The 110380-nt window shown below is 72.0% G+C and carries 115 protein-coding genes and 1 pseudogene (2 of these 116 only partly in view); 62 read left to right on the plus strand and 54 right to left on the minus strand.

Annotation, left to right across the window (positions count from 1 at the left end; all coding sequences use genetic code 11):
- Window positions 1-94 carry the 5' portion of a hypothetical protein gene (locus BLA60_RS01120; protein ID WP_084734517.1) on the minus strand. The gene continues 1196 nt to the left of window position 1, outside the view, so the window shows 94 of its 1290 coding nt (coding positions 1-94); it begins with the start codon at window positions 92-94; its stop codon lies beyond the left edge, outside the window.
- Window positions 95-262: 168 nt separating this feature from the next.
- Here BLA60_RS01120 and BLA60_RS01125 point away from each other — a divergent pair, with 168 nt between their 5' ends.
- From BLA60_RS01125 to BLA60_RS01135, 3 genes are read left to right on the plus strand one after another with little or no spacing between them, the layout of a single operon-like run.
- Window positions 263-655: a GntR family transcriptional regulator gene (locus BLA60_RS01125; RefSeq protein ID WP_075130774.1), complete on the plus strand. Its 393-nt coding sequence runs from the start codon at window positions 263-265 to the stop codon at window positions 653-655.
- Window positions 652-1569 carry an ABC transporter ATP-binding protein gene (locus BLA60_RS01130; protein ID WP_075130775.1) on the plus strand — a complete coding sequence of 306 codons (918 nt, stop codon included), beginning with the start codon at window positions 652-654 and terminating at the stop codon, window positions 1567-1569. The genes BLA60_RS01125 and BLA60_RS01130 overlap by 4 nt, the downstream gene beginning before the upstream one ends.
- A gap of 21 nt (window positions 1570-1590) precedes the next feature.
- Window positions 1591-2544 (plus strand): ABC transporter permease subunit, encoded by a 954-nt coding sequence (locus tag BLA60_RS01135; RefSeq protein ID WP_075130776.1) that lies wholly within the window; start codon window positions 1591-1593, stop codon window positions 2542-2544.
- Here the strand turns inward: BLA60_RS01135 and BLA60_RS01140 are convergent.
- Together BLA60_RS01140 and BLA60_RS46090 are read right to left on the minus strand one after the other, a co-directional pair.
- Window positions 2525-3184: a response regulator gene (locus BLA60_RS01140; RefSeq protein ID WP_075130777.1), complete on the minus strand. Its 660-nt coding sequence runs from the start codon at window positions 3182-3184 to the stop codon at window positions 2525-2527. The genes BLA60_RS01135 and BLA60_RS01140 overlap by 20 nt on opposite strands.
- Entirely contained in the window at window positions 3181-4308 is a 1128-nt protein-coding gene (locus tag BLA60_RS46090) for a sensor histidine kinase (RefSeq protein ID WP_075130778.1), read from the minus strand. Before BLA60_RS46090 ends, BLA60_RS01140 begins: the two co-directional genes overlap by 4 nt.
- Window positions 4309-4420: 112 nt before the next feature.
- On the opposite strand from BLA60_RS46090, the gene BLA60_RS01150 reads away from it, so the two are divergent.
- From BLA60_RS01150 to BLA60_RS01160, 3 genes are read left to right on the plus strand one after another with little or no spacing between them, the layout of a single operon-like run.
- The gene (locus BLA60_RS01150) at window positions 4421-5158 is read left to right on the plus strand and encodes an ABC transporter ATP-binding protein (protein WP_084734518.1); all 738 of its coding nucleotides are present in this window, start codon (window positions 4421-4423) and stop codon (window positions 5156-5158) included.
- The gene (locus BLA60_RS01155) at window positions 5158-7560 is read left to right on the plus strand and encodes an ABC transporter permease (protein WP_075130780.1); all 2403 of its coding nucleotides are present in this window, start codon (window positions 5158-5160) and stop codon (window positions 7558-7560) included. The genes BLA60_RS01150 and BLA60_RS01155 overlap by 1 nt, the downstream gene beginning before the upstream one ends.
- A 25-nt stretch (window positions 7561-7585) precedes the next feature.
- Window positions 7586-8785 (plus strand): acetyl-CoA C-acetyltransferase, encoded by a 1200-nt coding sequence (locus tag BLA60_RS01160; protein ID WP_075130781.1) that lies wholly within the window; start codon window positions 7586-7588, stop codon window positions 8783-8785.
- Here BLA60_RS01160 and BLA60_RS01165 read toward each other — a convergent pair.
- On the minus strand, window positions 8774-9616 hold the full coding sequence (locus BLA60_RS01165; RefSeq protein ID WP_075130782.1) for a metallophosphoesterase family protein: 843 nt from the start codon (window positions 9614-9616) through the stop codon (window positions 8774-8776). The genes BLA60_RS01160 and BLA60_RS01165 overlap by 12 nt on opposite strands.
- Before the next feature lie 189 nt (window positions 9617-9805).
- On the opposite strand from BLA60_RS01165, the gene BLA60_RS01170 reads away from it, so the two are divergent.
- Window positions 9806-10789: a C40 family peptidase gene (locus BLA60_RS01170; protein WP_075130783.1), complete on the plus strand. Its 984-nt coding sequence runs from the start codon at window positions 9806-9808 to the stop codon at window positions 10787-10789.
- Here the strand turns inward: BLA60_RS01170 and BLA60_RS01175 are convergent.
- A complete protein-coding gene (locus tag BLA60_RS01175) occupies window positions 10786-12543 on the minus strand; it encodes a BCCT family transporter (RefSeq protein WP_075130784.1) in 1758 nt (585 codons plus the stop codon). The two genes, BLA60_RS01170 and BLA60_RS01175, sit on opposite strands and share 4 nt — an antisense overlap.
- A gap of 1281 nt (window positions 12544-13824) precedes the next feature.
- Here BLA60_RS01175 and BLA60_RS01180 point away from each other — a divergent pair.
- Window positions 13825-14106 (plus strand): metal-sensitive transcriptional regulator, encoded by a 282-nt coding sequence (locus BLA60_RS01180; RefSeq protein WP_075130785.1) that lies wholly within the window; start codon window positions 13825-13827, stop codon window positions 14104-14106.
- A gap of 95 nt (window positions 14107-14201) precedes the next feature.
- On the opposite strand, the gene BLA60_RS01185 is transcribed toward BLA60_RS01180, so the two are convergent.
- Together BLA60_RS01185 and BLA60_RS01190 are read right to left on the minus strand one after the other, a co-directional pair.
- On the minus strand, window positions 14202-14828 hold the full coding sequence (locus tag BLA60_RS01185) for an alpha-ketoglutarate-dependent dioxygenase AlkB (protein ID WP_075131427.1): 627 nt from the start codon (window positions 14826-14828) through the stop codon (window positions 14202-14204).
- 17 nt (window positions 14829-14845) lie between these two features.
- Window positions 14846-15460: a 3-keto-disaccharide hydrolase gene (locus BLA60_RS01190; RefSeq protein WP_075131428.1), complete on the minus strand. Its 615-nt coding sequence runs from the start codon at window positions 15458-15460 to the stop codon at window positions 14846-14848.
- Window positions 15461-15548: 88 nt separating this feature from the next.
- Here BLA60_RS01190 and BLA60_RS01195 point away from each other — a divergent pair, with 88 nt between their 5' ends.
- Both BLA60_RS01195 and BLA60_RS01200 read left to right on the plus strand, forming a co-directional pair.
- Entirely contained in the window at window positions 15549-16889 is a 1341-nt protein-coding gene (locus tag BLA60_RS01195) for an NAD(P)/FAD-dependent oxidoreductase (RefSeq protein ID WP_075131429.1), read from the plus strand.
- A 39-nt stretch (window positions 16890-16928) separates the two neighbouring features.
- Window positions 16929-17468, plus strand: coding sequence for a type 1 glutamine amidotransferase domain-containing protein (locus tag BLA60_RS01200; protein WP_075130786.1), 540 nt, complete (start codon window positions 16929-16931; stop codon window positions 17466-17468).
- 24 nt (window positions 17469-17492) lie between these two features.
- Here the strand turns inward: BLA60_RS01200 and BLA60_RS01205 are convergent, their stop codons facing one another.
- Window positions 17493-17948, minus strand: coding sequence for an SgcJ/EcaC family oxidoreductase (locus tag BLA60_RS01205; protein WP_075130787.1), 456 nt, complete (start codon window positions 17946-17948; stop codon window positions 17493-17495).
- A gap of 102 nt (window positions 17949-18050) precedes the next feature.
- Between BLA60_RS01205 and BLA60_RS01210 the strand changes: the two genes are divergently transcribed.
- From BLA60_RS01210 to BLA60_RS01220, 3 genes are read left to right on the plus strand one after another with little or no spacing between them, the layout of a single operon-like run.
- The gene (locus BLA60_RS01210; RefSeq protein WP_075130788.1) at window positions 18051-18641 is read left to right on the plus strand and encodes a PadR family transcriptional regulator; all 591 of its coding nucleotides are present in this window, start codon (window positions 18051-18053) and stop codon (window positions 18639-18641) included.
- Window positions 18642-18695: 54 nt separating this feature from the next.
- Window positions 18696-19019: a DMT family transporter gene (locus tag BLA60_RS01215; protein WP_075131430.1), complete on the plus strand. Its 324-nt coding sequence runs from the start codon at window positions 18696-18698 to the stop codon at window positions 19017-19019.
- Window positions 19016-19576 (plus strand): TetR/AcrR family transcriptional regulator, encoded by a 561-nt coding sequence (locus tag BLA60_RS01220; protein ID WP_075130789.1) that lies wholly within the window; start codon window positions 19016-19018, stop codon window positions 19574-19576. The genes BLA60_RS01215 and BLA60_RS01220 overlap by 4 nt, the downstream gene beginning before the upstream one ends.
- On the opposite strand, the gene BLA60_RS42885 is transcribed toward BLA60_RS01220, so the two are convergent.
- The 7 genes from BLA60_RS42885 to BLA60_RS46095 form a co-directional block, all read right to left on the minus strand.
- A complete protein-coding gene (locus tag BLA60_RS42885; RefSeq protein WP_154814042.1) occupies window positions 19545-19682 on the minus strand; it encodes an MFS transporter small subunit in 138 nt (45 codons plus the stop codon). The genes BLA60_RS01220 and BLA60_RS42885 overlap by 32 nt on opposite strands.
- A 2-nt stretch (window positions 19683-19684) precedes the next feature.
- The gene (locus BLA60_RS01225; RefSeq protein WP_075130790.1) at window positions 19685-21088 is read right to left on the minus strand and encodes an OFA family MFS transporter; all 1404 of its coding nucleotides are present in this window, start codon (window positions 21086-21088) and stop codon (window positions 19685-19687) included.
- Between the two features lie 103 nt (window positions 21089-21191).
- Window positions 21192-22115, minus strand: coding sequence for a LysR family transcriptional regulator (locus BLA60_RS01230; protein ID WP_075130791.1), 924 nt, complete (start codon window positions 22113-22115; stop codon window positions 21192-21194).
- A gap of 150 nt (window positions 22116-22265) precedes the next feature.
- The gene (locus BLA60_RS01235) at window positions 22266-23465 is read right to left on the minus strand and encodes a M50 family metallopeptidase (RefSeq protein WP_075130792.1); all 1200 of its coding nucleotides are present in this window, start codon (window positions 23463-23465) and stop codon (window positions 22266-22268) included.
- Window positions 23466-23567: 102 nt separating this feature from the next.
- The gene (gene recQ, locus BLA60_RS01240; RefSeq protein WP_075130793.1) at window positions 23568-25391 is read right to left on the minus strand and encodes a DNA helicase RecQ; all 1824 of its coding nucleotides are present in this window, start codon (window positions 25389-25391) and stop codon (window positions 23568-23570) included.
- A 51-nt stretch (window positions 25392-25442) separates the two neighbouring features.
- The gene (locus tag BLA60_RS01245; protein WP_075130794.1) at window positions 25443-26564 is read right to left on the minus strand and encodes a winged helix DNA-binding domain-containing protein; all 1122 of its coding nucleotides are present in this window, start codon (window positions 26562-26564) and stop codon (window positions 25443-25445) included.
- Window positions 26561-26686: a hypothetical protein gene (locus tag BLA60_RS46095; protein ID WP_281257404.1), complete on the minus strand. Its 126-nt coding sequence runs from the start codon at window positions 26684-26686 to the stop codon at window positions 26561-26563. The genes BLA60_RS01245 and BLA60_RS46095 overlap by 4 nt, the downstream gene beginning before the upstream one ends.
- A gap of 63 nt (window positions 26687-26749) precedes the next feature.
- On the opposite strand from BLA60_RS46095, the gene BLA60_RS01250 reads away from it, so the two are divergent.
- The 4 genes from BLA60_RS01250 to BLA60_RS01265 all read left to right on the plus strand — a co-directional run bounded on the left by BLA60_RS01250 (window position 26750) and on the right by BLA60_RS01265 (window position 29981).
- A complete protein-coding gene (locus BLA60_RS01250; RefSeq protein ID WP_075130795.1) occupies window positions 26750-27700 on the plus strand; it encodes a helix-turn-helix transcriptional regulator in 951 nt (316 codons plus the stop codon).
- A gap of 87 nt (window positions 27701-27787) precedes the next feature.
- Window positions 27788-28210: a YciI family protein gene (locus BLA60_RS01255; protein ID WP_342744692.1), complete on the plus strand. Its 423-nt coding sequence runs from the start codon at window positions 27788-27790 to the stop codon at window positions 28208-28210.
- Window positions 28211-28215: 5 nt separating this feature from the next.
- Window positions 28216-28632, plus strand: coding sequence for a YciI family protein (locus BLA60_RS01260; protein WP_075131431.1), 417 nt, complete (start codon window positions 28216-28218; stop codon window positions 28630-28632).
- A 68-nt stretch (window positions 28633-28700) separates the two neighbouring features.
- Window positions 28701-29981, plus strand: a complete 1281-nt coding sequence (locus tag BLA60_RS01265; protein WP_154814043.1) for an RNA polymerase sigma factor — start codon at window positions 28701-28703, stop codon at window positions 29979-29981.
- On the opposite strand, the gene BLA60_RS01270 is transcribed toward BLA60_RS01265, so the two are convergent.
- Complete coding sequence (locus tag BLA60_RS01270; RefSeq protein WP_075131433.1) at window positions 29978-30835, minus strand: aldo/keto reductase; 858 nt, start codon at window positions 30833-30835, stop codon at window positions 29978-29980. The genes BLA60_RS01265 and BLA60_RS01270 overlap by 4 nt on opposite strands.
- A gap of 63 nt (window positions 30836-30898) precedes the next feature.
- Window positions 30899-31771, minus strand: coding sequence for a 2-hydroxy-3-oxopropionate reductase (locus BLA60_RS01275; RefSeq protein ID WP_075130797.1), 873 nt, complete (start codon window positions 31769-31771; stop codon window positions 30899-30901).
- 248 nt (window positions 31772-32019) lie between these two features.
- Between BLA60_RS01275 and BLA60_RS01280 the strand changes: the two genes are divergently transcribed.
- Entirely contained in the window at window positions 32020-32655 is a 636-nt protein-coding gene (locus BLA60_RS01280) for a GntR family transcriptional regulator (RefSeq protein WP_075130798.1), read from the plus strand.
- Window positions 32656-32668: 13 nt separating this feature from the next.
- On the opposite strand, the gene BLA60_RS01285 is transcribed toward BLA60_RS01280, so the two are convergent.
- On the minus strand, window positions 32669-32971 hold the full coding sequence (locus tag BLA60_RS01285; protein ID WP_075130799.1) for a putative quinol monooxygenase: 303 nt from the start codon (window positions 32969-32971) through the stop codon (window positions 32669-32671).
- A 185-nt stretch (window positions 32972-33156) separates the two neighbouring features.
- Between BLA60_RS01285 and BLA60_RS01290 the strand changes: the two genes are divergently transcribed.
- The gene (locus BLA60_RS01290) at window positions 33157-34230 is read left to right on the plus strand and encodes an alcohol dehydrogenase catalytic domain-containing protein (protein ID WP_075130800.1); all 1074 of its coding nucleotides are present in this window, start codon (window positions 33157-33159) and stop codon (window positions 34228-34230) included.
- A gap of 16 nt (window positions 34231-34246) precedes the next feature.
- Here the strand turns inward: BLA60_RS01290 and BLA60_RS01295 are convergent, their stop codons facing one another.
- A complete protein-coding gene (locus BLA60_RS01295) occupies window positions 34247-34444 on the minus strand; it encodes a ferredoxin (protein ID WP_075131434.1) in 198 nt (65 codons plus the stop codon).
- A 116-nt stretch (window positions 34445-34560) separates the two neighbouring features.
- On the opposite strand from BLA60_RS01295, the gene BLA60_RS01300 reads away from it, so the two are divergent.
- Both BLA60_RS01300 and BLA60_RS01305 read left to right on the plus strand, forming a co-directional pair.
- The gene (locus BLA60_RS01300) at window positions 34561-35667 is read left to right on the plus strand and encodes an NAD(P)/FAD-dependent oxidoreductase (protein WP_154814044.1); all 1107 of its coding nucleotides are present in this window, start codon (window positions 34561-34563) and stop codon (window positions 35665-35667) included.
- Window positions 35668-35728: 61 nt separating this feature from the next.
- Window positions 35729-36673 (plus strand): ribose-phosphate diphosphokinase, encoded by a 945-nt coding sequence (locus BLA60_RS01305; RefSeq protein ID WP_075130801.1) that lies wholly within the window; start codon window positions 35729-35731, stop codon window positions 36671-36673.
- 64 nt (window positions 36674-36737) lie between these two features.
- Here the strand turns inward: BLA60_RS01305 and BLA60_RS01310 are convergent, their stop codons facing one another.
- The gene (locus BLA60_RS01310) at window positions 36738-37211 is read right to left on the minus strand and encodes a hypothetical protein (RefSeq protein ID WP_075130802.1); all 474 of its coding nucleotides are present in this window, start codon (window positions 37209-37211) and stop codon (window positions 36738-36740) included.
- Window positions 37212-37368: 157 nt separating this feature from the next.
- On the opposite strand from BLA60_RS01310, the gene BLA60_RS01315 reads away from it, so the two are divergent.
- The 4 genes from BLA60_RS01315 (at window position 37369) to BLA60_RS01325 (ending at window position 38964) form a co-directional block, all read left to right on the plus strand.
- Window positions 37369-37821, plus strand: a complete 453-nt coding sequence (locus BLA60_RS01315) for a hypothetical protein (RefSeq protein WP_075130803.1) — start codon at window positions 37369-37371, stop codon at window positions 37819-37821.
- Window positions 37818-37991 (plus strand): hypothetical protein, encoded by a 174-nt coding sequence (locus tag BLA60_RS42890; protein WP_154814045.1) that lies wholly within the window; start codon window positions 37818-37820, stop codon window positions 37989-37991. Before BLA60_RS01315 ends, BLA60_RS42890 begins: the two co-directional genes overlap by 4 nt.
- Window positions 37984-38232 carry a hypothetical protein gene (locus tag BLA60_RS01320; protein WP_075130804.1) on the plus strand — a complete coding sequence of 83 codons (249 nt, stop codon included), beginning with the start codon at window positions 37984-37986 and terminating at the stop codon, window positions 38230-38232. Before BLA60_RS42890 ends, BLA60_RS01320 begins: the two co-directional genes overlap by 8 nt.
- 63 nt (window positions 38233-38295) lie before the next feature.
- Window positions 38296-38964 carry a lysophospholipid acyltransferase family protein gene (locus BLA60_RS01325; protein WP_075130805.1) on the plus strand — a complete coding sequence of 223 codons (669 nt, stop codon included), beginning with the start codon at window positions 38296-38298 and terminating at the stop codon, window positions 38962-38964.
- A 44-nt stretch (window positions 38965-39008) separates the two neighbouring features.
- On the opposite strand, the gene BLA60_RS01330 is transcribed toward BLA60_RS01325, so the two are convergent.
- Window positions 39009-39587: a TetR/AcrR family transcriptional regulator gene (locus tag BLA60_RS01330; RefSeq protein WP_075130806.1), complete on the minus strand. Its 579-nt coding sequence runs from the start codon at window positions 39585-39587 to the stop codon at window positions 39009-39011.
- Window positions 39588-39747: 160 nt separating this feature from the next.
- Between BLA60_RS01330 and BLA60_RS01335 the strand changes: the two genes are divergently transcribed.
- Genes BLA60_RS01335 through BLA60_RS01345 form a run of 3 tightly spaced genes read left to right on the plus strand, consistent with a single transcriptional unit; the run spans window position 39748 to window position 42928 of the window.
- Window positions 39748-41286, plus strand: a complete 1539-nt coding sequence (locus BLA60_RS01335) for an MDR family MFS transporter (RefSeq protein ID WP_154814118.1) — start codon at window positions 39748-39750, stop codon at window positions 41284-41286.
- A gap of 15 nt (window positions 41287-41301) precedes the next feature.
- Entirely contained in the window at window positions 41302-41778 is a 477-nt protein-coding gene (locus BLA60_RS01340; RefSeq protein ID WP_075130808.1) for a universal stress protein, read from the plus strand.
- 46 nt (window positions 41779-41824) lie between these two features.
- Entirely contained in the window at window positions 41825-42928 is a 1104-nt protein-coding gene (locus BLA60_RS01345) for a glycoside hydrolase family 3 N-terminal domain-containing protein (RefSeq protein WP_075130809.1), read from the plus strand.
- A gap of 75 nt (window positions 42929-43003) precedes the next feature.
- On the opposite strand, the gene BLA60_RS01350 is transcribed toward BLA60_RS01345, so the two are convergent.
- Both BLA60_RS01350 and BLA60_RS01355 read right to left on the minus strand, forming a co-directional pair.
- Entirely contained in the window at window positions 43004-43297 is a 294-nt protein-coding gene (locus tag BLA60_RS01350; RefSeq protein WP_075130810.1) for a hypothetical protein, read from the minus strand.
- A 127-nt stretch (window positions 43298-43424) separates the two neighbouring features.
- Entirely contained in the window at window positions 43425-45614 is a 2190-nt protein-coding gene (locus BLA60_RS01355) for an MMPL family transporter (protein WP_075131436.1), read from the minus strand.
- A 162-nt stretch (window positions 45615-45776) separates the two neighbouring features.
- Between BLA60_RS01355 and BLA60_RS01360 the strand changes: the two genes are divergently transcribed.
- Complete coding sequence (locus BLA60_RS01360; RefSeq protein ID WP_075130811.1) at window positions 45777-46361, plus strand: TetR/AcrR family transcriptional regulator; 585 nt, start codon at window positions 45777-45779, stop codon at window positions 46359-46361.
- Here BLA60_RS01360 and BLA60_RS01365 read toward each other — a convergent pair.
- Window positions 46332-47186, minus strand: a complete 855-nt coding sequence (locus BLA60_RS01365; protein ID WP_075130812.1) for an AraC family transcriptional regulator — start codon at window positions 47184-47186, stop codon at window positions 46332-46334. The genes BLA60_RS01360 and BLA60_RS01365 overlap by 30 nt on opposite strands.
- A gap of 62 nt (window positions 47187-47248) precedes the next feature.
- Here BLA60_RS01365 and BLA60_RS01370 point away from each other — a divergent pair, with 62 nt between their 5' ends.
- Complete coding sequence (locus BLA60_RS01370) at window positions 47249-48067, plus strand: alpha/beta fold hydrolase (RefSeq protein WP_075130813.1); 819 nt, start codon at window positions 47249-47251, stop codon at window positions 48065-48067.
- A 177-nt stretch (window positions 48068-48244) separates the two neighbouring features.
- Here BLA60_RS01370 and BLA60_RS46490 read toward each other — a convergent pair whose 3' ends face one another.
- Window positions 48245-50593 (minus strand): CDP-alcohol phosphatidyltransferase family protein, encoded by a 2349-nt coding sequence (locus tag BLA60_RS46490; protein ID WP_075130814.1) that lies wholly within the window; start codon window positions 50591-50593, stop codon window positions 48245-48247.
- 101 nt (window positions 50594-50694) lie between these two features.
- Between BLA60_RS46490 and BLA60_RS01380 the strand changes: the two genes are divergently transcribed.
- Window positions 50695-51513 (plus strand): class I SAM-dependent methyltransferase, encoded by an 819-nt coding sequence (locus BLA60_RS01380; RefSeq protein WP_075130815.1) that lies wholly within the window; start codon window positions 50695-50697, stop codon window positions 51511-51513.
- On the opposite strand, the gene BLA60_RS01385 is transcribed toward BLA60_RS01380, so the two are convergent.
- The gene (locus BLA60_RS01385; RefSeq protein ID WP_075130816.1) at window positions 51497-51868 is read right to left on the minus strand and encodes a DUF427 domain-containing protein; all 372 of its coding nucleotides are present in this window, start codon (window positions 51866-51868) and stop codon (window positions 51497-51499) included. The two genes, BLA60_RS01380 and BLA60_RS01385, sit on opposite strands and share 17 nt — an antisense overlap.
- Before the next feature lie 113 nt (window positions 51869-51981).
- Here BLA60_RS01385 and BLA60_RS01390 point away from each other — a divergent pair, with 113 nt between their 5' ends.
- On the plus strand, window positions 51982-52902 hold the full coding sequence (locus tag BLA60_RS01390; protein ID WP_075131437.1) for an endonuclease/exonuclease/phosphatase family protein: 921 nt from the start codon (window positions 51982-51984) through the stop codon (window positions 52900-52902).
- Here BLA60_RS01390 and BLA60_RS01395 read toward each other — a convergent pair.
- Window positions 52866-54005, minus strand: a complete 1140-nt coding sequence (locus tag BLA60_RS01395; protein ID WP_075130817.1) for a hypothetical protein — start codon at window positions 54003-54005, stop codon at window positions 52866-52868. The two genes, BLA60_RS01390 and BLA60_RS01395, sit on opposite strands and share 37 nt — an antisense overlap.
- A gap of 99 nt (window positions 54006-54104) precedes the next feature.
- On the opposite strand from BLA60_RS01395, the gene BLA60_RS01400 reads away from it, so the two are divergent.
- Window positions 54105-55142 carry a DUF2330 domain-containing protein gene (locus BLA60_RS01400; RefSeq protein WP_162292881.1) on the plus strand — a complete coding sequence of 346 codons (1038 nt, stop codon included), beginning with the start codon at window positions 54105-54107 and terminating at the stop codon, window positions 55140-55142.
- On the opposite strand, the gene BLA60_RS01405 is transcribed toward BLA60_RS01400, so the two are convergent.
- Genes BLA60_RS01405 through BLA60_RS01430 form a run of 6 tightly spaced genes read right to left on the minus strand, consistent with a single transcriptional unit; the run spans window position 55139 to window position 61177 of the window.
- Entirely contained in the window at window positions 55139-55888 is a 750-nt protein-coding gene (locus BLA60_RS01405; RefSeq protein ID WP_211288555.1) for a sugar isomerase domain-containing protein, read from the minus strand. The two genes, BLA60_RS01400 and BLA60_RS01405, sit on opposite strands and share 4 nt — an antisense overlap.
- The gene (locus BLA60_RS01410) at window positions 55885-57132 is read right to left on the minus strand and encodes a hypothetical protein (RefSeq protein WP_154814046.1); all 1248 of its coding nucleotides are present in this window, start codon (window positions 57130-57132) and stop codon (window positions 55885-55887) included. Before BLA60_RS01410 ends, BLA60_RS01405 begins: the two co-directional genes overlap by 4 nt.
- Window positions 57129-58049, minus strand: a complete 921-nt coding sequence (locus BLA60_RS01415; protein WP_075130821.1) for an N-acetylglucosamine kinase — start codon at window positions 58047-58049, stop codon at window positions 57129-57131. Before BLA60_RS01415 ends, BLA60_RS01410 begins: the two co-directional genes overlap by 4 nt.
- Window positions 58046-58945, minus strand: a complete 900-nt coding sequence (locus BLA60_RS01420; RefSeq protein ID WP_084734524.1) for a carbohydrate ABC transporter permease — start codon at window positions 58943-58945, stop codon at window positions 58046-58048. The genes BLA60_RS01415 and BLA60_RS01420 overlap by 4 nt, the downstream gene beginning before the upstream one ends.
- A gap of 1 nt (window position 58946) precedes the next feature.
- Window positions 58947-59861 carry a carbohydrate ABC transporter permease gene (locus tag BLA60_RS01425; RefSeq protein WP_075130822.1) on the minus strand — a complete coding sequence of 305 codons (915 nt, stop codon included), beginning with the start codon at window positions 59859-59861 and terminating at the stop codon, window positions 58947-58949.
- A gap of 20 nt (window positions 59862-59881) precedes the next feature.
- Complete coding sequence (locus BLA60_RS01430) at window positions 59882-61177, minus strand: ABC transporter substrate-binding protein (protein WP_075130823.1); 1296 nt, start codon at window positions 61175-61177, stop codon at window positions 59882-59884.
- A gap of 143 nt (window positions 61178-61320) precedes the next feature.
- Here BLA60_RS01430 and BLA60_RS01435 point away from each other — a divergent pair, with 143 nt between their 5' ends.
- The 4 genes from BLA60_RS01435 to BLA60_RS01450 all read left to right on the plus strand — a co-directional run bounded on the left by BLA60_RS01435 (window position 61321) and on the right by BLA60_RS01450 (window position 66134).
- Window positions 61321-62088: a GntR family transcriptional regulator gene (locus tag BLA60_RS01435; RefSeq protein ID WP_075130824.1), complete on the plus strand. Its 768-nt coding sequence runs from the start codon at window positions 61321-61323 to the stop codon at window positions 62086-62088.
- A 143-nt stretch (window positions 62089-62231) separates the two neighbouring features.
- Window positions 62232-63287 carry an endonuclease/exonuclease/phosphatase family protein gene (locus BLA60_RS01440; RefSeq protein WP_075130825.1) on the plus strand — a complete coding sequence of 352 codons (1056 nt, stop codon included), beginning with the start codon at window positions 62232-62234 and terminating at the stop codon, window positions 63285-63287.
- 11 nt (window positions 63288-63298) lie between these two features.
- Window positions 63299-65104, plus strand: coding sequence for a metallophosphoesterase family protein (locus tag BLA60_RS01445; protein ID WP_075130826.1), 1806 nt, complete (start codon window positions 63299-63301; stop codon window positions 65102-65104).
- A gap of 70 nt (window positions 65105-65174) precedes the next feature.
- Entirely contained in the window at window positions 65175-66134 is a 960-nt protein-coding gene (locus tag BLA60_RS01450) for an endonuclease/exonuclease/phosphatase family protein (RefSeq protein ID WP_162292882.1), read from the plus strand.
- Between the two features lie 74 nt (window positions 66135-66208).
- On the opposite strand, the gene sbnB is transcribed toward BLA60_RS01450, so the two are convergent.
- Complete coding sequence (gene sbnB, locus BLA60_RS01455; RefSeq protein ID WP_075130827.1) at window positions 66209-67204, minus strand: 2,3-diaminopropionate biosynthesis protein SbnB; 996 nt, start codon at window positions 67202-67204, stop codon at window positions 66209-66211.
- Between the two features lie 172 nt (window positions 67205-67376).
- Between sbnB and BLA60_RS01460 the strand changes: the two genes are divergently transcribed.
- Both BLA60_RS01460 and BLA60_RS01465 read left to right on the plus strand, forming a co-directional pair.
- On the plus strand, window positions 67377-67904 hold the full coding sequence (locus BLA60_RS01460) for a YbaB/EbfC family nucleoid-associated protein (protein ID WP_075130828.1): 528 nt from the start codon (window positions 67377-67379) through the stop codon (window positions 67902-67904).
- Between the two features lie 16 nt (window positions 67905-67920).
- A complete protein-coding gene (locus BLA60_RS01465; protein ID WP_075130829.1) occupies window positions 67921-68232 on the plus strand; it encodes a type VII secretion target in 312 nt (103 codons plus the stop codon).
- Window positions 68233-68246: 14 nt separating this feature from the next.
- Here the strand turns inward: BLA60_RS01465 and BLA60_RS01470 are convergent, their stop codons facing one another.
- Together BLA60_RS01470 and BLA60_RS01475 are read right to left on the minus strand one after the other, a co-directional pair.
- Window positions 68247-68786 carry an RNA 2'-phosphotransferase gene (locus tag BLA60_RS01470; protein WP_075130830.1) on the minus strand — a complete coding sequence of 180 codons (540 nt, stop codon included), beginning with the start codon at window positions 68784-68786 and terminating at the stop codon, window positions 68247-68249.
- A 7-nt stretch (window positions 68787-68793) separates the two neighbouring features.
- Window positions 68794-69099 (minus strand): antibiotic biosynthesis monooxygenase family protein, encoded by a 306-nt coding sequence (locus BLA60_RS01475; protein WP_075130831.1) that lies wholly within the window; start codon window positions 69097-69099, stop codon window positions 68794-68796.
- 55 nt (window positions 69100-69154) lie between these two features.
- On the opposite strand from BLA60_RS01475, the gene BLA60_RS01480 reads away from it, so the two are divergent.
- On the plus strand, window positions 69155-69718 hold the full coding sequence (locus BLA60_RS01480) for a hypothetical protein (protein ID WP_154814047.1): 564 nt from the start codon (window positions 69155-69157) through the stop codon (window positions 69716-69718).
- 6 nt (window positions 69719-69724) lie between these two features.
- Here BLA60_RS01480 and BLA60_RS01485 read toward each other — a convergent pair whose 3' ends face one another.
- The 4 genes from BLA60_RS01485 to BLA60_RS01500 all read right to left on the minus strand — a co-directional run bounded on the left by BLA60_RS01485 (window position 69725) and on the right by BLA60_RS01500 (window position 73159).
- Window positions 69725-70360, minus strand: a complete 636-nt coding sequence (locus BLA60_RS01485; protein WP_075130833.1) for a DUF1345 domain-containing protein — start codon at window positions 70358-70360, stop codon at window positions 69725-69727.
- A 41-nt stretch (window positions 70361-70401) separates the two neighbouring features.
- A complete protein-coding gene (locus tag BLA60_RS01490) occupies window positions 70402-71985 on the minus strand; it encodes a pentapeptide repeat-containing protein (protein ID WP_084734525.1) in 1584 nt (527 codons plus the stop codon).
- On the minus strand, window positions 71982-72506 hold the full coding sequence (locus tag BLA60_RS01495) for a hypothetical protein (protein WP_075130835.1): 525 nt from the start codon (window positions 72504-72506) through the stop codon (window positions 71982-71984). The genes BLA60_RS01490 and BLA60_RS01495 overlap by 4 nt, the downstream gene beginning before the upstream one ends.
- A gap of 131 nt (window positions 72507-72637) precedes the next feature.
- Window positions 72638-73159: a VOC family protein gene (locus BLA60_RS01500; RefSeq protein ID WP_075130836.1), complete on the minus strand. Its 522-nt coding sequence runs from the start codon at window positions 73157-73159 to the stop codon at window positions 72638-72640.
- Window positions 73160-73187: 28 nt separating this feature from the next.
- On the opposite strand from BLA60_RS01500, the gene BLA60_RS01505 reads away from it, so the two are divergent.
- Both BLA60_RS01505 and BLA60_RS01510 read left to right on the plus strand, forming a co-directional pair.
- Window positions 73188-73946, plus strand: a complete 759-nt coding sequence (locus BLA60_RS01505; protein WP_075130837.1) for a FadR/GntR family transcriptional regulator — start codon at window positions 73188-73190, stop codon at window positions 73944-73946.
- A 49-nt stretch (window positions 73947-73995) separates the two neighbouring features.
- Window positions 73996-74823, plus strand: coding sequence for an SDR family NAD(P)-dependent oxidoreductase (locus BLA60_RS01510; RefSeq protein ID WP_075130838.1), 828 nt, complete (start codon window positions 73996-73998; stop codon window positions 74821-74823).
- A 17-nt stretch (window positions 74824-74840) separates the two neighbouring features.
- Here the strand turns inward: BLA60_RS01510 and BLA60_RS01515 are convergent, their stop codons facing one another.
- Both BLA60_RS01515 and BLA60_RS01520 read right to left on the minus strand, forming a co-directional pair.
- Window positions 74841-76952 (minus strand): acetate--CoA ligase family protein, encoded by a 2112-nt coding sequence (locus BLA60_RS01515; RefSeq protein ID WP_075130839.1) that lies wholly within the window; start codon window positions 76950-76952, stop codon window positions 74841-74843.
- Window positions 76953-76971: 19 nt separating this feature from the next.
- Window positions 76972-78192 (minus strand): CaiB/BaiF CoA transferase family protein, encoded by a 1221-nt coding sequence (locus BLA60_RS01520; protein ID WP_084734527.1) that lies wholly within the window; start codon window positions 78190-78192, stop codon window positions 76972-76974.
- Between the two features lie 42 nt (window positions 78193-78234).
- Here BLA60_RS01520 and BLA60_RS46495 point away from each other — a divergent pair.
- From BLA60_RS46495 to BLA60_RS01570, 10 genes and pseudogenes are all read left to right on the plus strand, one after another.
- Window positions 78235-78489 (plus strand): annotated as a pseudogene (locus BLA60_RS46495) (hydantoinase/oxoprolinase N-terminal domain-containing protein); the annotation flags it as partial.
- Window positions 78490-78575: 86 nt separating this feature from the next.
- Entirely contained in the window at window positions 78576-80279 is a 1704-nt protein-coding gene (locus BLA60_RS46105; protein WP_084734528.1) for a hydantoinase/oxoprolinase family protein, read from the plus strand.
- Entirely contained in the window at window positions 80269-82425 is a 2157-nt protein-coding gene (locus BLA60_RS01535; RefSeq protein WP_075130842.1) for a hydantoinase B/oxoprolinase family protein, read from the plus strand. Before BLA60_RS46105 ends, BLA60_RS01535 begins: the two co-directional genes overlap by 11 nt.
- 59 nt (window positions 82426-82484) lie before the next feature.
- On the plus strand, window positions 82485-82730 hold the full coding sequence (locus BLA60_RS01540) for a hypothetical protein (RefSeq protein ID WP_075130843.1): 246 nt from the start codon (window positions 82485-82487) through the stop codon (window positions 82728-82730).
- The gene (locus BLA60_RS01545) at window positions 82727-84448 is read left to right on the plus strand and encodes a UGSC family (seleno)protein (protein WP_075130844.1); all 1722 of its coding nucleotides are present in this window, start codon (window positions 82727-82729) and stop codon (window positions 84446-84448) included. Before BLA60_RS01540 ends, BLA60_RS01545 begins: the two co-directional genes overlap by 4 nt.
- A complete protein-coding gene (locus BLA60_RS01550) occupies window positions 84445-85203 on the plus strand; it encodes an acyl-CoA thioesterase (protein WP_075130845.1) in 759 nt (252 codons plus the stop codon). Before BLA60_RS01545 ends, BLA60_RS01550 begins: the two co-directional genes overlap by 4 nt.
- Before the next feature lie 105 nt (window positions 85204-85308).
- Window positions 85309-86523 (plus strand): ABC transporter substrate-binding protein, encoded by a 1215-nt coding sequence (locus BLA60_RS01555; RefSeq protein WP_075130846.1) that lies wholly within the window; start codon window positions 85309-85311, stop codon window positions 86521-86523.
- Window positions 86523-87380, plus strand: a complete 858-nt coding sequence (locus BLA60_RS01560) for a branched-chain amino acid ABC transporter permease (protein WP_075130847.1) — start codon at window positions 86523-86525, stop codon at window positions 87378-87380. The genes BLA60_RS01555 and BLA60_RS01560 overlap by 1 nt, the downstream gene beginning before the upstream one ends.
- 3 nt (window positions 87381-87383) lie before the next feature.
- A complete protein-coding gene (locus tag BLA60_RS01565; RefSeq protein WP_075130848.1) occupies window positions 87384-89192 on the plus strand; it encodes a branched-chain amino acid ABC transporter ATP-binding protein/permease in 1809 nt (602 codons plus the stop codon).
- Window positions 89189-89920, plus strand: a complete 732-nt coding sequence (locus tag BLA60_RS01570; RefSeq protein WP_075130849.1) for an ABC transporter ATP-binding protein — start codon at window positions 89189-89191, stop codon at window positions 89918-89920. The genes BLA60_RS01565 and BLA60_RS01570 overlap by 4 nt, the downstream gene beginning before the upstream one ends.
- 3 nt (window positions 89921-89923) lie before the next feature.
- On the opposite strand, the gene BLA60_RS01575 is transcribed toward BLA60_RS01570, so the two are convergent.
- The 4 genes from BLA60_RS01575 to BLA60_RS01590 are packed head-to-tail and all read right to left on the minus strand — an operon-like array spanning window position 89924 to window position 94339.
- Window positions 89924-90715 (minus strand): enoyl-CoA hydratase/isomerase family protein, encoded by a 792-nt coding sequence (locus BLA60_RS01575; protein WP_075130850.1) that lies wholly within the window; start codon window positions 90713-90715, stop codon window positions 89924-89926.
- Window positions 90716-90726: 11 nt separating this feature from the next.
- Window positions 90727-91845 carry an acyl-CoA dehydrogenase family protein gene (locus tag BLA60_RS01580; RefSeq protein WP_211288556.1) on the minus strand — a complete coding sequence of 373 codons (1119 nt, stop codon included), beginning with the start codon at window positions 91843-91845 and terminating at the stop codon, window positions 90727-90729.
- Between the two features lie 25 nt (window positions 91846-91870).
- Window positions 91871-93061, minus strand: a complete 1191-nt coding sequence (locus BLA60_RS01585) for a CaiB/BaiF CoA transferase family protein (RefSeq protein WP_084734530.1) — start codon at window positions 93059-93061, stop codon at window positions 91871-91873.
- A 3-nt stretch (window positions 93062-93064) separates the two neighbouring features.
- Window positions 93065-94339 carry a hotdog family protein gene (locus BLA60_RS01590; protein WP_075130851.1) on the minus strand — a complete coding sequence of 425 codons (1275 nt, stop codon included), beginning with the start codon at window positions 94337-94339 and terminating at the stop codon, window positions 93065-93067.
- Between the two features lie 66 nt (window positions 94340-94405).
- Here BLA60_RS01590 and BLA60_RS01595 point away from each other — a divergent pair, with 66 nt between their 5' ends.
- The gene (locus BLA60_RS01595) at window positions 94406-95092 is read left to right on the plus strand and encodes an enoyl-CoA hydratase/isomerase family protein (protein ID WP_075130852.1); all 687 of its coding nucleotides are present in this window, start codon (window positions 94406-94408) and stop codon (window positions 95090-95092) included.
- On the plus strand, window positions 95089-96372 hold the full coding sequence (locus tag BLA60_RS01600) for an acyl-CoA dehydrogenase family protein (RefSeq protein WP_075130853.1): 1284 nt from the start codon (window positions 95089-95091) through the stop codon (window positions 96370-96372). The genes BLA60_RS01595 and BLA60_RS01600 overlap by 4 nt, the downstream gene beginning before the upstream one ends.
- Here BLA60_RS01600 and BLA60_RS46110 read toward each other — a convergent pair whose 3' ends face one another.
- From BLA60_RS46110 to BLA60_RS01615, 4 genes are all read right to left on the minus strand, one after another.
- A complete protein-coding gene (locus BLA60_RS46110; protein WP_281257406.1) occupies window positions 96373-96495 on the minus strand; it encodes a hypothetical protein in 123 nt (40 codons plus the stop codon).
- A 39-nt stretch (window positions 96496-96534) separates the two neighbouring features.
- Window positions 96535-97593, minus strand: coding sequence for a magnesium/cobalt transporter CorA (gene corA / locus BLA60_RS01605; RefSeq protein WP_075130854.1), 1059 nt, complete (start codon window positions 97591-97593; stop codon window positions 96535-96537).
- Window positions 97594-97684: 91 nt separating this feature from the next.
- Window positions 97685-98800: an acyl-CoA dehydrogenase family protein gene (locus BLA60_RS01610; RefSeq protein ID WP_075130855.1), complete on the minus strand. Its 1116-nt coding sequence runs from the start codon at window positions 98798-98800 to the stop codon at window positions 97685-97687.
- A 70-nt stretch (window positions 98801-98870) separates the two neighbouring features.
- Complete coding sequence (locus BLA60_RS01615) at window positions 98871-99878, minus strand: acyl-CoA dehydrogenase family protein (RefSeq protein ID WP_075130856.1); 1008 nt, start codon at window positions 99876-99878, stop codon at window positions 98871-98873.
- Between the two features lie 70 nt (window positions 99879-99948).
- Here BLA60_RS01615 and BLA60_RS01620 point away from each other — a divergent pair, with 70 nt between their 5' ends.
- Entirely contained in the window at window positions 99949-100704 is a 756-nt protein-coding gene (locus BLA60_RS01620) for an enoyl-CoA hydratase-related protein (RefSeq protein WP_075130857.1), read from the plus strand.
- A gap of 37 nt (window positions 100705-100741) precedes the next feature.
- Here BLA60_RS01620 and BLA60_RS01625 read toward each other — a convergent pair whose 3' ends face one another.
- Both BLA60_RS01625 and BLA60_RS01630 read right to left on the minus strand, forming a co-directional pair.
- On the minus strand, window positions 100742-102256 hold the full coding sequence (locus BLA60_RS01625; RefSeq protein ID WP_075130858.1) for an AMP-binding protein: 1515 nt from the start codon (window positions 102254-102256) through the stop codon (window positions 100742-100744).
- A complete protein-coding gene (locus BLA60_RS01630) occupies window positions 102253-102660 on the minus strand; it encodes a nuclear transport factor 2 family protein (protein ID WP_075130859.1) in 408 nt (135 codons plus the stop codon). The genes BLA60_RS01625 and BLA60_RS01630 overlap by 4 nt, the downstream gene beginning before the upstream one ends.
- A gap of 34 nt (window positions 102661-102694) precedes the next feature.
- Between BLA60_RS01630 and BLA60_RS01635 the strand changes: the two genes are divergently transcribed.
- The 7 genes from BLA60_RS01635 to BLA60_RS01665 all read left to right on the plus strand — a co-directional run bounded on the left by BLA60_RS01635 (window position 102695) and on the right by BLA60_RS01665 (window position 109157).
- Window positions 102695-103546 (plus strand): SMP-30/gluconolactonase/LRE family protein, encoded by an 852-nt coding sequence (locus tag BLA60_RS01635; protein ID WP_075130860.1) that lies wholly within the window; start codon window positions 102695-102697, stop codon window positions 103544-103546.
- A gap of 28 nt (window positions 103547-103574) precedes the next feature.
- Window positions 103575-104579: an LLM class flavin-dependent oxidoreductase gene (locus tag BLA60_RS01640; protein WP_075130861.1), complete on the plus strand. Its 1005-nt coding sequence runs from the start codon at window positions 103575-103577 to the stop codon at window positions 104577-104579.
- A 15-nt stretch (window positions 104580-104594) separates the two neighbouring features.
- On the plus strand, window positions 104595-105287 hold the full coding sequence (locus tag BLA60_RS01645; protein WP_162292883.1) for an enoyl-CoA hydratase/isomerase family protein: 693 nt from the start codon (window positions 104595-104597) through the stop codon (window positions 105285-105287).
- A 170-nt stretch (window positions 105288-105457) separates the two neighbouring features.
- Window positions 105458-106402: a D-2-hydroxyacid dehydrogenase gene (locus BLA60_RS01650; protein ID WP_075130863.1), complete on the plus strand. Its 945-nt coding sequence runs from the start codon at window positions 105458-105460 to the stop codon at window positions 106400-106402.
- Window positions 106403-106480: 78 nt separating this feature from the next.
- Complete coding sequence (locus tag BLA60_RS01655) at window positions 106481-107260, plus strand: ABC transporter ATP-binding protein (protein WP_245811783.1); 780 nt, start codon at window positions 106481-106483, stop codon at window positions 107258-107260.
- Window positions 107257-108111: an ABC transporter permease gene (locus tag BLA60_RS01660; RefSeq protein WP_075130865.1), complete on the plus strand. Its 855-nt coding sequence runs from the start codon at window positions 107257-107259 to the stop codon at window positions 108109-108111. The genes BLA60_RS01655 and BLA60_RS01660 overlap by 4 nt, the downstream gene beginning before the upstream one ends.
- 20 nt (window positions 108112-108131) lie before the next feature.
- Window positions 108132-109157 carry an ABC transporter substrate-binding protein gene (locus BLA60_RS01665; RefSeq protein ID WP_084734534.1) on the plus strand — a complete coding sequence of 342 codons (1026 nt, stop codon included), beginning with the start codon at window positions 108132-108134 and terminating at the stop codon, window positions 109155-109157.
- A 42-nt stretch (window positions 109158-109199) separates the two neighbouring features.
- On the opposite strand, the gene BLA60_RS01670 is transcribed toward BLA60_RS01665, so the two are convergent.
- Together BLA60_RS01670 and BLA60_RS01675 are read right to left on the minus strand one after the other, a co-directional pair.
- Window positions 109200-110000: a FadR/GntR family transcriptional regulator gene (locus BLA60_RS01670; protein WP_075130867.1), complete on the minus strand. Its 801-nt coding sequence runs from the start codon at window positions 109998-110000 to the stop codon at window positions 109200-109202.
- Window positions 110001-110105: 105 nt separating this feature from the next.
- Window positions 110106-110380: the final stretch of a class I adenylate-forming enzyme family protein gene (locus BLA60_RS01675; protein WP_075130868.1), read on the minus strand. Its footprint extends 1279 nt past the window's final position; the window shows 275 of its 1554 coding nt (coding positions 1280-1554); its start codon lies off the right edge, out of view; its stop codon occupies window positions 110106-110108.

A 110380-nucleotide genomic window follows, 5' to 3' on the forward strand; every position in this document is an offset into this window, starting at 1 on the left:
CCCCTGGCGTGGTCCTGGCGAGGCTGTTCAGTTCGGCGACGCGCTCGGCCCGCGTCGGCCGTGCTGGCCGGTCCGTCTCGACGATCGCGGTCACGGCAGTGCAACCCCCCTTTCGAGCTTCTCAACCCCAGATCTGACCGCAGCGTAGTCGGCGCCGACCACGCGCAGTTGCGGAACTCTCCGGTTCGCTCCGCCTCGGCTTGACAGCGACCCCGACCACCCTCCACCATTCCACTACTTCATTAGTGAAAGGGTTGTTTGGGTGATCGACTTCAGACTCGACAAGGGCTCGGGTGTCGCTACCTACCTGCAGCTGGTCCACCAAGTGAAACAGGCACTGCGCCTGGGGGTACTGCACGCCGGCGACCGATTGCCAACCGCGAAGGATGTGGTCGCCAAGCTGGCGATCAATCCCAACACCGTGCTGAAGGCCTACCGCGAACTGGAACGTGAGGGTCTGGTCACCGCGCGTCCCGGGCTGGGCACCTTCGTCGAACGCTCACTGGGCACCGCGTCGCTGGTCGACCACGCCCGGCTGCGCCGGGAACTGGGCCGGGTGGTGCGCGAGGGCCGCGCCGCCGGCCTCGACGACGAGGACCTGCGGGCGCTGTTCACCTCGGTACTGACCGACTCGTTCCGGGAGGAAACGGCATGACCGAAACGGTCCTCGAGGCCACCGGCCTCGGCAAGCGCTACCGCCGCCGGTGGGCACTGCGCGACTGCTCACTGGCGGTGCCGGCCGGGCGGGTGGTCGCCCTGGTCGGTCCGAACGGCGCCGGCAAGACCACGCTGCTGCACCTGGCCGCCGGTCTGCTCGCACCGACCGCCGGCACCGTGCGGGTGCTCGGCTCCCCGGCCGGCCACGAACGCGGCCGGGTCGCGTTCCTCGCCCAGGACAAACCCCTCTACGAGACCTTCACCGTCGCCGACATGCTCCGCTTCGGCCGGCGGATGAACCCCGTCTGGGACGACGGGTTCGCCCGGGCACGACTGGCCGGGCTCGACATCCCGCTCGACCACCGCACCGGCCGGCTCTCCGGCGGGCAGCAGGCCCAGGTCGCGCTGACCGTCGCCCTGGCCAAACGACCCGACCTGCTCCTGCTCGACGAACCGATGGCCAACCTCGACCCGCTGGCCCGCCACGAGGTCATGCGCGACCTGATGGCCGTCGTCGCCGACACCGGGCTGACCGTGCTGCTGTCCTCACACGTGGTCTCCGACCTGGAGAACACCTGCGACTGGCTGGTCGTGGTCAACCGGGGCCGCGTCCAGGTCAGCGGCGACATCGAGGACCTGCTCGGCGCCCACCACCTGCTGTCCGGGCCGGCCGAACTGGCCGGGGCGGTGGCCTCCCGGCTGGCGGTGGTCGAGGACGACCGCACCGACCGCCAGGCCACCCTGCTGGTCCGCGCCACCGACGGCCTGCCGGCCCTGGACCCGCGCTGGCACGTCCGCCCGGTCGCCCTGGAGGAACTGGTCCTGTCCTACCTGCGCCAACCGGAGTCGGCGGCGCTGCCCCGGCTGGTCATGGCCGGGGCAGCCCCGACCGATCCCGTTCCGTTCCCCTGACCTACCCAAGGAGTTCCTGTCGTGTTGTGGCTCGTCTGGCGCCAGCACCGGTTACCGGTACTGGTCACGTCGGTCCTGTTGCTCGCCTTCGGCACGGTGTTGCTCGTGCACGGCCTGCGCACCGTCGACCTCACCGCCGGCCTCGCGGCCGGCAGCGAGGAACTCGACGCGCTGCTGGACCGGCGCTTCCACGACCTGTACCTGTTCTTCAACTGGCTGCCGCTGGTCCCGGCGCTGGCCGGCCTGTTCCTCGGCGCGCCCGTGCTGGCCAGGGAACACGAGACCGGCACCGCCGCCCTCGCCTGGACCCAGTCGGTCTCACCGCGCCGGTGGGTCGTGACCAAGCTGCTCGTGCTCGGCACGGTGGTCACCCTCTGCGGACTCGCGCTGGGCGCCATGCTCAACGCCTGGCTGGGCACCCTCGACGAACTGGGCCAGGGCAACCGGTTCGCGCTGGTACCGCTGTTCGGCGGTTCCGGGGTGGTCTCCGGGGCGTGGTGGCTGTTCTCGTTCGTCATGGGCGTCGCGGCCGGCACCGTGCTGCGCCGCACGGTCCCGGCCATGGCCGTGGCCCTCGCCGCCTACGTGGTGGCGTTCGTGGTGATCGTCTCGCCGATCGTCGACTTCCGGGACATGTACGCCGAACCGACACGTGTCGTCCAGGACAGCCCCGCCGACGCCCGGCCCGCCGGATCCGTGTCGGCCGGGTCCGACTGGCTGGACCCCGACGGCCGCACGGTCGACTCGGACATGTACCCGGTCGCCAGCGCCGCCGGCTGCCCCGACGAGGGCCCGCAGTTCGACTACAGCCCCTGCCTGTTCACCAAGGGCTACCGGATGGCCGTCGAGTTCTACCCGCCGACCATGTACTGGCGGTTCCAGTGGACCGAGACGGCGATCCTGACCGGCGTCGCGCTCGCGGTCGGCGGCCTGGTGGTCTGGTCGGCGCGCCGCCCTACCGGGGGCCGGCGCTGACCAGCCCGGTGCGGAACGCGATGATCACCAGCTGGGCGCGGTCACGGGCGTGCAGCTTGCTCAGCAGCCGGCCGATGTGCGTCTTGACCGTCGCCAGACCCAGGTGCAGCTGCTCGGCGATCTCGGTGTTGGACAGCCCCGTGGCGATCAACGTCAACACCTCCCGCTCCCGGTCGGTGACCCCGCCAAGGCCACTGGCCGGCACCAGCGGCTCCTGCAGGCTGAACTCGGCGATCAGCCGGCGGGTGACGCTCGGGGCCAGCAGGGCGTCCCCCCGCGCCACGACCGCGATCGCCGCCAGCAGCTCGGCCGGCGGGGTGTCCTTGAGCAGGAACCCGCTGGCCCCGGCCCGCAGCGCCGCGTAGACGTAGGTGTCCAGGTCGAACGTGGTGAGGATGAGCACCTTCGTCGCGGCGGTGTCCGGCGAGGAACAGATCCGGCGGGTCGCCTCGATGCCGTCCATCTCCGGCATCCGCACATCCATCAGCACCACGTCGGCCCGGGTCAGGGCGGCCAGCTCCACCGCCTCGACACCGGTCGCCGCCTCGCCGACGGCCACCAGACCGGGCGCGGTCTCCACCAGCAGCCGGAAGCTGCCGCGCACCAGCGCCTGGTCGTCGGCCACCAGTACCCGGGTCATGCCACGCCGTGGGGGATCGTCGCGGCCACCCGAAAACCGCCCTCGGGTCGCGGGCCGGCCTCGAACGTGCCGCCGTACACGGCGACCCGCTCGCGCATGCCGATCAGACCGTGGCCGGTGTGCTGGCGCGGGCGCACGACCGGGCCGTCGTTGGTGATCTCCACCCGGACATCCTCACCCGTCGGCTCGACCCGCACCCGGCAGCGGGCCGGCGCGGCGTGTCTGACCACATTGGTCACCGACTCCTGCACGATCCGGTACACCGACAGGCCGACCGCCTCCGGCACCTCGCCGTCGCCGACCTCGACACTGACCGTGACCCCGGCGTCGGCCGCCCTGGCCGCGAGACCGGGCAGGGCGGCGATCCCGGGCGCCGGCGCCAGCACCGGCCCGTCCACCTCGGACCGCAGCACGCCCAGCAGATGGCGCATCTCGGCCAACGACCCCCGGCTGGTCGACTCGATCACCGCCAGCGCCTCGCGCGCCTGCTCGGGATGCGAGGTCGCCACATGGTTGCCGATGCCGGCCTTGACCGCGATCAGGCTCATGCTGTGCGCGACGATGTCGTGCAGCTCCCGCGCGATCCGCAGCCGCTCCTCGGCCACCGCTTGCCGCGCGGCCTGCGCGCTCGCCCGGTCGGCAAAGGCCTGCCGGACCCGGGCGGTCAGGCCCAGCGTCCACCCGGCGGCCAGCAGCACCACCCCGAACCCGATGCCGTAGACGGTGTCGGGCCAGCTCTCGGCCGAGGGCTCCACCAGCCGCCGCACCACCACCGCCCCGGCGATCACCCCCGCCGAGACGGCCAGCGCGACCGCCGACCGGCGGCGCGGCAGCACCCGGCCGACCTGGTAAAGGGGCACCGCGACCGCCGCGAGCGGGGCGCCGATCGCCACCGGCGGCATCACCCCGGCCAGCAAGCTCACCGCCGTCGCGCCGACCGCCACCCCGAGCGCCGGCAGCGGCCAGCGTCTCCCGGCGGCCACCGGCCCGGCGATCGCCACGGCCACCAACAAGGACAGCCACACCGGTTCACCGGCGGCGTCCGGCTGGCCGGCGTCCAGCACGGCGAAGCCGACCACCCCGGTCAGCACCAGCGCGAGCGCCGCGTCGAACAACCTGAGCACGGACTCGACGGTAACCGGCGCGGCGCGCCGGCGGGTCCACCCACGGGTGGACCGCCACGACCCGACCCCGGTCCGATGTGCCGACCGCGCCCGAGGGCCACCGTTGTGCCCCGTGACCACAACGACAGCGGCCGGCGCGGACGGCCTGACCAAGGTGTACGGCGAGGGCGAGGCCCGTGTCGTCGCGCTCGACGACGTGACCGTGGACTTCCACAGTGGACAGTTCACGGCGATCATGGGCCCGTCCGGCTCCGGCAAGTCGACGCTCATGCACTGCGTCGCCGGGCTCGACACCCCCAGCTCCGGGCGGGTCCGCCTGGGCGAGGTCGACCTGTCCGGCCTGTCCGACGACCAGCTGACAGCGGTCCGGCGCGACCGGGTCGGGTTCGTCTTCCAGGCGTTCAACCTGCTGCCGACGCTCACCGCGCTGGAGAACATCACCCTCCCGCTCGACCTCGCCGGCCGGCGGCCCGACCCGGCGCTGGTCGACGCGATCGTCGCCGCCGTCGGCCTCGGCGACCGGCTCGGCCACCGCCCGGCCCAGCTCTCCGGCGGCCAGCAGCAGCGCGTGGCGTGCGCCCGCGCACTGGTGACCTCGCCGGACGTGGTGTTCGCCGACGAACCGACCGGCGCCCTGGACTCGCGGTCCTCCGCAGCGCTGCTGGCGCTGCTGCGCCGGGGAGTCGACGAGTTCGGCCGGACCGTGGTGCTGGTGACCCACGACCCGGCCGCCGCCGCGTACGCCGACCGCGTGCTGTTCCTCGCCGACGGCCGCCTCGCCGGCGAGCTGACCGAACCGACCGCCAACCGGGTGCTGGACCGGATGAAGACCCTTGAGCGGGTCGCCTGATGTGGCGCGCGATGGTGCGGGACCTGCGTGCCCACCGCGGCCGGCTGGCGATGACCCTGGCCTCGATCGTGCTCGGCGTGGCGTTCGTGGTGTCCAGCTGGGTGCTGGCCGACTCCACCGCCGCCAGCGTCCGGGCCACCGACCTGAGATCCGACGTGGACGTCGTGGTCAGCGGCCACGACCTCACCGACGCCGACCTGGCCGACCTGGCCGCGTTGCCCGGGGTGAGCGCCGCGCGGGGGGTGCTCGCCGGCCGCGCGGCGCTCGTCGGCGCCGACGGCAAACTCGTCGCCGGCCCGCACGACACCGCCGGCACCGGCTGGGACCGCACCGACCGCTTCGTGCTCACCGCCGGCCGCGAGCCGCGCGGGCCGGGCGAGGTCGCCGCCGCCGACGGCACCGAACTGTCCACAGGGGACACCGCGCGGGTGTTCCTGGCCGACGGCCGGCAGGTGCGGGCCACCGTCGTCGGCACCTTCGGCTACCGGACCGTCGGGTCCGAACCGGCGCCCCGGCTGGCCTACGACCAGGACAGCGCGCGGTCGATGTTCGGTTCCTACCACTGGATCGAGCTGACCGGCGAGCACATCGCCGTGCCCCCGGCGCCCGGCCGGCAGGTCGACACCGCGCGGGCACTGGGCGAGCAAGCCACCGCCGACGCCGAGGCCGCCGCCGGGTCGACCAGGGAAACGCTGCTGGCCTTCGCCGCGGTCGCCCTGCTGGTCGGCGGGTTCGTCATCGCCAACACCTTCGCCATGCTGGTCACCCAGCGGGTGCGCCAGTACGCGCTGCTGCGCGCGGTCGGCGCCACCCGCCGGCAGGTCCGCCGCGCGGTCCTCGGCGAGGCGGCGGCCCTCGGCGCGGCCGGCGCGACCGGCGGCGTCCTGCTCGGCCTCGCGCTCGCGTTCACCGCCCTCGTCCTCGCCCAGGACGACACGGAGTTCGTCGTGTCCCCGCTGGGGATCCTCGTCGGCTACGCGGTCGGCGTCGGCGTGACCGTCGTCGCCGCGCACGCCTGCGCCCGGCGCGCCGCCACCGTCGCCCCGGTCGCCGCGCTGCGCACCGACGCCCTCACCCCGCCCCACCGCACCCGCCGGGTCCGGGTCGCCGCCGGCCTGCTGCTGGTGGCGGCCGGCGTCGCGACCGTCGCGGCCACCTCGGGCGTCGACGACCTGGGCACCACCGAGCGGATCGTCGGCCTCGTCGGCGGGATCGTCGCCTGGCTGGGCGTGCTGGTGCTCGCGCCGGAACTGTCCGCGGCACTGCGGCCGGTGGCCGCGCTGCTCACCCGCCTCGGCGGGCCGGCCACCCGCCTCGGCGCCCGCAACGCGCTGCGCGACCCGCGCCGCACCGCCGCCACGTCCTCGGCACTGCTGGTCGGTCTCGCACTGGTCTGCGCGTTCGCCACCCTCGGGGAGACCATGGTGTCGATGTTCGGCGACACGGTCCGCGCCACCGTCCCCGCCACGACCACCGTCCTGCGCCCGGCGGCCGGCGACGAACCACTGGGCACCGACGTCCTGGACCGCGTCCGCGACACCCCGGGCGTCACCGGAGCCGCGGCGCAACGGTACGGCTCCGCCACCGTCGCGACCGGCGGCCGGACCACCGTGTCGGCCATCGAACCGGACGCGTTCGGCACGCTGCTGACACCGCCGCTCGTCGCCGGCACCGCCGACCTGCGCACCGGGTTCGTCGTCGGCACCAACGAGGCCGCGATGCTCGGCGTCGGCCTCGGCGACCAGGTCACCCTCGACTTCGACGGCGAACGCGTCACCCGCCCGGTCGTCGGCCTGCACACCACGACCGAGGCACAACCGCTGTTCTACCTCGACGTCGCCGCCGCACCGGCCTGGTTGCGCGACCGCACCACCACCGTCTACGCCACCGGCACCGACCCGGCCGCCGTGCGCACCGCCCTGGACCGGGCCTTCGCCGGCCGACCGGACGTGCGGGTCACCGACCGCGAAGGCGTGATCGACGAGGACATGGGCGAGTTCGCGGCCGTGCTCGCGGTGATGTACGCGATGTTCGGCGCGGCCGTCGTGATCGCGATCTTCGGCGTGGTCAACACGCTGGCGCTGTCGGTGCTCGAACGCCGCCGCGAGATCGGTGTGCTGCGCGCCGTCGGGGCCCGCCGCCGGCTCGTGCGCCGCGCGGTCCGCGTCGAGAGCCTGGTGATCTGCGGCTACGGCGGGATCACCGGGATCGTGGTCGGCGTCGGGTTCGGCGCGGTCATGCAGCACGTGATGCTCGGCCGCGAGCTGTTCGCGATCTCCGTGCCGTACCTGGTGATCGGCGTGTCGCTGGCCGGCATGGTCGCCGTCGGCGTGCTCGCCGCGCTGTGGCCGGCGCGGCGCGCGGCCCGCACCGACGTGCTCGTCGCCATAGCGACCCGGTAGCCCTCCCCGGGTGAGAATGCGGGACATGAGACGAGCCGCCATCGTGACCCCGCTGCGTACCCCCGTCGGCGCGTTCGGCGCGACCCTGCGACCGGTACCCGTCGAGGACCTCGCCGCCACCGTGGTGAAGGCCGTCGTCGCACGCTCCGGCGTCGACCCGGCCCAGGTCGACGACGTGGTGTTCGCCCAGTCCTACGCCAACGCCGAGACCCCGTGCGTTGGCCGGTGGGCCGCGCTGCACGCCGGCCTGCCGGTCGAGGTGCCCGGCATGCAACTCGACCGGCGCTGCGCCGGCGGCCTCCAGGCCGTGGCGACCGCGGCGATGATGGTGCAGACCGGCGTCGCCGACGTGGTGCTCGCCGGCGGCGTGGAGAGCATGAGCAACGCCGAGCACTACACCACCGGTGTGCGGTGGGGGAGCAGGTCCGGCGGCGTGCAGCTGTGGGACCGGCTCGACCGCGGCCGCGAACGCTCCCAGCCGGAATGGCGGTTCGGCAAGATCTCCGGGATGGTCGAGACCGCCGAGAACGTCGCCCGGCGCCACGGGATCACCCGCGAACAGGCCGACGCCTACGCCGCCCGCAGCCACCAGCGCGCCGCCGCCGCGTGGGACGCTGGCCGGTTCTCCGCCGAGGTCGTGCCGGTCGAGGTGCCCCAGCGGCGCGGCGACCCGGTGGTGTTCGACCGGGACGAGGGAGTGCGGCCGGACTCCACCCCCGAGGCACTGGCCCGGCTGCGCACGATCTTCCCCGACGGCACCGTCACCGCCGGCAACGCCAGCCAGCAGAACGACGCCGCCGCCGCGTGCCTGGTCGTCGCCGAGGACCGGCTCGACGCCCTCGGGCTCACCCCGCTCGGGTTCCTCGTCGGCTGGGCCGCCGCCGGCTGCGACCCAGCCGAGATGGGCATCGGCCCGGTACCCGCCGTGGCGAAGCTGTTCGCCCGCACCGGGTTGTCCTTCGACGACCTCGGCCTCGTCGAGCTGAACGAGGCGTTCGCCGCCCAGGTGCTCGGCGTGCTCCAGGGCTGGGGCTGGGACGACCCCGACCGGCTCAACGTCAACGGCGGCGGCGTGTCGCTCGGGCACCCGATCGCCGCCACCGGCGTGCGGATCCTGACCTCGCTGCTGCACGAGATGGACCGCCGGGGTGTGCGCTACGGCCTGGAGACCATGTGCGTGGGCGGCGGCCAGGGGATGGCGGCGGTGTTCGAGTCAGCCCGCTGACCGGCCGGGCAGGATCTGGCGGGGGAGGCCGTGCGGCCGGTTGCGCGGCTTCCACTCCCTCGGATAGCCCAGCGAGACCTCCTCGAAGCGGACGCCGTCGTAGTGCGTGGTGCGCGGGATGTGCAGGTGCCCGTAGACCATGACCTGCGCGCGGTAGCGGGTGTGCCAGTCGGCGGTCGCCTCGGTGCCGCACCACTGGGCGAACTCCGGGAAGCGCAGCACGTCGGTCGGGGTGCGGACCAGCGGGTAGTGGCCGACCAGGACCGTGGGCAGGGCCGGGTCCAGCGCGTCGAGGCGGCCGGCGGTCAGCTCGATCCGCGCGCGGCACCAGTCGTCGCGGGTCGGGTAGGGGTCCGGGTGGAGCAGGTACTCGTCGGTGCACACCACACCGGTCTGGTGCGCGTAGGCCAGGCCCTCCTCCTTGGTCGCGCAGCCCGGCGGGCGGAAGGTGTAGTCGTAGAGGGTCATCAGCGGTGCGATGACCACCGGGCCGTCGGGGCCCTCCCAGGTCGGGTAGGGGTCCTCGGGGGTCAGCACGTCCAGCCGACGGCACAGCTCCACCAGCGCCTCGTACCGGTCGACGCCGCGCAGTTGCACCGGGTCGTCCGGCGGGGTCCACAGCTCGTGGTTGCCCGGCGCCCAGATGACCTTCGCCCATCGCTCCCGCAGCACCCCCAGCGCCCACTCGATGCTGGAGAACCGCTCGGCGACGTCCCCGGCGACCAGCAGCCAGTCGGCGTCCGAGGACGGTCTGAGGTCGTTGACGACGTCGCGGTTCTCGGTGTAGGAGACATGCAGGTCACTGACCGCGGAGAGAATGCCGGTGCTCACCCGGCTGACCCTAACGGTCCTGTTATCCCTCCTCGCCTACCGTCCGTTGGTGCAGACGTGTGCGTCCGGTGGGGAGGTATCCGCTCCGGGGCGCGGGTCGGTGTCGCAGAATGAGCGCAGAACGAGCGTGGATCAATGCTCACGAGGGGGACAGCGGTGCGCGGAGTTCGGGTCTCGTTGGGTGGTGCCGTGTTACTGGCGGCGACCACCCTGGTCGCGCCGGCCCCTGCCGCCGGCCAGCCGACCACGGTCGCCGGACTGCTCGCGCACTACTACGACCTGAGCAAGGAAGCCGAGCGGGTCAACGAGGAACTGTTGATCTTCCAGGAGACGCTGGCCGGCCAACAGCGCACGTCGGAGGCGGCGAAGGTGGCCGCCGACGAGGCCAAGGAGACCGCCGGCCGGGCCCGCCGCCGGGCTGCCACCGTGCCGAACCTGGACCGGATGGCCGAGGTGCTGGCCCGGCGCCGGGGCATGGACGCGCTGTCGGCGTTCGCCGCCAGCGAGAGCCCGGGCGACCTGCTGGCCCGCCTCGAGGGCGCCGCGCTGGCCACCCAGCTGACCGGCTCCGGCGGCGAGGACGACGTGGCGCTGGCCGAGGCGGAGCAGGCGGCGCGGGCGGCCGAGACCGCCGAGCGGGCGGCCGAGCAGGCCGAGAAGAAGGTCGCGAAGGGTGCCGAGGAGGTGCGCCGTCGTCAGGGCGACCTCGACCGGCAGATCAGCGAGGTTCGAGGCGCGCTGGACAACCTGACCCCCGAGCAGCGTTCGCTGCTGGCCACCATGGACGACTTCGGCGGCGAGGTCGTCATCCCCGGTGGCGGGGTCGGGGGGATGCTGGAGTTCGCGGTGGCGCAGATGGGCAAGCCGTACCTGTGGGGTGCGGTCGGCCCGGACTCCTACGACTGCTCGGGTCTGGTGCAGACGGCGTTCGCGTCGGCCGGGGTCCGGATGCCGAGGGTCTCGCGCCAGCAGGCCCAGGTCGGACAGCGGGTCGCCCGCGCGAATGTCCGCGCGGGCGACCTGATCTTCTACTACGAGCCCGTTCACCACGTGGCGATCGCGGTCGACGGTCAGCGGGCCGTGCACGCCCCCAGCTTCGGGGAGTCGGTGAAGCTGTCCGGCATCGACGCCATCGGCCCGATCACCGTGATCCGTCGGGTGATCGCCTCCTAGTTGGTTGGATCGTCGGTTCGCTGGTCCTTCCTGCGGCGGCCGAGGCGGCGGGCGCCGGCCCGGGCGGCGGACTCCTTGCGGAGGCTGGCGATCATCTCGTCCTCCTGCAGCACCAGCGGGTCCTTGCGCAGGTCGCGCCACAGCGACCAGCACAACCCGATCATCACCACGGCGAACGGTGCCGCCACGATGATCGTCAGGTTCTGTAGACCTGTCAGTGCGTTGGTTCCGCCTTCGCCGGCGAGCAGCATCACGATGGCGACGCCACCCATGAGCATGCCCCAGAAGATCACCACATTGCGTTTCGGATGGACCGATCCGCCCTGCGACAACGTACCCATGACGACCGACGCGGCGTCCGCACCGGAGACGAAGAAGATCGACACCAGGATGATCACCAGGATCGCGGCCAGGGTCGCGAGCGGTAGGTGTTCGAGGAACGAGAACGTCATCGCCTGGGACGTGCCGTCGGGGTTGTAGACCCAGGTGTTCGGGTCGTAGACCTCCGACATCGTGCCGTTGGCGTTGTGCTCGGCCAGTTGCCCCGGGGTGAGGTGTTGGGCCTCGACCGCGTCGCGTTGCTGCTGGATCGCCGCACCGCCGAAGATGGCGAACCAGAACAGGCTCACGACGCTGGGCACGAGGATCACGCCGGCGATGAACTGGCGGATCGAGCGCCCCCGGCTGATCCGGGCGATGAACATGCCGACGAACGGCGTCCAGGAGATCCACCAGGCCCAGTAGAAGATCGTCCAGCCGCCGAGCCAGCTCTGCATGGCCTCGCCGCCGGTGGCGCCGGTGCGCCCGGACAGTTCGGCGAACTCGCGGACGTAGTCGCCGATCGCGCCGGGGACCAGGTTGAGGATCAGCACGGTCGGGCCGACCACGAACACGAACGCCGCCAGGATGAAGGCCAGCACCATGTTGATGTTCGACAGCCACTGGATGCCCTTGGCCACGCCGGAGACCGCCGAGGCGACGAACGCGATGGTCAGCACCGCGATGATGGCGACCATCAGCGCGGTGCCCGGCTCGCCGACCCAGCCGACGAACGCCATGCCCTCGCCGACCTGCAGCGCGCCGAGCCCGAGCGAGGCGGCCGACCCGAACAGCGTGGCGAAGATGGCCATCACGTTGATGGCCTTGCCGATCGGTCCTTCCGCGCGCCGCTCACCGAGCAGCGGGGCGAACACCGAGCTGAACAGCTGGCGCCGCCCACGGCGGAAGGTGCTGTAGGCGATGGCGAGCCCGACCACGGCGTAGATCGCCCACGGGTGGACGGTCCAGTGGAACAGGGTGGTGGCCATGGCGGTGTGCACGGCCGCGTCGGAGGCAGGCAGATCGGTGCCCGGCGCCGGTCCCATGAGGTGCTGGACCGGCTCGGCGACACCGAAGAACATCAGTCCGATGCCCATGCCGGCGCTGAACATCATCGCGATCCAGGAGACCGTGCGGAACTCCGGCTTTTCTTCGTCGGTGCCGAGTGGGATTCGTCCGTACCGGCTGATCGAGAGTCCGATCGCGAACAGAACGAAGCCACTGGCGACAAGGACGAAAGCCCAGCCGCCGTAGGGGATGATGCCCTCGTTGAGAATGGTGTTGGCCACGCTGACCATCGAGTCGGTGCCAAAGACACCCCACGCGAGGAATACCACGGTCAACGCGGCGGCGACGCCGAAAACGACCTTGTCAGTGACCGGAGGCCGCTCGGCGGCCAGCTCCGGGGTGTCGGAGCTGGCATCGGTACTCGGCATTCCCGGTCCGGTGGCTTCGGGTGCCTTCGTCAGTTCATCGTCCATACTGGTGAGTCCGCGCCGAACCCAACCGGCGCGATGCCTCCCTTCCGATTGGTTCGGCTGTATACGACTCGCGGCAGCCTAGACCGTACGGCAACGGTGGGAGGCCGGCCTGTTGCGCAATGTGCACCAAGGCGCGCCGGGACGATAATTCGTTACGCAAAAGAGTTCTCCATGATCCGTTCGCGCGCCGGGGCGATCGCCGGTACGGTGACCAGCCCAGGAGGGCGATCGGCACCCGCTCCCGCCGCCATCAGAGGACCGTCGACAGTCCATCCGGGAGTGTCGATCCACACTCCACAGTGGAATGAACAGGAGATCGATCGCGGCGGTGCCGGCGGCGTCCTACCCAATCGAACAAATGCGACAAATCAGACATTTCTCCAACAGTCTCATGGTGGCCTCCGTCGCGTGGCCGATCCCGGTGGAACGTCTGTCCACAATGGCCATTCGGTCCACCAGGTCGACGGTCTTCGGATGTTGTTGCCAGAGCGGACTTTCAGGCGTTCATGGTGAACGAAAGTCTTTGCCTGTCGGGAATGTGGCAGTGAGGGCAACGCGGCACGTGGTCGGTTCGAGAGGTGACGTTCTCGCATGGGTCGACTCCTTGAGGTGTCAGGTGCGGCAGAAAGGTGTCGGTCCGGAATGTGATGGGCATGGGTATTGGCGTGCCGTGCTCGCGGCGGTGCCGAGTAGTGCGTGATTCGACCGGCGGGTCCGTCGTGATCGGGCCGACGTCCCCGCCGCGACATCGTGCCCGCGTTCGTCGCTGACGAGGAAACAACGGCGAACGAGGAGCCCGCGGCCGCGTTGCGACGCCTGGTGAACCAACTCGTTCCTCGCTCGGAGGGAGCTCGCCGCGACATCGACCTGGTTGTGACCGCACGCGCCGAGGTCTTCCCGGCGGTCGCGCGAGCCTCGGGGGCTGATGCGGCGCCGTCGGCCGCTCGCGCCTCTGGTGTGCGCCGGTCTTGCCGGCAATGCCGAGGCAACGTCGTCTCGCTCATTACGGAGGCGAGCGCGGAGACAGGCCCCGCCGGTGCCGTGCTGTGGTGTCGCCGGTGGGCGTGCCGGGCCTCGCCGGTGCCGTGCTGTGAAGGTTCGGGCGGATTCGGTGACCGGTCGTCCGCCGGGTGTTCGTGGGACCGGTATCGTGCTGTTTCGGCCTGGTGCGCCTATTACCCCCCTCGGGTATGCTGGGTTGGTGGGATTGTTCGATTCGGCGGAAAGGGACCCGGGATGCGGGGCTACACGAGCGACAAGGACGGCTTTCTGAAGCGTCTGCGCCGCGTCGAGGGACAGGTCCGCGGACTGCAGCGGATGGTGGAGAACGACGAGTACTGCATCGACGTGCTGACGCAGATCTCGGCGGCGACCAAGGCGCTGCAGGCGGTGTCACTCGGCCTCATGGACGAGCACCTTCGCCACTGCGTGGCCCAGGCCCTCGTCGACGGCGGCAAGGACGCCGACGAGAAGGTCCGCGAGGCCAGCGAGGCCATCGCCCGCCTGGTTCGTTCCTGACCCTGGCCCGGCAACCCTCGCGGAGTCACCGGCACGCCGACTCGCCAGTGGGGCCATCACCCAGGTCGCCTCGGTGGCCGGTCGTGGGTGTGGGGTCAGCGGACGTTGCGGGGGCGGAACTGGATGCTGATCCTCGGGCCCACCGGTCGTGCCGTCTTGGGGACGGCGTGCTCCCAGGTGCGCTGGCACGACCCACCCATCACGATGAGGTCGCCCAGGCCCTGGGCGTAGCGGAGGGTTTCACCGCCTCCGCGCGGCCGGAGTAACAGGTCCCTCGGCGCACCCACCGACAGGATCGCGACCATGGTGTCCTCGGTGTCGCCCCGGCCGATCCGGTCACCGTGCCAGGCGACGCTGTCGCGGCCGGTGCGGTAGTAGCAGAGGCCGGCGGTGCGGAACGGTTCGCCGAGTTCCGGGGCGTAGTGCTCGGTCAGCGCCTCGCGGGCGGCGGTCAGGACCTCGTGGGGGAGTGGGTCGGCCTCGTCGTAGAAACACAGCAGCCGGGGCACGTCGACCACGCGGTCGTACATCCGGCGGCGTTCTGCCTGCCACGGCACCTCGCGGGAGAGGCGGTCGAACAGTGTGCCGGCGCCCTTGAGCCAGCCGGGTCTGGTGTCGATCCACGCGCCCGCGCCCAGCTCCGTCCGTTGGACGGGAGCCAGCGAGCGCAGGCCGATGTCGTCGAGGTCGTCGAGCAGGGAGCCCTGCAGTCCGTGGTTCATGGCGGTCACGCTACACGTCAATTCGAACACGTGAGCGAGATTGTTCGGAACTCCACGACACTGTCGGGGTCATGGTTCTGTAACCCGATGTAACCATCGGTGGCGCTGCGTTGAGGGTCGGAGCTGGTCAGATCGTTGACCAGGGTGTCGTTCAGCCAGACCTGAAATCGCTGGTCGGTGACGGTGATGCGGTAGGTGTTCCACTCGCCGGGCGGCCTGGACGCGGACTCGGTGGGGGGTTGGACGTTGTAGATCGCGCCCGTCTTCTGGGGGTCGCCCTGGGGGTTGTCGTTGATCTGGATTTCGTAGCCGTTCGTGACGGCGACCCCGGGGTCGTCACCTGGATCGGGGAATCTCAGAAAGATTCCGGAGTTGTCGGTCTCCCGCGTGACCCGCCAGTCGAGCCGCAGGTCGAGGTCGCCGAACGACCGGGCCGAGTACCACAGCAGACCCATCCCGCCCCGGGTGCGGAGCACGCCGTCCTCGGCGTCGACACCGCCGGGACCGGCGTGGGACCAACCTGACAGCGAGTCACCGTCGAACAGCTCGATCGGGTCGTCGTCACATGCCGGGGTGGTTGTTGGTGAGGAGCAGGCGGCAAGCAGCAGGAGCAGGGGAAGCCAGCGTCGCACCCACACAGTGTGACACCGGGAGCCCCGACGGTTGGCCCGCCGACGGCCCGGGTACGCCGACGCCCACGTGCCGACGAAGGGTGACACCATGACCAGCCAGCTCGCGCGGCGCCCCAGGATCGTCGTGATCGGTACGGGGTTCGCCGGATTCCACTGCCTGCGCACGCTGGAACGCCGGCTGACCCCGGGCGCGGCCGAACTGCTCGCGGTGAACCCGACCGACTACATGCTCTACGTCCCGCTGCTGCCGGAGGTCGCCGGCGGCGCGCTCGACCCCCGGCAGGTCGCCGTGCCGCTGCGGACCAAGCTCCGGCGCACCAGGGCGGTCCTCGGTCACGTCACCGGGATCGACCTGGCGGCACGAACCGTGACGGTCACCAACGTCGAGGGCGAGACCACCGAGCTGGCCTGGGACCGCCTGGTCATCGCCTCCGGCAGCGTGACCCGGCTGCTCTCGATCCCCGGCGTCGCCCGGTACGCCAAGGGGTTCAAGTCGGTGGCCGAGAGCGTCTACCTGCGCGACCACGTGCTGCGCCAGCTGGAACTCGCCGAGCAGAGCGACGACCCGGTCGAGCGCCGGGAGCGCGCCACGTTCGTGGTGGTCGGCGCCGGCTACACCGGCACCGAACTGGTCGCGCAGGGCCAGGAGCTGGCGCACCAGTCGCTGCGCCGCTACCGGGGCCTGCACGAGGAGGACGTCCGGTGGATCCTGGTCGACATGGCCGACCGGGTGCTGCCCAACCTGGCCGAACGGCTCTCCGGCCCGGCCCGCGAGGTGCTCGAACGGCGCGGTGTGGAGGTCCGGCTGCGGACCAGTGTCAGCGAGGTCACCGAGAACCGCGTCCGGCTGACCGACGGCACCGAGATCCCGACCCGCACGGTCGCCTGGTGCGTCGGCGTGCGGCCGGACCCGTTGGTCGAGCCGCTGAACCTGTCCACCACGAAGGGTCGGCTGGACGTGGACACCCACCTCCGGGTGCCGGGTCACCCGAACGTGTTCGCCGCCGGTGACGTCGCCGCGGTGCCCGACCTGGTGCGGCCGGGGGAGATCACGCCGATGACCGCCCAGCACGCGCAGCGGCAGGGCCGGATCGCCGCGATCAACGTCGCGGCTTCGCTCGGGTTCGGCCAGGAACGCGAGTACCGCCACCGGGACCTGGGTTTCGTCGTCGACCTCGCCGGCACCCAGGCGGTGGCCGACCCGCTGCACATCCCGTTGCGGGGACTCGCCGCCAAGATCGTGACCCGCGGGTACCACCTGATGGCGTTGCCGTCGAACCGGCTGCGGGTGGCCTTCGACTGGGCCGCCGACCTGGTGACCCGCCGCCAGATCGTCCACTTCGGAATGGTGCCGGAGGAGGGCGTCAGCCTCGCCGACAGTGACGACGCGCCGCGGCCGGAGGAGTTTGCCACCGACCGGTCCGGGTAGTACGGCAGAACAGGCCAACCCACAGAGGAGTGAACGTCAATGCCCACGATCGAGGGAAAGCGAGTGGCCTTCATCGCGACGGACGGTGTCGAGCAGGTGGAGCTCGACCGGCCCTGGCAAGCGGTGGCCGACGCCGGTGGACGTCCCGAGCTGATCTCCCTCCAGGCCGGGGAGATCCAGGGGTTCAACCACCTCGACAAGGGTGACCGGCGGCCTGTCGACCGGGTGATCGACGATGCCCGACCGGAGGACTACGACGCGCTGGTCCTGCCGGGCGGAGTGGCCAACGGGGACTTCGTGCGGGCCGACGACCGGGCCGTGCGGTTCGTCAGGGACTTCGTGCTCGCCGACAAGCCCGTCGCGGTCATCTGCCACGGCGGCTGGGTGCTCGCCGAGGCCGACGTGGTGCGCGGTCGCACGATGACGTCCTGGCCGAGCCTGCGCACCGACCTGCGCAACGCCGGCGCGACCTGGGTCGATCAGGAGGTCGTCGTCGACGACGACCTGGTCTCCAGTCGCCGCCCGGACGACCTGGACGCCTTCTGCGCCCGCACGGTCGAAGCGATCGCACCGGCCTGATCGCTGGCCTGATCGCTGGCCTGATCACCGTCCGTCGGCGGCGCGCTGTCGGCGGCGGGTGTCCCAGGTGTTGACGGCGATCATCATCCGGTTCTTCTTCGTGTTCTGGAACGCGGCGCAGCGCCAGACGTCGCCCTCGCGGACGAGGGTGAAGGTCTGGACCTTGGTGAGCCGCGCTGGCCCGCGCCTGCTCAGGCCGCCCTCGGTCAGGACGACGACCACGTCGTCGGACAGCGCGGTCGTGGACAGCACCTTCATGGTCATCCTGCTGCCGCGCTGGTAGGTCTCGAAGACGGTGACGTGGGAGCGTTCGATCTCCTCGCGGCCCTGGTAGGCGATGCCGGCGTAGATCACGTACGACGCGTCCTCGGTGAACTCGGCGGCGTAGGCGTGCGCGTCGCCGGCGTCCCAGGCCGCGACCATGCGGTCGAGAACGGCGGTGATCGCCTGGGCGGTGTCGTCGGTGAGCTGAGTGGTCATGTCGATCTCCCTAGTGCAAAGCGCTTTAGTGCGATGTGCACTAATCTAGGTCACGGATCGAGTTAGTGCAAGGTGCATTAGCGTTGGCCGGGAGGAGGCGTGATGACACTGAGGCGTGAGGACCGGGATCTCGTCGGGTTGACTGTGCTCGCGATGTTGACGCTGGGGCCGCGGCACACCTACGAGATGCAGCGGTTCGTGGTCAAGACGCGCAAGGACTACCTGACCGGGCTACCTCGGTCGATGTACCACTCGGTCGATCGGCTGGAGCGGGACGGGCTGATCGCGGTCGACCACGTCGACCGGGCGGAGGGTCGGCCGGAACGCACCCTGTACCGGCTCACCGAGGCCGGGCGGGACGCGCTCGGCGACCGGCTTTCCCGGCTGCTGGCCACCCCGGACCGGGACGCGACGCTGTTCGTCGCCGCGTTGTCGCTGGCGGCGGCGCTGCCTCAGGCTCGCGTGGAGACCGCGCTGCGTGAGCGGGTCGCCGCTCTGGCGGGGGAGCGGGAGGCGCTCTTGGGTGACCTGCGCTCGGCCGTGGGGGTGGAGCGGATCCTGTTGGTGGAGGCCGAGTTCGAGGCGGCCCGGCTGGGTGGCGAGCATGACTGGGTGACCGGGTTCCTGGTCGAGTTGGGGGACGGGCGGTTGCGGTGGCCGAGTGCGGCCGTCGCCACGACCTTCCCGGTCTAGAACTTGTACAGATGTACATGTACAGATGTACATGTACTGATGTACAGTTTCGTCATGCCTTACCTCTTCCTGGCGTGCGCGATCCTGTTCGAGGTCGTGGCGACCAGCCTGCTGAAGACGACCGACGGGTTCTCCCGGCTGTGGCCCACCGTGCTGGTCCTCGCCCTCTACGCCGGCTCGTTCGCCTGGCTCTCGCTGGCCGTGCGCCAGGTCCCGGTCGGCGTGGCCTACGCGATGTGGGCCGGCCTCGGCACCGCGCTGATCGTCGCGATCGGGGTCGTGTTCCTTGGCGAGTCGATCGACCTGGCCAAGGTGCTCGGCGTCCTGCTCATCATCGGCGGCGTGGTGACCCTCAACCTCGGAGGTGCGGCACAGTGACCAGGCGCGATCCGCAGGGCCGGCGGCGGGCCATCGTCCACGCCGCGATCGGGGTGATCGCCGAGGTGGGGATCGCCAGGGCCACCCACCGCCTGATCGCCGAGCGGGCCGGCGTGCCGTTGGGGTCGACGACCTACTACTACCCGACACTGGACGACCTGGTCGCCGAGGCGCTGCGCGAGGTCACCGAGGCCGCGCGCGCCGGGCTGGAGCAGTGGGCCGACCAGCTGACCGGCGGCGACGACCAGGTCGGCACGCTGATCGCCCTGGTCCGCGACTGCCTCGACGACCGCGAGGTGACCCTGGTCTGCTACGAACTGACCCTCGCCGCGGCCCGGGTGCCGGAACTGCGGCCGGCGGCGGTGCTGTGGATCGACGGTCTGCGCGGGATCTGCGCGCGGATCGCCGGCGGGCCGGAGCGGGGGTTCGCACTGGCCGCACTGATCGACGGCACGGTGCTGCGGTCGCTGGCCAGCGGGCAGCCACCGGACGAGGAGGGGCTGCGGGCCGGTCTGGACGCCCTGGTCAACCCCCGAACAACGGCAGGATCGACTTGATCGTCTGGTACAGGGCGTAGACCAGCGGGATGCCGACGATCAGCCACGAGACCACCAGACGCACGGACTGGTTCGGCCGGCCGGCGGGTGCGGACGGTTCGGTCACGGCTACTTCCTCCCTGCCTCGGCGAACGCGTCGGTGGTGTCGGCCGACTCGTGGAACCGGGTGGCGACCGGGCGGACCAGCAGGTTCGCCACGAAACCGACGGCGAGCACCCCGATCATGGTGAACAGTGCCGGCCGGTAGTCGGCCGCGACGAGCTCGCCCGGTTCGCCCCGGGCGTCCAGGAAACCGTTGATGATCAGCGGTCCGGCGATGCCGGCCGCCGACCAGGCCGTCAGCAGGCGGCCGTGGATCGCGCCGACCTGGTAGGTGCCGAACAGGTCGCGCAGGTAGGCGGGAACGGTGGCGAAACCGCCGCCGTAGAAGGAGATGATCACGGCGGCGAGCAGGACGAAGACGGCGGTCGAGGTGTGTCCGGCGACCGCCAGCAGGAAGTAGAGCACCATCCCGACGCCCAGGTACATGACGTAGGTCGGCTTGCGGCCGAGGAAGTCCGAGGTGGACGACCAGGCGAACCTGCCGGCCATGTTGAAGATCGAGAGCAGACCGACGAACGCGGTGGCGGCCGTGGTCGCGACGCTGGACGTGCCGCCCTCGCGGAAGAAGTCCTGGATCATCGGGCTGGCCTGTTCCAGGATGCCGATGCCGGCAGTCACGTTGCAGAACAACGCCGTCCACAGCAACCAGAACTGCGGGGTCCTGATGGCATTGGCCGCCGACACGTTCGCCGTGGTGACCAGCGGTTTCGCCTTCAGTTTGGTCGGGTCGAAGCCGGCGGGGCGCCAGCCTGGCGGCGGCACCTTGACGTTGAACACGCCGAGCATCATCACCAGGAAGTAGCCGATGCCCAGGGTGAGGAACAGCTTCGCGACGGCGTCGCCGGAGGCGACCGAGGACGCGACCGAGGAGTCGTAGGCTGGGTCGTAGAACGACATCAGCTGGCGTGAGAGCGGCGAGGCGACCAGGGCGCCGCCGCCGAACCCCATGATCGCCATGCCGGTGGCCAGGCCCGGCCGGTCGGGGAACCACTTGATCAGCGTGGACACCGGCGAGATGTAGCCGATGCCCAGGCCGATACCGCCGATGAACCCGTACCCCAGGTACACCAGCCAGAGTTGGCCGGTCGCGATGCCCAGGGCGCCGATCAGGAAGCCCGCCGCCCAGAAGCACGCTGCGGTGAACATGGCCGCGCGCGGGCCGACCCGCTCGACCCAGGTGCCCATGATCGCGGCCGAGACACCGAGCATGACGATCGCGATGGAGAAGACGATGCCGACGGCGGTCAGGCTGGTGTCGAAGTGTTCGACCAGCGCGTTCTTGTACACGCTGGTCGCGTAGGCCTGACCGATGCACAGGTGGATCGCCAGCGCGGCGGGCGGGATGAGCCACCTGCTGTAGCCCGGACTGGCGACTGTGTGCTCGCGATCGAGGAACGACAGGGCGGCCACGACACACCTCCGTACGGGGAGCGTATGCGGTATGCAGGGAACCTAGTTCACAACCTACAACGGCCGGTTCGACCTGGGGAGAAATTCTCGGAGGGCGCGAAAATCAGGCCAGGTACCGCTGGACCAGCTCGTCGAGCCGGGCGTGCACGTCGACCCGGTGCGCGGTGTCCAGCAACGCCCTGGCCAGCATCGGTTCCGGGTCGCGGTCGGCCAGGACCAGCCCGACCTGGTACTCGCGGCGCGGCCGTTCCAACGGCACCACCCGCAGCCCCTCCGGCACGCCGAACACGTGCAGCCAGGCGTGCGCGATGACCCCCGACCACTGCCGGGTGGCGACGTGCGCGTAGATCGAGGACACGCTGTCGGCCTCGACCGACGGGGTGACCGTGACGCCGGCCTCGGCGAAGTTCCGGTCGAGGATGCGGCGGTGCTGCATGACCGGCGCCAGCATGCACAGCGGGGTCTCGGCCAGCTCCTGCCAGCCGACCGAGTCGCGGGTGGCGAACTCGCCGTCGACGGCGGTGAGCAGCAGGTAGCGCTCGCGGTAGAGCGGCACGACGCGGACCGTGCCCAGCGGCTCGTTGTCCACGTAGGTCATGCCGATGTCGAGGTCGAACTCGGCCAGCCGTTGCACGATCTCCTTGCTGGACAACGACTCGATCGACACCCGCAGCTGCGGGTGGCGTTCGGACAGCGGGGTCGTGAGCAGCGAGGCGAGGGTGATCGCGGTGGGGATCGCGCCGATGCGCAGCACCCCGGACAGGCCGCCGCGCATGCTGGACAGCTCGTGGCGCATGGCGTCCTGCTCGGCGAGGATGCGGTGCGCCCACCGCAGGACCTGTTTGCCCTCCGGGGTGAAACCCTCGAAACGTTGCCCGCGCTGGACGATCTGCACGTCGAGCTCGGCCTCCAGCTTGCGGATGGCGGCGGAGAGCGCGGGTTGGGAGACGTGGCAGGACTGCGCCGCGCGACCGAAGTGACCTTCCCGCGCCAACGCGCTCAGGTACTCCAACTGGCGCAGCAACATGGACAAAGAGATACCCCCTTGACAGCCGTCGGTAAAGCCGGCACGGGTCTTGCCTCGACGGAGTTACCCTTCCGAAGGTGGAAGGTGACCGACTGTGTCTGAGTGACCCGCGTCCACGACGAGACACCGACGGGCTGACGGATCAGGCGGTCAGGTGATCCGGATCGGGTTGACCAGGTCCGCGGTGACGGTGAGCAGCAGCAGGGCGCCGCCGAGCAGGACCAGGGTCAGGGTGACGGTGGACAGCCGGGTGTAGTCGACGGGCGCGGCGGCCACCAGGCCCCGGCGTCGCCGGCGGCGGTTGCGCAGGTGTTCGTAGCTGACCACCGCGATGTGTCCGCCGTCCAGCGGCAGCAGCGGCAGCAGGTTGAACACGGCCATGAAGAAGTTGAGGCCGGCCAACAGAAGCAGGAACAGCGACCACAGGCCGGCCGCGACGGCCTCACCGCCGATGCGGCTGGCGCCCACGACGCTGATCGGGGTGTTCGGGTCACGTTCGCCGCCGAAGATCGAGCTGACCAGCGCCGGGACGCGTTCGGGGAACTCGACCAGGCGGTGGAAGGTCTGGACGAACATGTCGGCGGAGAACGACATCGTGGCCGGGACCGCCGACAGCGGGCCGTAGGCGAAGGCCGTCGTGGTGGACACACCGGCCACCCCGACCTCGACCGGTCCGGTGTCCGACGGGCGGGTGACGGTCGGGACGTCGACGGTCAGCGTCAGCACCTGGTCGTCGCGCTGGACGGTGAACGCGGTCGGCCCGGCGGCGTCGCGGACCTCGGCGACCATCTCCGGCCAGGTGGGCGTCGGGGTGCCGGCCACGGCGAGGATCTCGTCGCCCGGCCGGATCCCGGCGGCCCGTGCCGGGCCGGTCGCCGAGGGCGGGCAGGTGGGGTTGGCCAGGTCCTCGGCGGTGCGCGCGTCGGTCACGCACGGCGCGGTGGTGGTGACGACCGGTTTCTCGGTCAGGTTCGGCAGACCCAGGGTGGTGGCCAGGGCGTAGAGCAGGACGAAACCCAGCAGCAGATGGGTCACCGGGCCGGCGGCCATGACCGTATTGCGTTTCCACGTCTTGTGTTTCCACATGGCCCGGCGTTCCTCGTCCGGCGTGAGGTCGTCGAGGGTGGTCATGCCGGCGATCTCGCAGAACCCGCCGAAGGGCAGGGCCTTGAGGCCGTACTCGGTCTCACCGCGCCGGAAGGAGAACACCGTCGGGCCGACACCGACGAAGTAGCGGCGGACCTTCATGCCGAACGCCTTGGCCGCCACCAGATGCCCGGCCTCGTGCAGCGACAGCGACAGACACACGCCCAGCACGAACAGCAGCACGCCGAGGAGGTAGGCCAGCATGCGCCAACACTGCCAGCGGCGGGGTGAAGTGACCGTTGGGGTAGCCGAGGACGCGAAACCGGCGTCGGTCCCGGTGTGACGACGCGAGCCCCGCGCCGATCGTCACGCCTCGGCGAGCGTGTCCAGGATCTGTTGGCCGTACTTGGCCAGCTTGTTCTCGCCGACGCCGTTGACCGTGCCGAGCTGGGCCAGGGTCGCCGGGGCGTCGGTGGCGATCTGGCGCAGCGTGGCGTCGTGGAAGATCACGTACGCCGGGACGCCCTGTTCCTTGGCGGTCGCGCCGCGCCACGCGCGCAGCCGCTCGAAGACCGGCTTGGCCTCCGGCGCCAGCTCCACGACCGGGGTCGACCGGGAGCGGCTGGCGGACTTGGTGGGGCGCTTGGGTTCGGTGCGCAGCCGGACCTCACGGCGCCGGCCGAGCACCTCGGCGCTCGCCTCGGTGAGGACCAGCGTGCCGTGGTCGCCCTCGACGGTCAGCAGGCCCTGCGCCAGCAGTTGGCGCACGACCGTGCGCCACTCCGGCTCGGACAGGTCGGTGCCGACCCCGAACACCGTCAGCGTCTCGTGGCGGTGCTGGGTGACCTTCGCCGTCGTGCGTCCCAGCAGGATGTCGACGACGTGGCCGACACCGAACTTCTGGCGGCGTTCCCGGTCGAGCCGGTAGACCGTGGACAACACCTTCTGCGCGGCGATCGTGCCGTCCCAGGACTCCGGCGGCGACTGGCAGGTGTCGCAGTTGCCGCACGGGGTGGCCTGCTCGTCGAAGTAGTTCAGCAGCTGCACGCGGCGGCACTCCACGGTCTCGCACAGCGCCAGCATCGCGTCGAGGTGGGTGCCCAGGCGGCGGCGGTGCGCGTCGTCGCCCTCGGAGGTGGCGATCATCTTGCGCTGCTGCACGACATCGGCCAGGCCGTAGGCCAGCCACGCCGTGGACGGCAGGCCGTCGCGGCCGGCGCGGCCGGTCTCCTGGTAGTAGCCCTCGACCGACTTGGGCAGGTCGAGGTGGGCGACGAACCGCACGTCCGGTTTGTCGATCCCCATGCCGAAGGCGATCGTGGCGACCACGACCAGACCGTCCTCGCGCAGGAACCGCGACTGGTTCGCCGCGCGGGTCCGCGCGTCCAGCCCGGCGTGGTAGGGCAGCGCCTCGATCCCGTTCTGGCTCAGGAAAGCGGCCGTGCGTTCGGTGGAGGCGCGGGACAGGCAGTAGACGATGCCCGCGTCGCCCCGGTGCTCGGTGGTGAGCAGCTCCAGCAGCTGCTGCTCGGGCTTGTTCTTCGACACGATCCGGTACTGGATGTTGGGACGGTCGAAGCTGGCGACGAAGTGCCGCGCCTCGGTCAGGTTGAGCCGGGTGGCGATCTCCGCGCGGGTGGCCTCGGTGGCGGTGGCGGTCAGCGCGATCCGGGGCACCGTCGGCCAGCGCTCGTGCAGCGCCGACAGCCCGAGGTAGTCGGGGCGGAAGTCGTGGCCCCACTGGGCGACACAGTGCGCCTCGTCGATCGCGAACACCGAGATCCGGCCCTGGTCGAGCAGCCGCTGGGTCGACTCGACGGTCAGCCGCTCCGGCGCGAGGTACAGCAGGTCCAGCTCGTCGTTCAGGAACTCGTTCTCGACCAGCCGCCGGTCCTCGAAGTGCTGGGTGGAGTTGAGGAAGCCGGCCCGCACACCGAGCGCGCGCAACGCGTCGACCTGGTCCTGCATCAGCGCGATCAGTGGGGAGACGACGACGCCGACACCGGGCCGCACGAGCGAGGGGATCTGGTAGCACAGCGACTTCCCGCCGCCGGTGGGCATCAGCACCAGCGCGTCACCACCGTCGACGACGTGGTCGATGATCTGCTGCTGTTCGCCGCGGAAGGCGTCGTAGCCGAACACGCGACGCAACGTGTGCAGGGCGGGGGTGTCGGTGTGTGGCACGGTCACCCCGGCGATTCTAGGGGCGCGCCCCGACACGCCCCACGAGTTGTCCACAGGTCAGGCGTGGCCGCCCACCGTGACCTCGCCGATGACCAGTTCCGGTGTCGCCTCCAGGATCTCGCCGACCCGGTCCACCTGCTCGTCGAGCGCCGCGCGGCGGAACCGGCCGAACGGTTCGACGGTCAGCACGACCCTGCGGCCGGAGCGGCGCTGGTGCCACCGGCCGCGCACGACCCCGTCGATGATCATGACCTGGAAGTTCCCGGCCGCCCGGTCGAACGCCGGACCGGGGTAGAGCCGGGGGCGGTCGTTGCCCACGGCGTAGGCGTAGGTGTCGAAGTAGGGCAGCAGGCGCAGGCCCCGGGGCGGGTCGTCGGGAACGTCGGTGTCACCCCGCCACACCCACGCCGGCTCGCCGTCGACCGTCACCTCCTCCAGCGAGCCGGCCAGGTCGGTGAACACCGTGCGCGCCCAGGCCGGCGGGGCCGCCGCCCAGTTCGCGAACCGGGCCGGGGTCGAGGGCCCGAAGGCGTGCAGGTAGGCGCGCAGGATCTCGGCCGGCGCCGGGGCGGCCGGGGCGAAACCGGGCAGCCAGCGGCGCGGGTTGGTGTAGGTGACCTTGCGGCCCCGGCCCGGTCCGAAACACAGCGCCCCGCGCAGGCCGGCCAGGTGCAGTGCCTGTCGCCAGCGCGGCCACTTCCCGCCGAAGGCCTCCATCACCGGGTCGCCGGCCCACGCGCCGCACGCCGCGACGACCGCGTCGGACAGCTCGTCGATGGTCAGCTCCGCGTCGGCGACCGCGTGCTCGACCGCCGCGATCACCTGCTCGGTCTGCTCGTCGGTCATCCGCACGTGCGCCGGGGGCTGACCGCCACCGAACGGGATGGTGCCCAGCACACCGGTCCACATCGGCAGGTCGGCGGCGGCCAGCAGATGCACGGTGCCGCGCGGTCCGAACGTCTTGACCAGGCTGTGGTCGGTCCACAGGGCCTCGCGCACGGTCTGGCGGGTCGCGCCGGCCAGCCGCAGCCCGATCGACAGCTCGGCGGCGGACATGACCTGCGCGTGTGTGCCGGCCACGGCCGACGCGACGCCGGCCGGCCCGGTGGTGAGCGGCCCGGCGAGGCCGTGCCGGGCGAGGCGGCGGGCACAGACCTGCGCCCAGGTGAACGCGGTCATCCGCGCACCGGCTCCGCTTCGCGCACGGAGCGCATTGCCGCGACGAACGCCGGCGGCGCGGAGTCGGCGACGTGGAGCCGCGGGAAGACCTTGCCGACGGTCCAGAGGGTCACGGTGTTCATGGCGGCGACGGTAACCGTCATGTAGGTCAGAATCTGACCTACATGGGTGGCAGGGTGGGCGGTGTGAGTGAAGCCTCAGGCCGGTTGCTGGCCCTGCTGTCGTTGTTGCAGACCCCGCGCGAGTGGCCGGGCAGCGAACTGGCGCGGCGGCTGGAGATCAGCCAGCGCACCGTCCGCCGCGACATCGACCGGCTGCGCGCCCTCGGCTACCCGGTGCACGCCACCATGGGCGCCGAGGGCGGCTACCGGCTCGCGGCCGGCGCGGCGATGCCCCCGCTGCTGCTCGACGACGAGGAGGCGGTGGCGATCACCGTCGGCCTGCGGGTGTCGGCCGGGCAGGCCGTGGCCGGCATCGGGGAGGCGTCGGTGCGGGCGCTGACCAAGCTCGAACAGGTGTTGCCGGCCCGGCTGCGCTACCGGGTCGGCGCGCTGGGCGCGGCCACGGTGACCCTGCCCGGCACCGGGCCGGACGTGGACCCGGAGATCCTGACGCTGGCCGCGGCGGCGATCGCCAACCGGGAGCGGGTGCGCTTCGCCTACCGCGCCGGCGACGGTGCGCGGAGCCGTCGGCAGGTCGAGCCGCACAACCTGGTCTCCGCCGGCCGCCGGTGGTACCTGCTGGCCCACGACCTCGACCGCGACGACTGGCGGGTCTACCGGCTCGACCGGGTCAGCGACCCGGTGGCCACCGGCGCCCGGTTCACGCCGCGGGCGGTGCCCGGCGGCGACGCGGCCGCGTTCGTCACCGCCAGGATGTACTCGACCGTGCCGAGCTTCCAGGCGGTGGTGACACTGCACCTGCCGGCCGCCGACGTGCCGCCGCACCTGGGCGGGCGGGTGACCCCCGTCGATGACGGCCGGTGCCGATGGGAGAGTGTGGCCGACACCGTCGAGTGGTTGGCCTTCCGGCTGCTCACGCTCGGGTGCGAGTTCGACGCGCACGAGCCGGCTGAGCTGGTGGAACACCTGGCCACGGTGTCCGCTCGCGCCGCGCGGGCAACTGGTGGGAAATAGTCTGGGGCGCGTGTCGATCCGGCCTCGGTGTGTTCGACGCCAGGTTGACGCCGGAACTGACCGAAGGGGAGTGACAACGTGCGTTTCATGATCATCCGCAGGGCGGACGAGGAGACAGAGGCGGGGGCGCAGCCGAGCGAGGAGCTGTTCGAGGCCATGTCCCGCTACAACGAGGAGCTGCTCAAGGCGGGGGCGCTGCTCGACGGCGCCGGCCTGACACCCTCCTCGTTGGGCGCGGCCGTCGAGTGGCGCGGGGGCGCCGGCCCGACCGTCGTCGACGGGCCCTTCGCCGAGGGCAAGGAGCTGGTCGCCGGTTACACGATGATCCAGGCCGACTCGTTGCAGGACGCGATCGAGCTGGTCAAGCGCTGGCCGACGCTCGACGGGCACGGCAACGTCGAGCTGGAGATCCGCCGGGTCGGCGAGCTGGAGGACTACGACATCAGCGACGAGCTCAAGGAGAAGGAACGCCAGCTGCGCGCCGACTCCGAGCAGAACCGGAAGGTGTGAACGACATGCGGTTCATGGTGATGGTGCAGGGCGCCGAGGACCTGCCGGCCCCCAGCGAGGAAGTCTTCGCCGAGATGGCCCGGTACAACGAGGAACTGGTCAAGGCCGGCGTGATGCTCGCCGGCGAGGGCCTGATGCCCTCCTCCGACGGCGCGCTGGTCAGGTTCCGCGACGGGGTGCCGACGGTGATCGACGGGCCGTTCGCCGAGGGCAAGGAGGTCATCGGCGGGTTCTGGATCCTCGAGGTCAAGTCGCGCGAGGAGGCCATCGAGTGGATCAAGCGGGTGCCCGCCGACCCGAGCGTGCCGGGCCGTATCGAGATCCGTCAGATCGTCACCGTCGACGACTTCGGTGACGCGGCGACCCCGGAGCTGCGGGCCAGGCAGGACGCCATGGAGGCGGAGCTCAAGCAGCGCCGCTGACCCTGCCGCTGACCCTGCCGCTGACCCCAGGTTGCCACGTTCTCCACGGCTCTGTTGTGATAAGTCGCGTGGGGACGCTTGAGGCGAACCGGACGGTCGAGGCGGTCTGGCGGATCGAGTCCGCGAGGGTGATCGCCGGCCTGACCAGGATGGTGCACGACGTCGGCCTGGCCGAGGAACTTGCCCAGGACGCGCTGGTCGCCGCGCTGGAGCAGTGGCCGGAGTCGGGCGTCCCGGACAACCCGGGCGCCTGGCTCATGGCCATCGCCAAGCGGCGGGCGATCGACCAGTTCCGGCGGCGGGAGACGCTGGAACGCAAGGTCGTTGAGATCGGGCGGGACCTGGAGACCCAGGAGCTGCCCACCGCCGAGCCGGACTTCGACGCCATCGACAGCAACATCAGCGACGACCTGCTGCGGCTGGTGTTCATCTCCTGCCACCCGGTGCTGTCCACCGAGGCCCGGGTCGCGTTGACGCTGCGGCTGCTCGGCGGGCTGACCACCGAGGAGATCGCCCGCGCGTTCCTGACCCCCGAGCCGACGATCGCCCAGCGGATCGTGCGCGCGAAGAAGACCCTGGCGAAGAAGAAGGTGCCCTTCGAGGTGCCCGGCGCCGCCGAGCTCGGGGAACGGCTCGCGTCGGTGTGCGAGGTCGTGTACCTCGTGTTCAACGAGGGCTACTCGGCGACCGGCGGCTCGGACTGGGTGCGCCCGACGCTGTGCGAGGACGCGATGCGTCTGGGCCGGATGCTCGCCGAGCTGGTGCCGGCCGAACGTGAGGTGCACGGGCTCATCGCGCTGATGGAGATCCAGGCCTCCCGTACCCGCGCGCGGGTCGGCCCGGGCGGCGAGCCGGTGCTGCTGCTCGACCAGGACCGCCGCCGCTGGGATCAGCTACTGATCAACCGCGGGTTGGCCGCGCTGGACCGGGCGGCGAAGTTGCCGGGGCAGGCCGGTCCCTACGAGGTGCAGGCGGCCATCGCGGCCTGTCACGCGCGGGCGCGGACCCCCGAGCAGACCGACTGGACCAGGATCGCCGCGCTGTACGCGCGGCTGGTCCAGGTGCTGCCCTCGCCGGTGGTGGAGCTGCACCGCGCGGTGGCCATGTCGATGGCCTTCGGCCCGGAGATCGGCCTGCGGATCGTGGACGAGCTGGTCGACGAGCCGCTGCTGAAGAACTACCACCTGCTGCCCAGCGTGCGCGGTGACCTGCTCGGCAAGCTCGACCGGCACGCCGAGGCCAGCGCCGAGTTCGCCAGGGCCGCCGAGCTGACCCGCAACGAGGTCGAGCAGCGGCTGCTGCGTGACCGGGCGGCGAAGGCGGCGGCGAGGGCCGGCGAGCTGGGTTAGCCGTCCAGGGCGGCCAGTTCCTCGGCGGTGAGGGTCAGGTCGACGGCCTTCACCGAGTCCAGGATCGTCTCCGGGCGCGACGAGCCGGGGATGGGGATCAGCACCGGTGAACGGGCGAGCATCCAGGCCAGGCACACCTGGTACGCGCTGACCCCGTGCGCCCGGCCGACCTCGGTGAACGCCGCGAACCGGTCGCCGAGCGCGCCGGCGTGCGCGATGCCGCCGAACGGACTCCACGGCAGGAACGCGATTCCCAGCTCGGTGCACAGCTCCAGCTCGGGCTCGCTGGACCGGAAGGCGGGGGAGAACTCGTTCTGCACGCTGGCCAGCCGCCCGCCGAGGATCTCGTTGGCCTCCCTGATCCGCGCGGGGTCCACATTGGACACGCCAGCCAGTCGGATCTTGCCGGCGTCGAGCAGGTCGCGCAGCGCCCCGACCGAGTCGGCGAACGGCACCTTCGGGTCGGGCCGGTGGAACTGGTAGAGCCCGATGGCCTCGACGCCGAGCCGCTTGAGCGAGGCGTCGCACGCGCGCTTGAGGTACTCCGGGGACCCGTCGAGGATCCACGAACCGTCGCCGGGGCGCAGGTGTCCGCCCTTGGTGGCGATCAGTACCCCGGAGGTGTCGCCGCCGTAGCTGGCGACCGCGCCGGCGATCAGCGACTCGTTGTGGCCGACCTCGTCGGCGTGCACGTGATAGGCGTCGGCGGTGTCGAAGAGGGTCACGCCGGCGTCGAGCGCGGCGTGCACGGCCGCGACCGACCGCTGCTCGTCGGGCCGTCCCTCCACCGACATCGGCATGCCGCCGAGCCCGATGGCGCTGACCTCGACGTCGCCGATGCGGCGAGTCCGCATGATGCCTCCCGTGTGTCCGGAACCGTCCCGACCAGCTTCGGTGATCGACACCGTGCTGTCCACCTACCGCCCGGAGAGCCGCTGCACGCCCAGCAGCAGCGCCGAGTGGTCGAGGTCGCCGTCGCCCTGGGCGCGGGCGGCGGCCATCAGCTGGGCGACCACCGCCCCCAGCGGGATCACCACGCCGGCCGCGCGCGCCGAGTCGACCACGATCCCCAGGTCCTTGTGGTGCAGGTCGATCCGGAAGCCGGGGGCGAACTCGCGGGCCAGCATCCCGGCGGCCTTGCGGTCCAGGACCGCGCTGCCGGCCAGGCCGCCGGCGAGCACCTCGACCGCCGGGCCGGACTCGACGCCGTGCGCGTCCAGGAACGTCAGCGCCTCGGCCACCAGCTCGATCGTGCCGGCGACGATGAGCTGGTTGGCCGCCTTCACCGTCTGGCCGGACCCGGCGGGGCCGACGTGCACGACCGTCGCGCCGAGCACCTCCAGCAGCGGGCGTGCGGCCTCGACGTCGGCCCGCTCACCGCCGACCATGATCGACAGCGTGCCGTCGATCGCGCCCCGCTCACCGCCGCTGACCGGCGCGTCCAGCGGACGCAGCCCGGCCTCGGTGGCCCGCTCGGCGACCGTGCGCGCGGTGGCCGGGGCGATGGTGCTCATGTCGATCAGCAGGGCGCCCCCGCCGGCCGAGGCCAGCACGCCGTCCTCGCCGAGGACCACCGAGGTCACGTCGGGGGAGTCCGGCAGCATCGTGACGATCACCTCGGCGCCCCGGACGGCCTCGGCGATCGAGCCGGCCGCCGTGCCGCCGGCCTCGGCCAGGCTCGCCCGTCTGGCCGCGCCGCGGTTGTAGCCGACGACGTCGTGGCCGGCCCGCACGAGGTTTCCGGCCATGGGCAGGCCCATGATCCCGAGTCCGATGAACGCGATCCGCATACCGGGCACGGTACCGTCCGCACGTCAACCGCCGTACCAGCGTTGTTTTTACCGATCATTATCAGTGATCCGAAATGGACAATAGCGTTTCGATCACGGAGATGAGCATGATTTAGCGGAAACATTGACGGGTCGCGAGAATCAGCCAAGAATGTCCCCCTGTCGGCGGACGTGGGTAACCGCCCAGCCGCACGAGATGGGGAGAATGTGTCATGGCGTCCGCGAGGACCAGCCGTTCTGTCGCACGAATGCCGGAACCGGTAAACAAGATCACGCCCTACCAACGCCTGAAGGACGCCATCCGGTCGGGAGATCTTCAACCGGGGCAGCAACTGGTCGAGTCGGCGTTGGCCGAATGGTGCGAGGTGAGCCGGACTCCGATCAGGGAGGCGTTGTCCAAGCTCCAGCACGACGGTCTGGTCGAGCGCAGCGACCGGGGGTTGGTGGTCCGCGAACGCGGACCGGAAGAGGTCCTCGACATCTACGAGACCAGGATCGCGCTGGAGGGCACCGCCGCCAGGCTCGCCGCCGAGCGCCGCTCCGTGCACGACCTGATGCTGCTGCGGCGGGCGCTGACCCGGCTGGAACTGGTGACCGACGGTGACGTCGACGGGATGGTCACCACCAACCGCCAGTTCCACACCGCGGTCTGGCGGGCCAGCCGCAACGTGTCGCTGATCGACCTGCTGGAGCGCCTCGACCTGCACCTGGCCCGCTACCCGGCGACCACCCTGGCCAGCCCCGGGCGCTGGGAGCGGTCCAACGCGCAGCACCGGGCCCTGGTCGAGGCGATCGAGGCGCGGGCCGGCGACACCGCAGAGAAGATCGCCCTCGACCACTTCGCCGAGGCCAGGGACATCCGGCTGGCGCTCTACGACGTGTGAGACTCCGACCGGGTCAGCTGAGCCCGAGGCCGCCGACGACGTCGATCTCCTGGGCGTGGAACTCGCCGGTGAGCAGCGGCATCGCCTCGGCGATCGCGGCCCTGGTCGCCGGCAGTTCCAGCGACGCCTGGTGGTGCTCGGCGCTGCGCCAGACCTCCTGGACCCAGACCAGGTCGGGGTCGGTCTCGGAGGTGCCGACGACGTAGAGCTCGCAGCCGGCGGCGCGCAGGCCGTCCTGACCGCTCAGCAGGATCCGCACGACCTCGTCGCGTCCGCCCGGCCTGGTTCGCATGGTGCCCAGATATCCGTACCGCATGCCAACAGCATGCCCTCACCGGCACCGGCCCGATTGGACGAACGCGACACCCGGCGATTCCCGGGTTTGTGCGCTGTGCCCAGTGGTGCACACCACTGTCGTCCTGGTGGTGGGAGCGGTCATCCTGAACGGTATAAAAATCGTCCGGCTGATCGACGAACGAGATCGACGAACGAGGGAGAACGATGGTCAGGGCAGCGGTGCTGATGCGGCAGGGTGAACCGCTCGAGGTGCGTGACATCGTGCTTCCCGATCCGGGCCCCGGCCAGGTACGGGTACGGATCGCGGCCGCCGGGGTGTGCCACTCCGACCTGTCGCTGGCCAACGGCACGCTGGCGCCGACGATGCCCGCGGTGCTCGGGCACGAGGGCGCCGGCACGGTGGTGTCCGTCGGCCCCGGGGTGGACCGGGTCGTGGTCGGTGACCGGGTGGTGCTGAACTGGGCGCCGGCCTGCCGCGAGTGCTGGTTCTGCCAGGAGGGCGAGCCGTACCTGTGCGTGCACGCCGAGGAGCGTGCCTCCCAGCCCTACGGCGAGCTGGACGACGGCACGCCGCTCTACCCGGGCCTGGGCACCGGCGCGTTCGCCGAGGAAACCGTTGTGCCGCAACAGGGTGTGGTGCCGATCCCGTCGGACGTGCCGCTGGAGACGGCGGCGCTGCTCGGCTGTGCGGTGCTCACCGGCAACGGCGCGGTGCACAACACCGCGCGGGTGCGTCCGGGCCAGTCGGTGGTGGTGATGGGCCTGGGCGGGGTCGGCCTGTCGGTGCTGCAGGCGGCGCGGGCGGCGGGCGCGTCGCCGATCATCGGCGTGGACGTGACCGAGTCGAAGGCGGCGCTGGCGATCCTGCACGGCGCGACCGAGTTCGTCCGCGCCGACGACGCGACCAGCAAGTCGGTACGCCGGCTGACCGGCGGCCGGGGTGCCGACCACGCGTTCGACTGCGTCGGTCAGCCCTCGACGATCCGGGCGTCGTGGTCGGCGAGCCGGCGCGGCGGCACGGTGACGGTCATCGGTGTCGGCAGCCGCCGCAGCCCGGTGGAGTTCAACGCCCTGGAGCTGTACTGGTTCGGCCGCACCCTGCAGGGCTGTGTGTACGGGTCGAGCGACCCGGACGTGGACGTGCCGAGGCTGCTGGCCGAGTTGGCCGACGGGCGCATCGACGTCGCGTCGCTGGCGACCGACAGCACCGACCTCGGCGGCGTGAACGAGGCGTTCGACCGCTTCGGCCGGGGCGGCCGGACCATCGTGCGTTTCTGAACCCGGACCGGGCCGCTCAGTCCTCGATGACCGAGATGGCCTGGCTCGGGCACATCTCGATGGCGTCGTGCACCGTGTCGGCGTGCGCGGGGTCGACCGTCTCGCTGAGCAGGACAACCGTGCCGTCGTCGTCGCTCTGGTCGAACACGGCTGGTTGGGTCAACACGCACTGACCGGCGCCCACACAGCGGGCGGTGTCGGCAACGACTCGCATGGAGTTCCTCCTTCGTCCGCCCTGACCGTACCGCGTGTGACCGGCGTCGCCCTGGAGCGTTGTCACGAACGTCGGCGAGTCCCCGTCCATCGTGCGAACGGCGAAGGGAGAACGTCATGACACACATCGTGGTTCTCGGGGCGGGCTACTCGGGCCAGCTGGCGGCGAACCTGGCGGCCAGGCAGGACGGGGTGAGCGTCACGCTGGTCAACGAGCGGTACCGGTTCGTCGAGCGGGTGCGGCTGCACCAGGTCGCCGCCGGCCAGGACCTGCGCGAACGCGACCTGGGCGAGCTGTTGGCCGGGACCGGCGCGCGGCTGGTCGTCGATCGGGTGACCCGGATCGACCCGGACGCCAAGCGGGTGGAGCTGGCGTCGGGGGAGCCGCTGGCCTACGACGTGCTGATCTACGCGCTGGGCAGCCGCGCCGATCTGGACTCGGTGCCGGGCGCGGCCGAGCACGCCCACGGCGTGGCCTCGGCCGAGCAGGCCGTCGCGCTGCGTGAGCGGGCCTCGTCGGCCGGCACGGCCACCGTCGTCGGCGGCGGGCTGACCGGCATCGAGGCGGCCACCGAGCTGGCGGAATCGTTGCCGTCGCTGAAGGTCCGGCTGGTCACCGGCGACGGCCTGGGGGAGCGGCTCTCGGAGCGGGGGCGGCGGCACCTGCGCCGGGTGTTCGACCGGCTGGGCATCGACGTGCGCGAGCGGGTGCTGGTGGAGCGGGTGCGGGCGGACGGGGTGGTGCTGGCCGGCGGCGAGCACGTCCCGTCGGACCTGGTGGTCTGGACGACGGGGTTCACCGTGCCGTCGCTGGCGACCGAGGCGGGGCTGGCGGTCGACGCCCGCGGCCGGATGCTGGTCGACGAGACGCTGCGCTCGACCTCGCACCAGGACGTCTACGCCGTCGGCGACGCCGCCTCGGTTCACCGGGCCGACGGCCAGGAGCTGCGGATGGCCTGGGCCACCGGACTTCCGGTGGCCCAGCAGGCGGTGCGGGCGATCCTGGCGCGGCGCGCGGGCCGGAACCCGAGGCCGGTGCGTTTCCGCTACCTCAACCAGTGCATCAGCCTGGGCCGCAGGGACGCGCTGATCCAGTTCGTGCACGGCGACGACAGCCCGCGCGAGGCGGTGCTCACCGGGCGGATCGCCGCGCTGTACAAGGAGATGATCGTGCGGACCGCGCTGACGGTGCAGCGACACCCCGCCGTGCCGACGAGCTTCTGAGCTCCGCGCCCCGGCCAGTAGCATGCGCCACGGCGTGCCTGGTCGAGGTGGGGAGTGGTTCGTGCGGGACATCGCGGTCTTCAGTGGGAGCGCGCATCCGGAGCTGGCCGAGGAGATCTGCGCGCAGCTGGAGGTGCCGCTGCGCCCGGTGCGGGTGGAGCGCTTCGCCAACGACTGCCTCGAGGTGCAGCTGCAGGCCAACTGCCGGGAGCGGGACGTGTTCCTGATCCAGCCGCTGGTGGCGCCCGTGCAGGAGAACCTGGTCGAGCTGCTGCTGATGCTCGACGCCGCCCGGGGCGCCTCGGCGGCCCGCACGACCGTGGTGCTGCCGCACTACGCCTATGCGCGGTCGGACAAGAAGGACGCTCCGCGCATCTCCATCGGTGCCCGGCTGGTGGCCGACCTGCTGGTGTCGGCCGGGGCGAGCCGGGTGCTGGCGATGACGCTGCACTCCCCGCAGGTGCACGGGTTCTTCAGCGTGCCGGTCGACCACCTGCACGCGCTGCGCGAGCTGGCGGCCTACTTCAGCCGGCTTGACCTGTCCAACGCGGTGGTGGTGTCGCCCGACCTGGGCAACGCCAAGGAGGCCTCGCACTTCGCGCGGCTGCTGAACGTGCCGGTCGCGGCCGGTGCCAAGCAGCGCTTCGCCGACGACAAGGTCACCATCTCCGACATCATCGGCGAGGTCGAGGACCGCGACGTGATCGTGCTCGACGACGAGATCGCCAAGGGCAGCACGGTGATCGAGCTGCTGGACCGGTTGCGCGAGCGCGACGCCCGGTCCATCAGGGTCGCCTGCACCCACGGGCTGTTCGCGGCGGGGGCGCTGCGGCGCATCGGCGAGCAGCCCGACGTCATCGAGATCGTGTGCACCAACACGGTTCCGGTGCCGGGCGGTGAGCGGACACCGAAGCTGACCGTGCTGTCGATCGCGCCGGCGCTGGCCGAGGCGATGCGCCGCATCCACAACGGGGAGTCGGTCAGCGCGCTGTTCGACTCCCCGTGAGACGGCCCCGTGAGGCTCACCGTGCGGGTCTCCGTGTGGGTCTCCGTGTGGGTCTCCGTGCGGGTCAGCGCGGCAGCTGCCGGTTGAGCGCCGACGTGGCGCTGCGCCCGGTGTACGCGGGGCTCTCGGCCGGGTTGGGCACGGCGGTGCCGTAGGCGGCGTCGGCCTGCTCGTTGGCCAGCCGCCGCGCCTCCCGCTCCTGGCGGACCTCGTCGAACTCCTGGCGGTCACGGATCCGGGTGAGCGCGGTGATCGCCACCCAGTGGGCGACCCCGAGCACGATCAGGGTCACCCCGAGGCGCAGCACGATGCCCTCGGTCGCGTTGTCGGCCGGCAGGTCGACCGTGGAGATGAGCGCCAGCACGCCCAGCACCACCAGGTGGAACAGCACCGACACGAGCCTGGTCAGCGACTCGGCGGCGGCATTGGGTCCGGACTGTCGCAGGAACCTGCGGCCGTTGCGGTAGATGACCTGGCCGTCCAGCAGGACCAGCACGGTGCCGATCAGCAGGAAGGCCAGGTAGCTGTTGGTGTCCACGCCTGTCCACCTCTTCCCTCGTTCGGGTACCTGCGGCGTTACCCACAGCGACCAGCCTGAAACCCGGATCCGCCGGGTGGACGGCCCCGGTCGGGGTGTTTGCCGGCCGGCGGCGCGGGCACCCTGACCGCGTCCGGTGAGGAAGGAGCACCCCGGTATGCGCAGAGCGACAGCCGCCCAGGCCACCGCGCATCGGCTGGTCCACTGTGTGCTGGACGGCGACGCGGCGGGTCTGTCGACCGCGCTGGGGACCGTGGTGGACCAGGGCGACGAGCAGTTGCGGCCCTACGTACGCGCGGTGGTCGCCGAGCTGATCCAGGTGGCGTCCACGGCGGTGCGGGACACGGCCGGACGTACCGGCGGCGAGATCACCTTCGCCGTCGACCTGCGGGACGACGACGACACCAGGGTGTCCATCGACGAGTTGGCCCCGCCGGCGCGGGCGACGGTCCGGGCGCTGCTGGCCGACCTGAACGGCAGTCCGGCGGACGCGGCGTTCCAGTTGGACCTCGCGGTGATCGGGCTGGATCCCCTGACCGGTATCGACACCGTGCGACGCGCGCTGACGATGACCGTGGCCCTGCTGCAGTGGACAGGTGATGAGACGTGAACCCCGACGCGAACCCGGCGGACGTTCTCGAGCAGTCACGTGAGGTCGGCGAGACCGACGAGGTCACCGAGCCGGAGCCGGCGCCGGTCGTCGGCGAGGCCGACCCGGTCGACGTGCACGAACAGAACGTGCCGGTACCCGCCGAGGACGAGGACTGGCCGGATGGATGAGGACGGCCGGATGGACCAGGACACCGGCGAACCGGACCAGGCGGAATGGGACCCGGCGACGCTCAACAGCGCGGAGGAACTCGACGAGGACGAACTCGGCGTGGATCCGCTGGAGGAGGGCGCGCAGGCGCCGGACCACTGGTCGGTCGCCGAGACGTACGGCACCACCGCCTACGAGCAGGAGCAGGGCGAGGGTCTGGACCGCAAGCTCGCCGCCGAACGACCCGACGTCGAGCCGTAGATCGGCGCGCACCGTCCGCGACGTGGCATGCTGGCCAACGGAGCCGAGACGGGAGACAGACCTGTGCTGCACCAGTTAGTCCGATATGTCCTCGCACCGACCGCTCGGCTGGTCTACCGGCCGAGGGTGCACGGCCTGGAGAACGTGCCGGCGGACGGGCCGGTGATCCTGGCCGCCAACCACCGGGCCGTGCTGGACACGGCGGTGATCTCGCTGGTGGTGCGCCGGCGGGTGCAGTTCCTCGGCAAGGCGGAGTACTTCACCGCCGGCGGGATCCGCGGCCGGCTGATGGCCGCGGCCATGGACGGTCTGGGCTACATCCCGGTCGAGCGCGGCAACGCGCATGCCGGGCTGGCGGCGCTCAACGCCGGCCAGCAGGTCCTCAACGCCGGTGGCGCGTTCGCGATCTACCCCGAGGGCACCCGCTCCCTGGACGGGCGGCTCTACCGGGGGCACACGGGGGTGGCGGTGCTGGCGTTCAGCACGGGGGCGCCGGTGGTGCCGGTGGCGCTGACCGGGACCGAGAAGCTGATGCCGCGCGGCGGCAAGATCCCCCGGCCGGCGCGGATCTCCGTGCGGTTCGGCCAGCCCCTGGACTTCTCCGCCTGGACCGAGCACAACCTGCGGGCGCGTCGGGCGGCCACCGACGAGGTGATGGCCGCGATCCAGGCGCTGTCCCAGCAGGAGTACGTCAACAGCTACCACCGGCGGCCGGACGAGAACATCGCCTGAGGCGTGGCAGCGCCTCGCTCACAGCGGAGTCGCTCGGAGCAGACTCAGTCGAAGGTGACTCGGGCGAGCAGCCGGTCGAGCAGGTCGGGCAGCGGCACCTCGCCGGCGTTCTCGAACCACAGCGTGCCGGCGGTGCGCAGCGTGCCCAGGAAGGTCGCGGCCATCAGCCGGGACAGCTCGTAGTCCTCCTCGCCCCGCTCGCGCAGCACGTCGACCAGGTCGCGTTCCAGCGTGAACTGGTCGCCGGCCTGCCTGGCCAGCAGCGACGGGTGCCGGCGCAGCAGGCGCAGCTGGGCGACCCACTCGGGGTCGCGTTGGGCGCGGCGGCGGTAGAGGTCGGCGGCACCGCGGCGCAGGGCGTCCCACGCCGGTTCGTCGGCCGGGCGGTCGCGCAGCACTTCCAGCAGGCGGCGCATCCGCTCGCGGTCGGCGTAGAGGACCGCGTCCTCCTTGTTGGCGAAGTAGTTGGAGAACGTGCGCCGGGACACCCCGACCTCGTCGGCGATGTCCTCGACGGTGACGCCGTCCAGCCCCCGGGCGACCGCCAGGCGCAGGGCGGTCTCGTGCAGCGACTGTCGCGTCGCTGCTTTCTTGCGTTCACGCAGAGTGCTGGTTGGCTCCACGGAATATCACCCTATCCGTGTCGTGTTAGATTCGCTGTGGGCAATTTTGCACAATGCGCAAATCGGGCGTCAACCCAGAGGAAGGACGCAGGGGATGGGTGAGGCCAAGGCCGTGGGTGGGGCCGTGGGTGAGGCGGCCGGCACGACCACCGGCGAGGCGATGCCGCACCGGCAGGTACTGGAGTCGTTGTCGGGCCTGTTGCTGGTGCTGTTCGTGGCGATGATCAGCTCGACCGTGGTCTCCACGGCGCTGCCGCTGATCATCGGTTCGCTCAACGGGTCACAGACCCAGTACACGTGGGTGGTCACCGCGACGCTGCTGACCGCCACGGCGAGTACCCCGATCTGGGGCAAGCTCGCCGATCTGTTCAACAAGAAGACCCTGGTCCAGGTCGCGATCGTGATCTTCGTGCTCGGCTCGGTGGCCAGCGGGTTCGCCCAGAACGCCGAGCAGCTCATCGGCGCCCGCGCGGTCCAGGGCCTGGGGGTCGGCGGTCTGCAGGCGCTGGTCCAGGTCGTGATCGCGGCGATCATCCCGCCTCGCGAGCGCGGCCGGTACAACGGCTACCTCGGCGGCGTGATGGCCGTCGCCACGGTCGGCGGTCCGCTGCTCGGCGGGCTCATCGTCGACGTGCCGTGGCTGGGGTGGCGCTGGTGCTTCTTCGTCGGCGTGCCGATCGCGGCCATCGCGTTCCTGGTGCTGCAGAAGACGCTCAAGCTGGAGACCGTGCGCCGCGACGACGTGCAGGTCGACTACGCCGGTGCCGCGCTGATCGCGGCCGGGGTGAGCGTGCTGCTGATCTGGGTGTCGTTCGTCGGCAACTCGTTCGACTGGGTGTCCTGGCAGAGCGCCGCGATGGTCGGCGGCGGGGTGGTGTTGCTCGCGATCGCCGTCTGGGTGGAGTCCCGGGTGCGCGAACCCGTTGTGCCGCTGCGGATCGTGCGGACCAGGACGGCCTCGCTGGCCATCCTCGGCAGTCTCGCCGTCGGGCTCGCGATGTTCGGCGGGGCGGTGTTCCTCGGCCAGTACTTCCAGGTCGGCCGCGGCTACACCCCGACGGAGGCCGGTCTGCTGACGATCCCGATGATGGCCGGTGTGCTGGTCGCCTCGACCGTGGCCGGCCGGATGATCAGCCGGTCCGGGCGGATCAAGCCCTATGTGGTGACCGGCGCGGTCGTGCTGGTGCTCGGGTTCCTCGGTCTGGGCACGATCGACCACGACACCTCGCTGGTTGTGGTGTCCGGTGCGATGGTGCTGGTCGGGGTCGGCGTCGGGATGACGATGCAGAACCTGGTGCTGATCGTGCAGAACTCCGTGCCGCTGCGTGATCTCGGTTCGGCGAGCGCGTCGGTGACGTTCTTCCGTTCGCTGGGCGGCACGATCGGCGTCTCGGTGCTGGGTGCGGTGCTGGCCAACCGGGTCACCGCCGACCTGACGACCGCGTTCGGCGGGCGCGGGCTCACCGGGGGCGGCGAGGAGACCAGCGCGCTGAACCTGGCCGCGCTGCCGCCGGAGGTCCAGCAGGTCGTGCGGATGGTGTACGGGGACGCGACGGCGCACATCTTCGTCATCGCCGCGGGTGCCGCGCTGGTCGGGCTGATCGCGGCGCTGCTGCTCAAGCCGGTGACCCTGCGCAACACGATCGACCTGGAGCAGTCCCCGAAGGACGAACCGGTGACCGACCCGATCACGAGGTAGCGGGAGAGGGCAGCGATGGACACCGAACCCACCGGCGTGTTCGAGTCCACTGTGGAGCGGTACGGGCCGCCGGCGACCGCCCGGAGCACGATCATGGTCGGCGTCGACGGCTCGGACACCGCGATGCGGGCGGCCGCCTACGCGTTCGGTCTGGCGCGTCGGCAGGGTTTCCACCTGCTGGTGGCCCTGGTCGGCACGTGTTCCGGGCTGGCGCTCAGTGGCTCGGCGATGGCCTTCGAGCAGCGCACCTACACCCAGCTGCGGGCGGAGCTGAGCGCGGAGATGCGCGAGCGCGCCGAGGAGTTGGGCGTGTCGGTCACGTTCCTGTCGCTGCACGGCGACCCGTTCGGCAGCCTGCGTGACATCGCCGACCGCTGCCAGGCCGACACGGTGGTGGTCGGGGCGTCCACGAGTGCCGGGCATCGCATCGCCGGCTCGGTGGCCACGCGGCTGATCCGCTGCGGCCGGTGGCCGGTGGTCGTGGTGCCCTAAGTTAGAAACTTACGATCTATAGGTCGGTTGCGTTATCGTTGAACGCATGCGACGTGGACTGTTCTTCCGGTTGCTGGTCGGGATCCTCGCCCTGGGAACGGTCGCGGTGACCGATGCCGGCGACGACGCGGTGGTCGCCGAACTGGCCTTCGCCCGGCAGGCCGCCGGCCAGCGGGTGATCTACTCCTATCCCGGGCTGGTGCCGCCGGCGGGCCTGCTCGCCAGGATCCGCGCCGGCGAGGCCGCCGGCGTGATCTTCTTCGGTGAGAACGTGTCGAGCAGCACCCAGATCGCCGGGGTCGTCGCCCAGCTGCGGGCCGCCGCCGCACAGAGCCCGGTGCGCGAGCCGCTGCTGCTGATGACCGACCAGGAGGGCGGACTGATCCGCCGGCTGCCCGGCGCACCGGCCCTGTCGCACAAGGACGTCGGCCTCGCGGCGGACCCGTCGGCCGCCGCGACCGCCGCCGGCCGGGGAGCGGGGGAGAACCTGACCGGCGTCGGCATGAACGTCAACCTGGCGCCGGTGCTGGACGTCTTCCACGCCCCCGGCGACCTGATGGACGCCTACGAGCGCTCGTTCAGCTCCGACCCGACGGTGGTCGCCGCGCTGGGCGCGGACTATGTGCGCGCCCAGCAGGCGCAGGGAGTGGCCGCCACGGTGAAACACTTCCCGGGGCTCGGCCCCGCCGAGGCCGCCGACAACACCGACCTGCGCCCGGTGAGCCCGCCGGTGCCGCTGGCGGACCTGCGCGCCGTGCACGAGGCCCCCTACCAGGCGTCGATCGCCGCCGGCGCGAAGCTGGTGATGGCGTCGTGGGCGGTGTACCCGGCGCTGGACCGCGCCCACCCCGCCGGACTGTCCACTGTAGTCATCGAACAGGAACTACGTTCCCGCAACGGTTTCACCGGCGTCACCATCACCGACGCGCTGGAAGCCGGCGCCCTGCGCGACTACGGCTCGACCGGCGAGCGCGCCGTCCTCGCCGCCGGCGCCGGCATGGACCTGATCCTGGCCTCTGCCCGCGACGTGAACCAGGGCGACCAGGCCGCCGACGCCCTGGCCACCGCCCTGGCCGACGGCACCCTCGACCCCATCCACTTCGGCGACGCCCTGTCCAGGATCAACGCCCTGCGCGCCGGCCTGCCCTAGACAGGTGTCGGCGCGCCAGGACCCGCGCGCCGCCGGTGAGGGCGGCGCGCGGGTCGGCGAACCAGCTACCGCTGATCAGTCGTCGCCCTGATCGTTGTCGCCCTGATCGGTGTCGCCGTTGCCGGCGCAGTCGCCGACGTTCACAGTGACGGGAACGCCGATCGTGTTCGCCGCGGTCTGACAGAAGTCGATGCCCTCCGCGAACGTGGTGGCGACCTGGTCGGCGGCGTCCCCGGCGTTCTCGGAGATGTCCTCGATGATCGAGTACATGCCGTCAGGGGCGTCCTGGGCACTGGCCGAGCCGGCCCCGGCGATGATGGCCAGCGCGGCTCCGGTCGAGGTCAGGACGGTCATGATGATTCGGCGCATGTCGCGTGTCTCCTGAAGGTTGGTGTCGCCGCGGCGACGTGGCGGTGCGCCAGGGGATTGCCGCCACGGTGATCAACAGCCGGCGCGCCCACCACCTTCACCTGAAGGTGTACGAGACCGGTGCCGCCTAGACCGGCACGGGGACGCGGTCGCGGCGCTCGTCGCGTGGGGGGTCGACGAGGCGCTGGCCCTCGATGTCGACGTTGGGGAGCAGGCGGTCCAGCCAGCGGGGCAGCCACCAGGCGCGGCGGCCGAGCAGGGCCATCACGGCCGGCACGATCGTCATCCGGATGACGAAGGCGTCGACGGCGACGCCGACCGCCAGGGCGAAGCCGATCGACTGGATCAGGGTGTCCTCGGCGAACACGAACCCGGCGAACACGCTGATCATGATCAGCGCCGCGGCGACGACCACCCGGGCGCCATGGCGGAAACCGCTGATCACGGCCTCGCCCGCCGGTGTCCCGTGGACGTGGTCCTCGCGCATCCTGGTGACCAGGAAGACCTGGTAGTCCATCGCCAGTCCGAACAGGACACCGATCAGCAGGATCGGCAGCACGCTCATGATCGGGCCGGTGCTCTCCACCCCGAGCAGGTCGGTCAGCCACCCCCACTGGAACACCGCGACCACCGCGCCGAACGTCGCCGCCACCGAGCCGAGGAACCCCAGCGTCGCCTTGAGGGGCACGACCAGTGAGCGGAACACCAGCGTCAGCAACAGGAACGCCAGCCCGACGATCAGCAGCAGGTAGGGCAGCATCGCGTCGGCGAGCTTGGCGGAGACGTCGATGTTGGCGGCGGTCTGGCCGGTCACCGACAGCCGCGCGCCGGTGCCCTCCTCGAGGTCGCCGGCGGTGGCGCGCAGCGACGAGACCAGGTCCTCGGTCGCGGTGTCGCTCGGGCCGGTGGTGGGCAGGACGGTGAGCAGTGCGGTCGTGCCGGCCGGGTTGAACCGCGGCGGGGTGACCATGGCGACGCCGTCCAGCCCGTCGATGCGCCGCATGGCCGTCGCCGCGGCGGCCTGCGGGTCGGCGCTGTTCCCGGCGTCGACGACCACCACCAGCGGGCCGTTGGCCCCGGGGCCGAACGCCTCGCTGACCAACTCGTAGGCCTGGTGCTCGCCGGAGTCGGGGGCGGCGGTGCTGTCGTCGGGCAGGCCGAGTCGCATGCTGGCCGCCGGGACGGCCAGCACCGCCAGCCCGACCACGGCGGTGACCAGCACCGGCCACCGGCGGCGCGACACCAGCCGCGCCCAGCGCTCGCCCATGCTCGCGGCGCCCGGCTTCGGGCCGCCGCGCAGGCCGGGCAGCCGGCCGCGTACCCGGTCGCCGGCGAAGCCGAGGACGGCGGGCAGCAGGGTCAGCGCGATCAGCACGGCGACCGCGACGGTGATCGCCGCGGCGACACCCATCTGCGCCAGGAACGGGATACCGACCACCGACAGCCCGGCGAGCGCGACGATCACCGTGAGCCCGGCGAACACCACGGCCGACCCGGCGGTGCCGGTCGCGCGGGCCACCGCCTGTTCGTGGTCCAGCCCCCGACCGAGTTCACTTCGGTAGCGGGAGACGATGAACAGCGCGTAGTCGATGCCGACGGCCAGGCCGATCATCAGCGCCAGCACCGGGGTGTTGGCGTTCAGCTCGGTGAACCCGGACATCGCGGTGATGCCGGCGATGCCGATACCGACCCCGACCAGCGCGGTCAGCAGCGGCAGCCCGGCGGCGAGCAGCGAACCGAAGGTGATCACCAGCACGACGGCGGCGACCGCCACCCCGAGGATCTCGGTGGCGCCGGTCTCCGGCGCGCCGCGCACCGCGTCCCCGCCGATCTCGACCCGCAGTCCCGCCTGCTCACCGACGGTCGCGGTGTCCAGCAGGGCCTCGCGGTCGTTGTCGGTGAGCTCGAAGGCCTGCTGGTCGTAGCCGACCTGGACGAGCGCGACCGTGCCGTCCGGCGCGACCGCCCCGCTCTGGAACGGGTCGGCCACCCGCGCGACCTCCGGTGCGTCCCGCAGCGCGGCGACGACCTGGCCGACCGCGGCCTGGTTGGCCGGCTCGGCGAGCGACTGGCCCTGCGGCGCGGCGATCGCCACCCGCGCGGTGGCGCCGCCCACCCCGGCCTCCGGGAAGGTCGACTCGAGGTGGTCGATGGCGCGTTGCGCCTCGGTGCCGGGGATGGAGACGGCGTTGGACAACTGGCCGGACAGGCCGACCGCGCCCAGCCCGAACACGATGAGCAGGACGGTCCAGATCCCGGTGATCAGCCAGCGGCGCCGGAAGGACGCGCGGCCGAGCCGGTAGAGAAATGTTGCCACCACGGACTCCCTCGATGCGTGTGTGATCCCTCCCCGAAGCTAGCCGAACGGCAAGCAGACGCCAAGCCGATCGGCAAGTATGTGACTGGCCGCACGGCTAGTTGCCTGTTTGCCGATCGGCAAGCTGAGAAGGTAGGCTGAAACTCTCAGCGAGGAGGTCTGATGACGCCTGTACCGCCGGCGGCCGCGCGGGCCGGTGACACGCGTGACCGGCTGCTCGCCACGGCCCTGGAGTTGTTCGCCCAGCACGGTGTCGAGGGCACGTCGCTGCAGATGATCGCCGACGCGCTCGGCGTCACCAAGGCGGCGGTCTACTACCACTTCAAAACCAAGGACGAGATCACCGAGGCGGTGGCCGAACCGGCGCTGCGTCAGCTCGGCACGATCGCCCGCGAGGCGACCACGCTGCGGCGGCGGGGCGCGCAGGTCGACCACGTGCTGGCCGGGATCGTCGAGCTGGTCGTCGGCCACCGCGCGCTGGCGGCCGTGTTCTCCAGCGACCCGGGCGTGGCCCGCGCGCTGGAACGCACCCTCCACGAGGAGGGCAACGTCAAGGAGTGCCTCACCGACCTGCTCTGCGGCGGCGACAGCGACCCGGCCGCGAAGGTCGCCGCGCACGTCGCCATGCTCGGCATCGCGCTGGCCGGTGGCTCACCCGGCCTGGACTCCCTGACCGACGACGAGCTGCGCCGGCACCTGATGGAGGCCGGTCGACGCCTACTCGGCCGCCCGCGCCGCCGTGACTGACCCCGCGACTGATCGGGGCCCCGGCCAGCCCCAGGCGACGTCGTCGACCGCCAGGAACGGCTCGTCGACCACGGTCGCGGGGGTCAGCCCGGTGAACTCGTGGACGTCGCGGTGCAGGTGGGACTGGTCGGCGTAGCCGCGGTCGGCCGCGACCCCGGCGGCGTCCTGCCCGGCGACCAGACCGTGCACGGCGTGGTCGAAACGCACGAGCTTCGCGGCGCGTTTGGGCGGCAGGCCCAGGCGTGTCTGGAACCGGGACCACAGCCGTTTGCGGCTCCAGCCGAGCTCGTCGGCCAGGTGCTCGATGCGGACCCCGCCTCGGGTGGCGGCGATCCGGCGCCACGCCCGGTCGACCTCCGGTTCCAGCGGCGCGGCGCTCGCGCGGCGGCCGGCGATCCAGTCGTCGGCCAAGGCGAACCGTTCCTCCCAGGTGGACAGAGCGCCCAGCCGCTCGCTGACCCGATCGGCCTCGCGCCCCCACAGCTCGTCGAGCGTCACCGCCGCGCCGTCCAGTTCGGCGGACGCGCCCCCGAGCACCGCGTGCGCGACCACCGGCGAGAGACGGATCTGGAGGCACTCGAACGCCTCCGCGCGTACCGCGCGGAACGCCTCACCGAACCCGAGCCCGGCGACGAAGCCACCCGTCCGCCGCCGCCCGGAGGCGTCCTCCATGACGATGGTGCCACCGAACACGAGGATGAGCGTGACCGCCGGGTGCGGGATGAGCCGGAGGCCGGGCGGGGTGATGCCCCGGTCGCCGAACCCCGCCATGGTGACGCCCGGTACGCGGCTCGGGCGCGTCGGGCAGGTGATGTCCCACAGCATGCGGCCATGCTACGGAACATTTCTCCAAGCCGGCGGGGTCCGCGGTCGGCGAGAGTGCGGGCATGACCGTGACACCGTACGCCGCCGAGTCGACACTGCCCCTGGCCGACGGCGAGATCCACGTGTGCCAGGACGGCCCCGCCGACGCTCCTGGTGTGTTGCTCATCCACGGCACCGCCGCGTCGGCGCGCTCGTGGGAACCGATGCTGCCGCTGCTGACCGGGTCGCACCGGGTGATCCGGGTCGACCTGCTCGGCTGCGGCCGTTCGTCCACTCCGGACGGTGCGAGCTACACGGTGGAGGATCAGACCCGCCGGGTGGCCGAGGCGTTGGACCTGCTGGGCGTCGAGAGCGTCGTCGCGGTCGGCCACTCCAGCGGCAGCGCGGTCGCCACCGCCCTGGCCGAGCGCCGCCCCGACCTGGTGACCGGCATCGTCGTGATCAACTTCGGCCCCGACATGGCCGCCTACACGGAGAAAACCGCCGCGATCGACCCGGCCCGGTGGCCACACTTCACCGATGACCAGCTGCGCGAGGCCGTCCGCTCCGGCTTCGCCCCCGGCTACCGGATCCCGGACGATTTCCTGGAACAGGTCCGAGCCATGAACCTCCTCGTCTTCGGCGCGACGACCGTGGGGGTGCGCGCCTACCTCGACGAGAGCGGCCTGGTGGAACGCCTGACCGCGCTCGCCCAACCCCTCCTGGTGATCTTCGGCGCCGAGGATCTCCGCTGGAGCCCCTCGGCGGCGGCCGAGTACCGGCGCGTCCCGGGGGCGACGGTGGAGATGCTCGCCGGACTGGGCCACTCACCCAACCTGGAGAACCCGCGCCGAACCGCCGCACCACTGCTGGCCTTCACGAGAAGTCTTGCGGCGAGGTGACAGCGCGGCCACAGTCATCCCCGCTCGCGCTGCTGCGCCGGGCTCGGCGAACGCACTGGTACGGCGGCGGTTCCAGGGCCCACGGAATGCCTGTGGGGCGCGGGGATCCCCCCGTTTTCCAGCTTACTCCGGGGGACTGACGGTTTCGGGGTCGCTGGCTGGTGGTTGTGGACAGGGTCAGCGGGCGGCCGCGGATGGTGCGGAGTCGGACCGGGGGCTGAAGGTGCGGAGGAATCGGTCCCGGAACGTGTCCATGCGCCAGACGGTCGCGTCCGGTGCCGGGGTGAGGCCGGGTTGCCATTCCCAGGAGGCGATGTGGGACATCACCGTCGGGTCCTTGGTGATGATGGAGATCGGGACGTCCCAGGTGGCGCCTTTGCCGGTCACGATCGGGGCTGGTTGGTGGTCGCCGAGGAGGATGAGGACGAAGTTGTCGTCGGCGTGGGTTTCGGTGTAGGAGATGAGAATGTTGAGGGAGTACCGGACGGCGTCGCCGTAGGCGTGGCGGACCTTGGTGGGGTCGGGCCAGATGTGTTGGGACCTGGTGTCGCTGGTGGGTTCGAACGACGACCCATCGTCCACTTCGGACCAGTCGAGGGTGGTGGGGAGAGGGACCCAGGGGGTGTGGGACGACGTCAGGTCCAGTTCGGCCATGACGGGGCGGCGGTCGGTGGCCGTTCGCTCGGTGCGGTCGAAGTGGGCCAGCGCGTACTGGTCGGGCATCTTGGAGTACGCGAAGATCGGGCCCTCGTAGCCGACGTTGTTCGCGTCGTAAACCTTGTCGTAGCCGAAGAAACGTCCCTCCGGCCACGCCCTGGTGATCGCCGGGGCCACGCAGACCGTGCGCCAGCCGGCCCGGCGGAAGGCGCCGGACAGGGTCAGGCGGTCGCCGGCGGTCAGGGCGTCGTAGCGTTGCTGGTTGTTGATCCACAACCCGGACTGGAGGGTCGCGTGGGCGAACCAGCTCCCACCGCCGGACGTGGACGATTCCAGGAACGCGCTGCGGGAGTCGAAACCGGCCGCCCGTAGCCGCTCGGTGCCCTCGTCGAGAACCTGGCGCACCTCGCCGGCGATGTCGGAGTCCTGGATCGCCACGCGGCCGTAGCTCTCCACGAACGCCACCACCACGTCCTTGCCCCGCAACGCCGTCAGCAGCTCGCTGCCGGGGGTGTGGCGGAAGTCGTCGTCGGCGGCCTCCTTGGCGAAACGCAGCGGATCCAGCAGCCCGGTTCGGATCTGCCGCGCGTCCTGGTAGGCGGCCGACGCCGCGGCGTGGGCGGCCAGCGGGGTCTGCGGCGCGAACTGCACCCCGAACGCCGCGCACACCATCCACACCACCCCCAGCACGGTGATCGTGTGCGCCGAGCGGACCTGGTGGGCGGCCACCAGCCGCGACAGCCGCGCCACCGACCAGCACATCGCCACGATCACGCCCAGGGCCAACGCGCCCGCCCCCACGACCACCAGGTCAGCGCCGACACCGCCGATCGAGTCGTGCAGGAACTCGACGCCGGGGCCGAGGAACGTCCAGTCGAAGATCGGGTCGAAGGGCCTGGCGAGGGTCTCGTTGAAGCCGATGTCGAAGAACTTCATGATCGTCAGCAGGCCGAGCCCGACACCCACCAGCACCACCGCCGCCCGGCGCGCGCGGCGGGGGAGCACCAGCGCCAGGCCGGCGATCAGGATCGCCTCGACCGGGATCCGCAGGAACGCCGACGGGGTGAACAGGGCCAGGTCACCGGGCGCCAGCAGCGCGAACAGCACCAGTACGCCGGCCACCCCGGTCGCCACCGGGCGCAGGACCCGGCGTAACCGGGTCTGCTCCTTCGGCTCGACGACCCGCTGGTCACGCAGCCACACCAGGTCCCGGCCGAACGACCACAGCAGGCCCGCCAGCGCCAGCGCCACCACGGCCACGGTCACCGGCGCGGGCAGCAGCCGGGACGCCGCGACCGCGAGCACCACCCCCTGCACCGCCGCGACCGTCTTGCGCGGCAGCGACGGCGGCAGCGGCGCCCGCAACCACCCGAACACCCGCCCGGCCGCCACCCACAGGTAACGCATACCGCCGATCGCCAGCACCCACGGCCCCAACTCGCCCGCCATGTGCACGCTGAGCACCAGGATCAGGAACGCGTCGACCTCCATGTCGAACCGCGCGCCGAACGGGGAGATCGTGCCGGTGCGTCGCGCGACCCGGCCGTCGACCGCGTCCAGCGCCAGCGCCAGCGACGCCACCGCCACCAGCAGCGGCACCGGCGCCGAACCGTCGGCCACCAGCGCGCTCACCCCGCCGACCAGCGCCGCCCGGCCCAGCGTCACCAGGTCGGCCGGCCCGAACGACCCGACGGCGAAACGCCTGGTCGTCACGGTGAGCGCGGTCGCGCCGGCCGCGCAGTACGCCAGCCCGGCCACCCAGCCCGCCGGGCCGAGGCCGCCGATCACCGCCAGCACGCCGAGCAGGCACAGCTGCCCGAACGCCGCGGCGGCGACGGTCCGTACCGGGGACGCTGTCAGTAGGGCCACGCGATCCTCCCGAGGTCGTGGTCACGCCCTCCATACGTCCCTACTCGGCGAACGGTTCTACCGCTCGGTGAACTTCCTGGTCACCGTGTACGTGTTAGCTGATGAGAGCCGACGAGCGGAGGACCGTGCACACCCAGTTCGCACCAGAGTGGCTCGCGCTGCGGGAACGCGCCGACGCCACGGCCCGCAGCGAGGGCCTGCTCGACACGTTGCGCGACCACCTCGACGGGCCGCTGGTCGTCCGTGACCTCGGCTGCGGAACGGGGTCGATGGGCCGCTGGCTCGCGCCGCGCCTGCCCAACCCGCAGCACTGGATCCTGACCGACCGCGACCTGGGCCTGCTCCGCCGCGCCGCGTCCAGCCTGCCGGTGCCGGCGGTGACCGTGCAGCGCGACATCACCGAGCTGACCGCCGCCGACCTCGCCGGCACGTCGCTGGTCACCGGGTCGGCGCTGCTGGACCTGCTCACCGCCGACGAGGTCGAGCACCTGGCCGAGGCCTGCGTGCGCGCCGGGCTGCCGGCGCTGCTGACCCTGTCGGTGTCCGGGCGGGTCGAGCTGGACCCGGCCGACCCGCTCGACGGCGAGGTCGCCGCCGCGTTCGACGCCCACCAGCGGCGCACGGTCGAGGGCCGCGCGCTGCTCGGGCCGGACGCGGTCGCCGCGACCGCCGCCGCGTTCGAACGCCGCGGCGCGACCGTGCACCGCCGGCCGAGCCCGTGGCAGCTCGGGCCGGCCGACGCCGCCCTGACCGGGCAGTGGCTGACCGGCTGGGTGGGGGCCGCCGCCGAGCAGGAACCCGACCTGGACCTGGCCGGCTACCTGGACCGGCGGCGCGCGGCCTGCGCGGCGGGCGAGCTACGGGCGGTCGTGCACCACGAGGACCTGCTGGCCCTGCCGGACATCAGCGCTGCTCGGTGATGTCCACCTTGGTGGCGTAGAACGCGACGTGCCCGGCGATCTCGGCGACCGCCGGGTAGGGCTGCTCGTAGGTCCAGATGACGTCGGTCAGCTCGCCCTCGGGCAGGTCGAGGCTGTAGTAGGAGGCGTCGCCCTTGTACGGGCAGTAGGTCTGGGTGTCGGTGGGCCGCAGCAGCGTCTGGTCGACGTCGACCAGCGGCAGGTAGGACACCGCGGGATAGGTCGACTCCCGCAGGCTCAGCGCCGAGGTCGAGTCGGCGACGACCCGGTCGCCGACCCGGACGACGACCCTGGCCGGGTTCGGCTCGATCGTGATGGGGTGGTCGGGCCCGGGAACGATCTGCTGTCCTGGCATGATCCGCCTTCCGTATCGTCGAGGATGTCGTCGAGGAGGTCCTCGTCAGGTGCAAGGCGTGCTCTGCCCCGAATGTTCCCGGCCCGCGACGATCCGGCACGGACGGAGTGACGATGGCACGTCGAGGTCCGGCGGTCATGATCGCCGCCGTGGTCGTCGGGCTGTCCTCGCCGATGATGCTCCCGGCCACGGCCCAGTCACCGGCACCCGCGCCGCACGACCAGGAGGTGGAGCGCGTGGTGATCGGTCCGGCCACCGGCGACCAGCTGCACGTGATGACGTTCAACCTGCGGTTCGCGTCGGTCACCGAGCCGAACTCGTGGGCGCGGCGCCGCCCGGTGATGGCCGAACTGCTCGACCGCGAGCAGCCGACGGTGCTCGCCACCCAGGAGGGTGTCTACCCGCAGCTGCGGGAGCTGGCGCGTGACCTGCCGAGGGGCTACGACTGGATCGGTGCCGGCCGCGACGGCGGCAGCCGGGGCGAGTTCATGGCGGTCTTCTACGACACCGCCCGGCTGGAACCGGTGGCCTACGACCACTTCTGGCTCTCCGACACGCCCGCGCTCGCCGGCTCGCGGACCTGGGGCAACCGCATTCCGCGCATGGTCACCTGGGTCCGGTTCCTCGACCGGCGCACCGGCGCCGAGTTCGTCGTGGTCAACACCCATCTCGACGACCGGTCGGCCAACGCCCGGCTGCTCGCCGCGCGGCTGCTCCGGACGCGGATCACCGCGTTCGGCGAGGACCTGCCGGTGCTGCTCACCGGCGACTTCAACGTCGCGGCCGGTGCCTCGGACGTGTACGCGTTGCTCACCGAGGAGCTGACCGACACCTGGACCGCGGCCGGGCGGCGTGGTCCGGTGTTCGCCACCTGGCACGGCTACCGCCCGCTGCGTCCCGGCGGTGAACGTATCGACTGGATCCTCGCGCGCGGCCCGGTCGAGGTGGCGGCGGTGGCGGTCAACACCTTCGCCCGCCACGGACAGTTCCCCTCCGATCACCTACCGGTCCAGGCGTTGGTCTCGCTGGGCTGAGCGGCTCCGCCGACGCTCTCGACGGTGCCGGTCAGCTCGTCGTACCAGTAGACGGTGGTCCGCTTGAACCCCGGCGTGGTCAGGCCGCCGACGCGGGTGGTCATCAGTCCGGCGCGGACGTCGTCGGTGCCGCCGAACCAGCGCCACGGCCGCCCGTCCTTCCAGACGTGGACCTTGTCCGGGAACCGGCCGTCCGGTGAGGTGATCTCGTAGCGCGGGCCGTGGGGCGCCTGGATGTCCAGCCCGCCGTCATCGCGGATGGTGAGGGTGACCACGAGGTTGCCCTGCGCGTCCTCGATCGGGGCCGGGTCGCCGGCGTAGAACTTGCCGCGGCCCTCGCCCTTGACGTCCATGCCGTTGTAGTAGGTCCTGCCCTGGCGGTCCATCCAGAAGTGCGGCACGTGGGCGCGCGGCGCGGAGTAGTCCGGACCGGGGTAGTAGGCGAGGTGCCAGTGCGGCGGGTTGTCCGAGTGCAGCGTGTTGTTGGTCTCGAAGCCCATCAGCGAGAAGAAGTGTCCGCGCCGCCGGGCCTGTTCGATCAGGCCGGAGTCGCGCAGGACGGCCTCGCAGGCCAGCAGCAGGTTGAGGTAGGTCCTGGTCTGGTTGGCCGGCCACGGCACGGTGTGCCAGACGCCGGCGACCCGGTCGGGGTCGTTGTGTTCGATGCGCCAGTGCAGGCCGGTGGCCATGTCCTCGCTGAGGAAGGTCCACACCTGCAACGTCGCCTGCAGCGAGTTGGTGGTCGCGCCGGTGACCCGGACGGTGAAGCTGACCGCGCCGTCGGGTTCGGTGGTGAGCGGCAGGCGGGTCTTGCCCGACACCACGGCCCTGATCGGCACACCGGGCCAGCGCACGGTCACCCGAACGGCGGGGTTGGACGGTCCCTGGATGAACGAGTAGAACTCCGCGCGGCTGGGGACCTGGTAGGTCGAGCCGGCGACGGTGGTGTAGCCGTCGGGGAGGATGATCTCGGGGGCGCCGGTGTCCGCCGGGGTGTGTTTCACCAGGCGGAAAACGCCGTAGGAGAGGGTTTGTGCGGTGGCCGGCGCCAGTGGCGCGACCAGGGCCAGCAGGGACAGTACGACCAGCAGGCGTCGCCACATGGAAAAAAGGCTAACGGGCAGAACTTACGACTAAAAGGACCATCTGGTGGACAAATGACCAACACGGAACGGAATCGGAACGGCCGGCATCGTAGGGCCATGCGCATGACTCGTCTGTTTCTCGTGGTGTCCGTGGCCGTCCTCGGACTGGTCGGGTTCGGTCCCGGCGTGGCGGGGGCCTGCGCGTGCGGCGCGGTCATCACCGACCAGCGGCTGACCGACGTCCAGGAGACCGCGCTGGTCGAACTCGTCGACGGGACCGAGGCGGTGACGCTCAACATCGGCGCCGCCATCGAGACCGACGACGCCGCGTTCGTCATGCCGGTCCCCGCGCGGGCCCGGTTCGAGCTGGCCGACGGCGCGGTGTTCGCCGAACTGGACGAGCTGACCGCGCCCCGCATCGAGTACAAGGACGTGGTGATCGACGGGGACGGTGCCGGCGCCGCGCCCCCGGACAAGGGCGTCACGATCGTCGACCAGGTCGAGGTCGGGCCCTACGAGGTCGCCCAGCTCGCCGGCGCCGACTCGACCTCGGTCGCGGACTGGTTGACCCACAACGACTTCCAGCTCTCCGACGAACTCGGCAAGGCACTCACGCCCTACCTGGCCGAGGGCTGGCTGGTGCTGGCCGTGCGGCTGACCGCCCAGGACACGTCCTTCGCCGACGGCCTGCCGTCCATGCGGATCACCTTCGCCACCGACCGCCCGGTGTACCCGATGCGCCTGTCGGCGACCGCCACCAGCGCCCAGCCGCTGCGGCTCTACGTCCTGGCCGACCACCGGATGGACGTCACCAACCCGGCGCCGGAGTTCGCCCCGGCCGAACTCACCTACGCCGGCTGGGTCGAACCCGCCGACCTCACCGACCACCCCGTGCTGGCCGCCCTCGTCGACCAGCGCCGCTTCCTCACCCGCTACGACGCGCGGTTCCGCCCCGACGCCATCACCGACGACATCGCCTTCACCCGCGCCGCGGGCGACCAGACCCACCGCGCGGTCGTCGTCCAGCGCCGCTTCGTCGAGGGCACCTCGGTCGAGGCGGTCCTGGTCATCGGCGGCGCCTCGGCCCTGCTGGCCGGCGCGGTCGGCGGCGGCGTCTGGTACCTGCGCGGCCGCCGCCGCACCCGGCCGGCCTAGGGCTCGATCGGACGGACGCGGGCACCGTAACGGTCGGTGAGGGTCTGGTTGTGGGCGTCGCCGGCCGCGAGGTTGGCCGAGACGTAGACCGGGACGTCCTGGCCCATCTCCAGCAGGTGGCGGCAGGTCAGCTCGGTGATCACCTGGGCGATGAGCACCCCGGTCAGCGACGACACCGCGCCGATACGCACCCCCTGACCGACCTCGATCGCCGCGTCGCCCGGCGGGGCCAGGTTGTCGATCACCACGTCGGCCAGGTCGGCCAGGTGCGCCCCGCCGGATCGGCGTGCGTCGGTGGACCTGGTGTGCGCCAACGAGGTCACCGCGATCAGCCGGTGCCCCCTCGCACGCACCAGGTGCGCCATCTCGACGATGGCGGCGTTGAGGCCGGAGTTGGACACGATGAGGAACAGGTCGCCCGGCGCCACCCCGCCGAGGTCGTAGACCCGCTCGGCGAGGCCGGACACGCGCTCGTACTTGGGATCCAGGATCGCGGCCGGGTCCTCGTCGCCGAACATCACCAGGTCCTTGACCGCCAGCATGCTGACCGGGGCCAGCCCCCCGGCCCGCGCCGCCAGCTCCAGGGTGACGATGCGGGAGTGACCGGTGCCGAAGGCCTGCAGGACCCCGCCGCCGGCGACGCACTCCGCCACCATCGCCGCCGCCGCGCGCATCGCCGGCAGCTGGGTGTCGACCAGACGGCGGACCAGGCCGTCGGCCATCGACGCGTACTCGGACTCGATCACCAGCGCTCCTCGTTGTCTCGCACGGAGTTGTCTCGCCGGGAGTTGTCCCGGACGGACCCGACCGCCGCCACCGCCGCGTCCACGACCAGCTCACCGCTGCCCGCGCTGACCGGACTGACCAGGGTCTCGTAGCTCGGCGGCGTGTCCACTGTGGGCAGATAGCCCAGGTAACCGTTGGCGTAGCCCAGAACCACCACGTCCTGCCCGGTGCGTTCGCGGATCCGCTCGCCGAGCTCCAGGAACAGCTCGCCGGGGATCGCGACGATCACCAGACCGGCCAGGCCCACCGCGGCCACCTCGATCTCGTAGGTGTCGGGCCGCCCCTTTGCCGCCAGGTCCCGCGCGATCCGCTGGCCCTGCTCGAACACCTCGCGGACCCGGGCGTCGGTCAGCGCCGAGGCCGGCGGGGTCGCCCCGGCCGCCGCGTCCACCTCCGACCGGGGTTTGGCCGCCAGACGCAGCGACCGGGACACCGGGGGAGTGACCCCGCCCCGCCGGGCCGGCGGCGGCGCGTCGACGCCCAGGCCGGCGGCGACCAGCGCCGCGAGCCGGTCGATCTCGGCGGCGCTGCGGCCCTGGCGGGTGTGGCGGGTGCTGATGTCGCCGCTGGCGCCGGTCGCGGCGACCACCCAACGCCCCGGGGCGCCCAGCGCCCGGCGGATACCGCCGTTGAGGTCGGCGCTGACGTCGCTGTTGCCGGCCGGCAGCACCGTCGGGTGCACCGGGGACACGGTCAGCACACCGGTCGGTGTCTGGCCGTCGGCCACCACGACGGCGTCCACCGGGATGTCGGTGGCGGCGGCGTCACCGGCGTTGCGCCGCCCGGCCAGGTCCGCCAGCCACGCCCGGGTGTGGGCCACGGTGGCGTCCCGCTCGGCGGCGACCGCCGCCTTGGCCGAGAGCACGGCGGCCTCCAGCAGCCGGTCGCCGACCCCGGCCGGGGTCGGGCTGCCGCCGGGGGCGCAGCCGGCCTCCGGGCTGGCGTGGGTGTGGGTGGCCGCCACCCAGCACGAGTCGACCCCCAGTCCCGCCACGGCCGCCCGGATCCGGTCGACGACGTCGGCGTTGACACAGATCAGGTCCGCCACGACGAGCGCGAAGCGGTGGGCGTGGTCGGCGAACGTGACCACGTGGACCTCCAACGGGTCCAGGACGTCGCGAACACCCTGCGAACGGTCGGCGTAGCCACCCATCCGCTCACCGGGGAGCACCTCGAGGCGCCGTGTCCCGTGGCCGACTCTCACGCATTGTCACCTTTCTCTGCGAGGTTCGTGTACGGCGGGGCGCCGTGGACCAGCGTCAGGCCGCCCTCCAGCGGGGACCCCAGGGGCTCGACCAGCTCCAGGCCGCGCGCCGCGAGCTGGTCGGCCAGCTCCTGGCGCAGCGCCGCGTTGGAGGAGACCAGCCGGCCCGAGTGCGCCACCCGGCGGCCGGCGTCGGGCCGGCGGGTCACCGCCGCCCTGGCCAGGTCCGCGAGGTCCGCGGCGGCCGCGTGGCACAGGGCCGTCGCGACCGGGTCGCGGCCGGCCGCGCCGAGGACCTGGCGGGCGAAGCCGGCGACCAGCGCCACCACCCCCGGGTCGCGGTAGAACCGTTGCAGGCTCGCCAGATCCGTGCCGCCGACGGTCTGCTCGAACCGCCCGGTGAGCACCGTGTCCCGGCCGACGCCGTCCAGCGCGGCCGACGCGGCGCGCAGGCCGGCCAGACCGATCGCGTACGCGCTGCCCCGGTCGCCGAGCAGGGGCCCCCAGCCGTCGAGCGTGGTGTGCTCGCCGCCTTCGCCGACGGCCAGGACGTTGGTGCCGGTGCCCACGCACAGCACGGTCCCCGGTCCGTTCAGCGCCCCGGCATGGGCCAGGTACACGTCCGTGACGACCAGGGCCGGGCCGCCGAACAGCTCGGCCAGCCGCCGGGTCAGCTGCCGGCGCAGCGCGGGGTCACCGGGCACACCGGTCAGGCCGGCGACCACTCCGGCCACCGTGTCCGGCAGTTCGACGGTGGCCGCCGCCTGCCGCACGCCCTCGACGATCCGGTCGACGCCGTCCTCGCCGGGGAGGTAGAGCATGCCGGGGCCGGTGCCGGTCTGCCGGTGCTCGCCGGTGGCCACCAGCAACCGCAGTGCCGACTTGCCGCCGTCGATGCTGACCAGCGTGCCGGTCACTTCGACATCCCCGCGGTCAGGCCGCTGATGATGTGCTTGGTCGCCAGGGCGAACACCACCGCCAGCGGCACCAGGGCGATCACCAGCCCGGCGAACAGTGTCGCCCGGTCGGCGGCGTACTCGCCGAAGAACCGGGTCAGTCCGACCGGGACGGTGTACTTGTCGTCGCTGCGCATGAGGACCAGTGGGTAGAAGAAGTCGTTCCAGGTCGGGGCGAACTGGAACACCGTGGCCACCGCCAGCGCCGGGCGCATGACCGGCAGGACGACCGACACGAACATCCGGCCCTCGTCGCAGCCGTCCAGCCGCGCGGCCTCCTCCAGCTCGTCGGGCATGCCGCGCATGAAACCCATGATCACGAACACCGAGAACGGGATGCCGCTGGCCGCGTAGAGCAGCACCAGGCCGATCCGGTTGTCGATCAGGCCCCAGGACTGGAACATGTAGAACACCGGCAGCAGCCCCAGCTTCGCCGGGATCATCAGTCCGGAGATGAACAACGCCGCCAGCAGTGCCCGGCCCCGGAACCGCCAGCGGGACAACGCGTAGGCCGCCATCGCGGACACCGTGACGCACAGTGCCACCGAGGCCACCGTGATGGTCAACGAGTTCACGAAGTAGGTGGACAGCGACGCGGTTTCCCACGCCCGTGCGTAGTTGTCGAAGTTCAGCGAGTCCGGCAGGCCGACCGGCTCGCGCAGGATGTCGGCGTTGGGCCGGAACGACCCGATCAGCACCAGCACCAGCGGACCGAACGCCAGCGCCGCGTAGACCCACAGCAGCGCCTGGACGCCCAGGCGGCTCAGCCCGGACCCGTGGCGCCCGGCCGCGCGACGTGGCCGCTTGCTCGGGGCCGGCGACGCCGCGCGGGCCTTCGGGGGCAGCAGCGCCGTCATGTCAGCTCACCTCCCGGCGCCGGAGCACCCGTTCGAGGGCGATGGACACACCGAAGATGACGAGGAAGATCATCATGGCCAGCGCGGAGGACTCGCCGATCGCGTTGGCGCCGCCCTCGAAGGCCGTCCGGTAGTACAGCAGCCCCAGCACGTCCATCGCGCCGCCGGGACCGCCGTCCGAGCCGCCGAGCGCGTAGACCAGGTCGAAGATGTTGAAGCAGCCGATGAACGTCAGCACCGTGATCACGCCGACGGCGGGCATCAGCAGGGGGAACCGCACGCTCCAGAACGCCCGCGCGGCCGAGGCACCGTCCAACGAGGCCGCCTCCTCCAGCTCCCTCGGGATGCCGCCCAGCGCGGCGAGGAAGATCAGCATCGGGCCGCCGATCCACTGCCAGGCGTTGACCAGGATCAGCACCGGCAGCGCCGTGTCCGGTTCACCCAGCCACGGCCGGGCCCACGACTCCAGCCCGACCGACTCCAGGATGTGGTTGATCGGCCCGAACGACGGGCTCAACAGCAGCGACCAGATGTAGCCGACGATCAGCGGGCTGATCAGGTACGGCAGCGAGAAGACCGCCTGGAAGAACCGCTTGAACCTCGGGTTGCGGTAGAGCATCACCGCCAGGCCAAGGCCGATGGTGTTCTGGATGGCCATCGTGCCGACGAAGAACAGCACGTTGTGCCACAGGGCCACCGGGATCTGTTCGCCCAGCGGATACCGGGTGAGGACCTCCTGGTAGTTGCCCAGACCGGTGAACTCGGCCTGCTTGGTGCCCTCCCACCGGAAGAACCCGTAGTAGAACGCGGTCACCAGCGGGACGACGATCAGCAGGCCGTAGAGCACCAGCGCCGGCAGGGTGAACCCGGCGATCCAGCCGAGGGGGGTGCGGTCGGGGCGGTAACGCCGACGCACCCCCCTCGCCCGTCGTGGGGTTACGGCTTCGGCTTGAACCACTGGTCAACGCCCTGCTGAATGTGGGTGGCGGCCTCCTGGGCCGACGACTGGCCGAGCACGTACTTCGACAGACCCTCCGAGGCGAGGTCCCAGGCCGTCGGCTCGCCGCTGGAGAAGTAGGCGTAGGTGACGTACGGGCTGGGGTTGGCGGTGTAGGCCTCCAGCGCCTCGGCCAGCAGCTCGTCGGTCGGTACGACCTCGGGCACGGCGCTGATCTGGCGCAGCTGCTCGGTGAACGCCTGGCCGAACTCGGGCGAGGCCATCCAGTTCACCAGCTTCAGCGCGGCCTCCTTGTCCGGGGACTTGGCCGAGACGCCGTACGAGCCGTCGACGTAGCCGGGGACCAGCGTCTCGGTGGCGGCGGCGCCCGGTGGCGGCGGGACGTTGAAGATGCCCAGCTCCAGCTCGGGGTTGGCCTGGCTGAACACCGCCAGCTCCCACACCCCGCCGGGGAAGGCGGCGGCCTGGCCGGAGGTGAACAGCGCCTGCGCGTCGGCGTAGTTCACGCCCTGGAAGTTGGCCTCCCAGTACTGGCTGGTGTTCTTCCACGTCGTGAGCGAGTCGACCCACGGCTTGTCGGTGAACGACGCCTGGCCGGCGAGCATCCTGTCCAGGTAGGCGTGGCCGCCGTAGGTGGTGGCGCCGAAGATCTCCTGCTGGATGGGCAGCATCCAGGTGTCGGAGATCGTCGCCGACAGCGGGGTGACGTCGGCGCCCTTGAGCGTGGCGAACGCGGCGTTGAGGTCGTCCCAGGTCTCGGGCTCCTCGATGCCGTGCTCGGCGAAGATCTTCTTGTTGTAGATGACGTGCAGCGTCTGCAGCGCGAACGGCACGCCGTAGACCTTGCCGTCCTCGACGCCGCGCGCGCCGTCGAGGGTGGCCTCGGGGAACTCGGCCAGCGCGTCGACCTCGTCGTCGAGCGCGACGACGCTGTCCGAGGCGACCAGCGGTTGGAGCAGGCCGTAGGAACGCAGCTGCGCGACGTCCGGACCGTTCGCGTCGGACAGTCCGGTGCGCAGGATGGTGTCGTACTCGTCGGCCTTGTAGGGCACGTACTTGACGGTGACGCCCGGGTTGGCGTCCTCGTAGGTCGCGAAGATCTTCTTGTAGGCGGCGGCGTCCTCCTGCCGCCACCCCCAGACCTCGAGGGTGACGTCGCCGCCAGCGCCCGAGCCACTGTCCGAGCCGCCGTCCGACGCACCGGGGCTGCACGCCCCGATGGCCAGCGCCAGCGTCCCGAGGGCGGCGATCAAGCCGCTTCGCCTGCCGATCATGTGGGTCTCCTGGTCAGAGGGATGACACTGACCGGGTACGCTAATACTGGTCTATACCGCTGTCAACGACCCGGCCGATCGGACGGGCGGCCGGCACCGGTTCGTAGAATGACCTCATCCAGGTCGGTAAGGGGGACACCGCAGTGCCAAGGCCGCGTCACGAGGCCGGCGACGTCGCGCCGGACGTGTTCACCAAGGAGCGCGACCGGCCCAAGGGCCAGCACATCAAGGACGTGCTGGCCACGCTGGTGCTGGAGTCGCCGGACGGTTCGCTGCTGCCCTCCGAACGGGTGCTCGCCGAGCGGTTCGGGGTGGCCAGGATGACCGTGCGGGGCGCGGTCGGCGACCTGGAGGACCGGGGCCTGGTGCGCCGGGTCGCCGGCCGGGGGACCTTCGTCCAGCACCCGACGCTGACCCACTCCGAGATCTTCACCTCGTTCAGCGAGGACATGCGCAACCGGGGCATGTCACCGGGTTCGCGCAGCTACCGGGCCCGGACCAGGCCGGCCACCCGCGAGGTCGCCCAGCGCCTGGGCATCGAGGCGTCGGCCCCGGTGCACTCCATCGAGCGGGTCCGCACCGCCGACGGCATCCCGATGGCGCTGGAGCGCACCAACCTCTCCGCCCAGCGCTACCCCACCCTGCTCACCGTGATGGGCCGTGACGAGTCGCTCTACGAGGTGCTCGGCGCGACCTTCGGCGTGCGGCTGGAGTCGGCCGAGCAGAAGGTGGCGATCGCGCGGCTGAGCCCGGCCGAGGCCAAGCGGCTGGAGGTGCCCGAGTACGACCCGGCGTTCCTGATCGAGCGGGTGTCGGTGGACAACATGGGCAACGTCGTCGAGTTCGGACGCTCGCTCTACCGGGGCGACCGGTACGCCATCCAGATGCACGTCAGCCGGCCGGCCGAGTAGCCGGTCAGCTCCCACGGCCGGCGCGGCCAGCGGTGTCCGAACACCGCCCGTGCCGGCTTTTCCTCCCTTGTCAGTGCTCCCACCGGGTGTTAGCGTCCGGCGAAATACCGGTCTAGACAGGAATCATCACCCTGAGGAGCGCGATGAGGATCAAGCTGGTGGCCCTGGCCGCCGCCGCGTGCGCGGCGCTGGCCGTGGTGGCGGCGGCGCCGACCGTGGCCGCGGCACCCGAGTCCGACGCGGGAACGGCGTCGCGACCGCAGGAACGCGACGTGCGCTTCCTGGACTTCAACTTCGCCGGCAACGGGTTCAACGGCGGCGACACCGGCGCGCCGGTGACCGACACCGCCAACCGGATCGCCGCCGAGCGCGCGGAGATCATCGGTCTCAACGAGATGTGCTACACCCAGTGGGTCGCGCTGCGCGACGCGCTGAAGGCCAAGCCCGGCTACGCCGGCCTGAGCGACCAGGTCGTGGTCACCAACTACGACATCCCCAACTGCTACGACCCGGTCGTCAACCCCGACGGCTGGTACGTCATGGGACTGATGAGCAAGTACGACTCCGAGCGGGTCATGTTCGGCGACACCCCCTACCTCGACCTCGGCTACCACTACCGCGAGCGCTACCGCAAGCTGGTCTGCGGCGACGTGGACATCCCGCGCGCCCGCGAGGTCCGCGCCTGCGTCACCCACACCGAGGTCCCGCTGCCGCTGGTCAACGAGACGTCCTTCCCGAACGACCCGGACATCGCCCAGGACCCGAACTACGGCCGCTCGATCAACTACGCGCAGGCCGAAGTCATCGCCGAGGCCATCACCCCGATGGCCAAGCGGATGCCCGTCGCGCTGATGGGCGACCTCAACGAACTGCCCTTCCTGCCCTCGCTGGACTTCTTCTACAGCAAGTGCGGCGGCAAGGGCGTGTTCAACGAGGTCGACAGCCGCGACCCGCGCTGGCCCGTCATCCGGCACTTCAACCTGGGCACCGAGAAGTGTGGACACCGGCAGGGCGAGTGGACCATGGGCCGGGAGGGCCAGCCCGACATCTACGACCAGCCCTACTCCAGCAACCGACGCATCGACTACATCTTCGTCGACCAGCGGCACTTCACGGTCGGCCCGGAGTCCGGTTGGGTGATCACCACGCCCTTCTCCGACCACCGGATCGCGGTCGGTGACGTCACCCTGAAGCGCTGAGGGAGTCCGACATGCGCCACAGGAGAACACTGCTCGCGCTCGCGAGCCTCACCGCACTGGTCCTCCCGCTGGCCGTGGCCTCACCGGCCAGTGCCGGCGGCGGGTCGCGGGAGGAGTTCCGCGTCCTGCCCTACCTGCAGAGCCCCAGCGAGTCGGGGATCAGGGTCACCTGGTTCACCGAGGACGGTGAGCCGGGCACACTGACCGTGCGCGGCCCCGGTGTCCAGGGCAGCCGCACCTACCACGTCGGCGGGACGACCCAGCCGGAACTGGCCTACACCGACGCCGAGCGCGCCGAGCAGATCCCCGGCCTCGACCAGGGATCATGGCTGCGCGGCCCGCACAACTACAAGCACACCGAGCTGGTCGGTGGCCTGCGGGCCGGTCACCGCTACCAGTACACCGTCCGGCAGGGACGGTCCACCGTGTCCGGTCGGTTCGCCACCGCCCCGAGCGCGCGGAACTGGAACCACCTGCGGCTGATCGCCATGTCGGACTCGGAGACTGAGCCCAGGGGGCGGGTGCAGAAACGCGAGTGGGCGCCGGGGGCCGGTGCCGACGGGCGGCCCTCGGCGGCGTCCGGGTCGGCCTGGGACCAGGTGCACGGAACGACGACGCTGTCCGGCTCGCAGGTGCTGCGCTACCCGCTGACCGAGGACGAGGGCCTGCGCCGCAACCTCGCGGCCGTCCAACAGCGACAGCCCGACGCGGTGCTGTTCACCGGCGACCTGGTCCAGGGCGGCGGGTACCAGCCGGGGTGGGACGAGTTCTTCCGCAACACCGCCGGGGTCAACGGGAACCTGCTGTCGTCGGTGCCGATCCTGCCGGCGTTCGGGAACTGGGAGAGCTTCGGCGCGCTCAACGGCGGCTACGGCACCCCCGAGGACCGGACACCGGTCGTGCGGTCCAGGGCCAAGTTCCACGCGTACTTCGACAGCCCCGGCAACGGGACCGAGCGGTACCAGGACAACTACTACCGGGTGGACTACGGCCCGGTGACGATCCTGACCCTGGACAGCAACAACGGCGAGCCGGACGACGCGGCGGCGAACTACGCGCCGGAGGAGAAGCTGACCGGGCGCGAGTACACCGGCCCGGGCACCGACACGCAGGAGAACTTCACCCGCGAGCAGTACGAGCGTGCCGGCGGCGACGACATCGCCGCGTACAACCCGGGCAGCGTGCAGTGGAACTGGGTGGAGCGCCAGTTGGCCGACGCGCGCGCCAGGGGACAGGCCGTGCTGGTGCAGTTCCACCACGTGCCCTACAGCTCCGGTGAGCACGGGCTGCCGATGAACCACGCGCTGACCTCCGGGCAGGGCGGCACGCCGATGCGCGTGTACAGCCCGCTGTTCGAGCGCTACGGGGTCGCGGCGGTGATCTCCGGGCACAGCGAGATGTTCGAGCGCAGCTTCGTCGACTCGGACGGCGACGGTGTCGGCGTGCACTACTACGACGTCGGCGTGTCCGGCGACGGTCTGCGTGGTGTGCGCCGCGAGGGGTCGACGCTGGACAGCGCGCCGCTGGAGTACAACCAGTACAGCCGGTGGACCGCTGACCAGAGCGAGCCCGAGCGGTGGACCAGCGGGCGCGACGGCGAGCCACGGCTGGTCGGCGGTGGCAAGCACTACGGCCACCTGGAGATCAACGTGGATCGCGTGCGCGGGGACCGGAACCGGACCGCGCGGATCACGCTGACACCGGTGCACCTGTTCCCGGTCCTTGACCAGGACCTGGAGGTGGTGCGGACCGAACGTCGTACCTACGACGACGAGGTCGTGATCGACATCGGCCGGCGGGGAACACCCGTCCGGTGACGGCGACGGGCCGGGCGGCGACACCCGCCCGGCCCGTTTTTCCTGTGAGGGCAAGGAAAGGAGTGACCCCATGAGGTGGCGGGCAGCACTGGGCGCGATCCTGGCGGCCTCGGCGTTCCTGGTGCCGGCGGCGACCGCCGCGCAGGCCGAGCAGGTCCGCACGTTCACGGTGTGGGACTGGAACATCTCCGGCAACCTGATCAACGGCGGCTCAACGACCAACGGGATCGTGCGCGAGTCGGTGACCTCGATCCTGGAGCAGGACGCGGACTTCGCGTCGTTCAACGAGATCTGCTGGGGGCAGTACAAGGCGATCCAGTCGAGCCTGAGCGCCAACGGCTGGCCGGCCTCGGCGGACTTCTCCCGGTTCGCGGCGACCCGCGACCCACACCCGGAGATCTGCGCCGGGAACGAGACGTTCGGCCAGGCGCTGTTCAGCCGGGAGGCGCTGGGCACCTCCCGGCAGTACGAGCTTCCCTGGGACGGCAAGGCGGGCACCCGCAAGCTGCTGTGCGCCCCGCTGCGGGACACCCCCGCGATGACGTTCTGCACCGTGCACATCACGACCCAGACCCTGGTCCCGCCGGACTCGCCGCCGGGCGCCCCCGACGCGAAAACCCAGCAGCTCAACCACATGCTCGGCCTGCTCGACGGTTTCCACGCCGCCGGTGAGGCGTACCTGATCGCCGGCGACTTCAACGCCCAGCCCGACTACGGCCGCCTCAACGGCTACTACTCGCCGTCGGCGAACACCGTCAACAACCCCAACAACACCGGTGCCCACCGCGAACTCGACGACGCCGACCCCGCCCACTGCCCCGGCTACGGCGAATGGACCGCCGACGACCCCCCGACCACCATTCCTCCGTGCGGCGGCTACGCCAAGGTCGACATGATCATGGCGCGGGAGTCCCGGATCGTCGGCTCCTACACCGCCGACGCCCTGCCCATCCCCACGACGTGCACCGGCGTCCCCCAGTGCGCCGACCACCAGGCCATCGTCGGCACGGTCACCCTCCGCGTCCCCTGAGCCCGTCCCGTCCTCGCCTGCTACCGGGTCAGCTCGTCGACCCCACCCACGCCGGGGACGTTACTGTCCCCGGCTCACCAGCGGGTCGGTTCGCCGATGAAGTCGGGGATCTCGGTCGCCCCACCGGATTCCCTGGCCCTGCCCAGGACGTGGTGGCCGACGGCGAGGTCGAGGATGCCCAGGCCGAAGGGGGAGAAGATCACCGGGCGGTCCGGGTCGAGGTCGACCGTGCCCCGCAGGTGGGCGCCCAGGGTGCCGTTGACGAAGTCGCGGTTGCCGGTGAGCTGTTCGGTCAGGTGCGGGGAGGTCTGGGCCTTCAGACAGTGGTCGACGTCGTCGACGATGTTGTTGGACCGCAGCAGCAGCGCCGGGGGCAGGTCGCGCAGGGAGATGTTGAGCAGGACCTGGCCGGGGCGCGCCGCGGTCTGTTCGGGGACCCACGGGCTCGCGGCGGTGGTGGCGAACACGACCAGGTCCGCGGCGAGCGCCTCGGCGGCGGTGCCGGTGCGGCTGGGCACCGAGAACACCCCGGCGGCGTGCCGTGACAGGTTCTCGGCGCTGGGGTCGTCGCGGTCGTGGACGAGGACCTCGGTGGGCTCGATGCCGGCCGCCGCCAGGTAGTCGGCGATGGTCCTGGCGATCACCCCGGCACCGACGAACGCCACGCTGCCGGGCCCGGACACCAGCTCACGGGCGGCCAGCGCCGCCGACGCCGCCGTGCGGGCCGCGCTGATCCCGGCCGCCTCCAGGCACGCGGTCGGGTAGCCGGTCCGGTAGTCGTTGAGCAGCAGCACCGCCGACGCGCGGGGCAGGCCCTCGGCGACGTTGCCGGGGAAGCTCGCGATCCACTTGATGCCGATCGTGTCGACGTCGCCGCCGAGATAGGCGGGCAGGGCGATCACCCGGGAGTCCGGCTTGTCGGGGAACCGCAGGAAGTAGCTGTCCGGGTTGACCGAGTGGCCGTCCTCGTGGGCCAGGTAGGTCCGGGCGACCACCTGGAGCAGGTCCTGGTGCGCGGTGGACAGGATCTGGGACACGACCGTGCCTGGTACGACGGTGAACGAGGTCATGATCGCCTTTCAGCTCGCCCGCGGGGCGTGGACACGGGCGTGGGTACGGCCGCCGGTGCAGGGTAGTGGTCGGCCACTTCGCCCGTCCGTACCCGTTCGGTGCGGGGGCGACGTAGGGTGGCGGGGTGGATGGGCCGATGAGCTGGCCCGATGATGTCGCGGGAGTCGACCCATGAGTGACCCGATGGCGGACACCCTTCGGATGCTGGACAACTGGGAGCGGGACGCCGAGCAGAAGGCGGCGCGGTTCCAGAGCATGGCCGACCGGGTGGCGGAGGTGTCGATCACCGAGTCGGTGGCCGGCGGCGCGGTGAGCGCCACCGTCGGCAACAACGGGCTGCCGACCAACATCGCGATGACCGACAAGGTCAGGGAGATGGCGCCCGACGACATCGCGGCCAGTGTGATGGCCGCCATCCGCAAGGCGCAGTCCCGGTACCCGCGGCGGCTGGCCGAGATCATGGCCGAGACCGTCGGCGACGACCCGGCCGGCGCGCACATCGTGGCGACCGCCGAACGGAACTTCCCGGCACCGCCCGACGAGGACGACGCCCGGCCGGAGGACTCGCGGCCGATGGCGTTCGAGGAGATCGAGGACGAGCCGGCCGACACCCCGCCGCCGCCCCCGCCCCGGCCCACCAGCGGTGACGGTGACGACGACGGTGACGACTTCGGCGGCCAGTCCGTCTTCGGCCGATAGGAGAGGGGACCCCACGGTGGAAGGCTTCGAGGTACTCGGCGGCGAGCTGTCCTCGCACGCCGGCAAGGTCGACGGGCTCACCGACCGAATGCGCACCGCGGTCGACGCGGCGAACACGGTCACCATGGACAACAGCGCCTACGGCGTGGTCTGCCAGCCGTTCGCGATGCTGCTCCAGCCGTTCGAGGAGCTGGGCGTGCGGACGCTGCGGGACAGTGCCGAGGCGCTGGCCGACACGGCCAGGAAGGTCCGGGACACCGTGCGTGACTACGACACCACCGAGACCGCCGAGGCCACCCGTCACGAGTCGATCGAGGCCGACCTGTAGCGCCCGGCGGGAGCTCAGCCGAGGAACTCCGGCGGCACCGCGCCGACCAGCCACACCCCGTTGGCGCTGACCCGGAAGGTGTGCCCGGCCGCGCCCATGGCGGCCGCGTCGACCCGCAGCACCACCGGTGTCCCGTGCCGGGCGCCGACCCGCCGCGCCGTCTCCGGATCGGCCGACAGGTGCACGTCGTGCCGGTCCATCGGCCGCAGTCCCTCCCGGGCGATCGCGTCGCGGAACCGGTGCGCCGTGCCGTGGTAGAGCACGTCCGGCGGTGTCGCCACCGGCAGATCGAGGTCGACGGCGACGGTGTGCCCCTGGTTGGCCCGGATCCGGGTGCCGGCCGGGTCGAAGGCGTAGCGCTGCTTGTCGTTGGCCGTCACCACGTGTTCCAGCTCGGCCCGGGTGAGGGCGAAGCCGTTGGCGGCACAGGCGGCCAGCAACACGTCGACGTCCACCCAGCCGCCGGTGTCCAGCACCAGGCCCAGCCGCTCGGGCTGGTGGCGCAGGTGCTTGGCGAGGTACTTGGAGATCCGGATCATCCGGCGTTCGTCCATCGCCGGCTCACCCCGCGCGCGGGCCGGTCTGCTCGATGACCTCGAACGTCCACGCCTCCGAGCCGCTGGCCGCCGGCCGACCGCCGCCGCCGTGCCCGGCGCCGGTGCTCGCCATCCAGTTCTGGAAGTCCTCCTCGCTGCGCCAGCGGGTGTAGACCAGGTACCGGTCGGTGCCCTCGACCGGCCGCAGCAGCTCGAACCACTCGAACCCGTCGGAGCCCTCCACCATCCCGGCGCGCGCGGCGAACCGCTGTTCGAGCGTCTCCCGCATCTCCTCCGGCACGGTCAACACGTTGATCTTCACGATGCTCATGTCCCCATCTTGGCCCATGACGGGAACCCCCGGCCCCCGACGCCGTCCAACCCCGGTGACCCGACGACGTCTGGCCTGGCCGGCCGTGGCACTGGCCGTCGCGTTGGTGGCCGCCGCCGCGCTGGGCACGGCCCGCCCCGGGGGTTTCGTGGTGTTCGACCAGCTCGCGCGGCCGTTCCTGTTCGGTGTCGCCGCGCTGGCCCTGCTGGCGGTCGCCGGGTGGCTGACCGTCCGCGAACGGGTGTCGCGCACGGTGCTGACCGGTCTGCTGGCCGTCGTGGCCCTCGGCTGGGCGGGGCTGGGCCTGCTCGCGCAGGGGATGCGCACGGAGCTCACCGAACTGTCCCGGCACCGCTCACCCGACGGTGACCGCGAGGTGCGGGTGCTGCGGGGGAGCAACATCATCGACCCGACGTGGGAGCTGCGGGTGCGTTCGGGCGGTGGGCTGGCCGAGCGCGAGTGGGACCTTGGCTGCGTCAACTCCGACCAGCACACGTTCACCAGGGTCGAGTGGACCGGCCGCGACGGCCTGCGGGTGTGGCTGTCCGTCGGCTCGGTCACGGTGACGCTCGACGGCGGGACCGGGCGGCCGTCGCGGGTGCTGTCCTACGGCTGCTAGAGCGGGTCAGTCGTTGGCGACCGCGCCGGCCACCAGGTTGATGGTGGTCGCCAGGACGCTGGTGCCGAACACGTAGGACAGCAGGTTGTGCCGCAGGACGACGGCGCGGATCGTCGAGCTGGACACGTCGGTGTCGGCGACCTGGTAGCACATGCCGAGGTTGTAGCTGAAGTACAGGAAGTCCCGGTAGGTCGGCGCCTCGTCGGAGTGGAAGTCGATGCCGCCGGAGGCGGAGTAGTAGAGGTGGGCGTAGCGGGTGGCGTACATCAGGTGCAGCGCCGCCCACGCCATGAACACCCCGGCGAGCGCGACCGCGGCGACCGCGTGCCGGGCGCCGGTGTGCGGCAGCAGGAGCAGCACCACGATCCCGACCAGCCCACACGCCGAGACCCCGACGACGGCCAGTTCCTCGGCCACCGGACGGAAGTCCTCACGGCGGGTGTTGCGGCGGGTCTGGTCGCCGTCCATCGGCCACAGCACGATCCAGCCGGTCACCACGAAGACCGCCTCGGTCACCGCGATGCCGGCGAGCACGCCCAGCGGCTCGGTCGTGAACAGCGACACCACCGCGCCGAGCGCCGCGCCGGCGACCACGGCGAGGACGAGACGGGTGACCGCCGACACGCGCAACCTGGTCGTCATCGACCATCACCCTAACCGCGTGCCGACCCCCGCACCCGGTGTCAGTTCGACGAGGGCACCCTCGTGTGCTCGGTGATCATCTCCGGCGGCACCATCGCCCGCAGCGCGTCGACCTGCTCGGGGGTGACCGACAGCTCCGTGGGGTGCTCGCTGGCGCGCTTGCTGCCGGGGAGGCGGACGGTGAACATGGCGGCGGTGTCCTGGGCGGTGCCCAGCACCCGGATGAGGTGGACCTGTTCGAGTGCCTCCCACGGCAGCGCCGTGCTGACCGGGTCGTCATCGGTGGTCTTGCCCGACAGCCACACGAACGGCTCGCGGACCCCGCCGACGAGCACCACGCCGGTGAGGGTGTGCAGCTTCTCGCCGTAGTCGGCGTGCGAGGCGAACCGGAACGCCACGATCATGAGCACCGCGACGAACACCAGGTGCGCGATCACCGTCCCGCCCTGCCACGGCCCGGTCGTGGGCAGCTCACCGAAGATCAGGATCGCGATGACGGCGAGGAAGTCCAGGACCGCCGCCAGCAGCACGAAGCGGGCGACGTCGCGCACCGGCCGGCTGAACGCCGGCCCCCACGCCGCCGGGGACGGCTCGCCCGCGGACACCTGGCCGATCGCCCGCACCGGCGTGCGCTTCGGGCGGCGCCGGCCGAGCAGCCGGGCGAACCCGCCCAGGACGAACGCGGCCGCCGCGCTGAACAGCTGCCACTGCGGTTCGGTGGCCAGCCAGCCGAGTGGGCCGGGGTCGATCGCCCAGTCCCACAGTTGGATGAACTCGGTGCTGACGAGATGGGCGAAGCCGCGCCCGACGCCCACGACCGTCAGGTAGAGCCCGGCCACCACCAGCACGACGCCGGAGCCCGCGGCCACCAGGTCACCGGCCCGCGGGCGGGTGGTGTCGCGGTGGCGCAGCAGGAACCCGAAGCGGATGCGCCACCACAGGAGCACCAGCGCGCAGGCCGGCCAGAACGCCACCCACGCCAGCTGCGGCCCGGTGGCCACCGGCACCGCCTCCTCGGCCGAGGTCTGCTCGCCCGGGTCGGCCCGCACGGACTCCGGGGTCGGCTCCGGTGTCGGTGTTGGTGTCAGGGTCGGTGTCGGCACCGCTTCGGTGGTCTCCGGCGGGTTGGTGTCTACCTGGATGAGGGTGGCGCCGCGCAGGTCGGCGTCCCGGGTGTCGGTGCGGTACATCGTGGCCTGGATGAGCTCGGCGTCGCGCAGGTCCGCGTCGCGCAGGTCCGCGCGGGTCAGGTCGGCCTGGATGAGCCGCGCGTGCCGCAGGTTCGCGCCGCGCAGGTTCGCCCCGACCAGGTCGGCCTGGCTGAGACTGGCGCCGGCGAGATCGGCGCCGGCGAGGTTCGCGTTGGTCAGGTTCGCCTGGACCAGCGACACTCCCTGGAGGTTGGAGCCGTGCAGGTCAGCGCCCTCCAGATCCTCCTGGCCGAAGTCGATGCCGCGCAGGTCGGCGCAGGCCAGCTGGTCCAGCGACGGGATGACGTGGTCGGCCACGCGTTCCGGGACGGTGAGCGGGCCGCACGGGGCGCTCACCGCGGCGGCGGGCGCGGTCGGGAGCAGCACGGCGGCGCTCACCGCGACCGCGCCGAGCACGTTACGTAAGAAGCTCACTCGGGCTCACCCCAGTCGACGACCTTCACCCCGGCGGGTGCCAGCAACTCACTCAGTGTCAACGCCGTGTCCGGTGGGAACACCGTGCCGGAGATCAGCCGGATCGCGCGGCCGTCGCGCAGCACGACCTCCAGCTCGTCACGGTGCGCCGCGACCGACTTCGCCGCGCTGCCGCAGTCGCACCACACCTGCACGGCCGCGACCTTGTCCAGTTCGTACTCGACGACGCCGCGCAGGCCGCGCAGCACCAGCCGCGTCGGCGAGGTGGTGACCCACAGCTGACCGTAGGACCGCAGGTCCCGGGCCGTCCCGACGACGAACGTCGACGCCAGCACCAGCCCGGCCAGGCCGGCCAGCCACGGCGTGGTCATCCCCCACGGCGTCAGCACGGCCCCGAATCCGGCCGCCACCCCCGACGCGGACAGTGAGATGGCCGTGCGCCGGACGAACGCGGTGCCCCGCGCCCGGACCCTGCCGACGACGGGCGCGGCCAGCCCGGACCCGGTCTGATGTTCGATCATGCGGATTGTTCCTTCGTCACCACCAGCGGATGGTAGCCAGATCGGACATTCGCCAGGACGGCACCCGGATCGCCCACGGCCGGTCCTTTGCTCCCGCTACGGATGCCGGCCCGGCCCCTTGCGAGACACGCTCAGGACGGATATCTCAGGTGGTCGCCGAAGCGGGCGCGGACGGTGTCCACGGCACGCACGTCCATCAGCTCGACGCACCACGGGACCCGCGCGCCGGCGACCTCCACATAGGCCCAGAAGTCGCCGGGCCCCGGTGGCGTCGCGGTGCACAGCGACGTCGGCGCGTAGCTCACCTGCGCGCCCGGCGGGAGCGCGGCCAGCGCGTCGGGCACGCTGGGCACCCAGACGCAGACGTGGTGGATGCCCGGCCCGTGTGCCGCGAGCCAGCGCGAGGTCCTGGTCTCGCCGGTGCGGGGCTCGACGAGTTCCAGCGCGGTGTCGCCGAAACGGCCGAAGGCGACCCGGGAGGTGGCCTCGCCGGTCGGTTCGCCGAACAGGGTGACCGCCCCGGCCGGCTGGGTGATGTCGGCCTCGAACCAGTCGCCGACGCCGAGCAGGGGGCCCCAGCTCCGGCGGAACTCGGCGATGTCGGGGACGGCGAGGCCGAGGTGGCACACGCCGAGGACCTCCAGCCCACTCATGCGACCCCCCTCATGCGACGATGACCGGGTGCTGGCAGGCGACGAGCAGGCCCGGCGGCCGAAGCGTTCGCTGGAGGTCGCCCGGCAGATCGTGCAGACGATGTACGACGACGGGATGGTGCCGGGGGACCGGTACCTGTCCGAGGCGGAGGCGATCCGCCGGCACGGCGTGGGCCGGGGCACCTACCGCGAGGCGCTGCGCATCCTGGAGAACCACGGGGTGATCGCCATGCGCCCTGGGCCGGGTGGCGGGCCGGAGATCGTCGCGCCGGGATGGCCGCACCTGGCCTCCACGTTCGCCCTGCTGCTCCAGTTCGCGGGGGCGCCGCTGCGGACCGTGCTGGACGCGCGGGTCGCGATCGAGCCGGGGATGGCGGAGTTGGCGGCGCGCAACGCCACGGCCGGGCAGATCGCGGAGATGGCCGAGGACCTGGCCGAGGTCGAGGCGGGGATCGGGGTGTACCGGCGGTTCGCCGCGGCCTACGAGTCGTTCTGGCGCCATCTGGCGGCCAGCAGCCACAACGAGCTGTTCGCCTTCCTCAGCCCGGCGCTGCGGGCCATCGTGAACAGCGCGGGGTTCGTGCCCGACGAGCCCTACCGGGTCGAGGTGCTGGGCAGGCTGCGCGGGATCCTCGAGGCGGTCCGTGAGCACGACCCGGTGCTGGCGGCCCGGCGGATGCGTGACCTCGAGGTGGAGTTCGGCCGGCGGCTCACCGAGGGCTACCCGCGTCAGGTGGCCGAGCCGATCGCCTGGTCGGATCTGCATCGCTTCACCTCCTTCACCTGATATCTATGAAAGATATATAAGATGACAGGTGAACGCGAGAGGAGCTGCCATGTCCGTGCGTGGAAAGCGGGTACTGGTCATGGGTGCGGCCCGGTCGACCGGCATCGGCCGCGCGCTCGTGGCGCGCCTGGCCGGCGGCGGCGCCTCGCTGGTGATCGGTGACGCGGTCGCCCCGGCCGGCACACCGGGCACGCACACCGCCACCCCCGAGGCCCTCGCCGAGGTCGTGGCCGAGGCGAGCGAACTGGCCGGCCACCCGGTCCCGGCCACCGAACTCGACCCGCTCGACCCCGACCAACTCGACCGGTTCGTCGCCGACGGCGTGCGCCACCTCGGTGGGATCGACGCGCTGTGCCACCTCGTCGGTGCCACCGGCGCCGGCTTCGGCGACGGCCCGCTGGCCGACGTCACGCCCTCGGCGTGGGCGCGGGGCGTCGACTGGAACCTGACCGCCTCCTGGCTCGCCGCGCGGGCCGCGGCCGCCGCGATGGGCGAGGCCGGCGGCTCGGTCGTGCTGCTGTCCTCCTACGCCGGCCTCGACTCCACGCCCCGCGCCGGGGTCGTCGGCGTCGCCAGGGCCGGCGTCAACCACCTCGCCGGGGTGCTCGCCCGGGAGCTGGGACCCCGGGGGATCCGGGTGAACACGGTGTGCCCGTTGGGGGTCAGCGAGTCCCACGACGGCGTGCACAACCCCGGGCTGGTGAAGCTGGCCGAGGCGGCCGGCCTGTCGCTGGCCGACTGGCTGGCGGAGCGGATCCCGCTTGGCCGGGGCCAGTCGCCCGACGAGGTCGCCGCCGTGTTCGAGTTCCTGGTGTCCGACGAGTCCTCGTTCGTCAGCGGAGCCTCGGTCCCGGTCGCCGGCGGCGCCCGCGCCTGACCGCTACCCGACCACCCTCACACGACCACCAGCGCGTCCACCGCGACCACGCCGAGACCCTTCGGTCGCACCAGCAGCGGGTTGACGTCCACCTCGGACACCAGGTGGCCGACGTCGAGCACCAGGTCGTGCAGCCGCAGGATCGTGGTCACCAGCGCGTCCAGGTCACCGGCCGGACCACCGCGAAAGCCGCCGAGCAGCGTGCCGATCCTGGTCTGCCCGACCATCCACCGCGCGTGCTCCTCGTCGAAGGGCGGCACGCCGAACGCGGTGTCGGCCACCAGTTCGGCCAGCACCCCGCCCAGGCCCACGGTGATCGTCGGCCCGAACGGGTGCTGGTGGCTCACGCCCAGCAGCACCTCGGCGACCGCGTCGGTCACCTGCCGCGCCACCACCACACCGCCCAGCCGCGCGGCCGGCGCCCGCTCGGCGGCGGTGGCCACGATGCGGTCGTAGGCGGCACGCGCGGCGTCGGCCCCGGTGACGCCGGTGATCACCAGCCCCAGGTCGGACTTGTGCGCGAGGTCGGGCGAGAGCGCCTTGAGCACCACCGGGCCGTCGACCTCGGACGCCGCCTTGGCCGCCGCCCCGGCCGAGGTCACCACCTGGGACGGGAGCACCGGGATGCCGTAGGCGCGCAGCAGCTCACCCGACTCGCGCTCGTCGCGGATCCCCGGCCTGGTCAGGTCCGGGGTCGTCCGCCGGCGGACCGTACTGACCGTCGCGATCCGGGGCCGGGTCCGCCGGTCGGTGTGGAAGTCGGCCATCGCCCTGATCCCGACGACCGCTCCCCGGAAGGAGTGGAACAGCGGCACGCCCGCCGCGCACAGCGCCTGGTGGGACTCGTCGCGCACCGGCGAGGTCCACACCGCCACCACCGGCTTGGGCCCCCGCCGGTGCAGGTCGACCAGGTCGCGGGTGATGGCGTCGGACAGGCCGGGGAACGCGCCGTTGATCGGCGCCAGCAGCACGTCGGTCGCCGGGTCGTCCATCAGCGCCTCCAGTACCGCGCGGCCCTCCGGCCGGGAGGTGGCGACGCCGCCGGTGTCCACCGGGTTGTCCACGTGCAGGTAGCCGGGCAGCAGCGAGCGCAGCCGCTGACTCGTTTCCGGTGCCAGCGGCGGAAGTTCCAGGCCGTACTGTCCACACAGGTCGGCCACGTGCGAGCCGGTGCCGCCGGACATCACGCACAGCGCGACCCGCCGGCCGGTGACCGGCGCGCTGTGACAGAACGCGCCGGCGGTCTCGATCGCCTCGTCGATGTCCTCCATCCGGATCACGCCGGCCTGGCGGAACACCGCGTCGTGCACGGCGTCGTTGCCGGTCAGATGGCCGGTGTGCGCGCGGGCCATGGCCGCGCCCTGCTCGGTCCGGCCGACCTTGATCACGATCACCGGCACCCCGGCGCGCAGCGCGCGGTCGGCGGCCAGGCGCATCGTCCAGCCGTCCTTGAAGCCCTCGACGTAGGCGACGATCGCCCCGACCTCGGGCCGCCCGGCGAACTCGGCGACGAAGTCGGCGAACTCCAGGTCGACCTCGTTGCCCAGCGGTGCCCAGCTCGCCACCCCGACGCCGAGTGCCTCGGCCTGCACGATCGGCCGGCCGATGTTGCCCGACTGCGAGATCACCGCGATCTTGCGGCCCGGCAGTCCTTCGGCCCACGGCTCGTAGATGTTCAGGTTGGTGTTCGGGCCAAGCACCCGCATCGGGCCGTTGGCGATGCGGGCCAGCTGCCGCTGCGCGCGGTCGCCCTGCTCGGTGCCCAGTTCGGCGAAGCCGGAGGCGAACACGATCGCGAACCGCGTCCCGGCGGCCAGGCACTCGCGCAGTACCGGCAGCGGCTCACGGATGAGCAGCACGGCGGTGTCCACCGGCTCCGGGACCGCCGAGACGGTCCGGTAGGCGGGCACGCCGTCCACGGTGTCCTTGGTGGGGTGCACCGGGTGCACGGCGCGGGCGCCCAGCGCGAGCAGGCGCTCGCGGGCCTGGCGCCACTGGTAGGCCTGGGGGCTGCCCTCGGTGTCGGTGGCGCCGACGACGGCGACCACCTCGGGGGTGAACAGGTGCTGCCAGGCGATCGTGCGTAGGCCGGTCGGTCTGTCCGCCGGGCGCGGGGGAGTGTCGGGCAACGGTTCTCCTCGGGGTGGGTCAGGCCAGTGCGCCGGCCGCGCGCAGCCGGTGGAGGTCCTCGTCGGACACCCCGGCGGCGCGCAGGACCTCGTCGGTGTGCTGGCCGACGGCGGGGGCGGGGGCAGGGGGTGCGAGCCGCTCGCCGACCAGGTGCACCGGCAGGCCGACCAGGTCGGCGCCGTACTCGGCGGCCGGCAGCCACGGGTTGCGGTGGCGGAAGTGCGGATCGTCGGCCAGTGAGCGGGGGTCGTTGACCGGCGCGACGGGGAAGTTCTCGGCCAGGCCGAGCGCCACCCAGTCCACTGTGGACCGCTGGGTGAACAGTCCGGCCAGCTCGCGGCGCAGGGCGTGGTCGCCGATGGCGTGCGAGGTGGCGGTGGCGCCGTCGCCGGTGAGGTCCGGCCGGCCGACGGCCGTGCAGAAGTTGACCCAGAACTTCTGCTCGGTGGCCATGAACAGCACGTGGCCGTCGCGGCTGCGGTAGACCTGGTAGCGCACGCTCTCGCCGATGCCGGCGGTGCCCGGTTCGCGGCGGGCGCCCCCGTCGTTCGGGTTGCCGGTGACCTCCGACTCGGGCCGTTCGTGAGCGCGGTGGCCCTCGACGGTCAACCAGTCCACCGCCATCGCGGCGTCCGCCTCGGCGATGTCCAGGGTCGCGCCGGCACCGCTGGTCCTGGCCCGCAGCACGGCGGCCAGTACCGAGGTCGCGGCCAGCAGTGGGGTGACCCGGGTGCCCAGCGGCACCCGCACCGAGCCGCTCGGGTGGCCCTCGGGGGTCTGGGTGACGGTCATCAGCCCGGCCCACGCGTCGAAGGCGAGGCCGTGGGCGGCGAGGCGGGCGTAGGGGCCGGTGGTGCCGTAGCCGGAGACCGTGCACCACACCAGTTCTGGCCGCCGCGCGCGCAGTGCCGCCGCGCCAAGGCCCCGCCGGTCGAGCGCGCCGGGGCGCATGCCCTCGACCACGACGTCCGCGCCGAGCATGAGCCGGGTGGCGAGCGCGGCGCCGTCGGGGTGGGCGAGGTCAAGGGCCACACTGCGTTTGCCCCGGCCGAGGTGGTGGTGCATGAGCGACACACCCTCGACGAACGGCCAGCCGGCCGTGCGTACCGGGTCGCCCGTTCCTGGGCGTTCGATCTTCACCACGTCGGCGCCGAGGTCGGCGAGGACCGTGCCGACACCACCCGCCTCGAAGAGGGCGATCTCGACCACCCGCAGCCCGTCCAGCAGTCTCGTCTGCACGAAGCCTGTTATATCAAACAAAACTAAGATATATAAGATTACATGACGGTTGTGGTCGGAGTCGACTCCGGCGGAACGTTCACCGACACGGTGGTGACCTTCGCCGACGGGCTGACGGTGGTCGGCAAGGCACTGAGTACCCCCGACCAGGTCGAGGTCGGTGTGCTCAACTCGATCGGCGCGGCCGCCCGCGCCGCCGGGCTGGAGCTACCCGACCTGCTGGCCCGCGCCAGCGTGGTCACCCACGGCACCACGGTCGGCCTCAACGCGCTGCTCACCGGCAAACGGGCCAGGGTCGGGCTGCTGACCACCGCCGGGTTCGAGTCCACGCTGGCCATCGCCAAGGCCAACAAGACCCACGCCTCGACCAGGCCGAGGCGACCATGCCGGTGCGCTGGCGCAAACCCGGCCGGCTGGTCGACCCGCTGGACATCGCCGGCGTGCCCGAACGGATCGACCGCGACGGCGAGGTCGTCGTCCCGCTCGACGAGGACGCCGCCCTGGCCGCCATCGACCGGCTCGCCGCCCGCCAGGTCGAGGCGGTGGCCATCGGGCTGCTGTGGTCGTGCGTGCGGCCCGACCACGAGCTGCGGCTGGCCGAACTGGTCACCGAACGGCTGCCGGACGTTCCGGTGTCGGTGTCCTCGCGGGTCGCGCCGGTCGTCGGCGAGTACGAGCGGTTCGCCACCACCGTCATCGACGCCTCCATCGCGCGGGCCGTCGCCAGCTACCTCGGGCGCCTGGACGCCGAGCTGACCGCGCTCGGGTTCACCGGCCGCCTGCTGGTCCTGCGCACCGGCGGCGGCGCCGAACCGGTGGCCCGCACCCGTGCCGCGCCGGTGAACTCGCTGCGCTCGGGCCCGGTCGCCGGCCTCACCGCGGCCGCCTCGATCGGCGCCGCGCTGGGCCACGAGCGGATCATCGCCACCGACGTCGGCGGCACCAGCTTCGACGTCGGGCTCGTCGTGGACGGCGAGGCGCAGCGTTCCGGCCGCCCGCTGGTCGACCGGCACCCGCTGGCCGTGCCGGCCATCGAGGTGGTCTCCATCGGCACCGGCGGCGGCAGCATCGCCTGGTACGACGGGGATCTGGGCGCGCTGCGGGTCGGGCCGCGCAGTGCCGGCGCGGCACCGGGCCCGGCCTGCTACGGCCGGGGCGGCACCAGCCCGACCCTCACCGACGCCGCCGCCGTGCTCGGCTACGTCGACCGGCTCGGCGGTGACGTGCGGCTGGACGTCGCCGCCGCGCGGGCGGCCGTTGGCCAGCTGTGCGGCCCGCTGCGGCGCACGGTCGAACAGGTCGCCGAGGGGATCGTGCGGGTGGCCACCGACCAGCTCAAGGACCTCATCCGGCGCACGACCATCCAGCGCGGCCACGACCCGTCGGCCTTCGCGCTGTTCGCCTTCGGTGGCGCCGGCCCGCAGTACGCCGCCTGGTACGCCGCCGGCCTGCGGGTGCGGGACGTGGTCGTGCCGCCCTTCGCCGCCGAGCTGTCCGCCTACGGCGCCGCCACCGGCGACGTGGTCCTTGGCGCCGAACGCGACCTGCCGCCGACCCCGCTGGCCGAGGCCACCCGTCTGCTCGACGAGGAGTTCGCCACCCTCGACGAGGATGCCGCCCCGGGCGCGGTCCGCCGCCGCGCGGTGTCGCTGCGCTTCCCCCGCCAGCCGCGCACGATCAGCCTGCCGGTCGACCGCTGGGACACCCCGGCGGCGCTCGCGGCGCTGGCCGCCGAGTTCCGCGCGCGCTACGAGCGGGTCACCGGCCAGGGCACCGCGCCGCCGGAGCTGACCGTGGAGGTGGTGGCCGTCCGCTCCGAGCAGGTCAGCGCCATGCCCCCGGGCCGGCTGCCCCGCCCGCCGCGTGAGCCGGCGCGCCCGCAGCGGCAGCGGGTCGCGTGGTTCCACGACCACGCGCGGGAGTGCCCGGTCTACCGGTGGACGCACATCGGGGTCGGCCAGGTCGTCGCCGGGCCGGCGTTCGTGGAGTCAGACCAGAGCACCCTGGTCGTGCCGCCCGGCCACACGGCCAGGATGGACGAGCGGGGCTGCTTCCACCTCACCGACGGAGAAGCCCGTGCTCGATGAGATCGACTTCGAGATCCTGCGCCACCGCCTCGACTCGATCAACGAGGACGCCGCCGCGATCCTGGCCAACCAGTCCGGTTCCCAGCTCGCCGCCGAGGCGCGCGACCTGAACTCGGTGATCATGGCGCCTGACGGCGCGGTGGTCTGCTGTGGACGGTACGTGCTCGCCCAGGTCGTCTCGATGCACCTGGTGGTGCGCGACATCCTCGACCGCTACCGGGACAACCCCGGTTTCGGGCCGGACGACCAGTTCCTCACCAACGACCCGTACGTCGGCACGCTGCACCAGCCGGACGTGGTGGTGGTCGCGCCGATCTTCGTCGGTGACCTGCTGGTCGGCTGGAGCGGTTCGACCACCCACCAGCCCGACGTCGGCGGCCCCAACCCGGGCGGCATCACCTACGACGCTCGCTCGATCCACGACGAGGCGCTGCCGATCCCGCCGATCCGGCTGGTCGAGCGCGGTGTGCTGCGCGCGGACCTGGAACGCGAGTACCTGTCCCGCTCGCGCACCGCCGAGCTGAACCGGCTGGACCTGCTCGGCCAGATCGCGGCCAACGCGTCGGTCGTGGAGCAGGTGCGGGCGATCTGCGCGGAGTACGGCACCGAGCGGGTCACCGAGACCTTCGACCGGCTGCTCGACCGGGCCGAGGCGATGTTCCGCGACCGCCTGTCCCGCCTGGCCGACGGCACCTTCCGGCACGTCGCCTACGTCGAGTACCGCCCGCACGGGCTGCCCGAGGGTGAGCCGGAGCAGGTGTACACGGTGCGCCTGGCGATGACCAAGACCGGTGACCAGCTCGTGCTGGACTTCGCCGGCAGCGACCCGCAGGCCCCCGGCACGATCAACGCCACCTACCCGGCCCTGGCCAACTTCGCGGTGGGCGCGGTGCTGATCCACCTGTGCGGGGGGCTGCTGTGGGCGCCGGGCGGGATCTGGCGGGCGGTGGAGATCCGCAGCCGGCCTGGCACGGTGGTGCACGCGCGGTGGCCGGCGGGGGTCGCGATGAGCACCGCGTCCACGTGCCAGGCGATCCGGGTGTGCGTCAACGCCTGCGCGGCGCGGCTGCTGGAGACCGACCCCGACCTGGCCCGGCACGTGATGGCCAGCTGCCAGGGCGCGGGCGGCGGTGGCGGCACGATCCACGGGACGCTGCCCGACGGCCGCGCCTTCGCCACCATGACCCTCGACGAGATCACCGGCGGCGGCGGCGCGACCTGGTCGGCCGACGGCGCGGACTCCTCCGGGTTCACCACCTCGCCGGGGGCGTCCTGCGTCGACGTGGAGGTCAACGAGACCTACCTGCCGATCCTCTACGAGCGCCGAGCCGAGCTGGCCGACACCGGCGGTCCCGGTACCCGGCGCGGCGGGGTCGGCTCGCTCGCCCAGTGGCGTCCACACGGGACGGACAGGATCGAGGCGATGTCGTTCGGCCAGGGGCTCCAGCACCCGGTGGCGACCGGGGTCGCCGGGGGCGAGTACGGCGGCCAGAGCGTGCTGGCCGTGCTGCCCGGGGCGCACGCCGAGGTGGCGACCGAGCAGCCGATGCCGGTCCGGACCTATCCGGTCGCCGGCGACCAGGTGCACCTGGCGGTGTCCCAGGGCGGCGGCGGGCTCGGTGACCCGCTGGACCGCGACCCGGCCGAGGTGCTGGCCGACGTGGTCACCGGGTACGTGTCGGCCGGCGGAGCGCTGCGGGACTACGGCGTGGTCATCGTGGACGGCACGGTGGACGGCACGGTGGACGGCTCGCTGGACGGCTCGCTGGACAGTGCCGTCGACGGGCCCGGTACCGAGGCGGCCCGGGAGGCCAGGCGGACCGAACGGATCGGCCGCGCGCCCCGGCCGCCGCAACCCGAACGGCGGGGTCGGCCGGTGGCCGCGACGCTGGACCTGGTCGAGCGCCGGACGTGCTGCGCGCGCTGTGGGACCGACCTGTGCGGTGCCGGGGACGACCCGTACGAGGTGCTGGTGGTGGGGGAGCGGGCGATGCCCGACCGCAGCCCGTTCGGCGTGCGGTACCGGGGGCACGAGAGGTTCGTCATGCGGCACTTCTGGTGCCCGGGGTGTGCGGCCCAGGTCGACGTCCAGCTCGCGCGTACCGGTGACCCGGTCGTGCGCTCCTTCGAGCTCGACGTCCGTTGACTCGGTCGCCCAAATCAAGGATCCTAGTTTTCTCGACCACTGGCCAAAGGAGGCTTGACGTGGGATCCGTCGCCGAAGAACTAGTAGCCCAGTTCGACACCATGGTCCGCCGGGACGGCGGGGCGGTACGCCTGGTCAGCGAAGGGCCCGACCGGATCGAGGTCGCCTACCGGCCAGGCTCGGCCGGCCCCGACTGCTCCGACGACGTGTGCGTGCTGCCCCAGAACGAGCTGGCGACCCTGATGGCCGAGACACTCGGCCGGCGCAGTCCCGGCACCGAGCTGGTCGTGACGGTGGCGCCATGACCGCCTCGCTCAGGATCGTCAACCCGGTCGCCACCCCGCGTTCGCACGCCGGCGGTGACCGCTGGCCGCCGGCCCGTCGTCCATCCACACTGGACAACGCGACGGTCGCGCTCTACTGGAACGGCAAGCAGAACGGCCTCGACGCGCTCGTGCGGGCCCGCGAGCTGATCGAGGAGAAGTACACCGGCGTGCGGTTCGTCGAGCTGACCGGCGCCCTGGGCGGCACCACCCGCTACCTGTCGGCCGACCAGCTGGCCACCATCGAGTCCGAGGTGGACGTCATGGTCGCGACCACCGCCGACTGCGGCAGCTGCTGCTCGTGGCTGATGCGCGACCTGTGCGAGGTGGAACGCCGGGGCGTGCCGGCCGTCGGGTACACCGCCGAGGTGTTCGACGAGGACGCCCGGTTCAGCCTGGAGACCTTCGGCGTGCCGGAGGCGTGCCCGCTGATCGTGCCGGAGTGCTTCTCCAACAAGACGATCGCCGAGATCCGCGACATGGTCGACCACTCGTTCGGCGAGCTGGTCGCGATGCTCACCGAGGACCGCGCGGTGTTCACCGAACTGCCCGAGTACACCGCGATGGTCCTGGAGAAGGCGCCCGAGCTGAACTTCGCCGGCGGCGACCTGCTGGACGCCTTCGACGCCATGCAGGCCCGGTTCGTGGCCAACGGCTGGAGCGACGGCCTGCCGCTGGTCCCGCCGACCCGGCGCAAGGTCGACGCCATGGTCGAGGCCTCGGGTCTGGCCGCCGACCACGTCGTCGGTGACTTCGCCCCCGGCTTCGGCATCGGCACGGTGGAGAAGATCGCCGCCAACGCGGTGATGGCCGGCTGCCGCCCGGAGGCGATGCCGGTGGTGCTGGCGATGACCGAGTGCGTGCTCGACCCGTCGATCGGCCTGCGCACCTGGGCGATGTCCACCGGCCCGCAGGCGCCGGTCGTCCTGGTCTCCGGGCCGGTCGCCGACGAGATCGGGATGAACCACGGCATGTGCGCGCTGGGACCCGGTTCGGTCTCCGAGGTCAACGTCGCCATCGGCCGGGCGCTGCGGCTGATCATGATGAACGTCGGGCTGTCCTACCCGGGGATCACCGACATGGACACCATCGGCACCCCGATGAAGTTCTCCGCCTGCGTGGCGGAGAACGAGGCACGCACACCGTGGGAGCCGTGGCGGGTGCGCCAGGGGTTCCGCGCCGAGGAGTCGACGGTCACGGTGAACGTCCCCTACGGCATGACCGAGTTCTTCGACTTCCAGAACTCCGACCCGGAGAAGTTGATCGAGAGCTGGTCGACGCTCACCTCGCACGCCGTGGGCACGCCGGCCGCCGGTGCCTGGCTGATCAAGCAGAACGCCCCGCTGGAGGCCGGCTACCCCTTCCACGGCACGTTCTCCAACCTGCTGTTGATGGCTCCCGACCACGCGGCGGTGTTCGCCGCCGCCGGCTGGACGCCGGCCGACATCGCCGAAGCCATCCATCGGCGCACGAAGCTGCCGTTCCGGCAGGTGATGCTCAACCAGTCGATGCCCGCCTTCGAGGTCTCCCACCCGGAGCTGCGGTGGCTGCTGGACGCGCCGGACACCCCGGTCACGGTCAACCCGTCGGCGGACTGCTTCGAGTTCTTCGTCGTCGGCGCGAAGGCCGGACGCAGCCAGTTCTGCTTCGGTGGCACCAACTCGGTGACCAAGCCGGTGGTGGCGGCGCACGAGCGATGACCTCCTGGGGGCGGTGGCGCCGCGAGGCCGACGGGTTCGTCGTGCCGGCCGAGCCGGAGCTGTGCAGCGCGCTGGGCACGCTGTTCGGCGGGTGGGGGATGGGTGTGCTGGCCGAGGTCGCGCACCGGGTGAGCGGTCGCCCGGTGCGCGACCTGGCGGTGAGCTTCGTGCGGCCGGTTCCGCGCGGCACCGACCTGCTGGTGCGCGCGGAGACCGTCGCGGCCGGACGGTCCCTGGCCCATGTGCGGCTGGAGGCGGGTGTGCCGGACGGTCCGGCGATGGTCGCCACGGCGGTCACCGGGCCGGATCCCCGCGGTGTTGGCTCGTCGCGTCCGGTGCCGGACACCCCGCCGCCGCACGAGTGTCCCGAGCGGGAGTACGCCCACGGGCCGGGCACCGGGACCTCGGTCCTGCTGGACGTGCGGGTGGTCGCCGAGCGGCTCGACCGCGGGGTCGGCGGTGCGGTGACGCTGTGGGCGCGGCTGCGCCGGGAGGTGCCCGACGAGGTGCGGCTGGCGGTGGTCAGTGACCACCTGCCCTACCTGTTGCGGCGGTGTGTGCCGGGTCTGTCGGCGATCTCGACGGTCTCGGCGTCGCTGCGGGTGGTCGATCGGCCGCGCGAGGAGTGGGTCCTGCTGGTGATCGACGTGGACGCGGTGGCCGACCGGTTCGCCGTCGGTCGTACGACGTTGTGGTCCGCCGGTCGGCTGGTCGCCACCGCCGAACAGACGTCGCGGTTGCACCGCGGGCGGTAACGGGTCGGCGGAAAGGATTGCCCAGCCGCCCGCCGCATGCCATCCTGCTGTTCTTGCTAAGAAATCAATCTTAGTAATGATGGCATCTGCGACGAGGAGGTTGGGATGTCCGCTCGAACTGGTGCCGCGGCCCTGTCGGCGGTCGTGGTCGGTGTACTCGCACTGGCCGGCTGCGGAGGAGACGCGGGCGGAACCGGCGGTGGCGACGGGCCCTACCGCGTGGTGGTCAGTGGAGCCGCCAGCGCCCAGGGTGTCCTCGCCGCCAACTCCGCCACCTCGACGCTGTCCGCCGAGGCCGCGGCGAAGGCGATCAACGCCGCCGGCGGGATCAACGGCCGCGACATCGAACTGGTCAAGATCGACGACGGCGGCGACGCCACCAAGGGCCTGACCGCGTTGCAGGAGCAGATCGCCGAGGCCAAACCCGACGCCTACCTCAACTCCGGCCCGACGACCCTGTCCGCGGCCGTGCTGCCGGTACTGGCCCGCAACAACATCATCTTCATGAACTCCGGCTCATCGCCCGAGGCCGCCGACGCCGAGAAGTACCCGCTGACGTTCAACCTGCCGACCCTGCCCGACGTGCAGACCAAGGCGTTCGTGCCGGAGATGGAGAAGTCCGGGTACAAGTCCGTCGGCATCCTGCACAGCAACTCCCCGTTCGGCAAGGCGTTCGGCGACAGCGCGCCGGACGTGTTCGCCGAGGCCGGGTTCGAGGTCACCGGCAACGAGGAGTACGACGGTGCCGCCCTCGACCTCACCGCGCAACTGTCCTCGCTCAAGGCCGGCAACCCGGACGTCATCGCCCTCAACGGCTACGGCCCGGCCATCGGCTACGCCGTCAAGGGCCTGCAGACCCTCGACTGGGACGTGCCGATCCTCGGTGACACCGCCGTCGCCTCCACCAACCTGCTCGCCACCGCGCCCCCCAGCGGCCTGGTCGGCTCGCCGCTGGTGAGCAACCTGAAGATGCAGGTGATGCGCAGCACCAGCTACGACGCCGCCGACGACCGGGTCAACGCCATGGTCGAGGCGATGTCCTCGGCCGGCACCATCAAGTCCACCCTGATCAACGCGTGGAACTGGGACGCGCTGCACCTGATCGCCGCGGCGGCGAACAAGGCCGGCTCGTCGGACGCGGCCGCGATCGCCGAAGCCATGGAGGACCCGGCGGTCACCGCCGAGGCCGACACCGCGGTGCTGTCGGCCTACAACTACACCGCCGACTCGCACGCCTCCCAGCCCGGCGACGACGAGTTCGTCTTCATCGCCCCGTCGCTGCTGCGCAACGGCCAGTTCGGCAACCCGGACGCCGGCTGATGACCCTGCTCTACTCCGGACTGTCACTCGGCGCGGTGTACGCGCTTGTGGCGCTGGGCTACAACCTGGTCTACCTGTCGTCGCGTGCGTTCAACTTCGCACAGGCCCAGCTGGTCATGGTCGCCGCCTTCGTCGCGTACACCGCGCTGGTGGTGTTCCGGCTGCCGTGGGTGGTGGCGGCGCTGCTGGCGATGGCCGTGCTGATGGTGGTCGCGGTCATCGAGGAGCGGATCGCGCTGCGGCTGGTCACCGACCACCACACCATCCTGATCACCACCCTCGGCTTCGCCACCCTGCTCGACGGCGCCGCCGAACGGATCTGGGGCAGCGAGGCGCTCGACGTGCCCTTCCCCGGACCGGAGGGCGCGTGGTCGCTGCTGGGCGGGCGGTTGCACACCGTGGACCTCGCGCTCGTGCTGCTGGCCGTGCTGCTGGTGGTCGGCGCGCACTGGTACCGCCGGCGGTTCCTGTCCGGGATCGCGATCATCGGCATGTCCCAGGACCGGGAGGCCGCGACCCTGCGCGGCATCGACGTCCGCAAGCTCGCGCTGATCACCTTCGCGGTCTCCGGCGCGCTGGCCGGCCTGATGGGCGCGTTCGTCGGGCCCAAGACCTTCGCGCTGACCACACTCGGCGCGTCCATGGCGCTCAAGGGTTTCGTGGCGCTGGCGATCGGCGGCTTCGGCAGCCTCTACGGCGGGCTGCTCGGCGGGTTCACCGTCGGCATCGTCGAACAGGTCTCCGCGCGCTACCTGGGCGCGGAGTTCAGCCACATCAGTGTGTTCGCCGTGCTGATGCTCGTCCTGCTCGTCCGTCCGCGCGGGGTGTTCGGCCGCGTGCGGGAAAGGGTGGTGTGAGGCGTGACCGTACTGTGGCGAGCCGTCCGCTCGGTGCCGCCGTGGGTGCTGGCGACGATCACCGGTGTCCTGGCGCTGTGCCTGCCGTTCCTCAACCTCGACTACGCGGTCGGCCGGCAGATCCAGCTCGGGCTGATCCTCGCGCTGATCGTCAGCGGCATCGGCCTGTCCCTTGGCTACGCCGGCCAGCTCGCGCTCGGCCAGGCCGCGATGTACGCGGCCGGGGCGTACTCGGCGGGCGTGCTGGCGATCCGGGGTGTCACCGACGTCCTCGTCCAGCTGCTGGTGTCCGGGACGGCCGCGCTGCTGATCGGGCTGCTCACCGGCGTCATCGGATTGCGCCTCGGCGCCTGGTCGCTGGCGATGACCTCGTTCTTCCTGGTGCTGATGATTCCCGACGTGCTCGACGTGTTCGAGTCGACCACCGGCGGGCGGACCGGCCTGAGCGGTATCCCGCCGGGCACCGTGTTCGGCTCCGTGCTGACCCCGCGTGACTTCTTCCTGCTGATCGTGGTGGTCTCGCTGCTGTGGTTCGCGGTCGTGCGCAACATCGTCACCTCCCGGCACGGCGTGGCGTTCCAGGTGCTCAAGGAGAGCGAGGTGCTGGCCGCCTCGACCGGGGTCTCGGTGTTCCGGATGAAGCTGATCGGCTACGCCGTCGGCGCGATTCCCGCGGGCCTGGCCGGCACCCTGTTCGCCAACCTCGACCTGTTCCTGGCCCCCACCTCCTTCGGACTGCACCTGGCGACCTCGACGCTGGCCGCGGCCGTGCTCGGCGGGATGGTCAGCGTGTACGGGCCGCTGGTCGGCGCGCTGCTGGTGCAGCTGGCGACCTGGCAGGCCGCCGACTTCCAGGAGTGGGCGCTGGTCGTCTACGGCGCGTTCCTGATCCTGGGCGGCGTGGTGTTCGGCGGCGGCATCGCCGGCCTGGTCCGGCGCGGGATCCGCGCCCTGGACCGGCGGTTCCTGCCCGAACCCGTCACCGACGACACCGGCGGGAGCGCCGCCGGGGTACCGCCGCTGCCCGGCGAGGAACTGGTCGTCGACGGGGTGTCCAAGGCCTTCGGCGGCAACCAGGTGCTCACCGGCGTGACCCTGCGCGCGGCCCCCGGCCGGGTGACCGCGCTGATCGGGCCCAACGGCTCCGGCAAGACCACCCTGCTCAACCTGGTCAGCGGCTTCTACACGGTCGACGACGGCCGGCTGCGCCTGGGTGAGGTCGAGCTGACCGGGCTGCCCGCCCACCAGGTCGCCCGCCGGGGCGTGAGCCGCACCTTCCAGACCCCGCTGGTGCCGCCGGTGATCTCGGTGCGCGAGACCGTCGCCGCCGGGCGCTACAGCGCCGACCGGGTGTCGATCATCGGCGCGCTGCTGCGCGGGCCCCGCCACCGGGCGGTCAGCCGGCGCGACCGTGAGCAGGTCCGTGACCTGCTCGACCTGGTGGGCCTGGCGCGGGTCGCCGACGCCGAGGCGTCGTCGCTGCCGCTGGGGCAGCGCCGGCTGCTGGAGGTCGCCCGCGCGATCGCCAGCCGGCCCAAGGTCCTGCTGCTCGACGAGGCCGCCTCCGGCCTGGACGAGCAGGAGGTCGCGGTGCTCGCCCGGCTGCTGGGCCAGGTGCGCGACGCCGGCTGCGCGGTCGTGCTGGTGGAACACAACTTCGGGCTCGTGCTGAGCACGGCCGACGAGATCCACGTGCTGGCCAGGGGCCGGCTGATCGCCTCCGGGCCCCCGGCGGCGATCGAGGCCGACGATCGGGTCCGCAACGAGTACCTGGGCATCGCCGACGAGGCGAGTGTGGGAGGTGTGGCGTGACACTGCTGGAGGTCACCAACCTGGCGACCGGCTACGGCGACCTGCGCGCGGTCTGGGACGTGAGCGTGCACGCCGAACCGGGCCGGATCACCGCCCTGCTGGGCCGCAACGGCGCCGGCAAGACCACCACGCTGCGCGCGATCGCCGGACTCAACCCCGTGCAGCGCGGGCGGATCACCTTCGACGGTGACGACCTGGCGGCCGTGCCGGCGCACCGGCGCGTCGCGCGCGGGATCAGCTACCTGCAGGAGGGCAAGCGGATCTTCGGCGAGCAGACCGTCGCGGAGAACCTGCTGCTCGGCGGCTACAGCCTCGGCCGGTCCCGGCGCAGGCTCGAACCCGAGCTGGACACGATGTACGAGCTGTTCCCGGTGCTGCGTGACAAGCGCGGCGCACCGGCGGCCAGCCTGTCCGGCGGCCAGCAGCAGATGGTCGCGCTGGCGCAGGCGCTGATGGCCCGCCCCCGGCTGCTGCTGCTCGACGAGCCCTCCGGCGGCCTGGCGCCGTCGGTGGTCGCCGAGGTGCTCGCCAGGGTCGACGCGCTGCGCGCGACGGGCCTGGCGATCCTGCTGGTCGAGCAGGCGGTCGACGCCGCGCTCGCGGTCGCCGACCACGTCACGGTCATCGACGTCGGCCGGGTGGTGCTCGACCTCCCGGCCGCCGACGTCGAGGACCCCGAGCTGATCAAGAACGCCTGTATGGGCACCGCGACGGTGCCCCGGACCTGAGGCTCACTCCGGCGCCCAGTTCGGCGCGCGCTTCTCCACGAACGCCAGCGGGCCCTCGACCTGGTCGGGGTGGCCCCACAGGCCGACCAGGTACTGCGAGCCGACCTTGCAGGCGTCGGTCAGCCCGAGCTCCAGCGCCGCCTCCAGGGACTTCTTGGTGGCCGCCAGGGCCGCCGGGGAGTTGCGGGCGATCTTCTCGGCGAGCTCCTGGGCCGCCTCCCGCAACCGCGCCGGCTCGACGATCTCGCTCACCAGACCCAGCTCGTGGGCGCGGTCGGCGCTCATCCGCTCGTGCGCGCCGACCAGCGCCATCCGCATCACCGCGCCGAACGGGATCTTCTTGGCCAGCCCGATGACCTCGATCGCGGTGACCTGCCCGACGCTGACGTGCGGGTCGAAGAACTCGGCGTCGGCGGCGGCGATCACGATGTCCGCGTCGGCCACGAAGTGCAGGCCCCCGCCCGCGCACACGCCGTTCACCGCGGCGATCACCGGCTTGCGGACCTTCTGGTGCCAGGAGGTGAAGTGCAGGTCGAAGGCCAGCAGGTCGTCCTCGTAGCGGCCCATGCCCTGACCGTCGGTGGCCACCTCGCGCAGGTCGGCGCCGGTCTGGAAGGCGCGCCCGGCACCCGTCTGCACGATCACCCGCACCTGCGGGTCCTCGTCCAGCTCGCGCCACGCGTCGGCCAGCTCGTCGCGCATGCGGGTGTTCATGGCGTTGAGGGCCTCCGGGCGGTTGAGCACCAGCCAGCCGACGGGGCCGTGCCGCTCGACGAGGAGGGTCTCGTAGGTCATGGGTGTTCCCTTCACACGATGGTCTCGTCGAGGTGGCGGCCGATGGCCGCGAGGTGGTCGCCGGTGCGACCGAGCAGGTGGGCGCCGGACCAGGCCCGCTTGAAGTACAGGTGCGCGTCGTGCTCCCAGGTGAAGCCGATGCCGCCGTGCACCTGGATGGTGTAGGCGCTGATCGCCGAGTACGCCTCGGCCGCCATGAACGCCGCGATCCGCGAGCGCACCGCCAGGTCGGGGCCCGACGAGCGGACCGCCGCGTACACCGCCGAGTGCGCGGTCTCGACCTGGATCAGCGCGTCGGCCAGCTTCTGCTTGATCGCCTGGAACGAGCCGATCGGCCGGCCGAACTGGACCCGCGTACGGGCGTAGTCGACGGCCAGGTCCAGGCAGCGGCGCGCGCCGCCGACCTGCTCGGCGGCCAGCAGCGCGCGGGACACCGAGGTCGCCGCCTCGACCGCGTCACCGGCGTCGGGCGGCCCGAGCGGGGTCGCCGGGGCGGCGGCGAAGGTGAGCCGGGCCAGCGGCCGGGTGAGGTCCAGCGGCACCAGGCGTTCCCGCTCGACACCGGGGGTGGCGGCGTCCACCTCGAACACCGCGAGCCGGTCGCCGGCCCTGGCCACCACGAGCACCAGGTCGGCGTCCGCGCCGTCGACGACGTGGTCCTTCACCCCGTCGAGCAGCCAGCGGTCGCCCTCGCGGTGCGCGCTGACCCGCACGGCGTCGGGCTGCCACTCGCCGCCGTGCTCGGCCAGCGCGACCGTCGCGGTGCGCCGACCGGCGGCGATCGCCGGGCCGTGCCGGCCGAGGACCTCGCTGTCGCCGAGTGCGACGAGCAGCGGCACGGCCAGCGCCGCGGTCGCGAACAGCGGCCCGACCAGCAGCGCGGCCCCGGTCTCCTCCAGGGCGACCGCCAGCTCGGCCGGGCCAAGGCCGCTGCCGCCGGCGTCCTCCGACAGCAGCAGGCCGGCGAGGTCGAGCTGTCCGGTCAGCACCCGCCAAGTGTCCTCTTCGGACCGGCCGCCGCGCGCGACAGCCTCCCGAACACGGTCGGGCGGGCTGAGCGAGGTCATCGCGGCCCGCACGGACTCGCGGAACCGGTCCAGGTCCTCCTCGGCCAGCGTGGTCGGTGTCACGGTCGCTCCGATCGGTTCTGCGCGCTCACACGACACCCTCGTCGTGCAGCCGGCGGATGGTGGCGGCGTCGCGGCCCAGCTCGGCGAGGATCGCGTCGGTGTGCTCGCCGAGGGCGGGGACCGCGCCGCCGGGGGTGGTCCAGGCCGAGCTGACCGGCGGCGCCAGCGGCGTCCACACCGGACCGTACGGCGCCCCGACCCGCAGCCAGCGGTCCCGGGTGGACAGTTGGGGGTGCTCGGCCATCTCGTCGAGCCGGTTCACCACCGCGCAGCCGATCCCGGCCGTGTGCAGCAGCTCGACCGCGGCCCCCGCGTCGTGGGTCGCGATCACCGGAGCCAGCAGCTCGTCGATGGCGGCGCGGTGGGCCACCCGCGCCTGGTTGGTGGCGAACCGCTCGTCGGTCACCAGCTCGGGGCGGCCCAGCACGGCGGTGGCGAGCGTGGCCCACTCCCGGTCGTTCTGCACGCTGATCGTCAGCAACCGGCCGTCGGCGGTGGGGTAGACGTCGTACGGGGCGATCGCCGGGTGGCTCATGCCCTTCGCCAGGTCCGGTTCGTGGCCGTGGCGGCGCACCACCAGTGGGTAGCCCATCCAGTCGGCCATCGCGTCGAGCATCGACACCTCCAGCGCGGCCCCCGCGCCGGTGCGCTGCCTGGCCAGCAGCGCCGAGAGCACCGAGGAGAAACCGAACATGCCGGCGGCGATGTCGGCCACCGAGATCCCCGGCTTGACCGGTTCGTCGATGCTGCCGGTGATCGTCGCCAGCCCGGCCTCGGCCTGGATCAGCAGGTCGTAGGCCTTGCGCCGGTCGTAGGGGCCGCCGGTGCCGTAGCCGGAGATCTCACACACCACCAGCCGGGGCCGGCGTGCGAGCAGCGCCGGCCCGTCCAGGCCGAGCCTGGGCGCGGCGCCGGGCACCAGGTTGTGCACGAACACGTCCGCGCGGTCGAGCAGTTCGTCGAGCACCGCCCGGCCCCGCGGCGCCTTCACGTCGAGGGTGAGCGATTCCTTGTTGCGGTTGACCCACGCGAAGTGCGCGCCGGTGCCGTTGGCGTAGGTGTCGAAGTGGCGGGCGAAGTCGCCCTGCCCCGGCCGTTCCACCTTGATCACCCGCGCGCCGAGGTCGGCGAGCTGGCGGGTGGTGTAGGGCGCGGAGACGGCCTGTTCGGCCGACACCACCAGCATCCCCGACAGCGGTCCGGACAGTGGTCCCATGCCTCAGGTCCGGTCGAAGTGCTCGACCGACGCGCGCAGTGCTTCGTCCAGTGTGGACGATCCACCGATCGGTGTCGGCAGGGTCACCGGCCCGTGCTCGCGACTGGGCAGCAGGATGGTCGCGGTGCCGGGGGCGGTGACCGTGCCGTGCTGGTTGGTGGCCGCCAGTTCCAGGTCGACGGCCGGGTGCCGGCCGGCCTCGTCGGTGACGACGTGCTTGCGCACCACCGTCGCGGTGATGGTCTGCAGGTCGCCGACGTAGTTGAACTTGCGGAACTCCACGCCCAGGCGCCACAACCACGCGTCGTCGCCCATCCAGTCGGTGCAGGCGTGGATCATCCAGGTCTCGCGCATGCGGCCGTAGTCGAACGTGGTCGGGTTGCCGGAGCGGCGGGCGAACTCGGGGTCCCAGTGCACCCGCTGCATCGCGTCCCACATCCCCTGCTCGTCGCGGTGGTAGAAGCGCGGGATGCGTTGGCGGTTGCGGTGACCCAGGCGCAGTGCGGCCACGCCGTAGACGCCCATGCCCATGCCGGTGTGCCACACGACCATGTCGGTGACGGTGAGCGGTCCCTTGACCAGTGGGGTGATCGTGTCGCCCTCCTCGACGTCCTCGAACCACCGGGGTTCGGGGCCCCGGGGTGCCTCGGCGGCGTAGGCGGCGTCGATCTCGGCCAGTGCCTCGTCGGTCCACACCTGCGGCTCGACGGCGTCGTACTTCTTGCGCTTCACCGCTTCGGTGCGCTCGGTGCGGATCATCAGCCGGTACTGGCCGGCGAGCAGCGTGCCGTCGGCGTCGGCGAACACGTTGGCGTTCCACTCGTGCACCGCGCGTCCGGAGAACTCGCTTGGCTTGTCGAGCACGCCGACGAGCGCGTTGCGTCGGTGGATGTGCCGGTTGGGCCCCAGTGGACGCCACCATTCCCGTTGGCACGCCGAGTAGAACGCGTGCACGCCGCGCAGCGGGTCGCCCTTCACCTCGTCCTGGCGGGCCAGGTCGGCCTCGGTCAGCACGTCCTCGCCGACGATGCTGTCCCCGCCGACCAGGGCCGGCGGGGCGATCGGCCCGCCCCAGCGGGAGCGGGTGGCGTGGTCGGGGTCGCAGTAGAGCGGGTTGTCGTCACCGTAGGAGCGCGCGACGACGCGGAACGCGTCGGTGCCGGGGCTGAGGTAGTGCGGTGGCACCGGATTGGGTTGGGGGATACCGATCCGCGCCCGTAGCGCGGCCACGCCCTCGTCGGTGATGCGCGGCTCGGCGCGGGTGCCGCTGGTCGCCATGTCGGACTCCCTTCTTTCTTTGCTATCTTATAACTGAATGCGGGTGGGAAGTCGAGGAGGCCGCCGATGGGGTACCGGACGCTGCTGGTCGAGCGGCGTGGGCCGGTCGGCTGGCTCACCTTCGACCGCCCGCGCGCCGGCAACGCCATGGACGCCGCGATGATGGCCGAACTGCCGCTGGCCTGGCGGGAACTGGACGCCGACGACGACGTGCGCTGCGTCGTCCTCACCGGAGCGGGCCGCTCGTTCCAGACCGGACTCGACGTCACCGCGCTGGCGCGGGAACCGGAGAGCCTGCGGGAGAGCAGCCGCCGCACCCGCGACGCCGACCTGGCCCTGACCAACTGGCACCTCGGCGTCGCCACCCCGGTCGTCGTCGCCGTCAACGGCACCTGCGCCGGCGGCGGCCTGCACTTCGTCGTCGACGCCGACGTGGTGATCGCCGCCCGGGGTGTCACCTTCCTCGACCCGCACGTCAGCGTCGGCCAGGCCAGCAACTGGGAGGCGATCGGCCTGGCGTCCCGGCTGGCCGCCGGCGTGGCCGCGCGGGTCGCGCTCACCGGTGTCCACGAGCGACTCACCGCCGAGCGCGCCCGCCAGCTGGGCTTGGTCGACGAGGTGGTGGAGCCGGCGGAGCTGACCACCGCCGCCCAGCGCGTGGCCGAGTGGATCGCCGCGGCCGACCCCGAGCTGGTCAGGGCGCGCAAACGGGCCCTCTGGGAGGCCCAGGAACACGGGAGGAACCGTCCATGATCACCGAAACCGGTCCCGAGGTCGGCCCCGACCGGGCCGCCGAGCTGACGCGGTCCTGGGTCGCCGAGCACGTCCCCGCCGACTGGCGGGCCGCCGGTGAGCGAGGCGGCCGCCGGGCCGTGCGCGCGGTCCGTACCCCGGAGCAGTACCGCGCGTGGTACCCCGTGTTCGGTGCCTCCGGCCTGGTCGCCGCCCGCTGGGAGCCAGCCCACGGCGGTCTGGGCTGGACCCGGGAGGCCGCGAGCGCCGCCGAGCGGGTGCTGGCGCCCTACCACCTGCCCCGGCTCAACCCGCTGGGCCTGAACCTGGCGGCGCCGGCCCTGTTCGCCCACGGCACCGACGAGCAGCGGGCCCGGTTCCTCGGGCCGATGGCCCGGGGCGAGCAGGTGTGGTGCCAGCTGTTCAGCGAACCCGGGTCGGGCAGCGACCTGGCCTCACTGTCCACCCGGGCCGTGCGCGACGGTGACGAGTGGGTCATCACCGGCCAGAAGGTCTGGACCACCTGGGCCGATCAGGCGGACTTCGGGGTGCTGCTGGCCCGGACCGACCCCGACCTGCCCAAGCACCAGGGCATCACCTACTTCCTGCTCCCGATGCGCCAGCCCGGCGTCGAGGTCCGTCCGCTGCCGCACCTGGGCGGGGAGACCGAGTTCTTCGAGGTGTTCTTCGACGGCGCGCGGGTGCCCGACACCAGCCGGGTCGGTGAGGTCGGGGCCGGTTGGCGGGTCGCCCAGGCCACCCTCAGCGGCGAACGGCAGATGGTCTCCGGTGCCGGCTCCGGCGGCGTCGACCGGGTCGGCGGAGGCAGCGCCGCCCACCTCGTGCGGCTGGCCCGCGCCCGGTCCGAGCGCGGCCTGGACGGCGGCTGGACCGACCCGGCCGTGCGCGAGCGGGTGGTGCGGCTGTGGTGTGAGGAGCAGGCGCGGGGCTGGACCAACGAGCGTGTCCGGGCGCGGCTGGCCGGGAACCTGGCGCCCGGCCCGGAGAGTTCGGTGGGCAAGGTGCACGGGTCGGAGTTGAACCAGCGCGTTCAGCTGGCGGCCGTGGACCTGCTGGGTGGGCCGGCCCTCGCGTGGTCCGGCACGGCCGGGACGCCCGGCGAGTACTGGGCGGGGATGCCGGCCGAGGTCCAGGGGATGCTGCGCAGCCGGGCCAACACCATCGAGGGCGGCACCTCCGAGGTGAACAAGAACGTCATCGCCGAGCGGGTCCTGGGGCTGCCAAGGGAGTTCGACCCCTACCGGGGCACGCCGTGGGCGCAGGTCCCGCGCAGCGGCTGATCAGGGGGCGCCGCCACCACCGGGGACACCGCCCATGCCGAGGGTGATCTGCACGACGACCAGGATCAGCCAGGCGAGCAGGAAGGCCAGCAGCCAGAACCAGGGCTTGGTCAACCAGGACACCGACGACACCCTCCCGTCATGTCCGATGTGGACGGATGGTCAGAGCCAGCCCCGGCGGGTGAACAGGCGGTGCAGGATCACGCACACGGTGATGATCACCACCATCACCACGGGGTAGCCGTACCTCCAGTGCAGCTCGGGCATGAAGTCGAAGTTCATCCCGTACACGCCGACGCCCATCGTGGGCACGGCGATGATCGCCGCCCACGCGGTGATCCTGCGCATGTCGGTGTTCTGCTGCAACGAGATCTTCGCCAGGGTCGCGTCGACCAGCGTGGTCAGCAGGTCGTCGAACGCCGTCACCCGCTCGGCCACCATGGTGAGATGGTCGTCGACGTCGCGGAAGTAGGACCGCACCCGCTCCGGGACCAGCGGGGTGTAGCTCACGGTCAGCCGCCGCAGCGGGGTGGCCAGCGGCATCACCGCGCGCCGCAGTTCGAGGATCTCCCGTTTCATCAGGTACATCTGCTCGGCGCCGATGGGGCTGCGCGGCGCGAACACCAGGGTCTCCATCTCGTCGATGTCGTTCTCGAACGCCTCGCTGACCACGAGATAGCCGTCCACCACGTGGTCGGCGATCGCGTGCAGCACCACAGCCGGCCCGATCCGCAGCCGCTCGGGCTCGGTCTCCAGCCGCCCCCGCAGCTCCCGCAGACCCGAGTGCTCGCCGTAGCGGACCGTCACGATGAAGTCCCTGCCCAGAAACGCCATGATCTCGCCCGACTCGACGATCTCGTTGGCCGTGGTGGGCGACACGTGCTCGACGTAGCGGACGGTCTTGAGCACCATGAACAGGCTCTCGCCGTAGCGGTCCAGCTTGGGCCGCTGGTGGGCGACCACGGCGTCCTCCACGGCGAGCTCGTGCAGCCCGAACGTCTCGGCCAGACCGTGCAGCTGCTCGGGATCGGGTTCCAGCAGCCCGATCCAGACGAACCCCTCGTCGCGGCGGCGCACCTCGGCGATCGCCTCGGCGTGGTCCCGTTCGCCGGGCAACCGCCGGCCGTCGACGTACACCGCGCAGTCCACGACCGACACCGGCCTCGGTGGCGGTTCCTGGTCGCCGGCCGGTGTCCGGCGCACCCGGCGGCGGTAGGACATGGCGCCAGCCTGACGCCATCGCTGACCTTCGCGCAAGTGGTTGACACTCGCCGTGCCGCACACCCGGCGCGGCCACCGGTGCTGGCGGTGCTCAGCCCCGGGGCAGCCCGAGGACGCGCTGGGCCACGATCTGCCGCTGGATCTGTTGGGTACCACCGTAGATCGACTGGGCGCGGGACCACAGGTACTCGTCGAACCGGTCGTCGCCCTGGACGAAGCCGGTGCCGGCGAGGTCGCCCACCACCCGGAACAGCTCCTGCTCGATCCGGGTCGTGAGCAGCTTGTCGACCGACGCGGCGACCCCGGCCCGGTCGACCAGCGACCGCGCGACCTGCCAGCGCAGCACGTCGATGTTCACCGCGCAGGCCACCAGGCGGCGCCGCAGCGGCTCGTCGGCCGCGCACCGGCCGGTGCGCACGTCCTCGACGGCCGCCGCCAGCACGTGTCCCAGCCGCCCGACCCAGCCCATGTCGGCCGGGCCGCGCTCGTAGGTGAGCATGTGCATCGCGATGCGCCAGCCGATGCCGGCCTGGCCGACCAGGTTGGCGGCCGGCACCCGCACCCCGTCGAAGAACACCTCGGCGAACTCGCGGCTGCCGTTGGCCAGGGTGATCTCCCGGCGCTCGATCCCGGCCGAGGTCATGTCCACCACGAGCATCGACAGGCCGCGGTGGCGCGGTTGGTCGGCCTCGGTGCGCAGCAGCAGCAGGCACCAGTCGGCCCACATCGCGCCGCTGGTCCAGATCTTCTGGCCGTCGACGACGTACTCGTCGCCCTCGCGCCGCCCGGTGGTGGTCAGGCTCGCCAGGTCCGACCCGGCGCCCGGCTCGCTGAACCCCTGGCACCACGAGCTGGTGCAGCCCAGCAGCCCGGGCAGTACCCGGGTCTTGAGCTCGTCGCCGGCGAAGTCGGCGATGGCGTGGGCGATGTGCCCGATCGGCGGGGCGGCCGGTGCCTGGGCCCTGGCCAGCTCCTCGTTGATCACCGCCTCGTACACGTCGGGCAGGCCACGGCCGCCGTACTCGGCGGGCAGCGACACCGCGACGTAGCCGGCGCCGGCCAGCGCGCGGTGCCAGCGCAGGGTGGCGGCCAGTGCCGCGTCGGAGTGGTAGCCGGTGCCGTGGCGGTACTCGTCGAGGTGGCCGGCCAGCCAGGCGCGCAGGCCCGCGCGGAACCGGGCCACCTCGGGGGTGTCGGCGAAGTCCATGGTCAGCGTCCGTTTCTGGTCAGCGTCCGTTTCTGGTCAGCGTCCGTTTCTGGTCAGTGTCCGTTTCTGGTCATCGTCCGTTCTCGCCGAGGAGCCGGCCGGTCAGGTGGCGGAGCTGGTGGTGTTCGTCGCCGAACAGCGCGCGGGAGGCGTGGGCGCGGCGCAGCCGGACGTGCGCGCGGGACTCCCAGGTCATGCCGATGCCGCCGAGGAGCTGGATCGCCGTCTCGCACACCTCGACGGCCGCCGGCGCGACGAACGCCTTCGCGGTCCGCGCGGCGGCCACGGCCTCGTCGGCCGGCAGCGCGTCGGCCGCCCACGCGCTGTGGAACAGCGCGCTGCGGCTCGCCTCGACCGAGACCAGACAGTCCGCCGCGAGCTGCTGGACGGCCTGGAACGACCCGATCGGCGCCCCGAACTGCGTGCGGTTCCTGGCGTGCTCGACGGCGTCGTCGAGGGCGGCGCGCATGACGCCGAGCAGATCGGCGGTGGCGAGGGTGAGGCCGAGCGCGGTCAGCCGCAGCCGGTCCTCGGTGCCGGGGTCGGTGAGGGCGAGGTGGCCGGCGGCGGGGCCGACGGCACGGGTGCGGCGGGTGAGGTCGGCGCCGGGGAGCGGGTCACCGAGGTGGTGGCCCGTGCCGTCGGGGGAGTGGGTCACCTCGGCGCCCGCGCTGTCCCAGGCCACGGCGTCGGCGGCGGTGCCGGCGTAGTCGGTGAGGTCGCGGCGCAGCAGGGGTGCGACCCGGACCTCGCCGCCGCCGATGGCGTCGAGCAGGTCCTGGCCGGCGCCGCCGAGCCGTAGCCGTTCGGCGGCCAGCAGCGTGCCGATGACCGGCGCCGGCACCGTGTGGTAGCCGAGCTGTTCCACCAGCACGGTGAGGTCGACGACCGACGCCTCGTCGAGCCCGATGGCCAGCCACCCGGCGGCGACGATCCGCGACCAGGCCACCTCGTCCGGTTCGGCGGGGCTGGTGTCGTCGGGGCCGCGGCCGGGGGACCAGCGGGTGGCCAGCTCGGCGGCGAGTTTCGCGCAGACCTCGGCGAAGGCGCGCTGGTCCTGGTCGAGACCGATCTCCATCACGTCACCCGTATCAGTTATATCTTTGATAATATTCCGCGATCCTACCGCGAGCACCCGGGAGCGCACCATGGCGGAACGGACGGCCGTGACCCTGACCGTCGAGGACGGCGTCGCCTGGATCACCCTCACCGATCCCGGCCGGCGCAACAGCCTCAACCCCGTCCTGGTCACCCAACTGGCCGACGCCTGCGCCCTGGTCCGCGCCGACCGCGACGTGCGGGCCGCCGTCCTGCGCGCCGAGGGCCCGGTCTTCTCCGCCGGCGGCGACCTGGACTCCCTGGGCACCGTCCCGGCCGACCCCACGGCCGTCTACCGGGGATTCGAGGCCCTGGCGGCGTTGCCGGTACCCACGCTCGCCGCCGTCCACGCCCCGGCCATCGGCGCCGGCGTCAGCTTCGCCCTGGCCTGCGACGTGATCGTCGCCGGCCGCTCGGCGAGGTTCGACCCCCGCTTCCTCGACCTGGCGATCCACCCCGGCGGCGCGCACCTCTGGCGCCTCGAACAGCGCGTCGGCCACCAGGCCGCCACCGCCCTGATCCTGTTCGGCGAGGCGGTGACCGGTGAGCAGGCCGCGCAGGTCGGCCTGGCCTGGCGCTGCGTCCCCGACGAGGACCTCCCCGCCCTGGTCTCGGCGATGGCCGCCCGGGCCGCCGGCCGACCCGCCCCGCTCGTGCGCCGCACGAAGTCGGTCATGGCGTTGGGCCGCGCCCTGACCGACCCGTCCGCGGCGGCCGACGTCGAACAGGTGGCCCAGAACTGGTCGGTCCGCCAGCCAGAACACCTCGACGCCGTCCGTCGCGTCCGCGACCACGTCCGCCGCTGAACCGTCGCCGATCCGTCGTCGATCCGGCGCCGGCCGGTCAGGCGTCCGTGAGCCGGGTTCTGGCCAGCCGGGTCAGTTCGGGTTTGGCGACCTTGCCCACCGCGCCCCGGGGCAGGGCGTCGACGAACCACAGGTGCCGGGGCACCTTGAAGTCCGCCAGCCGCCCCCTGGCCCACCCGAGCAGGTCCGGTTCGCCGTCGGCCACGACGAACGCGGCCGGCGCCTCGCCCAGACGTTCGTGCGGCACGCCGACCACCGCCGCCTCCCGCACGGCCGGGTGCTCGCGCAGGGCGTGTTCGACCTCCGCCGGGTACACGTTGAACCCGCCGACGATGATCAGTTCCCTGGCCCGGCCGACGATCCGCACGTTGCCGTCGACCCCCAGCCAGGCCAGGTCGCCGGTGCGCAGCCAGCCGTCGTGGACGACCTCGGCGGTGGCGGCCGGGTCGTCGAGGTAGCCGGCCATCACGTTGGCGCCGCGCACCTCCAGCTCCCCGACCTGGTCGGGGCCGCGCTCGTCGCGGCCGGCGATGCGCACCTCGACGCCCTCGATCGGCGCGCCGATCGAGGTTTCGGGCAGGTCGGGGGGATCGCCGGGGCGGGTCATCGTGCACACGCCGGTCGCCTCGGTCAGGCCGTAGCCGATCACCACGTCGCGCACGCCCAGTTCCGCGCGCAGCGCGCGGACCAGGTCGGGCGGGACGACCGCCGACCCGATCACCGCGGTGCGCACGCCAGGGTCGGCCGGCAGCTCACCGGCGCGCAGCGCGTCGAGCACGTAACCCTGGACCGTCGGCGGCGCGTTGAACACCGCCACCTCGCCGCCGCCGACCAACTCGACCACGCTCGCGCGCGACACGTGCGGCAGCAGTACGGCCGTGGCCCTGGCGTGGAACGGGGACAGCAGGCCGGTCTTGAAGCCGCCGACATGGGCCAGCGGATAGGTCACCGGGAACACGTCGGCCCGGCGCAGGCCGACGGTGGCCGCCCACGTCGCGGCGGTCGCCACCAGCGGCGCCTGCCGCAGCACGGCGCCCTTGGGGGTGCCGGTGGTGCCGGAGGTGAACTGGACGACCGCGTGTTCGACCGGTGTCCCGCCGTGCTCGGCCGGCCCGAGCAGATCCGACCACCGCAGCCCCGGTCCCGCCGGGCCGCCGAGGCGCACCAGCCGCTGCGGTGCGACGAACGCGGCGGCCTCGGTGGCCAGCGGCCGGTCACGGAAGGCGTCGGGCACCAGCAGGAACCGGCAGCCGGCGCGGGCGAGGATCGCCGACGCCTCGGCCGGGGTGTAGCGCGGGTTGAGCGGCACGAGCGCGCCGCCGGCGACCACGACCGAGAGCATCGCCACGGCACAGTCGAGCGTGTTGACCGCCCAGGCCGCCACCCGCTCGCCCGGGGCGAGGCCGAGGGCGAGCCAGGCCGCGGCGCCCCGGCGGACGGTGGTGGCCAGCTCCGCGTAGGTCAGCCGGTCGGCTCCGCACCGCAGGGCGGCGGTCGTGGGGGAGTCCTCGGCGGCGTCGGCGAGCAGGTCGGCGAGTGGGGCCCGGGTCATCCGATCGTGGTCTCCCTGTCGTGGATGCGCCAGCCGTCCTCGGTCCTGACCAGCTCGTCGCGGTAGGTCCCGGCGACCGACACGGTGGGTGCCGACGTGGTGGCGGTGAGGAAGGCGAAGTACGAGACGGCGGTCGCCCGGTCGCCGCTCACCGTGACATGCAGTGGGACGACGAAGTGTCTGGTGGCCGTCCCTGGGCCGCTGATCCCCTGGTCACGACGTGTCGCGGCGGCGGCGACGATCTCGTCGGCGCCGGTCTGCCGTTCCTGACCGGATCGCCACGTCGCGTTTGGGCTGTAGATGCGGCGGTAGTCCTCTGGTTCACCCACGTCGCCGGTAAGGGCCGCGAGGCCGATGAGCGAGCGGATCGAGCTGTCGTCCTCCGTTTGTGTTGTCTCTAACATAGCAATATTATAAGTGTTAGAAACGGAGGCGGACATGGCCGACACGAAGGTTCTCGTCGACAGCGGACTCGTCCTGTGCGACGGTCCGCGCTGGCACAACGACACGCTGTGGTTCTCCGACCTGTACGGCGGCCATGTGTACACAGTGGACCATTCGGGCCGTCTGGAACAGGTCCTTCCGGTCGCGGCCGGCCCCTCCGGGCTCGCCTTCCCGGCCGACGGCTCGCTGCTGGTCGTCTCCCAGCACGACCAGCGGATCCTGCGCCGCGCCGCCGACGGCACGGTCACCACCCACGCCGACCTCGCCGGGTACGCCCGGCACGACGCCAACGACCTGGTCCTGGACAGCTCCGGCCGCGCCTACGTGTCGAGCTTCGGCTACGACCTGGCCGCCGGTGCCCCGCTCGAACCCGCGCCCCTGGTCCTGGTCGACACCGACGGCGCCGTCAGCGTCGTCGCCGACGGTCTGCGCTTCCCCAACGCCCTGGTCCTCACCGACGACGAGCGCACCCTGCTGGTCAGCGAGACCGAGGGCCACGTGATCACCGCCTTCGACCGGGCGCCGGACGGCACCCTGGGCGGCCAGCGCGTCTGGGCCGATCTCGGCGACCTGCGGCCAGACGGCATGTGCCTGGACGCCGAGGGTCAGCTGTGGATCGCCTGCCTGGAGGCGGAGGCCGTCGTGCGGGTCGCCGAGGGCGGGCGGGAGACCGCCAGGGTCACGACCCCCGGCCGGTGGGCCACCGCGTGCATGCTCGGCGGCCGGCACCGCCGGGACCTCTACGTGCTGACCGCCAGGACCTCGCCGGAGATGCTCGCGCGGGGCGAGTTCCACGGGGCGGTCGAGGTGGTCGAGGTCGACGTGCCGGGAGCCGGCAGGCCGTGAGATCCCAGCGAGTGCGAAGGAGCGCCCGATGAAGGTCGGTTTCACCATGGACATGCGCAACCCCAGGGGCGAACCGTGGAAGCAGTTCTGGGAGGACCGGCTGTGGCTGTTCCGCGAGGCCGAGGCGATGGGCTTCGACTACCTGATGGTGCAGGAACACTTCTTCACCAAGGACGGTTACGCCCCGTCGGCCACCGTGTTCCTGACGCTGCTGGCCGAGCGCACGTCGACCGCGCGGATCGGCTCGTACACCTACGTCCTGCCGCTGCACAACGCCGCGCGGCTCGCGCAGGAACTGGCGCTGATCGACCACCTCAGCGACGGTCGGCTCGACGTGACTGTCGGTAGTGGACACCGTGCGCTGGAGTACGTCGCGTTCGGACACTCGCCCAAGACCCGCCCGTCGCGCATGGAGGAAGGGTTGCAGGTCCTGCTCAAGGCGTGGACCGAGCGGCCGTTCACGTTCACCGGCAGGTACTACGACCTCAAGGACATCACGGTGACGCCGGCGCCGTTGCAGCAGCCGCACCCGCCGCTGTGGGTGGCGGCCACCGCGCCGCCGGCGGCAGCGCGCGCCGGCCGCTACGGCGCGAACCTGCACGGCGCGAGCGTGGACCCGGCGTTCCACCAGGCGTATCGCGACGGGCTGGCCGAGGCCGGTGTCGACCCGGCGACCAGGCGGGTGTCCAACCCGTGGTCGATCACGGTGACCGACGAGAAGCCGGAGGCGGTGTGGGAGCGCAACAAGGAGTTGTACTTCGACCGGTGGGACTTCTACCGCCAGATCCGCATCGAGATGGGCGACCCGGACCTGGACTACGGCCTGACCCCCGGGCCGGACGCGTACCGTGACTTCGAACTGATCGGCGACGCCGACACGGTCCTGGGCACGCTGCGCGGTTTCGCCGACACGCTGCCGCTGACCGACATCGTCCACTCAGGACCCACCGGTGGCGTCCCGATCCGCGAGGAGGCGTACGGGGACCTCAAGCGCTTCGCCGACCGGGTGATGCCCGAACTGAAGCGCTGGTGACCCGGGGTGATCGAGGTGACCAGGGTGGCGCCCGGCGTCGACCTGGTCCGGCTGTCCCGCCCGGCCAGGCGCAACGCCCTGGACCTGGCGGGCTTCCGGGCCCTGGCCCAGGCGTGGCGAGAGATCGAGAGTGGTGACACCCGGGTCGCCGTCATCACCGGTACCCGGGACTTCTCCTCCGGCGCGGACCTGGCGACCCTCGACGCGGACGTCCGGGCCACCGGCAGGCAGGCGTGGGTGGACATCGAACAGGCCCTGCTGCGTGACGTCGTCCTGACCACCCCGGTCGTCTCGGCGGTGGAGGGCCTCTGCTTCGGTGCGGGGATGGAGCTGGTGGGCGCCACGGACATCCGCATCGCCGGCGGTGACGCGGTGTTCGCCCTGCCGGAGGTGCGGCACGGCTTCATCCCCAGTGGAGGTTCGGTGGCGCGATTACCGCGCCAGCTGGGGCCGGCCGCCGCGATGCAGATCCTGCTGACCGGCGCCCGGTTCGGTGCGGACCGGTTGTTCCACTGGGGCTTCCTGAGCGAGGTGGTGGGGCCGGGGGAGGCGTTGGACCGGGCGCTGGAGCTCGCCGGGACGATCGCCGGACATCCGGTGGCGGCGGTGGCGGCGATCAAGCGTGCGGTGGCGGAAGGGCTGGCCGGGACGCTGGACGAGGCGTACGCGGCGGAGTCCCGGATCGGCCGGGAGATCCTTCGGCGCTGATTCCGGGTAGACGGTTGCCAGTCCAAAATTTTACTTCTCACTATTAACTATATAGATGTCCGATTATGGCCGGATTTCCGAGAGGTGGGCGACCTCGGAGGCCGAGCCCGGTCGGGAACGCGAAAAACGCGGGGGAAGGGCGGTCCAGCGGTGAAGGGACGAGGAAGACCATGAGCATCCCGGTCCGGTCCATCCATGCCGTCGGCAGAGTCGCGATCGGGGCCGCCGAGGCCGCCGCTGACCTTCTCGGTGTCGACGTCATCCCGATCCGGCGGGCCACCGACCTGCCGCTCGCTGAACTGGACGTCCTGGTCGGTGTCGCGCTGGAACGGGCGGGCTGGGCGGAGGCGACCCGGCTCCGGCTCGTGCAGCTGGCCGGGTCGGGGGCGGAGAGGTTTCTCCCCGCCCACGGGCTCCCCGACGCCGTCGAGGTCGCGAACGCACGGGGTGTCGCCGCGCCGGAGATGGCGGAGTTCGCGGTCGCCGCCCTGTTGGCACTGGCGAAGCGGCTTCCGCAGGCCTGGGAGAACCAGCGTGCCCACCAGTGGCGGCGCACCGAGCCCCAACTGCTCGCCGGTGCGCGCGCGCTGGTGGTGGGTGCGGGCCCGGTCGGCCGTCAGACGGCCCTCCGGTTGCGGGCGTTGGGCATGACCGTGACCGGGGTGCGACGCTCCGCGACGCCCTGCGCGGACTTCGACGACGTCGTGTCGGCCGACGAGTTGTCCGACCGTCTGCCGACGGCCGCCGTCGTGGTGATCGCGGTGGCGTCCACGGGGGACACGAAGGGGATGTTCGACCGCGAGAGGTTGGCGCGGTGTGCGCCGGGCTGTCTGATCGTGAACGTCGCGCGGGGTGACGTGCTGGACGAGAAGGCTCTCGTCGAGTCGCTGGAGGCGGGGCGGTTGGGTGGGGCGGCGCTGGATGTGGTGGTCAACGAGCCGTTGCCGGCCGGCGATCCGTTGTGGACGACGCCCGGGTTGCTGGTCACGCCCCATGTCTCCTGGTACTCGCCTGACTACCTGCGGCGCGTGGGGGTCGTGCTGGCGGAGAACGTGCGGCGGGTGGAGCGGGGTGAACCGGTCCGGAACCGGGTCGACCGGGGTCGTGGTTACTGAGGGTCTTGTCCGGCGGCCTCCGCTCGCCTATCTTATCAATGATTAACGGATAGCCACTCAATGGCGGAGGGCGGGCCCGTGGCCAACGACGATCAGGTCAAGGTGTCGGTACAGGCCGTCGGCAAGGTGTTCACGTCGAAGGCCCGCCGGGTGGAGGCGCTCGCCGCCATCGATCTGGACGTTCGGGACGGCGAGTTCCTCTGCCTGTTGGGCCCCTCGGGCTGCGGCAAGACCACGTTGTTGCGGATCATGGCGGAGCTGGAGTCGCCGTCGTCCGGGCGGATCGAGATGCGCCACGACGACCCCGACCGGCCGCTGTCGTCGGTCGTGTTCCAGGACTACTCCGTGTTCCCCTGGAAGACGATCATGGACAACGTCGTGTTCCCGCTGCTGCAGAACGGGTACCGGCGGCGGGAGGCGCGCGAGGTCGCCCGGCACTGGCTCGGCCAGCTCGACCTCGCCGGGTTCGAGAAGTCCTTTCCGGACACCGTCTCCGGCGGTATGAAACAGCGGGTGGCGATCGCGCGCGCCCTGGCACTGCGGCCCGAACTGCTGCTCATGGACGAGCCGCTGGCCGCGTTGGACGCCCAGCTGCGGCTGCTGCTCCAGGAGAAGCTGCTCGACCTGTGGCAGCACAACCAGAACACGGTCGTGTTCGTCACGCACTCGATCGACGAGGCGTTGCTGCTCGGTGACCGGATCGCGGTGATGAGCGCTCGTCCCGGCCGGATCGACACGGTGATCGACGTGCCGTTCGCCCGGCCGCGTGACCCGGACGAGATCCGCGCGTCGCCCGACTTCGCCGCGTTGCGCGACGACATCTGGCACCGCCTGCGAAGGGAGCTCCAGGTCTCATGACCGCCGACCTTTCCCAGACCCGCGCGCCGTCCGCGGCCGCGACCAGCAAGGTCATCGTCCCGTCGGCCAGGGAGCGGGACCCGCGCGGCTACGCGCGGCGCCGCCGCCTGCTGGAACGCGGGCTCGCGGTCGGCGTGCCGATCGCCCTGATCGCCCTGTGGCAGGGGCTGGCCAGCGCCGGGGTGGCCGAGAGCCAGTACTTCCCGCCGCCGCTGGAGATCGCCTCCAGCTGGGGTGAACTGGTCTCCCAGGGCGTCTACTTCGAGTCCGTGCTGGCCAGTGTGCAGCGCATCGCGCTCGGTTACCTGTTCGGCACGCTCGCCGCGTTGGTGATCGGGTTCGCCATCGGGTCCAGCAAGCTGGCGCGCTCGGCGTTGGAGCCGACGATCGCCGCGCTGTACACGGTGCCCAAGCTGGCGGTGCTGCCGCTGCTGCTGCTGGTGTTCGGGCTGGGGGAGACCAGCAAGATCCTGCTGGTCGCGTTGACCTGCTTCTTCGTCGTGTTGATCAACACGATCGACTCGGTCGCCGGTGTGTCCACGAAGTACACCGATGTCGGCCGGTCGTGCAAGGCCTCGCGGTGGGCGGTGCTGTGGCACATCACGCTGCCCGCCGCGCTGCCCCAGACGCTGACCGGGATGCGGATCGCCTCCGGGATGGCCGTCATCGTGATCGTCGGCGCCGAGTTCGTGGCGGCCGACACCGGGCTGGGTTTCCTGGTCTGGAACTCCTGGAACCTCGGCGTGCCCGAGTACATGTTCGTCGGCATCGTGTCGATCTCGCTGATCGGGGTCATCGCGACCGCGCTGTTGCGCCTCGTCGAGCGCCTGCTGACCCCCTGGAACCGCTGAGTGCGGAGAGGACAGTCCACATGAGAGCAATTGGGTCCCTGGCGGTGGTGCTGACCGCCACCCTGGCGCTGGCCGCGTGCGGCGACGACGGCGCCGACGCGGGCGGCGGTGGTGGCGGCGACACGGGCGGGGCGCTCACCGTCGGTTACATCTCGGGCGCGTCGCTGGCCCCGGCGTTCGTCGCCGAGGATCTCGGCTGCTACTCCGAGCAGGGCCTGGACGTCACGTTCGAGCCGATCAACAACCCGGCCGACGCGATCGCCTTCCTGTCCCAGCGCAAGATCGACGCCTACGTCGGGTCGCCGTCGGCCGGGATGTTCAACCAGGTCGCGCGGGGGGCGACGCTGAAGCTGGTGGCCTCGCTCGGGTCGGTGAACGTCCCGGGTGACGAGCCGGCGCCCAGCGGGCTCTACGGCGGCAAGGACGTGGCGACGGTCGAGGACCTGCGCGGCAAGCGGGTCGCGAGCCTGGGCACGGTGGGCACGGCGACGTCGTTCCTGCTGGGCAAGGCGCTGGCCGAGGGCGGCCTGACCTTCGCCGACGTGGAGGTCGTTCCGCTGTCGGTGGCCGACATGGGGGAGGCGCTGCGCAACGGCGGGGTCGCCGCCGCGCTGCTGATCGCGCCCTACACCCAGCAGGCCGTGGACGGCGGTTACGCCAAGGAGCTGGTGGACTCGAAGATCGCCTACGGCGAGGAGACCACCTCGGCGGTCATGTACGGGCCGACGCTGCTGGAGCAGGACCGGGACACCGGGGTGGCCTACCTGAAGGCGGTGGCCTGCGCGGCGGGCCGGATGACCGGCGACTGGCGCAAGGATCCGGAGATCGTGGCGCCGCTGGCGAAGTTCATGAAGGTGCCGGAGGAGACCATCAGCGGCGGCGGGCTCTACGCCTTCGACCCGACGCTGGCGATCAACGCGGGCACGCTGACCTCGATGCAGGAGATGTTCCACGACACCGAGGGCACGTTGACCTACGAGGAGACGCTCGGCGCCGACAAGCTGGTCGACGACCAGATCAGGCTGGACGCGATCGACGCCAGCTAGACACCGCCCGCCGATGGGCGCCCCGAGGGGCGCCCATCGGCGTCAGCGTGTGCCGGAGAAGTCGATGTCGTCGAGCAGGTTGGTGTTGACGGTGTCCTTCTTGGCCTCTTCGAGGCTGGACCTGCGGGTGGCCGCGAGGTGGGCGCTGGCCAGGGTGACCGTGCGCTTCTCGTCGCCGGCGGCGATCGCCTCGACCAGCTTCTCGTGGTCGCGCAGCGCGGCCCGGCGGGACTTGCGGGCCAGCGCCGAGGTCTGGTCGGGTTCGCCGTCGACCATGGCCGCCTCGGACCACACGGTGGACTCGTGGGCGGTCCAGATGGTCTCCAGCGAGCCGATGATGACGATCATCGTCTCGTTGCCGCAGTGCCGCACGAGGGTCTCGTGGAACTTGCGGGCGTGCGCGGGGAACTGCTCGGGGTCGTCGAAGGTCGCCTCCTGCTCGGCGAGCACCGCGCGCAGGGCCGGGACCACGGTGTCCTCGCGGTCGGCGCGGGTGGCGCACAGCGCGGCGCAGGCCGGCTCCAGGTGCAGCAGGGCGCCGCTGACGTCACCGATGGTGGTGTCGCGGGTCTGCAGGACCATGGTGATCGTGCGGGCGATGCGTTCGGGGGTCGGCAGGTGCACCACGGCGCCGCCCACGTTGCCCCGGCGCACCGTGATCAGGCCCTCGGTCTCCAGGATCCGCATGGCCTCGCGCACGGCGGGCAGGCTGACCCGGAAGTCGTTGAACAGGTGCTCCTGACGTGGCAGGCTGTCGCCTTCCTTGAGCTTGCCGGTGAGGATGTCATCACGCAGGCGCGCCGCCACGATCTCCGCCAGGCGCGGTTGGCGCAGCTGTCGCATGCCGTTCTCCTTCGTGTCAGGGTCGGGGCCAAGCGTAGCGCTGACCGGTTCGCATCATCGCCAAGACACCAAAGACAGCATCATTTCGCCACTTGGCGTGGGTACTCAGGCCCGCAGTTCGCGGCGCAGCACCTTGCCGACGTCGGACCGGGGAAGTGCGTCGATCGTCGTGTAGCCGGCGGGGACCTTGTACGGTGCCAGGTGCTGTCGGCACCACGCGGTCAACTCGGCCGCGGCCGGCGTGTCGGGGCCGGTGGGGACGATCCAGGCGTGCGGCACCTCACCGAGGCGCGGGTCGGGTAACCCGGCGACGGCGGCGTCGCGCACGCCGGGGTGGCGGCGCAGGACCTCCTCGACCTCGTCGGGGAAGACCTTGAGCC

The sequence above is a fragment of the Actinophytocola xinjiangensis genome, assembly GCF_001921215.1.
Taxonomy (GTDB): domain Bacteria; phylum Actinomycetota; class Actinomycetes; order Mycobacteriales; family Pseudonocardiaceae; genus Actinophytocola; species Actinophytocola xinjiangensis.

What these genes read in the sequence shown, in the direction of transcription:
- BLA60_RS01560 (WP_075130847.1), top strand. Translation starts at nt 86,523, where the DNA reads ATGACCCTGCTCTACTCCGGACTGTCACTCGGCGCGGTGTACGCGCTT.
- BLA60_RS01630 (WP_075130859.1), bottom strand. Translation starts at nt 102,660, where the DNA reads ATGTTAGAGACAACACAAACGGAGGACGACAGCTCGATCCGCTCGCTC.
- BLA60_RS01660 (WP_075130865.1), top strand. Translation starts at nt 107,257, where the DNA reads ATGACCGCCGACCTTTCCCAGACCCGCGCGCCGTCCGCGGCCGCGACC.
- BLA60_RS01140 (WP_075130777.1), bottom strand. Translation starts at nt 3,184, where the DNA reads ATGACCCGGGTACTGGTGGCCGACGACCAGGCGCTGGTGCGCGGCAGC.
- BLA60_RS01600 (WP_075130853.1), top strand. Translation starts at nt 95,089, where the DNA reads ATGATCACCGAAACCGGTCCCGAGGTCGGCCCCGACCGGGCCGCCGAG.
- BLA60_RS01640 (WP_075130861.1), top strand. Translation starts at nt 103,575, where the DNA reads ATGAAGGTCGGTTTCACCATGGACATGCGCAACCCCAGGGGCGAACCG.
- BLA60_RS01500 (WP_075130836.1), bottom strand. Translation starts at nt 73,159, where the DNA reads ATGAGTGGGCTGGAGGTCCTCGGCGTGTGCCACCTCGGCCTCGCCGTC.
- BLA60_RS01620 (WP_075130857.1), top strand. Translation starts at nt 99,949, where the DNA reads ATGGCGGAACGGACGGCCGTGACCCTGACCGTCGAGGACGGCGTCGCC.
- BLA60_RS01295 (WP_075131434.1), bottom strand. Translation starts at nt 34,444, where the DNA reads ATGCGAGTCGTTGCCGACACCGCCCGCTGTGTGGGCGCCGGTCAGTGC.
- BLA60_RS01335 (WP_154814118.1), top strand. Translation starts at nt 39,748, where the DNA reads ATGCCGCACCGGCAGGTACTGGAGTCGTTGTCGGGCCTGTTGCTGGTG.
- BLA60_RS01210 (WP_075130788.1), top strand. Translation starts at nt 18,051, where the DNA reads ATGACACTGAGGCGTGAGGACCGGGATCTCGTCGGGTTGACTGTGCTC.
- BLA60_RS01400 (WP_162292881.1), top strand. Translation starts at nt 54,105, where the DNA reads ATGCGCATGACTCGTCTGTTTCTCGTGGTGTCCGTGGCCGTCCTCGGA.
- BLA60_RS01380 (WP_075130815.1), top strand. Translation starts at nt 50,695, where the DNA reads ATGAGAGCCGACGAGCGGAGGACCGTGCACACCCAGTTCGCACCAGAG.
- BLA60_RS01200 (WP_075130786.1), top strand. Translation starts at nt 16,929, where the DNA reads ATGCCCACGATCGAGGGAAAGCGAGTGGCCTTCATCGCGACGGACGGT.
- BLA60_RS01495 (WP_075130835.1), bottom strand. Translation starts at nt 72,506, where the DNA reads ATGATCGAACATCAGACCGGGTCCGGGCTGGCCGCGCCCGTCGTCGGC.
- BLA60_RS01430 (WP_075130823.1), bottom strand. Translation starts at nt 61,177, where the DNA reads ATGATCGGCAGGCGAAGCGGCTTGATCGCCGCCCTCGGGACGCTGGCG.
- BLA60_RS01205 (WP_075130787.1), bottom strand. Translation starts at nt 17,948, where the DNA reads ATGACCACTCAGCTCACCGACGACACCGCCCAGGCGATCACCGCCGTT.
- BLA60_RS01230 (WP_075130791.1), bottom strand. Translation starts at nt 22,115, where the DNA reads ATGTTGCTGCGCCAGTTGGAGTACCTGAGCGCGTTGGCGCGGGAAGGT.
- BLA60_RS01590 (WP_075130851.1), bottom strand. Translation starts at nt 94,339, where the DNA reads ATGGCGACCAGCGGCACCCGCGCCGAGCCGCGCATCACCGACGAGGGC.
- BLA60_RS01440 (WP_075130825.1), top strand. Translation starts at nt 62,232, where the DNA reads ATGAGGATCAAGCTGGTGGCCCTGGCCGCCGCCGCGTGCGCGGCGCTG.
- BLA60_RS01625 (WP_075130858.1), bottom strand. Translation starts at nt 102,256, where the DNA reads ATGACCCGGGCCCCACTCGCCGACCTGCTCGCCGACGCCGCCGAGGAC.
- BLA60_RS01575 (WP_075130850.1), bottom strand. Translation starts at nt 90,715, where the DNA reads ATGACCTACGAGACCCTCCTCGTCGAGCGGCACGGCCCCGTCGGCTGG.
- BLA60_RS01445 (WP_075130826.1), top strand. Translation starts at nt 63,299, where the DNA reads ATGCGCCACAGGAGAACACTGCTCGCGCTCGCGAGCCTCACCGCACTG.
- BLA60_RS01320 (WP_075130804.1), top strand. Translation starts at nt 37,984, where the DNA reads ATGGATGAGGACGGCCGGATGGACCAGGACACCGGCGAACCGGACCAG.
- BLA60_RS01650 (WP_075130863.1), top strand. Translation starts at nt 105,458, where the DNA reads ATGAGCATCCCGGTCCGGTCCATCCATGCCGTCGGCAGAGTCGCGATC.
- corA (WP_075130854.1), bottom strand. Translation starts at nt 97,593, where the DNA reads ATGTCCTACCGCCGCCGGGTGCGCCGGACACCGGCCGGCGACCAGGAA.
- BLA60_RS01235 (WP_075130792.1), bottom strand. Translation starts at nt 23,465, where the DNA reads ATGCTGGCCTACCTCCTCGGCGTGCTGCTGTTCGTGCTGGGCGTGTGT.
- BLA60_RS01510 (WP_075130838.1), top strand. Translation starts at nt 73,996, where the DNA reads ATGTCCGTGCGTGGAAAGCGGGTACTGGTCATGGGTGCGGCCCGGTCG.
- BLA60_RS01180 (WP_075130785.1), top strand. Translation starts at nt 13,825, where the DNA reads ATGCGGGGCTACACGAGCGACAAGGACGGCTTTCTGAAGCGTCTGCGC.
- BLA60_RS01130 (WP_075130775.1), top strand. Translation starts at nt 652, where the DNA reads ATGACCGAAACGGTCCTCGAGGCCACCGGCCTCGGCAAGCGCTACCGC.
- BLA60_RS01365 (WP_075130812.1), bottom strand. Translation starts at nt 47,186, where the DNA reads ATGCTGTGGGACATCACCTGCCCGACGCGCCCGAGCCGCGTACCGGGC.
- BLA60_RS01610 (WP_075130855.1), bottom strand. Translation starts at nt 98,800, where the DNA reads ATGGACTTCGCCGACACCCCCGAGGTGGCCCGGTTCCGCGCGGGCCTG.
- BLA60_RS01275 (WP_075130797.1), bottom strand. Translation starts at nt 31,771, where the DNA reads ATGCGGATCGCGTTCATCGGACTCGGGATCATGGGCCTGCCCATGGCC.
- BLA60_RS01450 (WP_162292882.1), top strand. Translation starts at nt 65,175, where the DNA reads ATGAGGTGGCGGGCAGCACTGGGCGCGATCCTGGCGGCCTCGGCGTTC.
- BLA60_RS01340 (WP_075130808.1), top strand. Translation starts at nt 41,302, where the DNA reads ATGGACACCGAACCCACCGGCGTGTTCGAGTCCACTGTGGAGCGGTAC.
- BLA60_RS01185 (WP_075131427.1), bottom strand. Translation starts at nt 14,828, where the DNA reads ATGAACCACGGACTGCAGGGCTCCCTGCTCGACGACCTCGACGACATC.
- BLA60_RS01670 (WP_075130867.1), bottom strand. Translation starts at nt 110,000, where the DNA reads ATGCGACAGCTGCGCCAACCGCGCCTGGCGGAGATCGTGGCGGCGCGC.
- BLA60_RS01395 (WP_075130817.1), bottom strand. Translation starts at nt 54,005, where the DNA reads ATGTGGCGACGCCTGCTGGTCGTACTGTCCCTGCTGGCCCTGGTCGCG.
- BLA60_RS01215 (WP_075131430.1), top strand. Translation starts at nt 18,696, where the DNA reads ATGCCTTACCTCTTCCTGGCGTGCGCGATCCTGTTCGAGGTCGTGGCG.
- BLA60_RS01475 (WP_075130831.1), bottom strand. Translation starts at nt 69,099, where the DNA reads ATGAGCATCGTGAAGATCAACGTGTTGACCGTGCCGGAGGAGATGCGG.
- BLA60_RS01385 (WP_075130816.1), bottom strand. Translation starts at nt 51,868, where the DNA reads ATGCCAGGACAGCAGATCGTTCCCGGGCCCGACCACCCCATCACGATC.
- BLA60_RS01260 (WP_075131431.1), top strand. Translation starts at nt 28,216, where the DNA reads ATGCGGTTCATGGTGATGGTGCAGGGCGCCGAGGACCTGCCGGCCCCC.
- BLA60_RS46105 (WP_084734528.1), top strand. Translation starts at nt 78,576, where the DNA reads ATGCCGGTGCGCTGGCGCAAACCCGGCCGGCTGGTCGACCCGCTGGAC.
- BLA60_RS01555 (WP_075130846.1), top strand. Translation starts at nt 85,309, where the DNA reads ATGTCCGCTCGAACTGGTGCCGCGGCCCTGTCGGCGGTCGTGGTCGGT.
- BLA60_RS01585 (WP_084734530.1), bottom strand. Translation starts at nt 93,061, where the DNA reads ATGGGACCACTGTCCGGACCGCTGTCGGGGATGCTGGTGGTGTCGGCC.
- BLA60_RS01300 (WP_154814044.1), top strand. Translation starts at nt 34,561, where the DNA reads ATGACACACATCGTGGTTCTCGGGGCGGGCTACTCGGGCCAGCTGGCG.
- BLA60_RS01390 (WP_075131437.1), top strand. Translation starts at nt 51,982, where the DNA reads ATGGCACGTCGAGGTCCGGCGGTCATGATCGCCGCCGTGGTCGTCGGG.
- BLA60_RS01175 (WP_075130784.1), bottom strand. Translation starts at nt 12,543, where the DNA reads ATGCCGAGTACCGATGCCAGCTCCGACACCCCGGAGCTGGCCGCCGAG.
- BLA60_RS01195 (WP_075131429.1), top strand. Translation starts at nt 15,549, where the DNA reads ATGACCAGCCAGCTCGCGCGGCGCCCCAGGATCGTCGTGATCGGTACG.
- BLA60_RS01460 (WP_075130828.1), top strand. Translation starts at nt 67,377, where the DNA reads ATGAGTGACCCGATGGCGGACACCCTTCGGATGCTGGACAACTGGGAG.
- BLA60_RS01315 (WP_075130803.1), top strand. Translation starts at nt 37,369, where the DNA reads ATGCGCAGAGCGACAGCCGCCCAGGCCACCGCGCATCGGCTGGTCCAC.
- BLA60_RS01360 (WP_075130811.1), top strand. Translation starts at nt 45,777, where the DNA reads ATGACGCCTGTACCGCCGGCGGCCGCGCGGGCCGGTGACACGCGTGAC.
- BLA60_RS01280 (WP_075130798.1), top strand. Translation starts at nt 32,020, where the DNA reads ATGCCGGAACCGGTAAACAAGATCACGCCCTACCAACGCCTGAAGGAC.
- BLA60_RS01155 (WP_075130780.1), top strand. Translation starts at nt 5,158, where the DNA reads ATGTGGCGCGCGATGGTGCGGGACCTGCGTGCCCACCGCGGCCGGCTG.
- BLA60_RS01420 (WP_084734524.1), bottom strand. Translation starts at nt 58,945, where the DNA reads ATGACGGCGCTGCTGCCCCCGAAGGCCCGCGCGGCGTCGCCGGCCCCG.
- BLA60_RS46095 (WP_281257404.1), bottom strand. Translation starts at nt 26,686, where the DNA reads ATGAACACCGTGACCCTCTGGACCGTCGGCAAGGTCTTCCCGCGGCTC.
- BLA60_RS01470 (WP_075130830.1), bottom strand. Translation starts at nt 68,786, where the DNA reads ATGGACGAACGCCGGATGATCCGGATCTCCAAGTACCTCGCCAAGCAC.
- BLA60_RS01245 (WP_075130794.1), bottom strand. Translation starts at nt 26,564, where the DNA reads ATGACCGCGTTCACCTGGGCGCAGGTCTGTGCCCGCCGCCTCGCCCGG.
- BLA60_RS01635 (WP_075130860.1), top strand. Translation starts at nt 102,695, where the DNA reads ATGGCCGACACGAAGGTTCTCGTCGACAGCGGACTCGTCCTGTGCGAC.
- BLA60_RS01545 (WP_075130844.1), top strand. Translation starts at nt 82,727, where the DNA reads ATGACCGCCTCGCTCAGGATCGTCAACCCGGTCGCCACCCCGCGTTCG.
- BLA60_RS01270 (WP_075131433.1), bottom strand. Translation starts at nt 30,835, where the DNA reads ATGCGGACTCGCCGCATCGGCGACGTCGAGGTCAGCGCCATCGGGCTC.
- BLA60_RS01290 (WP_075130800.1), top strand. Translation starts at nt 33,157, where the DNA reads ATGGTCAGGGCAGCGGTGCTGATGCGGCAGGGTGAACCGCTCGAGGTG.
- BLA60_RS01595 (WP_075130852.1), top strand. Translation starts at nt 94,406, where the DNA reads ATGGGGTACCGGACGCTGCTGGTCGAGCGGCGTGGGCCGGTCGGCTGG.
- BLA60_RS01285 (WP_075130799.1), bottom strand. Translation starts at nt 32,971, where the DNA reads ATGCGGTACGGATATCTGGGCACCATGCGAACCAGGCCGGGCGGACGC.
- BLA60_RS01615 (WP_075130856.1), bottom strand. Translation starts at nt 99,878, where the DNA reads ATGGAGATCGGTCTCGACCAGGACCAGCGCGCCTTCGCCGAGGTCTGC.
- BLA60_RS01550 (WP_075130845.1), top strand. Translation starts at nt 84,445, where the DNA reads ATGACCTCCTGGGGGCGGTGGCGCCGCGAGGCCGACGGGTTCGTCGTG.
- BLA60_RS01350 (WP_075130810.1), bottom strand. Translation starts at nt 43,297, where the DNA reads ATGCGCCGAATCATCATGACCGTCCTGACCTCGACCGGAGCCGCGCTG.
- BLA60_RS01345 (WP_075130809.1), top strand. Translation starts at nt 41,825, where the DNA reads ATGCGACGTGGACTGTTCTTCCGGTTGCTGGTCGGGATCCTCGCCCTG.
- BLA60_RS01160 (WP_075130781.1), top strand. Translation starts at nt 7,586, where the DNA reads ATGAGACGAGCCGCCATCGTGACCCCGCTGCGTACCCCCGTCGGCGCG.
- BLA60_RS01665 (WP_084734534.1), top strand. Translation starts at nt 108,132, where the DNA reads ATGAGAGCAATTGGGTCCCTGGCGGTGGTGCTGACCGCCACCCTGGCG.
- BLA60_RS01485 (WP_075130833.1), bottom strand. Translation starts at nt 70,360, where the DNA reads ATGACGACCAGGTTGCGCGTGTCGGCGGTCACCCGTCTCGTCCTCGCC.
- BLA60_RS01255 (WP_342744692.1), top strand. Translation starts at nt 27,788, where the DNA reads ATGATCATCCGCAGGGCGGACGAGGAGACAGAGGCGGGGGCGCAGCCG.
- BLA60_RS01370 (WP_075130813.1), top strand. Translation starts at nt 47,249, where the DNA reads ATGACCGTGACACCGTACGCCGCCGAGTCGACACTGCCCCTGGCCGAC.
- sbnB (WP_075130827.1), bottom strand. Translation starts at nt 67,204, where the DNA reads ATGACCTCGTTCACCGTCGTACCAGGCACGGTCGTGTCCCAGATCCTG.